Source organism: Qipengyuania sphaerica, from assembly GCF_019711595.1.
Lineage (GTDB): Bacteria > Pseudomonadota > Alphaproteobacteria > Sphingomonadales > Sphingomonadaceae > Qipengyuania > Qipengyuania sphaerica.
Genome location: NZ_JAIGNR010000001.1, coordinates 1007377 through 1118407, shown reverse-complemented (window position 1 = coordinate 1118407; position 111031 = coordinate 1007377). Strand labels below are relative to the sequence as shown.

At 62.4% G+C, this 111031-nt stretch carries 116 protein-coding genes and 3 tRNA genes (2 of these 119 running past the window's edge); 56 read left to right on the top strand and 63 right to left on the bottom strand.

The genetic code is table 11. From position 1 onward, the window contains the following. A protein-coding gene (fabD, locus tag K3178_RS05575; RefSeq protein ID WP_221570354.1) for an ACP S-malonyltransferase crosses the window boundary here: on the bottom strand, nucleotides 1-309 show its 5' portion. 630 nt of this gene lie to the left of the window's left edge; 309 of the gene's 939 nt are visible here — the first part of the coding sequence; it begins with the start codon at nucleotides 307-309; the stop codon falls past the left edge of the window. 40 nt (nucleotides 310-349) lie between these two features. Continuing rightward, on the bottom strand, nucleotides 350-1186 hold the full coding sequence (locus tag K3178_RS05570; protein WP_247713521.1) for an LD-carboxypeptidase: 837 nt from the start codon (nucleotides 1184-1186) through the stop codon (nucleotides 350-352). A 42-nt stretch (nucleotides 1187-1228) separates the two neighbouring features. Between K3178_RS05570 and K3178_RS05565 the strand changes: the two genes are divergently transcribed. Further along, on the top strand, nucleotides 1229-2656 hold the full coding sequence (locus K3178_RS05565) for a glutamate ligase domain-containing protein (protein ID WP_221570353.1): 1428 nt from the start codon (nucleotides 1229-1231) through the stop codon (nucleotides 2654-2656). Here the strand turns inward: K3178_RS05565 and K3178_RS05560 are convergent. Both K3178_RS05560 and K3178_RS05555 read right to left on the bottom strand, forming a co-directional pair. Continuing rightward, entirely contained in the window at nucleotides 2653-4362 is a 1710-nt protein-coding gene (locus K3178_RS05560) for a GGDEF domain-containing protein (RefSeq protein WP_221570352.1), read from the bottom strand. The genes K3178_RS05565 and K3178_RS05560 overlap by 4 nt on opposite strands. 117 nt (nucleotides 4363-4479) lie before the next feature. Then, nucleotides 4480-5436, bottom strand: a complete 957-nt coding sequence (locus K3178_RS05555; RefSeq protein WP_221570351.1) for a DUF808 domain-containing protein — start codon at nucleotides 5434-5436, stop codon at nucleotides 4480-4482. Nucleotides 5437-5638: 202 nt separating this feature from the next. On the opposite strand from K3178_RS05555, the gene rpsF reads away from it, so the two are divergent. From rpsF to K3178_RS05530, 5 genes are all read left to right on the top strand, one after another. Then, on the top strand, nucleotides 5639-6004 hold the full coding sequence (gene rpsF, locus K3178_RS05550) for a 30S ribosomal protein S6 (protein ID WP_221570350.1): 366 nt from the start codon (nucleotides 5639-5641) through the stop codon (nucleotides 6002-6004). Further along, nucleotides 6004-6228, top strand: coding sequence for a 30S ribosomal protein S18 (gene rpsR / locus K3178_RS05545; protein WP_006832330.1), 225 nt, complete (start codon nucleotides 6004-6006; stop codon nucleotides 6226-6228). The genes rpsF and rpsR overlap by 1 nt, the downstream gene beginning before the upstream one ends. 12 nt (nucleotides 6229-6240) lie before the next feature. After that, nucleotides 6241-6879 (top strand): 50S ribosomal protein L9, encoded by a 639-nt coding sequence (rplI, locus tag K3178_RS05540; protein ID WP_221570349.1) that lies wholly within the window; start codon nucleotides 6241-6243, stop codon nucleotides 6877-6879. 72 nt (nucleotides 6880-6951) lie between these two features. Next, complete coding sequence (locus K3178_RS05535) at nucleotides 6952-8442, top strand: AMP nucleosidase (RefSeq protein ID WP_282098843.1); 1491 nt, start codon at nucleotides 6952-6954, stop codon at nucleotides 8440-8442. 215 nt (nucleotides 8443-8657) lie between these two features. Then, nucleotides 8658-9323, top strand: coding sequence for an outer membrane protein (locus tag K3178_RS05530; RefSeq protein ID WP_221570347.1), 666 nt, complete (start codon nucleotides 8658-8660; stop codon nucleotides 9321-9323). Between the two features lie 76 nt (nucleotides 9324-9399). Here the strand turns inward: K3178_RS05530 and rimK are convergent, their stop codons facing one another. The 13 genes from rimK to K3178_RS05465 form a co-directional block, all read right to left on the bottom strand. After that, nucleotides 9400-10305 (bottom strand): 30S ribosomal protein S6--L-glutamate ligase, encoded by a 906-nt coding sequence (gene rimK / locus K3178_RS05525; RefSeq protein WP_221570346.1) that lies wholly within the window; start codon nucleotides 10303-10305, stop codon nucleotides 9400-9402. After that, nucleotides 10302-10766, bottom strand: a complete 465-nt coding sequence (locus tag K3178_RS05520) for an ATP-dependent zinc protease family protein (protein WP_221570345.1) — start codon at nucleotides 10764-10766, stop codon at nucleotides 10302-10304. The genes rimK and K3178_RS05520 overlap by 4 nt, the downstream gene beginning before the upstream one ends. Beyond that, complete coding sequence (locus K3178_RS05515; RefSeq protein ID WP_247713520.1) at nucleotides 10763-11737, bottom strand: YncE family protein; 975 nt, start codon at nucleotides 11735-11737, stop codon at nucleotides 10763-10765. The genes K3178_RS05520 and K3178_RS05515 overlap by 4 nt, the downstream gene beginning before the upstream one ends. Nucleotides 11738-11766: 29 nt before the next feature. Continuing rightward, entirely contained in the window at nucleotides 11767-13620 is a 1854-nt protein-coding gene (locus K3178_RS05510; protein WP_221570344.1) for a M2 family metallopeptidase, read from the bottom strand. 67 nt (nucleotides 13621-13687) lie between these two features. After that, a complete protein-coding gene (locus K3178_RS05505; RefSeq protein ID WP_221570343.1) occupies nucleotides 13688-14443 on the bottom strand; it encodes an alpha/beta fold hydrolase in 756 nt (251 codons plus the stop codon). Continuing rightward, nucleotides 14440-14889: a GFA family protein gene (locus K3178_RS05500; protein ID WP_221570342.1), complete on the bottom strand. Its 450-nt coding sequence runs from the start codon at nucleotides 14887-14889 to the stop codon at nucleotides 14440-14442. The genes K3178_RS05505 and K3178_RS05500 overlap by 4 nt, the downstream gene beginning before the upstream one ends. Continuing rightward, nucleotides 14886-15533, bottom strand: a complete 648-nt coding sequence (locus K3178_RS05495) for a 2-hydroxychromene-2-carboxylate isomerase (RefSeq protein WP_221570341.1) — start codon at nucleotides 15531-15533, stop codon at nucleotides 14886-14888. Before K3178_RS05495 ends, K3178_RS05500 begins: the two co-directional genes overlap by 4 nt. Nucleotides 15534-15558: 25 nt before the next feature. Beyond that, entirely contained in the window at nucleotides 15559-16143 is a 585-nt protein-coding gene (locus tag K3178_RS05490) for a hypothetical protein (protein WP_221570340.1), read from the bottom strand. Then, a complete protein-coding gene (locus tag K3178_RS05485; protein WP_221570339.1) occupies nucleotides 16140-17165 on the bottom strand; it encodes an aspartate-semialdehyde dehydrogenase in 1026 nt (341 codons plus the stop codon). The genes K3178_RS05490 and K3178_RS05485 overlap by 4 nt, the downstream gene beginning before the upstream one ends. A 393-nt stretch (nucleotides 17166-17558) precedes the next feature. Next, nucleotides 17559-17927, bottom strand: coding sequence for a 50S ribosomal protein L19 (gene rplS / locus K3178_RS05480; RefSeq protein WP_247713519.1), 369 nt, complete (start codon nucleotides 17925-17927; stop codon nucleotides 17559-17561). Between the two features lie 12 nt (nucleotides 17928-17939). Continuing rightward, entirely contained in the window at nucleotides 17940-18761 is an 822-nt protein-coding gene (gene trmD / locus K3178_RS05475; protein ID WP_221570338.1) for a tRNA (guanosine(37)-N1)-methyltransferase TrmD, read from the bottom strand. A gap of 13 nt (nucleotides 18762-18774) precedes the next feature. Further along, nucleotides 18775-18966 (bottom strand): hypothetical protein, encoded by a 192-nt coding sequence (locus tag K3178_RS05470; RefSeq protein WP_221570337.1) that lies wholly within the window; start codon nucleotides 18964-18966, stop codon nucleotides 18775-18777. 140 nt (nucleotides 18967-19106) lie between these two features. After that, the gene (locus tag K3178_RS05465; protein ID WP_221570336.1) at nucleotides 19107-20060 is read right to left on the bottom strand and encodes a carbon-nitrogen hydrolase family protein; all 954 of its coding nucleotides are present in this window, start codon (nucleotides 20058-20060) and stop codon (nucleotides 19107-19109) included. A 57-nt stretch (nucleotides 20061-20117) separates the two neighbouring features. Here K3178_RS05465 and K3178_RS05460 point away from each other — a divergent pair, with 57 nt between their 5' ends. Continuing rightward, nucleotides 20118-21038: an NAD(P)/FAD-dependent oxidoreductase gene (locus K3178_RS05460; RefSeq protein ID WP_221570335.1), complete on the top strand. Its 921-nt coding sequence runs from the start codon at nucleotides 20118-20120 to the stop codon at nucleotides 21036-21038. Here the strand turns inward: K3178_RS05460 and rimM are convergent. The 5 genes from rimM to K3178_RS05435 all read right to left on the bottom strand — a co-directional run bounded on the left by rimM (nucleotide 21035) and on the right by K3178_RS05435 (nucleotide 24229). Further along, a complete protein-coding gene (gene rimM / locus K3178_RS05455) occupies nucleotides 21035-21520 on the bottom strand; it encodes a ribosome maturation factor RimM (RefSeq protein ID WP_221570334.1) in 486 nt (161 codons plus the stop codon). The genes K3178_RS05460 and rimM overlap by 4 nt on opposite strands. A gap of 9 nt (nucleotides 21521-21529) precedes the next feature. After that, on the bottom strand, nucleotides 21530-22003 hold the full coding sequence (gene rpsP, locus K3178_RS05450) for a 30S ribosomal protein S16 (protein WP_221570333.1): 474 nt from the start codon (nucleotides 22001-22003) through the stop codon (nucleotides 21530-21532). Between the two features lie 39 nt (nucleotides 22004-22042). Then, a complete protein-coding gene (gene ffh / locus K3178_RS05445) occupies nucleotides 22043-23539 on the bottom strand; it encodes a signal recognition particle protein (RefSeq protein ID WP_221570332.1) in 1497 nt (498 codons plus the stop codon). Between the two features lie 177 nt (nucleotides 23540-23716). Further along, a tRNA-Ala gene (locus tag K3178_RS05440) sits at nucleotides 23717-23792 on the bottom strand. A 92-nt stretch (nucleotides 23793-23884) separates the two neighbouring features. Further along, nucleotides 23885-24229: an FYDLN acid domain-containing protein gene (locus K3178_RS05435; RefSeq protein ID WP_221570331.1), complete on the bottom strand. Its 345-nt coding sequence runs from the start codon at nucleotides 24227-24229 to the stop codon at nucleotides 23885-23887. Between the two features lie 116 nt (nucleotides 24230-24345). On the opposite strand from K3178_RS05435, the gene aroA reads away from it, so the two are divergent. The 6 genes from aroA to K3178_RS05405 all read left to right on the top strand — a co-directional run bounded on the left by aroA (nucleotide 24346) and on the right by K3178_RS05405 (nucleotide 30377). Continuing rightward, nucleotides 24346-25698: a 3-phosphoshikimate 1-carboxyvinyltransferase gene (gene aroA, locus K3178_RS05430; protein WP_221570330.1), complete on the top strand. Its 1353-nt coding sequence runs from the start codon at nucleotides 24346-24348 to the stop codon at nucleotides 25696-25698. Beyond that, nucleotides 25699-25974: a CBU_0592 family membrane protein gene (locus K3178_RS05425; RefSeq protein WP_221570329.1), complete on the top strand. Its 276-nt coding sequence runs from the start codon at nucleotides 25699-25701 to the stop codon at nucleotides 25972-25974. It begins immediately after the preceding gene. Then, the gene (locus tag K3178_RS05420) at nucleotides 25971-26594 is read left to right on the top strand and encodes a (d)CMP kinase (RefSeq protein ID WP_221570328.1); all 624 of its coding nucleotides are present in this window, start codon (nucleotides 25971-25973) and stop codon (nucleotides 26592-26594) included. Before K3178_RS05425 ends, K3178_RS05420 begins: the two co-directional genes overlap by 4 nt. A 211-nt stretch (nucleotides 26595-26805) precedes the next feature. Then, nucleotides 26806-28509 carry a 30S ribosomal protein S1 gene (gene rpsA / locus K3178_RS05415; protein ID WP_221570327.1) on the top strand — a complete coding sequence of 568 codons (1704 nt, stop codon included), beginning with the start codon at nucleotides 26806-26808 and terminating at the stop codon, nucleotides 28507-28509. A gap of 133 nt (nucleotides 28510-28642) precedes the next feature. Then, on the top strand, nucleotides 28643-29398 hold the full coding sequence (gene gloB / locus K3178_RS05410; protein WP_221570326.1) for a hydroxyacylglutathione hydrolase: 756 nt from the start codon (nucleotides 28643-28645) through the stop codon (nucleotides 29396-29398). Between the two features lie 4 nt (nucleotides 29399-29402). Further along, on the top strand, nucleotides 29403-30377 hold the full coding sequence (locus K3178_RS05405) for an NADPH:quinone oxidoreductase family protein (RefSeq protein WP_221570325.1): 975 nt from the start codon (nucleotides 29403-29405) through the stop codon (nucleotides 30375-30377). Nucleotides 30378-30430: 53 nt separating this feature from the next. Here K3178_RS05405 and K3178_RS05400 read toward each other — a convergent pair whose 3' ends face one another. The 8 genes from K3178_RS05400 to K3178_RS05365 form a co-directional block, all read right to left on the bottom strand. Then, nucleotides 30431-31012 carry a F0F1 ATP synthase subunit B family protein gene (locus K3178_RS05400; RefSeq protein WP_221570324.1) on the bottom strand — a complete coding sequence of 194 codons (582 nt, stop codon included), beginning with the start codon at nucleotides 31010-31012 and terminating at the stop codon, nucleotides 30431-30433. Continuing rightward, on the bottom strand, nucleotides 31005-31499 hold the full coding sequence (locus tag K3178_RS05395; protein WP_221570323.1) for a F0F1 ATP synthase subunit B family protein: 495 nt from the start codon (nucleotides 31497-31499) through the stop codon (nucleotides 31005-31007). Before K3178_RS05395 ends, K3178_RS05400 begins: the two co-directional genes overlap by 8 nt. 86 nt (nucleotides 31500-31585) lie before the next feature. Beyond that, entirely contained in the window at nucleotides 31586-31813 is a 228-nt protein-coding gene (locus tag K3178_RS05390; protein ID WP_006832363.1) for a F0F1 ATP synthase subunit C, read from the bottom strand. 37 nt (nucleotides 31814-31850) lie between these two features. Beyond that, entirely contained in the window at nucleotides 31851-32639 is a 789-nt protein-coding gene (locus K3178_RS05385) for a F0F1 ATP synthase subunit A (RefSeq protein WP_345719846.1), read from the bottom strand. A 53-nt stretch (nucleotides 32640-32692) separates the two neighbouring features. Next, nucleotides 32693-33013: an AtpZ/AtpI family protein gene (locus tag K3178_RS05380; protein ID WP_221570322.1), complete on the bottom strand. Its 321-nt coding sequence runs from the start codon at nucleotides 33011-33013 to the stop codon at nucleotides 32693-32695. Nucleotides 33014-33201: 188 nt separating this feature from the next. Further along, a complete protein-coding gene (locus K3178_RS05375) occupies nucleotides 33202-33594 on the bottom strand; it encodes a YdbL family probable chaperone protein (RefSeq protein WP_221570321.1) in 393 nt (130 codons plus the stop codon). Between the two features lie 10 nt (nucleotides 33595-33604). Continuing rightward, nucleotides 33605-33811 carry a YnbE family lipoprotein gene (locus K3178_RS05370; protein ID WP_247713518.1) on the bottom strand — a complete coding sequence of 69 codons (207 nt, stop codon included), beginning with the start codon at nucleotides 33809-33811 and terminating at the stop codon, nucleotides 33605-33607. A 53-nt stretch (nucleotides 33812-33864) separates the two neighbouring features. After that, complete coding sequence (locus K3178_RS05365) at nucleotides 33865-37080, bottom strand: intermembrane phospholipid transport protein YdbH family protein (protein WP_221570320.1); 3216 nt, start codon at nucleotides 37078-37080, stop codon at nucleotides 33865-33867. Nucleotides 37081-37152: 72 nt separating this feature from the next. Here K3178_RS05365 and radC point away from each other — a divergent pair, with 72 nt between their 5' ends. Beyond that, on the top strand, nucleotides 37153-37851 hold the full coding sequence (gene radC, locus K3178_RS05360; protein WP_221570319.1) for a RadC family protein: 699 nt from the start codon (nucleotides 37153-37155) through the stop codon (nucleotides 37849-37851). A gap of 6 nt (nucleotides 37852-37857) precedes the next feature. Here radC and K3178_RS05355 read toward each other — a convergent pair whose 3' ends face one another. Beyond that, a complete protein-coding gene (locus K3178_RS05355) occupies nucleotides 37858-40524 on the bottom strand; it encodes a DUF3857 domain-containing protein (RefSeq protein ID WP_221570318.1) in 2667 nt (888 codons plus the stop codon). 320 nt (nucleotides 40525-40844) lie between these two features. Here K3178_RS05355 and purB point away from each other — a divergent pair, with 320 nt between their 5' ends. The 6 genes from purB (at nucleotide 40845) to K3178_RS05325 (ending at nucleotide 44977) form a co-directional block, all read left to right on the top strand. Next, nucleotides 40845-42155, top strand: a complete 1311-nt coding sequence (gene purB / locus K3178_RS05350; protein WP_221570317.1) for an adenylosuccinate lyase — start codon at nucleotides 40845-40847, stop codon at nucleotides 42153-42155. 74 nt (nucleotides 42156-42229) lie between these two features. After that, a complete protein-coding gene (locus tag K3178_RS05345; RefSeq protein ID WP_221570316.1) occupies nucleotides 42230-42595 on the top strand; it encodes a hypothetical protein in 366 nt (121 codons plus the stop codon). After that, nucleotides 42592-43266, top strand: coding sequence for an orotidine-5'-phosphate decarboxylase (gene pyrF, locus K3178_RS05340; RefSeq protein WP_221570315.1), 675 nt, complete (start codon nucleotides 42592-42594; stop codon nucleotides 43264-43266). Before K3178_RS05345 ends, pyrF begins: the two co-directional genes overlap by 4 nt. 9 nt (nucleotides 43267-43275) lie before the next feature. Further along, nucleotides 43276-43917: a phosphoribosylanthranilate isomerase gene (locus tag K3178_RS05335; protein ID WP_221570314.1), complete on the top strand. Its 642-nt coding sequence runs from the start codon at nucleotides 43276-43278 to the stop codon at nucleotides 43915-43917. A gap of 154 nt (nucleotides 43918-44071) precedes the next feature. Beyond that, a complete protein-coding gene (gene rpsD / locus K3178_RS05330; protein WP_221570313.1) occupies nucleotides 44072-44686 on the top strand; it encodes a 30S ribosomal protein S4 in 615 nt (204 codons plus the stop codon). A gap of 120 nt (nucleotides 44687-44806) precedes the next feature. Continuing rightward, entirely contained in the window at nucleotides 44807-44977 is a 171-nt protein-coding gene (locus K3178_RS05325) for a hypothetical protein (protein ID WP_221570312.1), read from the top strand. Here K3178_RS05325 and K3178_RS05320 read toward each other — a convergent pair. The 12 genes from K3178_RS05320 to K3178_RS05265 all read right to left on the bottom strand — a co-directional run bounded on the left by K3178_RS05320 (nucleotide 44974) and on the right by K3178_RS05265 (nucleotide 54486). Further along, a complete protein-coding gene (locus K3178_RS05320) occupies nucleotides 44974-45651 on the bottom strand; it encodes a M50 family metallopeptidase (protein WP_345719845.1) in 678 nt (225 codons plus the stop codon). The two genes, K3178_RS05325 and K3178_RS05320, sit on opposite strands and share 4 nt — an antisense overlap. A 47-nt stretch (nucleotides 45652-45698) precedes the next feature. Next, nucleotides 45699-46394 (bottom strand): SDR family NAD(P)-dependent oxidoreductase, encoded by a 696-nt coding sequence (locus K3178_RS05315; protein ID WP_221570310.1) that lies wholly within the window; start codon nucleotides 46392-46394, stop codon nucleotides 45699-45701. Next, on the bottom strand, nucleotides 46391-47527 hold the full coding sequence (gene tgt, locus K3178_RS05310; protein ID WP_221570309.1) for a tRNA guanosine(34) transglycosylase Tgt: 1137 nt from the start codon (nucleotides 47525-47527) through the stop codon (nucleotides 46391-46393). The genes K3178_RS05315 and tgt overlap by 4 nt, the downstream gene beginning before the upstream one ends. 4 nt (nucleotides 47528-47531) lie before the next feature. Next, nucleotides 47532-48482 (bottom strand): DUF481 domain-containing protein, encoded by a 951-nt coding sequence (locus tag K3178_RS05305; RefSeq protein WP_221570308.1) that lies wholly within the window; start codon nucleotides 48480-48482, stop codon nucleotides 47532-47534. A gap of 98 nt (nucleotides 48483-48580) precedes the next feature. Continuing rightward, nucleotides 48581-49141 (bottom strand): outer membrane protein, encoded by a 561-nt coding sequence (locus tag K3178_RS05300; RefSeq protein WP_221570307.1) that lies wholly within the window; start codon nucleotides 49139-49141, stop codon nucleotides 48581-48583. 116 nt (nucleotides 49142-49257) lie between these two features. Continuing rightward, a complete protein-coding gene (locus K3178_RS05295; protein WP_221570306.1) occupies nucleotides 49258-50022 on the bottom strand; it encodes an ABC transporter permease in 765 nt (254 codons plus the stop codon). Further along, nucleotides 50019-50960, bottom strand: a complete 942-nt coding sequence (locus tag K3178_RS05290) for an ABC transporter ATP-binding protein (protein WP_221570305.1) — start codon at nucleotides 50958-50960, stop codon at nucleotides 50019-50021. Before K3178_RS05290 ends, K3178_RS05295 begins: the two co-directional genes overlap by 4 nt. A gap of 9 nt (nucleotides 50961-50969) precedes the next feature. Further along, on the bottom strand, nucleotides 50970-51998 hold the full coding sequence (gene queA / locus K3178_RS05285) for a tRNA preQ1(34) S-adenosylmethionine ribosyltransferase-isomerase QueA (protein ID WP_221570304.1): 1029 nt from the start codon (nucleotides 51996-51998) through the stop codon (nucleotides 50970-50972). Between the two features lie 48 nt (nucleotides 51999-52046). Further along, nucleotides 52047-52724 (bottom strand): peptidylprolyl isomerase, encoded by a 678-nt coding sequence (locus K3178_RS05280; protein WP_221570303.1) that lies wholly within the window; start codon nucleotides 52722-52724, stop codon nucleotides 52047-52049. A gap of 83 nt (nucleotides 52725-52807) precedes the next feature. After that, on the bottom strand, nucleotides 52808-53320 hold the full coding sequence (gene coaD / locus K3178_RS05275; RefSeq protein ID WP_221570302.1) for a pantetheine-phosphate adenylyltransferase: 513 nt from the start codon (nucleotides 53318-53320) through the stop codon (nucleotides 52808-52810). Then, nucleotides 53320-54210, bottom strand: a complete 891-nt coding sequence (locus K3178_RS05270; RefSeq protein ID WP_221570795.1) for a polyprenyl synthetase family protein — start codon at nucleotides 54208-54210, stop codon at nucleotides 53320-53322. The genes coaD and K3178_RS05270 overlap by 1 nt, the downstream gene beginning before the upstream one ends. Nucleotides 54211-54231: 21 nt before the next feature. Continuing rightward, nucleotides 54232-54486, bottom strand: coding sequence for an exodeoxyribonuclease VII small subunit (locus K3178_RS05265; RefSeq protein WP_221570301.1), 255 nt, complete (start codon nucleotides 54484-54486; stop codon nucleotides 54232-54234). A 64-nt stretch (nucleotides 54487-54550) separates the two neighbouring features. Here K3178_RS05265 and K3178_RS05260 point away from each other — a divergent pair, with 64 nt between their 5' ends. The 7 genes from K3178_RS05260 to K3178_RS05230 are packed head-to-tail and all read left to right on the top strand — an operon-like array spanning nucleotide 54551 to nucleotide 59945. Then, a complete protein-coding gene (locus K3178_RS05260) occupies nucleotides 54551-54946 on the top strand; it encodes a DUF2177 family protein (RefSeq protein ID WP_221570300.1) in 396 nt (131 codons plus the stop codon). A gap of 15 nt (nucleotides 54947-54961) precedes the next feature. Beyond that, on the top strand, nucleotides 54962-55642 hold the full coding sequence (locus tag K3178_RS05255; protein WP_221570299.1) for a hypothetical protein: 681 nt from the start codon (nucleotides 54962-54964) through the stop codon (nucleotides 55640-55642). 49 nt (nucleotides 55643-55691) lie between these two features. Beyond that, nucleotides 55692-57926 carry a phosphoribosylformylglycinamidine synthase subunit PurL gene (gene purL, locus K3178_RS05250; protein ID WP_221570298.1) on the top strand — a complete coding sequence of 745 codons (2235 nt, stop codon included), beginning with the start codon at nucleotides 55692-55694 and terminating at the stop codon, nucleotides 57924-57926. Between the two features lie 11 nt (nucleotides 57927-57937). Further along, nucleotides 57938-58264, top strand: a complete 327-nt coding sequence (locus K3178_RS05245) for a DUF6122 family protein (protein WP_221570297.1) — start codon at nucleotides 57938-57940, stop codon at nucleotides 58262-58264. A 1-nt stretch (nucleotide 58265) separates the two neighbouring features. Continuing rightward, the gene (locus tag K3178_RS05240) at nucleotides 58266-58676 is read left to right on the top strand and encodes a DUF3052 family protein (protein ID WP_221570296.1); all 411 of its coding nucleotides are present in this window, start codon (nucleotides 58266-58268) and stop codon (nucleotides 58674-58676) included. Continuing rightward, nucleotides 58673-59344 carry a nitroreductase family protein gene (locus K3178_RS05235; protein ID WP_345719844.1) on the top strand — a complete coding sequence of 224 codons (672 nt, stop codon included), beginning with the start codon at nucleotides 58673-58675 and terminating at the stop codon, nucleotides 59342-59344. The genes K3178_RS05240 and K3178_RS05235 overlap by 4 nt, the downstream gene beginning before the upstream one ends. A gap of 22 nt (nucleotides 59345-59366) precedes the next feature. Next, on the top strand, nucleotides 59367-59945 hold the full coding sequence (locus K3178_RS05230) for a hypothetical protein (RefSeq protein ID WP_221570294.1): 579 nt from the start codon (nucleotides 59367-59369) through the stop codon (nucleotides 59943-59945). On the opposite strand, the gene K3178_RS05225 is transcribed toward K3178_RS05230, so the two are convergent. Beyond that, entirely contained in the window at nucleotides 59942-60775 is an 834-nt protein-coding gene (locus tag K3178_RS05225) for a Coq4 family protein (protein WP_221570293.1), read from the bottom strand. The two genes, K3178_RS05230 and K3178_RS05225, sit on opposite strands and share 4 nt — an antisense overlap. 61 nt (nucleotides 60776-60836) lie before the next feature. Next, nucleotides 60837-61721 carry a phosphoserine phosphatase SerB gene (gene serB, locus K3178_RS05220; protein WP_221570292.1) on the bottom strand — a complete coding sequence of 295 codons (885 nt, stop codon included), beginning with the start codon at nucleotides 61719-61721 and terminating at the stop codon, nucleotides 60837-60839. Here serB and miaA point away from each other — a divergent pair. The 8 genes from miaA to leuA all read left to right on the top strand — a co-directional run bounded on the left by miaA (nucleotide 61714) and on the right by leuA (nucleotide 70028). Next, complete coding sequence (miaA, locus tag K3178_RS05215) at nucleotides 61714-62667, top strand: tRNA (adenosine(37)-N6)-dimethylallyltransferase MiaA (protein WP_221570291.1); 954 nt, start codon at nucleotides 61714-61716, stop codon at nucleotides 62665-62667. The genes serB and miaA overlap by 8 nt on opposite strands. 93 nt (nucleotides 62668-62760) lie before the next feature. Continuing rightward, the gene (gene ilvB, locus K3178_RS05210) at nucleotides 62761-64509 is read left to right on the top strand and encodes a biosynthetic-type acetolactate synthase large subunit (protein WP_221570290.1); all 1749 of its coding nucleotides are present in this window, start codon (nucleotides 62761-62763) and stop codon (nucleotides 64507-64509) included. Further along, complete coding sequence (locus K3178_RS05205) at nucleotides 64509-64808, top strand: hypothetical protein (RefSeq protein WP_221570289.1); 300 nt, start codon at nucleotides 64509-64511, stop codon at nucleotides 64806-64808. Before ilvB ends, K3178_RS05205 begins: the two co-directional genes overlap by 1 nt. Beyond that, nucleotides 64805-65320: an acetolactate synthase small subunit gene (ilvN, locus tag K3178_RS05200; protein WP_221570288.1), complete on the top strand. Its 516-nt coding sequence runs from the start codon at nucleotides 64805-64807 to the stop codon at nucleotides 65318-65320. The genes K3178_RS05205 and ilvN overlap by 4 nt, the downstream gene beginning before the upstream one ends. Nucleotides 65321-65348: 28 nt before the next feature. Then, complete coding sequence (gene ilvC, locus K3178_RS05195; protein ID WP_221570287.1) at nucleotides 65349-66383, top strand: ketol-acid reductoisomerase; 1035 nt, start codon at nucleotides 65349-65351, stop codon at nucleotides 66381-66383. A gap of 29 nt (nucleotides 66384-66412) precedes the next feature. Beyond that, complete coding sequence (locus K3178_RS05190) at nucleotides 66413-67018, top strand: DUF6151 family protein (RefSeq protein WP_221570286.1); 606 nt, start codon at nucleotides 66413-66415, stop codon at nucleotides 67016-67018. Continuing rightward, complete coding sequence (locus K3178_RS05185; protein ID WP_221570285.1) at nucleotides 67015-68163, top strand: alpha-hydroxy acid oxidase; 1149 nt, start codon at nucleotides 67015-67017, stop codon at nucleotides 68161-68163. Before K3178_RS05190 ends, K3178_RS05185 begins: the two co-directional genes overlap by 4 nt. Before the next feature lie 179 nt (nucleotides 68164-68342). Continuing rightward, entirely contained in the window at nucleotides 68343-70028 is a 1686-nt protein-coding gene (gene leuA / locus K3178_RS05180) for a 2-isopropylmalate synthase (protein WP_221570284.1), read from the top strand. Here leuA and K3178_RS05175 read toward each other — a convergent pair. Then, nucleotides 70025-70864, bottom strand: coding sequence for a hypothetical protein (locus K3178_RS05175; RefSeq protein ID WP_221570283.1), 840 nt, complete (start codon nucleotides 70862-70864; stop codon nucleotides 70025-70027). The two genes, leuA and K3178_RS05175, sit on opposite strands and share 4 nt — an antisense overlap. Nucleotides 70865-71080: 216 nt before the next feature. On the opposite strand from K3178_RS05175, the gene K3178_RS05170 reads away from it, so the two are divergent. Both K3178_RS05170 and K3178_RS05165 read left to right on the top strand, forming a co-directional pair. Beyond that, a complete protein-coding gene (locus K3178_RS05170) occupies nucleotides 71081-71896 on the top strand; it encodes a hypothetical protein (RefSeq protein WP_221570282.1) in 816 nt (271 codons plus the stop codon). 85 nt (nucleotides 71897-71981) lie between these two features. Continuing rightward, the gene (locus tag K3178_RS05165) at nucleotides 71982-73157 is read left to right on the top strand and encodes a GGDEF domain-containing protein (protein ID WP_221570281.1); all 1176 of its coding nucleotides are present in this window, start codon (nucleotides 71982-71984) and stop codon (nucleotides 73155-73157) included. Nucleotides 73158-73190: 33 nt separating this feature from the next. Here K3178_RS05165 and K3178_RS05160 read toward each other — a convergent pair whose 3' ends face one another. After that, entirely contained in the window at nucleotides 73191-73730 is a 540-nt protein-coding gene (locus tag K3178_RS05160; protein ID WP_221570280.1) for a hypothetical protein, read from the bottom strand. Nucleotides 73731-73734: 4 nt separating this feature from the next. Continuing rightward, a complete protein-coding gene (locus K3178_RS05155) occupies nucleotides 73735-75147 on the bottom strand; it encodes a hypothetical protein (protein ID WP_221570279.1) in 1413 nt (470 codons plus the stop codon). 321 nt (nucleotides 75148-75468) lie between these two features. Here K3178_RS05155 and K3178_RS05150 point away from each other — a divergent pair, with 321 nt between their 5' ends. Both K3178_RS05150 and K3178_RS05145 read left to right on the top strand, forming a co-directional pair. Beyond that, the gene (locus K3178_RS05150) at nucleotides 75469-76530 is read left to right on the top strand and encodes an amidohydrolase family protein (RefSeq protein WP_221570278.1); all 1062 of its coding nucleotides are present in this window, start codon (nucleotides 75469-75471) and stop codon (nucleotides 76528-76530) included. A gap of 80 nt (nucleotides 76531-76610) precedes the next feature. Continuing rightward, nucleotides 76611-77579: an NAD(P)H-dependent flavin oxidoreductase gene (locus tag K3178_RS05145; protein ID WP_221570277.1), complete on the top strand. Its 969-nt coding sequence runs from the start codon at nucleotides 76611-76613 to the stop codon at nucleotides 77577-77579. On the opposite strand, the gene K3178_RS05140 is transcribed toward K3178_RS05145, so the two are convergent. The 3 genes from K3178_RS05140 to K3178_RS05130 all read right to left on the bottom strand — a co-directional run bounded on the left by K3178_RS05140 (nucleotide 77576) and on the right by K3178_RS05130 (nucleotide 79504). Further along, a complete protein-coding gene (locus tag K3178_RS05140) occupies nucleotides 77576-78097 on the bottom strand; it encodes an AHH domain-containing protein (protein ID WP_221570276.1) in 522 nt (173 codons plus the stop codon). The two genes, K3178_RS05145 and K3178_RS05140, sit on opposite strands and share 4 nt — an antisense overlap. 11 nt (nucleotides 78098-78108) lie before the next feature. Further along, on the bottom strand, nucleotides 78109-78924 hold the full coding sequence (locus K3178_RS05135) for a hypothetical protein (protein WP_221570275.1): 816 nt from the start codon (nucleotides 78922-78924) through the stop codon (nucleotides 78109-78111). A 94-nt stretch (nucleotides 78925-79018) separates the two neighbouring features. Further along, nucleotides 79019-79504, bottom strand: coding sequence for a flavodoxin family protein (locus K3178_RS05130; RefSeq protein ID WP_221570274.1), 486 nt, complete (start codon nucleotides 79502-79504; stop codon nucleotides 79019-79021). An 83-nt stretch (nucleotides 79505-79587) separates the two neighbouring features. Here K3178_RS05130 and recJ point away from each other — a divergent pair, with 83 nt between their 5' ends. The 11 genes from recJ to phoB all read left to right on the top strand — a co-directional run bounded on the left by recJ (nucleotide 79588) and on the right by phoB (nucleotide 90435). Continuing rightward, complete coding sequence (recJ, locus tag K3178_RS05125; RefSeq protein WP_221570273.1) at nucleotides 79588-81372, top strand: single-stranded-DNA-specific exonuclease RecJ; 1785 nt, start codon at nucleotides 79588-79590, stop codon at nucleotides 81370-81372. An 85-nt stretch (nucleotides 81373-81457) separates the two neighbouring features. After that, nucleotides 81458-81532 (top strand) — tRNA-Glu (locus K3178_RS05120). A 48-nt stretch (nucleotides 81533-81580) separates the two neighbouring features. After that, nucleotides 81581-81655 (top strand) — tRNA-Glu (locus K3178_RS05115). A 71-nt stretch (nucleotides 81656-81726) separates the two neighbouring features. Then, complete coding sequence (locus K3178_RS05110) at nucleotides 81727-82905, top strand: sensor histidine kinase (protein WP_221570272.1); 1179 nt, start codon at nucleotides 81727-81729, stop codon at nucleotides 82903-82905. 130 nt (nucleotides 82906-83035) lie between these two features. Next, nucleotides 83036-84391 carry an OprO/OprP family phosphate-selective porin gene (locus K3178_RS05105; RefSeq protein ID WP_221570271.1) on the top strand — a complete coding sequence of 452 codons (1356 nt, stop codon included), beginning with the start codon at nucleotides 83036-83038 and terminating at the stop codon, nucleotides 84389-84391. 127 nt (nucleotides 84392-84518) lie between these two features. Then, nucleotides 84519-85568 carry a substrate-binding domain-containing protein gene (locus K3178_RS05100; protein WP_221570270.1) on the top strand — a complete coding sequence of 350 codons (1050 nt, stop codon included), beginning with the start codon at nucleotides 84519-84521 and terminating at the stop codon, nucleotides 85566-85568. A gap of 18 nt (nucleotides 85569-85586) precedes the next feature. After that, nucleotides 85587-86972, top strand: coding sequence for a phosphate ABC transporter permease subunit PstC (gene pstC / locus K3178_RS05095; RefSeq protein WP_221570269.1), 1386 nt, complete (start codon nucleotides 85587-85589; stop codon nucleotides 86970-86972). Then, nucleotides 86965-88215, top strand: a complete 1251-nt coding sequence (pstA, locus tag K3178_RS05090) for a phosphate ABC transporter permease PstA (protein ID WP_221570268.1) — start codon at nucleotides 86965-86967, stop codon at nucleotides 88213-88215. The genes pstC and pstA overlap by 8 nt, the downstream gene beginning before the upstream one ends. A 38-nt stretch (nucleotides 88216-88253) precedes the next feature. Beyond that, a complete protein-coding gene (pstB, locus tag K3178_RS05085; RefSeq protein WP_221570794.1) occupies nucleotides 88254-89000 on the top strand; it encodes a phosphate ABC transporter ATP-binding protein PstB in 747 nt (248 codons plus the stop codon). Between the two features lie 12 nt (nucleotides 89001-89012). After that, nucleotides 89013-89684: a phosphate signaling complex protein PhoU gene (gene phoU, locus K3178_RS05080; RefSeq protein WP_221425329.1), complete on the top strand. Its 672-nt coding sequence runs from the start codon at nucleotides 89013-89015 to the stop codon at nucleotides 89682-89684. A gap of 61 nt (nucleotides 89685-89745) precedes the next feature. Beyond that, nucleotides 89746-90435: a phosphate regulon transcriptional regulator PhoB gene (gene phoB, locus K3178_RS05075; RefSeq protein WP_221570793.1), complete on the top strand. Its 690-nt coding sequence runs from the start codon at nucleotides 89746-89748 to the stop codon at nucleotides 90433-90435. On the opposite strand, the gene K3178_RS05070 is transcribed toward phoB, so the two are convergent. From K3178_RS05070 to K3178_RS05050, 5 genes are read right to left on the bottom strand one after another with little or no spacing between them, the layout of a single operon-like run. Beyond that, nucleotides 90436-91161, bottom strand: coding sequence for an extensin-like domain-containing protein (locus tag K3178_RS05070; protein WP_221570267.1), 726 nt, complete (start codon nucleotides 91159-91161; stop codon nucleotides 90436-90438). Then, on the bottom strand, nucleotides 91158-91796 hold the full coding sequence (locus K3178_RS05065) for a LysE family translocator (protein ID WP_221570266.1): 639 nt from the start codon (nucleotides 91794-91796) through the stop codon (nucleotides 91158-91160). The genes K3178_RS05070 and K3178_RS05065 overlap by 4 nt, the downstream gene beginning before the upstream one ends. Nucleotides 91797-91819: 23 nt before the next feature. Then, a complete protein-coding gene (locus K3178_RS05060; RefSeq protein WP_221570265.1) occupies nucleotides 91820-95377 on the bottom strand; it encodes an error-prone DNA polymerase in 3558 nt (1185 codons plus the stop codon). A 1-nt stretch (nucleotide 95378) separates the two neighbouring features. Further along, nucleotides 95379-96815, bottom strand: coding sequence for a UdgX family uracil-DNA binding protein (locus K3178_RS05055; RefSeq protein WP_221570264.1), 1437 nt, complete (start codon nucleotides 96813-96815; stop codon nucleotides 95379-95381). Next, nucleotides 96812-98056: a putative DNA modification/repair radical SAM protein gene (locus K3178_RS05050; RefSeq protein ID WP_221570263.1), complete on the bottom strand. Its 1245-nt coding sequence runs from the start codon at nucleotides 98054-98056 to the stop codon at nucleotides 96812-96814. Before K3178_RS05050 ends, K3178_RS05055 begins: the two co-directional genes overlap by 4 nt. Before the next feature lie 258 nt (nucleotides 98057-98314). Here K3178_RS05050 and K3178_RS05045 point away from each other — a divergent pair, with 258 nt between their 5' ends. The 3 genes from K3178_RS05045 (at nucleotide 98315) to K3178_RS05035 (ending at nucleotide 100009) form a co-directional block, all read left to right on the top strand. Continuing rightward, nucleotides 98315-99046: a carbonic anhydrase gene (locus tag K3178_RS05045; RefSeq protein ID WP_221570262.1), complete on the top strand. Its 732-nt coding sequence runs from the start codon at nucleotides 98315-98317 to the stop codon at nucleotides 99044-99046. 160 nt (nucleotides 99047-99206) lie between these two features. Continuing rightward, complete coding sequence (locus K3178_RS05040; protein ID WP_221570261.1) at nucleotides 99207-99578, top strand: PilZ domain-containing protein; 372 nt, start codon at nucleotides 99207-99209, stop codon at nucleotides 99576-99578. A 56-nt stretch (nucleotides 99579-99634) separates the two neighbouring features. Then, the gene (locus K3178_RS05035) at nucleotides 99635-100009 is read left to right on the top strand and encodes a hypothetical protein (RefSeq protein ID WP_221570260.1); all 375 of its coding nucleotides are present in this window, start codon (nucleotides 99635-99637) and stop codon (nucleotides 100007-100009) included. Here K3178_RS05035 and K3178_RS05030 read toward each other — a convergent pair. Both K3178_RS05030 and K3178_RS05025 read right to left on the bottom strand, forming a co-directional pair. Beyond that, nucleotides 99998-101575, bottom strand: coding sequence for a DUF6504 family protein (locus K3178_RS05030; protein WP_221570259.1), 1578 nt, complete (start codon nucleotides 101573-101575; stop codon nucleotides 99998-100000). The genes K3178_RS05035 and K3178_RS05030 overlap by 12 nt on opposite strands. After that, a complete protein-coding gene (locus tag K3178_RS05025) occupies nucleotides 101572-102354 on the bottom strand; it encodes a hypothetical protein (RefSeq protein ID WP_221570258.1) in 783 nt (260 codons plus the stop codon). The genes K3178_RS05030 and K3178_RS05025 overlap by 4 nt, the downstream gene beginning before the upstream one ends. 149 nt (nucleotides 102355-102503) lie before the next feature. Between K3178_RS05025 and K3178_RS05020 the strand changes: the two genes are divergently transcribed. Next, nucleotides 102504-102989, top strand: coding sequence for a pyridoxamine 5'-phosphate oxidase family protein (locus tag K3178_RS05020; RefSeq protein ID WP_221570257.1), 486 nt, complete (start codon nucleotides 102504-102506; stop codon nucleotides 102987-102989). A gap of 66 nt (nucleotides 102990-103055) precedes the next feature. On the opposite strand, the gene K3178_RS05015 is transcribed toward K3178_RS05020, so the two are convergent. Together K3178_RS05015 and K3178_RS05010 are read right to left on the bottom strand one after the other, a co-directional pair. Beyond that, nucleotides 103056-104633 carry an amino acid permease gene (locus K3178_RS05015; protein ID WP_221570256.1) on the bottom strand — a complete coding sequence of 526 codons (1578 nt, stop codon included), beginning with the start codon at nucleotides 104631-104633 and terminating at the stop codon, nucleotides 103056-103058. A 102-nt stretch (nucleotides 104634-104735) separates the two neighbouring features. Beyond that, nucleotides 104736-106166, bottom strand: a complete 1431-nt coding sequence (locus K3178_RS05010) for a sodium-dependent transporter (RefSeq protein ID WP_221570255.1) — start codon at nucleotides 106164-106166, stop codon at nucleotides 104736-104738. A gap of 123 nt (nucleotides 106167-106289) precedes the next feature. Here K3178_RS05010 and panB point away from each other — a divergent pair, with 123 nt between their 5' ends. Together panB and K3178_RS05000 are read left to right on the top strand one after the other, a co-directional pair. Next, nucleotides 106290-107165, top strand: a complete 876-nt coding sequence (panB, locus tag K3178_RS05005; RefSeq protein ID WP_221570254.1) for a 3-methyl-2-oxobutanoate hydroxymethyltransferase — start codon at nucleotides 106290-106292, stop codon at nucleotides 107163-107165. Between the two features lie 15 nt (nucleotides 107166-107180). Continuing rightward, complete coding sequence (locus K3178_RS05000; protein WP_221570253.1) at nucleotides 107181-108248, top strand: DUF475 domain-containing protein; 1068 nt, start codon at nucleotides 107181-107183, stop codon at nucleotides 108246-108248. On the opposite strand, the gene K3178_RS04995 is transcribed toward K3178_RS05000, so the two are convergent. The 3 genes in view from K3178_RS04995 to prsK are tightly spaced (at most 21 nt apart) and all read right to left on the bottom strand, a layout consistent with a single transcriptional unit that may run on beyond the window. Further along, complete coding sequence (locus K3178_RS04995) at nucleotides 108181-109182, bottom strand: bile acid:sodium symporter family protein (protein WP_221570252.1); 1002 nt, start codon at nucleotides 109180-109182, stop codon at nucleotides 108181-108183. The genes K3178_RS05000 and K3178_RS04995 overlap by 68 nt on opposite strands. 21 nt (nucleotides 109183-109203) lie before the next feature. Continuing rightward, complete coding sequence (prsR, locus tag K3178_RS04990) at nucleotides 109204-110571, bottom strand: PEP-CTERM-box response regulator transcription factor (protein WP_221570251.1); 1368 nt, start codon at nucleotides 110569-110571, stop codon at nucleotides 109204-109206. After that, a protein-coding gene (gene prsK / locus K3178_RS04985) for an XrtA/PEP-CTERM system histidine kinase PrsK (RefSeq protein WP_221570250.1) crosses the window boundary here: on the bottom strand, nucleotides 110571-111031 show its 3' portion. 1648 nt of this gene lie beyond the right edge of the window; only the last 461 of its 2109 coding nucleotides appear in the window; its start codon lies beyond the right edge, outside the window — the gene reads right to left on this strand; the stop codon is at nucleotides 110571-110573. Before prsK ends, prsR begins: the two co-directional genes overlap by 1 nt.

Here is a 111031-nt window from a genome sequence, read left to right as displayed (position 1 = left end):
GGCACACAAAGCGCTATATTCGCCCAGCGAGTGGCCCGCGACACAATCAGCCTTGTCGGCCAGCGATACGCCAAATTCCTTCTCCAAGACGCGCAGTGTGGCGATGGAATTCGCCATGATTGCGGGTTGGGCATTGGAGGTGAGCGTCAGTTCGCTCTCGGGACCGTCCTTCATCACACCGGAAAGGTTCTGCTTCAGCGCCTCGTCGACTTCCTCGAAAACTTCGCGGGCATGCTGGCTGGCCTCGGCGAGCTCTACGCCCATGCCGACCTTCTGGCTCCCCTGTCCGGGGAAGATGAATGCAGTCATGAATCTCTCCTTCTTGCCGGCGCGCTTAGGCGCGCATCGCTCAAGCCTCAAGGCCGAAGGGGACGATCCTGTTGGCAGAGGTGTGCCCGATGGCCGCTCGCCCGAGGTAGGCGATGCCGTAGCGTTGGCACCAATAGCGCACGATTTCTTCAGCATCGGAGCCGAAGGGGCGGTCGTTTTCGGGTATTGCCGTCACTTCCCCGAGACGGATACCAGCGATGCCGCGCAAATGCTCGATCAGGTGGAACATCAACCGGTCGATCGCATACTCGTATTCGCCCACCTCCTCGATGATCACTTCGTGGCCTTCGAGCGCAGGCATGAATTGCGTGCCGACAAGCATGGCCAGCGTGTAGAGGTTGAAGGCAACCCTGGGCCGCCCGGACAGGGCAGGCTCGAGGCCGCCGTCATCGCCCGACATCCATACAAGCACGCGGCGCACGGCATCATCCCCGCCATCGCGCTTGATATCGACCGGCATCGGGGCATGAACGGGGTGGCCTATGCGCGCCCGGTACAGTGCGCCCAGCAGCGTCCCGCAGTCGGAATAGCCGATGAAAGCCTTGTCCTTTGCCTCTTGGCCAGCCTGCCCGATGAACTTCGCCGCGATGCGGTTCGAGCCGTAGCCACCCTTGGCGAACCAGACCGCATCGACCTCGGGATCGTCCGCGCATTCGAGTAGCGCTGCGAGGCGGACCTCGTCGCTTCCGGCAAAATGCCCCTCCTGCTCGAAACACTGTTCGTGAAAGGCGAGCTCAAGGTCCGGGAATTCGGAAGCAGCCAGTTCGGCAACGGCATCGGCATACTTCCGACGCAGCGGGGTGGCAGGCGCGCAGATCGCCACTTTTCGGATCGGTCGGTGCACGTGTGCGACCATGCCCGCTTGTCTTTGCGCTTACAACTGCATAGCGCGTGCAAAATGAGCGACTTCCCCAGCCCCGACGAATTGTTTGCCCGCCCGTTCTTCTTCGTCGGCATTGGCGGGTCGGGAATGCTGCCTCTGGCGCAGATCCTGAAAGGACGCGGAGCGAAGGTTGGAGGCTCGGACCGCAGTTTCGACCAGGGCCGCACGCCGGAGAAATTCGCCGCGCTGGAGCAACAAGGCTTCGAGCTCCATCCGCAGGACGGCAGCGGTGTCGTTTCGGGTAACCAGATCGTGGTTGCCTCTGCTGCGATCGAGGACAGCGTCCCCGAAATCGGGCGGGCAAATGAACTCGATTGCTTGCGCCTGACACGTGCCGAGCTCAATTCCATCCTGTTCAATACTTCGGGTGCAGGCCTCGCCGTTGCGGGGACGAGCGGCAAGTCCACCGTTACCGGCATGCTCGGCTGGATCCTGGAGGCGACGGGCCGCGAACCCACGATCATGAACGGTGCGGTGATGAAGAACTTCGTCTCGCCCGAGCGCCCCTTCGCCAGCGCCGTCGTGGGCGGGAACAGCCTTTATGTCAGCGAGGTGGATGAAAGCGACGGTTCGATCGCGCTTTATCGGCCAGCTGTGGGCGTGCTGCTGAATGTCAGCCTCGATCACAAGAGCATGGACGAATTGCGCCAACTCTTCGGAGATTACCTCTCGCGCAGCCGCATCTCGGTCATCAATGCCGATGACGAGGAAGCGCTCGCTCTGCTGCCACACGCGAAAGAGGCGATCACTTTCGGGATCGAGCAGGAAAAGGCGCAGATAGGCATAATCCCGGGCAGCATTGCCGAAGGTCCGGTCCGGCAGGCGGCAATGGTGATCGATCGCCACGATGGCAGCGAGCATCCCCTGCGCCTCAATATGCCCGGTCGGCATAATCTTTCCAACGCACTCGCGGCAATCGCAGGTGCTGCTGCGGCAGGAATACCCGTAAGCGCTGCGGTCGAGGCTCTTGAAGGTTTCGAAGGCCTGGCCCGCCGGTTCGATATTGTCGGCACAAACCACGCAGCCATCACGGTGATCGACGACTTTGGCCACAACCCGGAGAAATGCGCCGCCACCTTACGCACCCTTCGTGCGCACCCCGGCCGTGTGGTCGCATTCTTTCAGCCTCATGGGTATGGTCCCCTTCGGCAGATGGGCGCAGAACTCGCACAAACTTTCGCGACCGAACTCATCGAAGAAGATCGCCTCATCCTTTGCGACCCGGTCTATTTCGGCGGCACGGTCGACCGCAGCGAGGGCAGCGAGCGGATCGTGCGCCTGGTCGAGGATGCGGGTGGCCATGCCGAGTACATCCCTTCGCGCAAGGCAGTGGAGGATCGGCTGGTCAATGTCGCCCGTCCGGGTGATCGCATCGTCGTGATGGGAGCACGCGACGATACTCTTTCAGAGTTCGCCCGGCGGCTTTTCGAACGCCTTTCCTAGGCTTTCGCTACATTTGCCAGCACGTCCGGACCATCTTCGCCGCTGACAGCGCTGCGGTTTCTGCCGGCCTGCTTGGCCGCATAAAGGGCCTGATCGGCTTCCGAAAATACCTGCTTGAGGTCCCGACCTCGGCCCATCGCACCGCCGACACTGACCGTTGCGTGTGGCAGCCCTATGCTATCGCCGGGCATGTCTCGATCGACGGCCTTTCTCAGACGTTCGGCTGCATGGCACATGGCCGTCTCGTCATCGCAAGCGAAGAGCACCGCGAACTCTTCCCCGCCAAGGCGATAGATGGTGGCTCCCGAAACGGTCTCGAAACTGTCCCGCATCACGCTGGCCATGTGTCGCAACACTGCATCGCCCACCGCATGGCCCTTGCTGTCGTTGATCGCCTTGAAATGATCGATGTCGGCGACCAGCAAGGCCTGCCCCCGCTCTACGCGCTCGATCGATTCAAAAGCGCGGCGATTGCCCAGACCGGTCAGCGGATCGGTCATCGCAAGCCGCCCCAACTTAATCGCGCTCACGCGCGCTCGGTCGCGTTCAACCCGCAGTACTACGAAACGGTCTCCCACTGCCGCCGACGTACCGAGCACCAGGATCGCCATTGCCAGATACAGGAAATTGTCGATGTGGAACGCGGGATCATAGAGACCCAGTCCCATGAGGAGGCGGATGATCCCGCCGAGAATCATGCCCGAAAAGGCGAACAGGAGATACATCGCCACCCTGCTGTTATTGAGCAAGGCGGTAGTTATCAGTGCAAGCAAGGCCAGCGAGAGAGGGAGCATCGAGAACAGGAAGGCGCTTTGCGAAATCATCCGCAGCGATTCGAGGTCGATTACCGTTACGGTTTTCATGACCAGCATGAACAGGGCTAGGCCGATCGTCGTGCGGACAAGCCAGCGCGGGACCTTCCCCTCCTCGATCAGTTCCTTGACGAACAGGACTGCCGACGCAGTGGCGATGGCCAGTGAGATCGTATTCAGTTGGAAGCGCAATCCAAGCGGCGCATCCGGCAGAAGACGGAAAAGCAGGCCGCTGTTCGAAACCACGAACATCAGAGCTCCGGCAGTCATCACGACGTGCCAGATAATGAACCGGAATCTCAGCCAGTGGTATGAAAGGACCCCGAAAATTATCGGCACGAGGAGCAAACCGCATAACAGGGAATAGAGAAGCGACTTGGAATAATGTTCTTCGCGGGCCTCCTGGCGTCCAACAAGGCGGGCCTCCTGGAACGTCTGCGCGGTTCGCGCGCGCTCGACCACCATATCCACCCCCACCAACCTTGCTGATAGTTTGGGGACAGGTACACTGAAGCGCGTCTGCACGAACCAGTTGCGCGCTGCCATCTGGGGGTCAACGTCGAACAGCTTTTCGGTGCCATCTTCGTATACGAAACGCACGAGCATCGTCTCGAAGTGCGAGGGGTCGGTCTGCCAGTAGAGTAGCTCTTCGGTCGGGTAGAACCCCTCGGCGATATCGGCGTGTGTCCTGACGAAGCGATCGCGCTTGGCGAAGCGGACGGCGCTGCAATCAAGTTCCTGGGGTTCCAGTTCGAGCGCGGCACGCGCACTGTCCGCGCCGCCGACACACAAGATTTCCCCAAGCTGGAGATCGCGCGCACTGGCTGGAGCGGCGCAAACGGCCACCGCCGCAGACACGGCAAGCGCAAGGCATTGCAGCCAACTAAGTCTCAAACTGCCCCCGTTTGATCTCTAACCTTCCGGCTCAACTCCCCGACCTATCGCTCGCCCCACGCCAATTGCATAGGAAAATCCCTCGGACGTCCCTTGATGGTGCGGACCCGAATAGGGTCAGTGCGCTGCCTTGCCCCGGAATATGACCTTGTGGATGAGCAAAGCAATCACCACCCCGAGCGCCAAGCCGATAAGTGCCGAGATGGCGGCATAGGTCGCCCATCCCAAAATTCCGGAAAGCGCGCCGGTAGCCGATTGAACGGCATATTCGGCACTGTGTGCCAGATCGTAGAAAAGGTCGAAGCCGATCTCGTGCGTGCCGTGGACGATGATCCCGCCACCGACCCATAGCATGGCGATGGTGCCAATAAACGAAAGCGCCCTGAGTAGCCATGGCATCGCCTTGAGCAGGAACCGCCCAACACCTTGTGCGAATTCCGTAGGCTTCCTCGTCAGGTGCAAGCCGAGATCGTCCATCTTAACGATCAGCGCAACCGATCCATAGACGACTATGGTAACCGCGATAGCTACCAGTGCGAGCGCCAAGCCGCGGGTCACGAAATTCTCCGCGATCGGATCGTTGGAAAGTTCATTGAGTACAATCGCCATGATTTCTGCCGAAAGGATCAGATCGGTCCGTATTGCCCCATTGATTCGCTCCTTTTCGAATTTGGCGGGATCCTCGATCACATCGTCGAGTGTCTTGCCGTGCTTTTCGCCGCCAAGCTTCTCCATCACTTTCTCGGCGCCTTCGTAGGAGAGGAATGCCCCGCCCAGCATCAGGATGAAGATGATCGCCCCTGGCAGAAACTCGCTGAGCAGCAGTGCGCCCGGCAGCAGGATCAACAGCTTGTTCTTGAAGCTGCCCTTTGTGATCGCCCAGATAATTGGCAACTCGCGCGCCGGGGAAAGGCCAGTAACATAGCTCGGCGTCACGGCGGCGTCGTCGATGACGACACCCGCGGTCTTGGAACCCGCTCTACCCGCAGCGGCAGCCACATCGTCGATCGATGCAGCAGCTGTACGGGCAATGATCGAAACGTCGTCGAGTAGGGCTACAAGTCCGCCGGGCACGCATGATCTCCTGTTTCGAATGCCAACGACCCCCTGCCCCGCCCGTTCCGGCGCTGCAAGCCTAACTCGCACTTGCACAATCGGGGAAAACCGCTATGTGCGCGCATCCCTCGCTTCCGGGCAGGGAATCGAAGAAAGCCGGAGGGGCCCCGCAATCCCGCGGACAAGCCAGCGATCGGCCAGCAGTTGAAAGGACAAGGGCATGGCTCTCTATGAGCATGTTTTCTTGGCGCGACAGGACCTGAGCCAGGCTCAGGTTGACCAGCTCGCAGCCACGGCGACCGAAATCGTCGAAGCCAACGAAGGCAAGGTCACCAAGACCGAGACCTGGGGTCTCAAGAACCTCGCCTACAAGATCGACCGTAACCGCAAGGCGCATTTCGTCATGCTCAACATCGAAGGCCCCGGTACCGTCGTTGCCGAGCTCGAGCGCCAGACGCGGATCAACGAAGACGTCATCCGTTACATGACCATCAAGGTCGACGAGCATGAAGAAGGCCCGTCCGTGATGATGCGCAAGAACGAGCGCGATTCCAAGAAGCGCAAAGACCGTGAGGAGCGTGACTGATGGCCCGCCCGTTTTTCCGTCGCCGCAAGACCTGCCCGTTCTCCGCGAAGAACGCGCCGGCAATCGATTACAAGGACGTTCGTCTGCTCCAGGGCTTCATGTCCGAGCGTGGCAAGATCGTCCCCAGCCGCATCACCGCCGTCAGCGCGAAGAAGCAGCGTGAACTGGCCAAGGCCATCAAGCGCGCTCGCCACATCGGCCTGCTGCCCTACATCGTGAAGTAAGGAGAAGACCTCATGGATATCATTCTCCTCCAGCGTATCGAGAAGCTCGGCACGATCGGTGACGTCGTCACCGTGAAGGACGGCTACGCACGCAACTTCCTGCTCCCGCAGAAGAAGGCCCTGCGCGCCAACGAAGCCAACAAGAAGGTCTTCGAAGCCAACCGCGAGCGTCTCGAGAAGGAAAACGCAGAGCGTCGTACCGAGGCCGAAAAGGCCGGCACCAAGGTCGACGGCGTCGAGATCGTCCTGATCCGTGCCGCTTCGAACACCGGCCAGCTTTACGGCTCGGTCAACGTGCGCGACATCGTCAACGGTCTCGCCGACAAGGGCCACGAGATCGACAAGAAGCAGGTCATCATGGGGAACCCGATCAAGACGATCGGCATGCATGACGTGCGCGTCGACCTCCACCCGGAAGTCTCGGTCACGATCAAGGCCAACGTAGCCCGTTCGGACGACGAAGCCGAACTGCAGAGCCAGGGCGTCGACGTCCTTGCCCAGATGTTTGAAGAAGAGCAGGCCGAGATCGAGGAAATGGCCAAGGCCAATGCCGTCGATCCGACGCTCGAGCCGGGTGAAATCCCCGCCGACATGCTCGAAGACACCGCCGATGCGGACGCTTCGGACAGCGAAGAGACCACCGAAGGCTGATCTCTCGCCAAACGCGAATAGAATGGGCGCGGCGGCTTCGGCTTCCGCGCCCTTTTTGTAACAAGCGGATTCCTGTGGCAGAGGGGTCATGAAAACGAAAAGAGCCAGGAGAAAAAGGCCCATATGGATTCGATCGAACAGATCCTCGACAAATTGCAGGGCGTCTATGACGCTGCCGTTACCCGTCTTCGCGACGATGTAATCGCCTTCGGGCGCAACCGCGAACTGCCCCCTGCAGAGCGGCGTAAGGATGGCAGCTATGCCTATCCCGAACTGCGCGTGCTGTTCCGCGGCGGCGAACTGCCCGAAGGCGCCAGCCGGGCATTCGGGCGACTCAACACGCCGGGCCTCTATGCCACCACGGTGACCCGCCCCAACCTGTTCCGTGATTACCTGCGCGAGCAGATCGAGCTGATCGAAAGCAATTACGAGGTTGAAGTCGAAGTCGGCTCCTCGCGCCAGGAAATCCCCTTCCCCTACGTCCTTGACGGTTCGGTTGGCGCCGAACTGGCCGGCATCGATCCCAACGAGATCGCGCGCCATTTTCCCTCGACCGACCTCGCCGATATCGGCGACGAACTGGCAGACGGCATCGAACTCGACAATCCGGACGATCCGATACCGCTGTCGCTGTTCGACGGGCTCCGCACCGATTTCAGCCTTGCGCGCCTCGCCCACTATACCGGGACCGATCCCAAGGACTTCCAGCGCTTCATCCTGTTCACCAACTATCACCGCTATGTCGATGAATTCGTTGACTGGGCCGGATCGCAGTTAGGCGACAACGGCTATTCCGCGCTGGCTGGTGCGGGCGGAATGATGCTGACCGAAAAGACCGAGAATGCGCGCGGGCAATTGTCCGACACGGCATGGCGCCGCCACCAGATGCCCGCCTACCACCTCGTCGGCGAAGGCCGCGCGGGGATTACGCTGGTCAATATCGGCGTCGGCCCCTCGAACGCGAAGACGATTTGCGATCACCTTGCGGTGCTACGCCCCGAAGCATGGCTAATGATCGGCCACTGCGGCGGCCTGCGCCCGAGCCAGAAGATCGGCGATTACGTCCTCGCCCACGCATATTTGCGCGACGACCACGTCCTCGACCCGGTCCTTCCGCCCGAAATCCCCCTCCCCGCCATCGCCGAGGTCCAGCAGGCTCTCGCGGGCGCAGCCGAGCATGTCTCGGGCGAACACGGAAGCGATCTGAAAAAGCGCATGCGGACTGGCACTGTCGTCACCACCGACGACCGCAATTGGGAGCTGCGCTATACCCAGTCCGCCCGCCGCCTCTCGCTAAGCCGCGCGGTCGGCATCGACATGGAAAGCGCCACCATCGCCGCGCAAGGCTATCGTTTTCGCGTCCCCTACGGCACGCTGCTATGCGTGTCGGACAAGCCGCTCCACGGCGAAATCAAACTGCCCGGACAGGCGAACAAGTTCTACGAGGAAGCCATCGCAGCTCACCTGCAGATCGGCGTGACGGCGTGTGACCTGCTGAGGCAGGAAGGCCCGAAGCTCCACAGCCGCAAGCTGCGCGCATTTAATGAGCCGCCGTTCAGGTGATTTCGATCTGTTAATAGCTCGCGAAAACTAAACGATTTTCGACCTCGAACGTCTAGAAAATTGCTGCGGGTCATTGCTACACATCAATATACCGATAAATCACTCTAATGTGCATAACCTTGTCGGGTACGCAGGAATAGGCTAAGTTTACAGGCGAAATAGTAGAACAGTTCGGGTTCGCGCGACTTAGACGTGAAACTTCGGAGGGGATCCCCATGAGGAAAACTGTTCTTTTTTCTATACTTGCCGCTTGCGCGGTCCCGACGGCAGCAGAGGCACGGGACGGAGCCGCGTATGTCGAACTTGGAGCAGGGCTTACACTCGCCGACGACTCCGAATTCGATAGTGCAGCCGACCCTGACTTTGATGACATTACCGTTGAGTGGGGCAACGGGTTCGATATCGCAGGTGCCGCAGGTTACGATTTCGGTGCCTTTCGAGCAGAAGCGGAAGTAGCCTTCAAGTCTCACGGTTATGACCGCGTTCTTGATGGAGCGACGGTTGTTCTCGATGGCGATGACGACGTAGATTTCGACTTCAACACGTGGAGCGTCATGCTTAACGCCTTGGTGGATATCGGACCTGACGAATCAGTAAATGGTTTCGTTGGTGGCGGGCTCGGCTTCTCTGGCACAGAGCTCGACGTCCGAGAACGAACAGACGGCATCGAAGAGACGACAAATGACAGCGACTCAGCATTTGCGTGGCAGTTATTGGCCGGCGTACGGGTTCCAGTGTCTGATCGAATTGATGCGGGCCTCAAGTACCGCTATTTCAATCAAAGTGGATTGGGGTTTGTCATAAGCGACGATGACGATTTCAACACGGATTTTTCGTCGCATTCCTTGCTGCTTACGCTGAACTACAATTTCGGAGGTTAAACCTACCGATCGAAAGCCGAGGTGGCAGAAATCTATTTATAGTTCGGTCCGTGGGGCTCGGGCTCACGGACCGCACTCACCCCTTCCCCTTCGTCTTCGTTTTCCCGGTCTTCGCATTGGCAGCCATGAAGTCGATGATCATCCCGGCAATGTCCTTGCCGGTGGCAGTCTCGATACCTTCGAGCCCGGGCGAGGAGTTTACCTCCATGATCACCGGCCCGTGGTTGCTTCGCAGCATGTCCACGCCGCAAACGTTCAGGCCCATGCGCTTGGCTGCGCCCACGGCGGTGGCGCGTTCGGCGGGGGTGATCTTGATGAGCTCGGCGCTGCCTCCGCGGTGGAGGTTGCTGCGGAAATCGTCCGGAGCGCCCGTGCGCTTCATCGTCGCGACGACCTTGCCGCCGACCACGAAGGCGCGGATGTCGGTGCCGCCGGCTTCCTTGATGAATTCCTGCACCAGGATGTTGACGTTGGCCCCGCGGAAGGCCTCGATCACCGACTTGGCCGATGACATGGTCTCGGCTAGCACCACGCCGATGCCCTGAGTGCCTTCGAGCAGCTTGATCACCACCGGCGGCCCCTTGACCGCCTTGATGATCTCCTCTGCCTGCTTGGGATCGTTGGCATAGGCCGTCAGCGGCAGGCCCAGCCCGTGTTTGGCGAGGATCTGCATGCTGCGCAGCTTGTCGCGGCTGCGCCCGATGGCGACGCTTTCATTGAGCGGCCAGCAGCCACGCATTTCGAACTGGCGCAGGATCGAAAGACCGTAATTGGTAATGCTCGCCCCGATACGCGGGATGACCGCATCGTAGCCGATGCAGGGCTTGCCTTCGTAATAGACCTCGGGCCGGTGGCTGGCGATATGGACCGTGCACCGCGTGGTATTGAGAATGTCCAGCTCGTGTCCGCGTTCTTCCGCTGCCTCCTTCAGACGCTTGTGCGAATAGAGGTTCGGATTGCGTGCAAGCATCGCAATTTTCATGGTTTATGGCCTTTCTGGACCTTCATTTCCGGCGTCTGCAACCAGCTGTATCCGGAGTCCACTACAAATCGGCGGCGCAGCGACGAACGGCCGATCAGCATGGGAAATTTCATGTCCGCGCGGTTGGCGAGGCTGATCTCGGCGCGAAACTCGATGTCGCCGATCTTCAGCGGCGTCTTGATGACATAGCGATACTGGGTTTCGCCGTTAGAGCTCGTGATACCGCGCACATCGACATGCACCGCCTCGCAGACCTGCCGTACGTGCTGGCGATCGAAATCGACCGCGAAACGGACGTAGCGTTCTCCGTCGCGTTCGAATTCCTCAATTACTTCACCGTGGAGGGAGGAGGTACGCGCCCCGGTATCGATCTTGGCCGGGACAGCATGCAATCCGAGATCGGGCAGGTGCACAAGTTCGCGCCAACCTACCACAGGCAGGATTTTCGGTTCCTTGCTCATTCGATGATCGCGATGCCGTCACCGCCTCCATGACCTGGAAGCCGTCGCAGCACCTCGCCACTGGCGAAATCGACTTCCGCGATCGTGCTGGCGGCCGTCTCTGCGACATAAATACGCTTTCCATCCGGAGAGAAGAGGATGGTCACCTGTATCTTCGCTTCGGCCTCCTCGCGGCTCGAAACGGGAATTGTGCGGACCCTTGCGCCTGTCGCGGTGTCGATCACAGAAAGCGCGCCATCGGCAAGATCGGAAGTGACAGCATAGTCACCTTGGGGCCGGACCACTATCCGCAGCGGGAAATCGCCGACCGGCACATCCTTTATCTTCTCGAGGCTCTGCGGGTCGAGCGCATAGGCCATGTCGGACCCGCGCGCAGAAACCCACAAGGTTTCGCCGTCGGGAGACAATGCGATACCTTCGGGCTCCTCGCCTATCGCCTGCGAAATCGGAGTGCGTCCAAGCACCAGGTCGACCCTGGTAACCGTCCCAGACCCAAGATCCATGGTCCATGCATTGGTCGCGTCGGGAGACACGGCGAGCATGTGACTTCCTTGCCTGCGAGTGGGATATTCGAGTGCCTTGCCCTCGCCCAGCGGGTCACGGATCCAGAACATCGACTGCCGCCCTTCGGCTGTCGAATAGAGATGGCCGTTGCGATGCCAAACGATTCCGTGCGGGCGGGCGTTCTCGCCAAGCTCGATGCTCTTCACTTTCGACAGGTCGTCGGTGCGGAAAATATCGACAGTGGTACCGCCATAGCAGGCAAGCGCCACGTGTCTGTTATCGGGCGATGGCGCGAGCTCGTGCGGATTGGCGCAGCTGTCCACCAGCGCAACCTGCTTGCCAGTCGCGAGATTGACCTTCGACAGCGTGTTGCCGAACTTGCCTGCCACGAACAACGCCCCCTTGATACCTTCGTCGCTAGCCGCCACCGGCGCCTGTTCCGAAACAGGCGCACAAGCGGCGGCCATCAGGGTCGCAACGAGGGCGAAGCGAGCGCTTACCACCCCTGCGGCTTGCCCTCGTTCTGCTCGTCCAGCCATGCCTTGAGCGGGGCGAAATATTCGACCATTGCCTTGCCGCTCATCTGGCGCTCGCCGGTGAAGGCTTCCAGTGCATCGGGCCAGGGCTTGCTGGCACCCATTTCGAGCATGGCATTGAGGTTCTGGCCCACCTCTTCGTTGCCATAGAAGGAGCAGCGATGCAGCGGGCCTTCCCAGCCTGCAGTGTCGCAAGCGGCCTTGTAGAACTGGAACTGAAGGATCCGGGCGAGGAAGTAGCGCGTGTAGGGAACATTGCCCGGGATGTGATACTTCGCGCCCGCGTCGAACTGGCTTTCGTCGCGCGATACCGGCGGGGTGATACCCTGGTATTCGAGCCGCAAATCGTTCCAGCCGGCATTGAGGCTGTCGGCCGGGATCGAGCCGTCGAAGAGGCCCCAGCGATAACGGTCCACCATCAGCCCGAAAGGCAGGAAGGCGATCTTGTCCATCGCCTCACGCAGGAGCAGGCCGATGTCCTTGTCGGCACTGGGCACGTCGGCACGGTCGAGCATGTCGATCTGTACGAGGTACTCCGGCGTGATCGAAAGAGCGATCATGTCGCCGATTGCCTCGTGGAAGCCATCGTTAGCTCCGTTGAGATGCAGATAGTCCTGCTGATTGTAGGCGCGCTGGTAGTAATTATGGCCGAGCTCGTGATGGATCACCTTGAAGTCGTCGGCGTTGCGCTTGATGCACATCTTGATGCGCAGGTCGTCGACATTGTCCACGTCCCAGGCGCTGGCGTGGCACACCACCTCGCGGTCCCGCGGCTTGGTGAACTGGCTGCGCTCCCAGAAAGTGTCGGGCAGCGGCGCGAAGCCGAGGGAAGAGAAGAATTGCTCGCCGACCTTGACCATCTCGCGCTCGTCATAGCCCTTGTCTTCGATCAGCGCGGTCAGGTCATAACCGATGTCGCCAGCCCCTTCGGGTGCCACTAGCGGATAGATATTGCCCCATTCCTGGGCCCACATATTGCCGAGAAGGTCGGCGCGGATCGGGCCGGTGGCAGGCTGGATGGCATCGCCATATTTCTCGTTCAGCTTGCTGCGGACGTAGGTGTGCAGCGCCATGTAGAGCGGCTTCACCTCCTGCCACATCCGCTCGGTCTCGGCGGCGAACTGGTCGGGGTCCATGTCGTAGTTCGAGCGCCACATTGCGCCCAAATCATCGAAGCCGAGTTCCTGCGCGCCGTCATTGGCGATCGAGATCATCTGCTGGTAATCGCCGCGCATCGGGGCGCCGACGTTATTGTGCCAACTCTCCCACATTTCGGCCTTCTGCGCCGGGGTCAGGTCGAGATCGCCCATCGCCGCTTCGATGTCGGAGCCATTGATCTCTTTGCCGTCAAGCGTGCCGCGGCCCTTGCCGTACATCGAGCCGAGCTGGGTCGAAAGCCGGGCCAGCTCCGCAGCCGCGCCGTCGCGCACAGGCGCTGGCATCACGATGCCGTTCCGCAGCATGTCGAGCTTGCGCGCGACTTCGGGATCGAGGCCGGCAACGCGCGCGTATTCTGCGGCCTTGTTCGCATAAGTGACCGATTTTTCGGTGGATTCGGCACCATAACGAGCTGCCAGCATATCGCTGTCATGGACGATATAGGTCGAATTCAGCCACAACACCCGGCCATATTCGACCGAGAAGTCGAACAAGTCCTTCTCGACCATCGCGACCCAGTCGGCGGCACCTTGCGGCGTCATCGGATAGGGATCGGCTGCAGCGGCCATCGGAGCCGGTGCAGGCTCGGCATTGGCCGTAGTGCAGGCTGCGAGCGAAATGGCGAGCGCGGACAGTGCAACGGGGGCAAGTTTCATTCTAATTCTCTCCCTAAGGGAATGATTTTTCTGGCTGGCGCCCGATTGCACCCGCGCGCGCTCGGAATCAAGCGGGATCGCCAAGCCAATCGGCCATTGCCTGACCAAGATCGGGCTTGGTGACGCTTCCCATATGCGTGCCGGGAACTTCGGCGAATGTGGCGTCCGGCAAGAGCGCTGCCAGTTCCTCTGCCGAGCCATTGTCGCGGTCTTCATCGCCGCAAACGACCAGCGTGGGCATGGTTACATTGGGCAGCATCGCAAGGTCGACGTCGGGCATGGTGTCGAGCAGCAGCCGTGCTGCCACGCGGTTCACGCCCTGTGACTTGAGGAACTGCATCGAGAAGTAGGCCGGGTCGCCGCGCGGGATGTTCTCGAATTCATCGATCACTCGCTTGAAAAACGCGCTGCGCTTGCCCCATTCCCCAAGGCCAGCGGTACCCATGCCGCCGACTATCAGCCGGGCCGGCTCGAGCACACCATGCGCGGCTGCAAGCAGCGAAGTGCGCGCTCCCAGCGAAAACCCGCCGAGGTCGTAATCTTCCAGCGCCAGATGTTCGACAAGCGCCGCTACATCACGGACTAGGACGTTTTGAGGATAGGACCCGGCGTCCTCGGGCGCATCGCTTTCGCCGTGGACGCGGAAGTCCAGCATCAGGACCTCATAGCCCAGCTCTGCGATCCGCTTGTCATGCCCCCATTTGATCCAGTTCATTTCGGCACTGGAGAAAAGGCCGTGAAGCAGGACCAACGGACGACCGGAGCCGGTGCGGTGCAGCGCAAGGCGCGTGCCGTCGAAGGATTCAAAAAATTCGGTGGTCATTCGGGTATCGATCCGGTCGCCTGCTCCCACTTTTCGACGAGCGGCGCGTAGTCGGTCAGCTTTTTGCGCGGCAATGCCGAGGTATCGATCCAGCTCTCGTGGATCTTCTCCGCTCCGAAATGCCAGTGTGGTTCGATCCCATACGGCTCGTCGAGACTGCCTACGGTTATGTCCATGTTCTCGCCCTCATTGAAGGCAAAACCGAGCGGAGTACCGCAATGGCTGCAAAAGGGCCGCCGCGCGATGGGAGAACTCTCGAACCAGTCGGGACCGCTTTCCCATTCGATATCCGTCTTGGGCAGTCCGATGAAGGCGGCTGCCACTCCCCCCGTAGCGCGCTGGCACATACGGCAATGGCAAAGATAGGCCTGCGAGGGATCGATCTGCGCGGTGTAGCGGACCTTGCCGCACTGGCAGCCCCTGGTTTTGGTGACTTTCGCGCTCATCGCTTCACCAACCCATTCTGCTCCATACGCCATTTCACCATGTCGATCCTGTCCTGCCCGAAGAAGGGCTCGCCGTCGAAGACAAGGGTCGGCACGCCCCAATGGCCCGCCTTCTCGAGCGCTTCCTGGTTGGCGGCGATTTCCGCGTCGAGTTCCTCGCCCTCGGACTGCACTTCGGCGATGATTTCCTCGACGCCCAGGCCCGCTGCCTCGATGGCGCGTTCCAGATGGCCGTTCTCGTGCCAGCCTTCCTGCCCGCCCCAGATCATGCGGCCCGCCTCTGCGGCGAAAACCAGTCCCGCCCCGCGCCTTGCCGCTGACTGCCCCATGCGCGTCACGCGGCGGATATAGGGCTGGTCCGCGGCTATCTCGCGCGTCATCATGTCCTGGATGATCGGATCGGGACGCGGCACGCCGAAGGGTATCCCGTGGAACTGCGCCACGCGGATCATGTCGCGCATGGTGTAGCCGATCCAGTTGGGATGGTTGCGCTCGAAGAAATCGGGCTGCCGGATGGCGAGCGGATAGACCGGGCGAAGCGCGATATTGAGGTCGTATTCCTCCGCCATCGCACGGTAGCGGCCTACCGACAGATAGCTGTAGGGCGAGCGGAAGCTGAAATAGAGCTCTGCGGTCAGGGTCATGCCCGCGTTATACAGCCCATCGGGCCTAACGGAAGAAGCAGGTCATTCCGGCAAAGAGCGAGGTGACTTCTCCGTCCTCGGTAAAGCCGCCGATCGTCCCGTAATCCGCGCTCGTATACTGGAATTCGCCCGGCAGGCTGGAGTCGATCTCGCGCACCTGCCGTTCGCCCTTGAGCAAGGCGAAGGGCGTGGTCCCCGGCTGCACGCCGTCACTGGTCGCGACCTCGGCGCCAGCACGGAGGAACCAGCCTGCCAGTTTGCCGTCCTGGTATGCCACCTTGAGCGGGCCGTAAGTGCTGAACTGCATCGGCCCCGCTCCGCATTCGGAGTTTTCGCCCTGCTCGCCTTCGTTGCCGAAAGCCTTTGCCAGACCCGCATCGACCTCTGCGCGGGCAGTACCGAAACGGAAGACGGGCGAACCCATCGCGCCGACGCCATTGGCATCGACGACGAGGAGCGTATCGGCGATTTCCTGCACCTTGGAATCGCGGTCGACCATTGCGGCCGGATCGATCGTCTCGGTCGCTTCGGATGGCGGCGCGTCTTCGCTCGCACCTCCGCATGCAGCAAGGGCAAACGGGAGAGCGAACAGGAATGTCTTTTTGATCATCCCTTCTTAAGGCACTCGCGCCCGAGGAGTTCCGCGATCTGCACGGCATTCAGTGCTGCGCCCTTGCGAAGGTTATCCGACACGCACCAGAGGGTAATGCCGTTGTCCACCGTGGGGTCGTCGCGCACGCGGCTGATATAGGTGGCGCTGTCGCCCGCGCTTTCGACAGGCGTGATGTAGCCCTCGTCCTCGCGCTTATCGATCAGCATGATGCCCGGCGCCTCGCGCAGGATCTCCTGTGCCTGTTCTGCACTGAGTTCGTTCTCGAACTCGATGTTCACCGCTTCGGAATGGCCGACGAAGACCGGCACGCGCACGCAGGTGGCGTTCAATTTGATTTTGGGATCGAGGATCTTCTTGGTCTCGACCACCATCTTCCACTCTTCCTTGGTCGAGCCGTCGTCCATGAAGACATCGATGTGCGGGATGACGTTGAAGGCGATCTGCTTGGTGAACTTCACCGGCTCGATCGGATCGCCGACGAAAATCGCGCGGCTCTGCTGGAACAGCTCGTCCATGCCCGCCTTGCCCGCGCCGGAAACCGACTGGTAGGTGGAGACGACCACGCGCTTGATCTTGGCAGCATCGTGGAGCGGCTTCAGCGCCACCACCAATTGCGCAGTCGAACAATTGGGGTTCGCGATGATGTTACGCTTCTTGTAGTCGTGAATCGCATCCGGGTTCACTTCGGGCACGATCAGCGGCACGTCCGGGTCCATCCGGTAGAGCGAGCTGTTGTCGATCACGACGCAGCCTGCTGCCGCGGCCTTGGGCGCATATTCCTTTGCCGGTCCGCTACCCGCCGCGAACAGGGCGATATCCCAGCCCGACCAGTCGAAATGCTCGATGTTCTTGCACTTGAGCATCTTGCCCGTGTCGCCGAATTCGACCTCGGTACCATGCGAACGCGAACTCGCGACAGCAGCCACCTCGTCGCAGGGAAACTCGCGCTCGGCGAGGACCTGCATCATTTCGCGCCCGACATTCCCGGTCGCACCGACTACGGCAACACGATAACCCAATTCAACGTCTCCAATAAACTTGCGCGCCCCATCTAGCGACGATGCGCCAAAGCGCAATGCGAGCCCTTCGTGATACGCATGAAGGCCGGCTTTAGGCCCCACATGCCGATCACCCTCCGCAAGTTTTTATGCCTAATTTCGGGTTAAGCGCGTCTCCTTAAATTCCCTTAAGGAGCTGCTGTCAGAAACTGGTCTTGTCACCGGGCGGCCACTCCGGCTCACAGGCCTCCCCGTGACATCAAGACCGGGCCAATTTCGGCTCATCATGATCCCCACGTGACAAGGGCGGTGCTTTCAGGAGCATCGCCCTTACTTTTGCCCGGAATGTAGAGCCCCGAATCGAAAAGGGCGGCCCGATCGGACCGCCCTTCCTTGTTCGCTGTTGCGAGAGCCTTACGCCTTGGGCGCGTTGTCGCGGCGTTCCGCGATACGCGCGCGCTTGCCGGTGCGGCCGCGCAGGTAGTAAAGCTTCGCACGACGCACAACGCCGCGGCGGACCACGGTGATGCTGTCGACGATCGGCGAATACAGCGGGAACACGCGTTCCACGCCTTCACCGAACGAAAGCTTGCGGACGGTGAAGTTGCTGCCCATGCCGCGGTTCGAGCGGGCAATGACAACGCCTTCGAAATTCTGGACACGCTCGCGGGTGCCTTCGACCACCTTTACGCCGACGCGGACGGTATCGCCTGCGCGGAATTCGGGAATGTCCTTGCCGAGGTTTTCGATAGCTTCGGCTTCGAGCTGCTGGATCAGGTTCATGGCCTGGTCTTCCTACTTTTCATGCCGCGCGCCAGAGGCAGACTGGTCCCGATCGCCACTATAGCGATCCCAAAGGTCCGGCCTGCGTAACCGTGTGTCTTCCTCGCTCCTTGCCTTGCGCCAAGCAGCGATTTTCGCATGATCCCCCGATCGCAGCACTTCAGGAATCGTGCGCCCTTCCCATTCCTGAGGTCGGGTGTATTGCGGATATTCGATGAGGCCGTTCTCGTAGGACTCTTCGACTCCGCTATCGGGCGCGCCCATTACTCCGGGAAGCAGCCGAATGCAAGCGTCGAGTATGGCGATTGCAGCGGTCTCTCCGCCCGACAGGACGATGTCGGCAAGGCTGACCTCTTCGATCTGCGGGAAAGCCTCGAAAATACGCTCGTCGAAGCCTTCGAAACGCCCGCACAGTATGGCAACACCGGGGCCAGCCGCGATCTCGCGAATACGCGCCTGCGTTATGGGCTTCCCTCGCGGCGTCATGGCAAGGATGGGAACAGGAAAAGCCCCCTCTCCTTCAGGGGAGGGGGTTTGGGGGAGGGGCTGGCCTGGCGCATGCCCCCCTCCCAACCCTCCCACCTGAAGGGGAGAGGGCTTTTGAACCACATGCTCCAGCGCCCGCCCCAGCACATCGGCCTTGAGCACCATTCCGGCCCCGCCACCAGCCGGCGTATCATCGACAGTACGATGCTTGTCCGTAGCAAAATCGCGGATCTGGACGGTTTCGCACGACCAGTCCCCCCGCTCGAGCGCCTTGCCCGCAAGCGACAAGCCCAGCGGCCCGGGAAACATCTCGGGGAAGAGGGTGAGGATGGTGGCAGCGAAGGTCATCGGAGCAAAGCGATCAACATCGGGCCATGACTCGGTGTGCCACGAAATAGCTAAGCGGCCAGCCAACGATTACCGAAAACGTGGCTAGGATACCCACGATGGCGATGCCGAGGACCTCGGGACCGCGAAAATCGGGTTCCAGCGCAGTCGAGAAGGCCGCGATGAACAGGATCACGCTGAGGACGGGCAGAAGTGATGAGCCCAACAGGGAGACCCATCGGGCACTGGACTGGGGCCGGATGCTTCTGAGCCCGGCCGACACCAGCAAGGCAACACCGCAGTACACGCCCAGCACGACTGTCAGTCCCGCAAGGGCCAGGCCAGCCAGAATGACAATTCCCCAACTCAATTCGCCCACGTGACCCCTCCTTTGGGTTTCCGGTCGACAGTTAACTCGAACACATCGGGCCGCGAATAATGCCCATCAGTATCGAGGCTCGCCAGCCCCTGACCGATCTCGCTTAGATCAAGCTCGGCATGCAAAATCTCTTCGCCCTCGCCCGCCAGCGCCACGATCCGCGCATCGGGCGCGATTATGATCGAACCTCCACGATTAAGCGCGTCGCCTTCGATCGCCTCGATCAACTCCCTCGCAGGAGCATCGCCGCCCGCACGCTCCAACCCGTCGAACAGGTCTTCCTTCGCCTGCACCAGTCCTGCCGCCAGCACGAAGCAGCGGCCCTCCATCGCATAATGCCGCGATGCGAGCGCGTATTCCTCGCGCACGGTCGGCCAGCATGCGACATGGACGCTCTCGCCGAGGTTGTGCATCGCCGCGCGGGCCAAGGGCATCCAGTGCTCCCAGCAGATCAGGCTGCCGACCTTGCCCCACTCCGCCTGGTGCACGCCGAGCGTTGAGCCGTCGCCGCGCATCCAGACGAGCCGCTCGCCATGCGTCGGCACCAGCTTGCGATGGTCGAGCACCGGCAGGCCGGGCCGGAAGGTCATCTGGTTGTTGTAGAGGCTCTGCCGCACCCGCTCATGCGCGCCGATACTGATGACCGCGCCGCTTTCGTCGCACAGCTCCTGCAAGGGCAGCAGCCGCTCGTCATTCGCCACCACCGCCTGTTCGAGCAGGATACGGTGCAGCGCCTTCGTGCCGGGATGGTCCCACAGCGCCGCGCCGGGCGCCTCGTCGAGCCACAGCGGATAGCCGCCGAGAAATGTCTCGCCGAAAGCGACCAGCTGCGCCCCGTCCTCCACCGCCTCGCGCGCCAGGCGCACGGCCTTCTCGATCCCGTCGCCGATGGCGAGCGGGATGGGTGCGGCCTGGACTATCGCAACGTTGAGCTTGCTCATGGGGCCAAGCGGTTAGCGCGGGCGGCACCGAATGGCCATCCCGCGCGTTCATCCGCAATGAGCGAAGAATTGGACGACTGCATCATCGTCGGGGCGGGTCCGGCAGGGCTGACCGCTGCGATCTACCTCGCGCGTTATTACCTGAAGATCCGCATGTTCGACTGCGGGACGAGCCGGGCGAGCTGGATTCCGACCAGCCACAACCACGCTGGCTTCCCTCATGGCATAAGCGGCAACGAACTGCTCGACCGCATGCGGGAACAGGCCGCCGAATACGGGGCGCAGCGAGAACCCAAACGCGTGACCGATCTCACCAAGCCCGACGAGTGCTTCACCGTGACCTGCGGCGACGAGACCTATCGCGCGCGCACGATCCTTCTGGCGACAGGCGTGGTGAACAACCGGCCCGAAGGAATCGAGGACCAGCTGCACGACGAGGCCCTGTCACGCGGACTCATCCGCTATTGCCCGGTGTGCGATGGCTACGAGGTGACCGACAAGAAGGTTGCTGTCATCGGGACGAGCGACCACGGGACGGCGGAGGCGCAGTTCGTCCGCACCTATACGAAGGACCTTACGCTCGTCTCCCCGCAAGGCGACCACGATTTGAGCGAGGCCTGCAGCAAGGCGCTCGATGCGGCCGGAATCAAGCGTGTGGCAGGGCCGTGCGGCGATTTCGCGATCGAGGGCGATACGATTGCCTTCGACACGGCCGAAGGGCGGATGGCATTCGATTCGATGTATCCGGCGCTCGGCTCGGTAATCCGTTCGGGACTGGCGAAATCTTGCGGCGCCAAGGTAAGCGAGGACGGATGCGTCGAGGTGGACGACCATCTCGAGACCAGCGTGCCGGGGCTTTTCGCGGCAGGCGATGTCGTGGTGGGGCTGGATCAGATCAGCCACGCGATGGGCCAGGCCGGGGTTGCCGCAACGACGATCCGCAACCATCTCGCCGAGAAGACGCCGTTGAGGCGTTAGTCGACGTAATCGGCGCTGACGGTCAGCTTCTCGCTGTCCCAACCAGGGACGGCCTTCTCGGTCAGGGGAACCATGAATTTCTTCCCGTCGGGCTTTTCGATCTCGACGATGTCGGTCGCGCCGAAATTCTCGACCGCACAGACACTCCCGACCTCGTCCCCGGCTTCGGTGACGACGGGCAGGCCCAAAAGATCGGAATGGTAGAATTCGCCCTCTTCCAGCGCGGGTAGAGCGCTGCGGGGTACGGTCAGCACAGTGCCGCGCAGGGCTTCGGCTGCATTGCGGTCGGCGATCTCAGCAAAACGCACGATGGCGCCGCCCTTGTTGTCGCTGCGAACCTTGGTGAGGGTCAATGCACCCTCGTTGAACCTTTTGTGCGGCTTGAGAGCTTCGAATCCCTCGCCGAAAAGCTTCAGGCGGACTTCGCCCGCCACGCCATGCGCACCGGTGACGGCGGCAAGGGTGACGGGCTTGTCCTGCATCGGAAAGGCTTACTCGGCCTTTTCTTCGGCGTCTTCAGCCGGAGCTTCTTCAGCAGCGGCTTCTTCGGCCGGAGCTTCTTCAGCGGCAGCTTCTTCAGCCGGAGCTTCTGCTTCGGCAGCTGCTTCCTTGGCAGCTTCTTCAGCTTCAGCGGCCTTGGCGGCCTTTTCTTCAGCGCGTTCCTTTGCGGCTTCGCCCGGTTCGCCCTTCTTGGGGTTGTTCTTCGGCGCACGCTCAAGGATGCCGGCGGCATCGAGGAAGCGGTGGACGCGGTCCGACGGGGTCGCGCCGACCGAGAGCCAGTGACGTGCACGGTCTTCGTCGAGCTTCACGCGCTCGCCCGAGTCCTTCGGGAGCATCGGGTTGTAGGTGCCGATCTGCTCCAGGTACTTGCCGTCACGCGGGCTGCGCGAGTCCGACACGACAATGCGGTAGTAGGGACGCTTCTTTGCGCCACCGCGCGACAGACGAATTGCAACTGCCATTTTACTTCACCTTTCGAATGTAAATTTCTGTAAGTTCGATTATTTCTTGTTCAACATGTCACGCAGGTCGGCGGGCAGTGTGTCCGGGTCCACCGAGGGTCCCTTGCCGCCGCCACCGAGGCCGGGCAGTCCGCCCATGCCCCCGCCCGGTCCGCCAAGTCCGGGCATCGCGGCACCCATGCCACCCTTGCCGAACAGCGCGCCGAGACCCTTGAGGCCGCCCATCTTCTTGATCTGCTTCATGGCCTTGGCCATTTCCTGGTGCATCTTGAGCACCTTGTTCACGTCCTGCACCTGCGTGCCGGAGCCTGCCGCAACGCGCTTCTTGCGCTTAGCGTTGAGCAGTTTGGGCAGCTTGCGCTCCTTCGGCGTCATCGAGCCGATGATCGCATCCATGTGGACGAGGACCTTGTCGTCCATGCCCGACTGAGCCATCGCCGCCTTGGCCTTCTTCATGCCCGGCATCATGCCCGCGAGCGCGCCGAGACCACCCATGTTCTGCATCTGGCGCAGCTGCATGCGCAGGTCGTCGAGGTCGAATTCGCCCTTCGCCATCTTCTTGGCGAGAGCTTCGGCCTCTTCTTCCTTGATCGCAGTCGCGGCCTTTTCGACGAGGCTGACCACGTCGCCCATGCCTAGGATGCGGCCGGCAACACGCTTAGGATCGAACGCCTCGATCGCGTCGAGCTTTTCGCCCGTACCTGCGAACTTGACCGGCTTGCCCGTGACATAGCGCATCGAAAGCGCCGCACCGCCGCGTGCATCGCCGTCCATGCGGGTTAGGACCACACCGGTCAGCGGCACTTCGCCGGTAAAGCTCTGCGCCACGTTGACCGCATCCTGGCCGGTCAGGCTGTCGACCACCAGCAGCACTTCGGTGGGCGAGGCGACCGAATTGATCGCCTTCATTTCCGCCATCAGCGCTTCGTCGACATGGAGGCGGCCCGCGGTATCGAGCAGCAGCACATCGGCAGCGGCCAGCTTGGCGGCTTCCATTGCGCGGCGGGCGATGTCGACCGGCTGCTGGCCGGGGACGATCGGCAGGGTCGCGACATCGACCTGCTCGCCGAGCACCTTGAGCTGTTCCTGCGCCGCCGGACGGTTGACGTCTAGCGAGGCCATCATCGACTTCTTGCCGTGCTTTTCGCGCAGCAGTTTGCCGAGCTTCGCGGTCGTGGTTGTCTTACCCGAGCCCTGCAGGCCGACCATCATTATGACAACCGGCGGCTTGGCGCTGAGGTTGAGTTCGCGCGGTTCGGCATCCTCGCCATCGCCGCCAAGCATTTCGACCAGCTCGTCATTGACGATCTTGACGACCTGCTGGCCGGGCGTCACCGACTTCAGGACTTCGGAGCCGATCGCCTTTTCGGTAACCGCATCGATGAAGCGGCGCACGACGGGCAGCGCGACATCGGCCTCGAGCAGCGCGATACGCACCTCGCGCATGGCTTCGCGCACATCGCCTTCGGACAGCGAACCGCGGCCCTTGAGCTTGTCGAAGACATTGCCGAGCCGGTCGGACAGATTGTCGAACATGCCTGTTCTACTCCTTCCGAACCCGATCAGGTCCGAATAAACGCGAAAAACGCCGGCGGACGAGCACTCGTCGGCCAGCGTGGGGTCAGACCCCTGTGAAACCCAAACGTGTGCCCGGGTGTGGTGGAAGCAAGCCGCAGCCGTCGCCACGGCCTGCTACCATCAGATCCGGGAAAATGGTGGAGCCTAGCGGGATCGAACCGCTGACCTCTACAATGCCATTGTAGCGCTCTCCCAGCTGAGCTAAGGCCCCGAACCATTTTCAAACCGACGCATCCTGGGAGGTGCGTCGCCCTTGCGGGAGGCGCCCAATATAAGGGGCCTCACCGCAATGCAACAGGAAAATCAGCTTTCGTCGGCGTCGTCGTCGTCGCCCTTGGACTTGGTTTCGACGCCGAGGTCGTCGTCACCGCCCAGATCGACTTCATTGTCCGGCGAATCATCGTCTTCGTCGATGTCGATATCCAGATCGTCATCGTCATCGCCGCCCAGATCGCTGTCCGCTTCGGCGTCCTTCTTCTTCTTGGCTTCTTCCTCGGCGAGGATCGGCTGCTTCGACTTGAGCACCGGTTCGGGCGTCCACTCTTCACCACATTCGATGCAGGTGACGGGATCGTCCTTGTTCAGATCGTAAAAGCGGGTGCCGCAGTTCGGGCAGGTCCGCTTGGTGCCCCATTCAGGTTTGACCATGTGTAATCCTTGGATTTGCCGCCCCGCACATATCGCGACGGAGCCGTGAATTCGTAATTGTATTGATGGGTACCTGCAGGGCAGGAATCAACAGCGCGCGCGCCTTGCCAGAGTGGATGGGCGCTGTCAAAGCGCCGCTTCAATATGGATACGCATTCGTGAGCACACACCGTTTTTCGCCAAAAGGCCCGCTGACCGGACGCATCCGCGTGCCCGGAGACAAGTCGATAAGCCACCGCGCGCTGATGTTCGGCGCTCTGGCCGTTGGCCGCAGCCGGATTTCGGGCCTGCTCGAGGGCGAGGACGTGCTGGCGACCGCCGCCGCGCTGCGCGAGATGGGCGCAGTGATCGGGAAAGACGGCGATGACTGGGTGGTCGACGGCGTTGGGGTCGGCACGCTGCTCCAGCCCGAACGAGCGCTCGACATGGGCAATTCGGGGACCTCGACACGGCTCCTCATGGGCCTCGTCGCTAGCCATGGCATCACTGCCACTTTCATGGGCGATGCGAGCCTGTCCAAACGCCCGATGGGTCGCGTTATCGAGCCACTTTCGACCATGGGCGCAAGCTTCACCCCATCCCCCGGCGGGACTTTGCCGCTGATGATGGAGGGAATGCAGCCTGCCGTGCCGATCAGCTACCGGCTCCCGGTCGCGAGCGCGCAGGTCAAGAGCGCGGTGCTGCTGGCGGGCCTGAACACGCCAGGCATCACCACCGTAGTCGAACCCGTCCCGACGCGCGACCATACGGAGCGGATGTTGCGAGGCTTCGGCGTGACCGTCGATGTCGAGGAGCAGGATGGCGAGCGGATCATCAAGGTCCATGGCCCCTGCGACCTCACACCCTGTGACATCACCGTGCCCGGCGACCCGTCCTCGGCCGCTTTCTTCGCGGTCGCCGCGAGCATCGTTCCAGGAAGCGACCTGACGATCGAGAACGTCGGCCTCAACCCGACGCGCAACGGCATCTACCGCGTGCTCGAACAGATGGGTGCGAACATCGAATATCTCGACGAGCGCGAAGTCGGCGGCGAACCGGTGGCGGATTTGAGGGTGCGCCACGCCGGGTTGAAAGGCATCGAAGTCGATCCCGAAGTCGCGCCCAGCATGATCGATGAGTTTCCGGTCCTCTTCGTCGCCGCCGCTCTGGCCGAGGGCACAACCGTTACATCCGGCCTCGACGAGCTGCGCGTCAAGGAAAGCGACCGGCTCTCCGCCATGGCGGCCGCGCTCAGCTTGGCCGGGGCCGATATCGAGGAACGTGAAGATGGCCTTGTCATCCACGGCAGTGGCGGCAAAGCTCTATCAGGAGGCGGTCCAGTCACCACCCATTTGGACCACCGCATCGCCATGAGCATGGCAGTCGCGGGCCTCGCCAGCAAGGGCGGCGTCACTATCGATAGCGCCGAACCCATCGCCACCAGCTTCCCCAATTTCATCGCCTTGCTACACAAGGCCGGAGCCGACTGAATGCCCGGAATTTCCTCCTTCGTTGCAGACCTGATCGGGTTTGCCGGCAGCTTCTGCATCGTTGCCGCCTTCGCCTATTCGAACATGGCAAAGAACATGAACCTGTTGTTGTTCAACGTGGTCAATTTCATCGGCGCGGCGCTCCTCGCAATCTCGCTGACGGTGAACTACAACTTGCCGACCATGGTGCTGGAGATCGTCTGGATGGTGATCGCCCTGTTCGGCATAGTGAAGGCGCTGCGCACACCGAAACCGGCCGAGGTCGAAACCGCATGATCATTGCCGTCGACGGACCGACCGCTTCGGGCAAGGGCACGATCGCCAAGGCATTGGGCGAGCATTTCGGACTGCCGCATCTCGACACCGGGCTCCTCTATCGCGCAGTGGGGCGGCAGGTGTTCCTCGACGGCGGGGATCCCGACGATGGCGGCGATGCTCTTGCTGCGACGAGTTTTCCCGACAGCATGCTCGCCGACCCGCATCTAAGAAACGAGGAAACCGGCGGGCTCGCCAGCCGGGTCTCGGTCCACCCCGCAGTCCGCCAGGCGCTTCACGAGCGCCAACGCAGCTTCGCCACGCAGGAAGGCGGCGCGGTGCTCGACGGGCGCGATATCGGCACCGTGATCGCGCCTGAAGCCGAGGCCAAGCTCTTCATCACCGCCAGCGTCGAGGCGCGCGCGCAACGCCGTTTCCTCGAAATGCGCGATCGGGGTGTGCAGGTGACCCTGCTCGAAATCGAGGACGACCTCCGCCGCCGCGACGAACGTGACCGCAACCGCGCGGTCGCCCCGCTTATCCCCGCGCCGGACGCCATGGTCATTGATACCAGCTCGCTCGGTAAAGACGAGGCGATTGTCACCGCCATCAAGGCCGTCGAAGAGGCGCTTTCCGCCTAGTATTTTTCTTGATTTCGGCCACGTTTCCGCCTAGGCGCGCGCCCGTTCACCAAATCTTTCGGATTCGATGGACCTTCGTGACAGCATCCGGCTTCACGGAGATCACGGCCCTCTTGCCCCGTACGGCCCGTGCAATGGTGCGCAGGCAGACGGAGAAAGACCCCGGTAAAACCGGTGGCCGGTAGCAAAACGAACTTAGGACTACTCACATATGGCAACCTCAGCCAATCCCACCCGCGACGATTTCGCGGCAATGCTCGACGAGCAGCTCGGTGGCGCCGATGAAGGCGGCTTCGAAGGCCGCGTCGTCAAGGGCACCGTCACCTCCATCGAAAACGGCATGGCCCACATCGATGTCGGCCTGAAGAGCGAAGGCCGCGTCGACCTCAAGGAATTCATGCGCGGCGAAGACGAGCACGGCCTCGAAGTCGGCTCGGAAGTCGAAGTCTTCGTCGACCGCATCGAGAACGCCGACGGCGAAGCCATGCTGTCGCGCGACCGCGCACGCCGCGAAGCCGCATGGGACAAGCTTGAAAGCGAATTCGGCGAAGGCAAGCGCGTCGAAGGCCGCATCTTCGGCCGCGTCAAGGGCGGCTTCACCGTCGACCTCGACGGCGCAGTGGCCTTCCTGCCCGGTTCGCAGGTCGACATCCGCCCCGTGCGCGACGTCACCCCGCTCATGGACATGGCCCAGCCTTTCCAGATCCTCAAGATGGACCGTCGCCGCGGTAACATCGTCGTCTCGCGCCGCGCGGTCCTCGAAGAGACCCGTGCAGAACAGCGTAGCGAGCTCATCAACGACCTGACCGAAAACCAGGTCATTGACGGCGTGGTCAAGAACATCACCGATTACGGCGCATTCGTCGACCTCGGCGGTATCGACGGCCTGCTTCATGTCACCGACATGAGCTACAAGCGCGTCAACCACCCCAGCGAAATGATCGAAATCGGCCAGACCGTGACCGTCCAGATCATCCGCATCAACGAAGACACCCAGCGCATCAGCCTTGGCATGAAGCAGCTGGAGTCGGATCCGTGGGATGGTGTTTCGGCCAAGTACCCGGTCGGCATGAAGCTGACGGGCACCGTTACCAACATCACCGAATACGGCGCATTCGTCGAAATCGAGCCGGGCATCGAAGGCCTGGTCCACGTTTCGGAAATGAGCTGGACCAAGAAGAACGTCCACCCGGGCAAGATCGTCTCGACCTCGCAGGAAGTCGAAGTCATGGTCCTCGAAGTGGATAGCGAGAAGCGCCGCATTTCGCTCGGCCTCAAGCAGGCTCAGCGCAATCCGTGGGAAGAATTCGCCGAAGCGCATCCGGTTGGCGCCAAGGTCGAAGGCGAAGTCAAGAACGCCACCGAATTCGGTCTCTTCATCGGCCTTCCGGGCGACGTCGACGGCATGGTCCACATGTCGGACATCGCATGGGGCATCTCGGGTGAAGACGCCCTCGCCCTGCACCGCAAGGGCGAGCAGGTCGAAGCCGTCGTTCTCGATGTCGACATCGAGAAGGAACGCATCAGCCTCGGCATGAAGCAGCTCGAAAAGGGTGCTCCGACCGAAGCCGGCGCACAGAGCGACCTGCGCAAGAACCAGGTTGTCACCGTCACCGTCCTCGAAGTCCGCGATGGCGGCCTCGAAGTCCAGGTCGGCGAAGACGGCGCAACCGGCTTCATCAAGCGTTCGGACCTCGGCCGTGATCGTGACGAGCAGCGCTCGGATCGCTTCCAGCCCGGCGCCAAGGTCGATGCCATGGTCACCGGTTTCGACCGCTCGAAGAAGCCCACCTTCTCGATCAAGGCACGTCAGATCGCCGAAGAGAAGGAAGCGGTTGCACAGTTCGGTTCGTCGGATTCGGGTGCGTCGCTCGGCGACATCCTCGGCGAAGCGCTGAAGAAGAAGGAAGACTAAGCTCTTCCCACCCGCTTCAGGGTAATCAGGAAGGCCCGCCTGCTCACAGGAGCAGGCGGGCCTTTCCTATTTTCGCGACCGGGCCTAGCTTCGGTGTCCTGAAGTAGCGAAGCGGTAGGACAGAAAAGAACCCATGCTTGAGATTCACCAGTTCCCCTGCCTGTCCGACAATTACGGATATCTCCTCCACGATCCCGATAGCGGCGAGACCGCGGCAATCGATACACCCGATGGCGCGGAGTATCTGAAACAGGCCGCCAACAAGGGCTGGAGCATCACTCAGATCTGGAACACCCACTGGCATCCTGACCATGCGGGCGGAAACAAGGCCATCGTCGAAGCGACTGGCGCTACGGTAATCGCCCCTCAGGAAGTGGAGAAGCTCTCACCGATCGACCGGATTGTGGGGAATGGCGACAGCGTCGCACTTGGTGATTGGCACGCGCGCGTTATCGATGTGTCGGGCCACACCAACGGACACATCGCCTATCATATCGCCGAAGCCGATACCGCTTTCGTCGGCGACAGCGTATTTGCCTTGGGCTGCGGACGCATGTTCGAGGGCGAACCCGAACAGTTCTGGAACAGCCTCGACCGTATTCGCCAGTTGCCCGACAACACCCTGCTATATTGCGCGCACGAATATACTGCGGCGAATGCCAGGTTCGCCCTCCATGCCGATCCCGACAATGCAGAGCTGAGACTGTATGCGGCCCGTGTCGAGGAGAAACGAGCCAAGGGCGAGCCAACTGTGCCCACCCTCCTGTCGCGAGAGCTTGAAACCAATCCGTTTCTGCGCGCCGATAGCAACGATCTTCGCAATCGCTGGGGCGGAGCGAACCCGGCCGAGACGTTTGCCGCCCTGCGTGCCGCCAAAGACAAGTTCTGAAGGCATGAAAGCGCTCGTCGTCGAGAGTTTATCGCGCGACCTGTCAGGAGTATCGCTGGTCGACACGTCTGCACCGCAGCGCCGGCTTGGCGAGGTGCTCGTGCGCGTGCGGGCTGCCTCGCTCAATTATCCCGACCTGCTGATGACGCGCGGGGAATACCAGTTCAAACCCGACCTCCCCTTCATCTCGGGGCTGGAGATGGCAGGCGAGGTGATCGAGGCCGATGCCGGCGGGGTATTCAAGCCCGGCGATCCGGTCATGGGCGGCGCGAAAACGGGTGCCTTTGCCGAGCAAATCGTCCTTTCCGCAAATGCGCTCCGCAAAATCCCCGATGGGCTCGATTTCGCGCAGGCGGCAGCGATGGGGGCTGCCTATCACACGGCCTATGTGGCACTTGTCGAACAGGGCAGTCTGGAAAAGGGTCAGACCGTCCTGGTTCATGGCGCGAGCGGAGGCGTGGGACTAGCAGCCTGCGACCTCGCGAAGGCGCTCGGGGCACGAGTCATTGCAGCTACGCACCGCGAGGACAAACTCGAAGCCTTGCGCCGAGCCGCCCGACCTTACGCCGTGATCCTCAACCAGGGGCGTTTCCGCGACGAAGTGGCGGAGCTCACCGATGGCAGGCTGTGCGATCTCGTATTCGATCCCGTCGGCGGCGATGTGTTCGATGAGAGTACGCGCTGCGTCACCTTCGGCGGCAAGCTGCTCGTTGTTGGCTTTGTTGCCGGACGCATTCCCGAGATCGCGGTCAATATCCCCCTCATCAAGGGCTTTTCGGTAGTTGGCGTTCGTGCCGGGGAATACGCGCGCCAATTCCCCGCACGTGCGCGCCGGGTGGCCGAAGCTATCGATACGCTAGCCAGCAAGAAGCGCATCACACCTCATATCGACCGCATCCTGCCTCTCGAAAATTGGCGCGACGCATTCGAAGCGATGGAGCGCGGCGAGATCGTGGGCAAGATCGTACTCACCCCGTAACAAAAAGGGCGACCCTAAGGGCCGCCCTTCTCGTTCCCGTCCAATCGGGAAAATCAGATGCCGGCGATCAGCTTGTCGGCGAGCTTCTTGTCGGCTTCGGCATCATGCTTTTCAGCGATGAGCTTGCGGCTTGCGCCCGTGGCTGCGGTGACGGCGCGGTTGCGCACGTCCTCGACTGCTTCGCGCTCTGCAGCCGATATCTTGTCTTCAGCCATGCGCTTGCGACGCTCGACCATGGCCTTGCTGTCGGCCTCCGCCTTTTCGAGGATTGCGTCTGCTTCATGCTGCGCATTCACGAGCATGGCTTCGGCATCCTTCTCGGCACCGGCGATCTTGTCGGCATATTCCTTGCGGAGAGCTTCGGCTTCGGCACGAAGCTGCTTTGCCTCTTCGAGCTGTTCCTTGATTGCTGCGATCTTGCTGTCGAGACCGCCGGCGATGGTCTTATGGACCTTGGCGCCGAAGAAGGCGAACATCAGCAGGACGAGCATCGAGATCGAGACGACCTGGAAGGGAGCGAGGCCCCACAGTTCGGGCTCGACATGCTTGCCGGCACCAGTATCGATTTCGACATTGGCCTGAGCAGCGTCGGTCGCGATGACTTCGGGCAGGTCGGAGGTGTTCGGATTAGCCATGGGCCATCTGCTCCTTCACTGCCTTGGCAGCGACAGGCTTGGTCACCGAGACGCCAGCAAGCGTCTTGACGATGTCCTGCGCAGCCTCGGTGGCAACGCTTTCGACTTCGGCGAGCGCGGCGGTGCGCGCTTCGTCGATGCGGACTTCCGCTTCGGCCAGCTTCTTGTCGAGACGCTTCTGCGCGGCGGCGAGCTTCTTCTCGCTCTTCTTGGCAGCTTCGTCCTTGGCCTTGGCAACGATCGCCTGCGCCGCGGCGCGGTTCTCGTTTTCCTTGACCCGCCAGGCTTCTTCCTGCTCGTCGGCAGCGTCGCGCGCGGCCTTGGCAGCGGCGAGGTCCGCGGCGATCTGGCCGTCACGCTGGGCGACGGTGTCCATCACCTTGGGAACCATTCCCTTGCCGATGACGAAGAAGGTGATGCCGAAGAAGACCAGCAACCAGAAGACCTGGCTGGACCATGTATCGGCAAGCTGTGCTATCTGGGGCATTGCAGCTCTCGAAAAGCGTGAAGCAGGAAAATTGCGGGGCCGGTCAGGCTGTTCCCAACCGGCACCCGGAACATGATTTCGCGCTGTTAGGCGACGAAGATCAGGATCATGGCAACGACGAACGCCAGCAGGCCGAGAAGCTCGGCAGCGGCGAAGCCGATGAACAGGCGGCCCTGCTGGCCGTCGGCTGCACCCGGGTTGCGCAGAGCGCTTTCGAGGAACGAACCGAAGACGTTACCCACGCCGATTGCAGCCATACCAGCGCCGATTGCAGCGAGGCCAGCACCGATGAGCTTTGCAGCTTCCATTTCCATGACAAACTCCTTTGGAAAAACTTTTTGAATTGAAGACTTAGTGAAGGTTCTCGGCGTCGTTGATGTACAGCGACGTCAAAAGTGCGAAAACATAGGCCTGGATACCGGCAACGAGCAGCTCGAGAGCGCAGATACCGATCATCAGGATGAAGCTGGGCAGGCCGACCAGCAGACCGAAGCCCGCGCCGGCATTCGTGCCGTCGATCACGAAGCTCGAGAGAACTTCGAGCAGGACGTGACCAGCCATCATGGCCACGAAAAGACGCAGGCCGAGGCTGAACGGGCGCACCATGAAGGAGATGAACTCGATCGGCGCGATCACCGGGATCATCGGCAGCGGCGTGCCGTGCGGCACAAACAGGCTGAAGAAGTGCAAGCCATGCTTCCAGAAGCCGACCAGGAGCACGATCGAGAAGCTGATGATCGCCAGCACGCCGGTCACGGTGAAGTGACTGGTAAAGGTGAACGGATGCAGCCCGATCACGCCCAGCGGCAGCAGGCCGAGGAGGTTCGCGAACAGGATGAACATGAACAGGCTGAAGACATAGGGTACATATTTGCGCCCGGCCTTGCCGATGTTCGCTTCCAGCATGTTATCGATGAAGCCGGTGAAGGTTTCCACCATCATCTGCCAGCGTCCGGGAACCAGCTGGCGACGCATCCCGCCCAGCACGAAAATGAAGAGCACCACGGTGGTGATCAGCATCCACATAGCGGAGTTGGTGAAGGCGATGTTGTAACCGGCCAGTTCCCAAGCCTCCGAACCGCCGAGCGGCTCGATGGTGAACTGGTACATCGGATCGACTTTGGCCTGTTCGGCTGCCACGTCTGAAATTCCCTAAATCCTGTAACGAAAGCCCCGCAAAGCCCCTTTCGGGGTCACTCGCCGGGCTTCTGATTTGCCGCGCGGATAATATTCCTGAAGGCGACGACTATTCCGAGGAACAGGCCAACCAACAGACCCCAAGGATTGGTATCGGTAAAGTAGCCGATGGCCCACCCGATAACCGAACCTCCGAGAAGCCCGCCGAGTAAGTCAGCCAGTACACGGTTGCCGCTGCGATAGTTCGCATCGGCCCCGGAACCGGTCTTGCGGTTGCGCTCATCTTCGCGCTGCTGGGCGGCACTGAGCCGCTTTTCCAGCGCGTCGATCCGCGCATCCTCCTCGATGGGTTTCCGTGCGGGTTCGTCGTCGCTCATGCCATGCTCCTTTATGGGGGTTGCGCGGCACGCGCAGGGACTTGCCCGCCAAGGGCGCGGCCCCCTTAGATGGGGGTCATAAACGAGTCAACATGGCAGGGGTGCAAAAGGCGGTATCGCAGTTGCAAAAAAGCCTCCCCTCGGCAGGTCGCCGAGGAAAGGCTTCGAATCGAATGCCGAGAAAGCGCTCAGGGACAGCGCGAATCGCGCATCGGCGGGGCGCTCGTGCGCGTCTGCCAGCTGCCGTCCGGCGCCTGGTATTTTTCACCTGGCGAAGTCGCCAGGATCGCCTGGCAACCGGCGGTCAGAGCATATTCCTCGAGCGTCGCATTGGTTGCCTGCGCACGCTGCGAATAGACCGCGCGGCGCTTGATATTGATGTCGTTGACGATGCGCTGGAGCTCGGGCGTCGAGGCTCCGACGATGCCCAGATAGCCGTCCATCTTTTCGCCCACCTCGCCGGCGGCACGCGCAGCAGCATAGGCCGGATCGCGCTGGGCGAAGGCCGGTGCGGCAATTCCGCCCAGGGCTACCGCGATCGCGGCGCCGGACAATGCAGCCTTGGTAAGTCGCTTGGTCATAAAGTCACCCTCAGAAAATATCCGCATTCTCTTCGATCGTGTTGCCCGCATCTTCTGCAAGGCGATAGATCACTTCCTGGCGGATGTTGACGTTGAGCTCGATCACGATGGGTTCCGTGGGTGCTTCCACCGTCACGCAACCTGCCAGCGCGAGCGAGGCCATGCCGACCGCCGCCGAAATCTTCGGACCTTTCAGTGCCGCTTGACCCTGCATCATGCAGGTTCTCGCACGGCCATCATGGTCGGTCAATTCAAGGGGATTCATAAGCTTCACTCGCTTTCCTGGTCCTGAATGGTGGGTTCATCCGGAATCACGTCCTCCGGATCGATATCGGGTTCGACTTCTTCGCCGGTGATAGAACGGCGCAGCAGGCGCTTGCCGTCGTCGCTGAGCAGCCCGAGCTCGCGCGGATCGCGCACGGAGGCCGGGTCGTACATGGCCTTTACCGAGGTGATCAGCTGGTAGAACTGAGCCTTGATGTTAATGCGGAACTGCAGTGGCAGTTTCGCTAGCTGCTTGGTGATGAAATTGCTCTTGGCATCTTCGCCCTGCCGTACCCCGTCGAAGCGCACCTGCGTAACGATTTCGCCGGTTAGCGGTCCGTTCATGATCACGCGCATCTGCGAATAGTCGAGGCTGCGCAGCGCATCGAAGGCAAAATTGGCAATGGCCGAGAGGTCTTCATAGGTCAGCTCGCCGACATAGGATATATTGCCGCCGGGCGGACGCGAAAGGAGAATGCCCTCTTCGATCCGTCCGTTACCGTTTGCATCGAAGATAATCGGCACGGTCCCGTCGAAAATTCCGGTCGCCGAAATATTCTCCAGCTCCATTTGCGCCACGAATTGCGCCGCATCGAGACCGACGATCTCGAACACGTAAGCGCGCTCTTCGCTGATACCGAGATTGAGATCGACCTCTCGCAGGATGAGGCGACCGCCCATGAAGGGCCAGCTTCCGCCGCTCACCGCCAGCAGTTCGCCGTTTTGCAGGCTGAACTCGATTTCCCCGTCCAGCACTTCGATGCCCGGATTGACTGAGGCAATGCGTATTTTCTGATTGGGCGCGGTGGTGAGGTTGAGCAAGTCGGTAAACTCGACCGTCCCGCTGGCCCCCTTTACCGGGCCGAACGCGGCAGCGAAGTCGATATTTTCCGAGGAGAAGGATCCGGTGCTGGTGACTTCCCCGCTGGGAGACCAGTCGATACGGCCCGTCCCCGTGATCGTCCCGTCCGCATTCGCGATCACGCCGAGCGCGAGAGGGCTGAGATCTTCCGGCTGCAATGCCTCGTCGAACGTCAGCCCCTCGACATCGAGATTGGCATGGCCGCCACCGGTGGAGAGGTCGTGGCGGATATCGACCAGAGTAACCACGCGGTCCGTCCCTGGATTGCGCAGCGCCGCCTCGGCATTGATGATGTTGTCGACGAGGGTCAGCCCCGCACCGCGCGCGACGAGCGGTTCGAAGCGGTCGGGCTCCTCGCGGTCGATAAGGCGGAAACTGGCATCGCCGATTGTCAGCCTGCCATTTGTGTAATCCCAGTTGCCCGCGGTGTTCATCAGCGTCATCGGCACGGCAGCAAGGGCGATTTCGGCATCGTCGAAGGTGCCGGCGATGTTGTCACCGATCTGCGCGTCGAGGTCGGAGATGACAAAGCGGCTCGCTGTATCTGCCGGACCGAGCGAGATATCCAAATTGCGGGCGGTCAGCGTACCCGGATAGCCGAAGCCGACAGGCCCGCTTGCTATCCTGACAGGTGTATCGCCGAGCGCCCCGGTCAGGTTCAGCGAGGGCGCACCGGCCGCGAAACGCGATCCGCCCGAGCCAAATTGCAGCATCGGCTTTCCTGGTGGAGGGCACAGGGTAAGGCCCGGTCCGGCGAGGTTGAGCTCGGCAAAAGCAAGCCGGCGGAAGCCGATCCGCGTACATTCGCGCCACATGGAAAGCTGGCCGCCCGGTTCCCAGCGTCCGGTGACGGGCATCGACAACTGGTCGACCGCGCCGCCGGGGAGCGGGCCGGTTGCCTCCACCTCCCCGCTAAAACCCAGCGCGCCAGTGCTGCCTTGGGCGATCATGATGCGCGGAATGGCGATCTGCGAACCGCCCGCTTCATAAGGTGCCATGCTGAGGCGGAACAGCGCATCGCCCTCCCCCGAGCGCTCCATCCGCCCACTGATGCGCGGTATTCCCGGCCCGCCGGTGGCGATGTTACCGGCAATACGCGGGGGTTCGTCGCCGCGTTCGGTCAGTTCCAGCCGCGACAGCGAGAGTAAACGCGCCCCGCTACCGCCGGTCAGCTCGCCCTGCGGTAAGAGGAGCGAATACCCTTTTTCGTCCGAACGATAGCGCAGGTCGGCAGCAAGCGAGCTGCCGCGCGTTTCCGACTGGAGCGCACTGCCGATCCGCCGGGCGATTGGTTCGAGCAGCGTCCCGTCGCCCGATGTCGCCATTCCTTCGATAGCTGCAATCAGCGACCGGCCGAGCCGGAGTCCGTTGCCCTCGATATCACTTTCTACTTCCAGTGCAGCGAAATTGCGCTGCGAGCGGATCATACCCTCTGCAGTAAGGACTGCCGCCAGTGCCTGCGGCGTCTCCACTCCGCGGGCGGCCAGCGAGTAGCGCGAGGTCATCGCGTCACCCTTCAGTTGCGCACGAACGGTGCCAGCGAGCGATTGGGCGGAGTTGCTTCCATAGCGCGCTTCGTTGCTGGCGATACGCGCCTCAAGTTGCGGATCGGCGAGCAGGGCATTGGTGGTCGCATCGATTTCGGCCACGAGGTCGTTGACGGACAGTTGCTGCGCGTCACATTCCATTGCGGCGACCCGCAGCGGACCGCTGAAGCTCGGCTCTGCGCTGCTCGTGGTGATCTTGCCATAAAGCGTCGTGCCGTTGCTCTTGCAGCCATTGAAAGCCAGATCCGGCGCGGATGCGGCAAGAATACCTTCGAACCCGCTGACCAGGTTGCCCTCGCCCGATATCTTCAGACCCACAGGGCCATAATCGGTTTCGACCAGCCCGCGTCCGTCGCGAATAACGAGGTCGATATCAGGCAGACCCGAAGGTTCGTCGCTACTGTCGTCGAACAGCAGGCTGTCGAGCGAACCCAAGCTTAGTTCTCCGTCCACGTAGCGACCGTAAATCCGCGGATTGACCAGCGTCAGTCCCGCCACTTCCGGCAAGCCGAAGCGGTGTCGCAGGCGCACGATGACCCGCTCGGCGGTCAGGTCGGGCGCTTGCGGATCACCGATAACGAGGTCTGAAATGATCTGCGTGCGACCGCCGATCCGCTCGACCGTATAGGTCCCCGGAAGGCCGTTGGCTTCCAACTGGTCGGCGATGAAGTCGTTGGCTATATCGATGCGGTTGAACCACGCGACCAGGCCAGCCACGAACAGAACCGACAGAACCAGCGCCGGGATGTTGTAGCGCTTCTTGCGCCAACGCGGTCTTCTTGCCGCTTCGATGTGGTCGCTGGACCCGTACATTCATCCCCGCACTTGCGCGCATTGCGACATAAAGGCAATGCAAGGCATTGAAACGCCTTGGGGAGGGAAAAGGTGCCGGGGGTCGCAAAAATTCAGGAAAGCCACGCGGGAACGGGCCACCGCGAACGCCTGCGCCAGCGGCTGCTGAGGGGCGGAGCAGAGGCGCTGGCGGACTATGAATTGCTCGAATACCTGCTGTTCGCAGCGTTCCGACAGGGTGACACGAAGGGTATCGCGAAGCGCCTGATCGCGCATTTCGGATCCTTCGGCGATGTCCTCAACGCCGAGCCCGGCGCTTTGGCGCAAGTCAAAGGCATGGGCGAAGCGAGCGCGGCCGCCCTTCACGCGGTTTCGCTTTCAGCCCGGCGCATGGCGCGCGGTTCGGTAGAGCAGAAGCCCGTCCTCGGCAGCTGGCAGGCGCTACTGGATTACCTTGCGATCGACATGGCCAGCCTCAAGCACGAGCGGGTTCGCGTGCTTTACCTAGACACGAAAAACCGCCTGATCGACGACCACCTTGCCGCCGAGGGATCGATCGATGAGGCCGCAATCCATCCGCGCGAAGTCATTCGCCGGGCCTTCGATGTCGGGGCGAGCGCGCTGATCCTTGTCCACAATCACCCCAGCGGCGATCCCGAACCGAGCCGCGCCGACATCCAGATCACCAACCGCATCGCCGAGGCTGGCAGGCTGCTCAACATCACCGTCCATGATCACGTGATCGTGGGGCGCGGGAGCCACGTGTCTCTCCGCGCCAAGGGCCTGATCTGAGCGTTTCTACTTTTTCGGGACGACACCGTGCTGGGCGTAGCGTCCGGCAAGGTCGGGCGTGATGCGCAGCGCACGCGAAATATCTTCGCGCCCGCCCGTATCGCCCGTTTCGAGCCGGATAATCCCGCGAAGATAGAGCGAAGCTGAAAGTCCGGGCACAAGTTCCAGAGCGCTGTCGAGATCCTTCAGCGCGGCGTCGAAATTGCCCATGCGGTAGCTGACCATGGCCCGGCTATCGAGCATCGGCGCGCTATTGGTGGCGCGCTCGATCGCCTTGGTGCAGGTGGGCATGGCGGTATCGATGCCGACGTTGAACAGGCCGCGGAACCAGCAATCGGCATTGAGGACGGAGGCATTGAGCGGCTTCGATGCCACTTCGTCACCAAGAAGCTCGAGCGCCACATCGGTCTTTCCGTCGAGTCCGGCCACCGTTGCATAGGTGCTGGCATAGCTGCCCGCATCCTCGTCGGTCACCGGGAAGTTTTCGAGCAAGTCGAGGGCTTCCTGCCGCTCGCCGGCATAAGCCAGCAGTTCCGCGAGGTAGAACGCATTGCCGCTGTTCGGATCGATATCATAGGCCCTCCTTGCATCGGCAATCGCATCGTCAGGACGACCGAGCGCATTGAGCACTGCCGCGCGCCAGCCCAGCACCTCGGCGGAAGTATCCTCCTCCACCAGCACGTCGAGATCCTTCAATGCCGCTTCCCAGCTGTAAATCTGGGTCAGGAAATTGGCGCGCTGGGCAAGTGCGGAAAAGTCGTCATCGGCGGCGAAGGCGACGGCGCGGTCATAGGATTCGAGGATAGACTTGGTGTCGCGTGCCATCCGGGCGGGATCGCGCTCCCAGCGCCAGGTCACGTTTTCAGGCGCGACAAGCTCGGCGTCGACAGAGTTGAGCCTCAGCACAGCGCGCTTGTGGCGGCCGATGTCGGCAGCCGCAATTTCGCCAAGCCCCTCGATCACATCGACCGACGACGTGATCGTTTTGCCCGATGTCTTCGTATTGCCCACGACCCGCGTGTTGGCGAAGCTCATGTCGACATTCTCGAGCCCCGTGGAGATGAAGTCGTGCCCGCCATCGGGCAGGATGACGGTTCCGATAATACGGTTGCGCCGCGGTCCGAGGGTCTGGACCGGAATATCGCGCCATTCGCTGCGTGCGCGATCCGGATTGAAGACGAATTCCTGTTCGTTGCCCGATTCCAGCCGCAGCCGTCCGTCGCGCCAGGTAAAGGCGCTAGGCATCACGCCGCTGAAACTCAGGACGCCCTTGGCCTCTTCATCGTCATAGGTGACTTCGACCTTGTTGACGGCTGCTCCGCTCCCGACCGAACCTGCGAAGGACCTCGCCATTTGCTTGAGCTGGTCCTCGTCCCTCTTGTCGGCCATGGCCCGGATGCCGGCGCCTTGCGCACCATAGAAGGTCATCGTCATTTCGAACGGCGCGGGAAGGTCGATACCGGCCGAATAATCGGTGGTGATGTCCATCACCATATCGGGCCAGGGCTGCTCGCGCTGCGTCATCGGGACCAGTTCGGCACCCTCGACGGTCAGCGGCAGCGCATAGAAGAAAGCCGGCACTTCGGAGATATTGTTGAGGCGTGTCGCGCTGCTTGTGCCATCCAGCCAGTAATCGGTGCCGTCGATCGTCGCGCGTACGATCATGTGATCGAAATTACCGGGGATGGGGAGCAATTCGGGAATGGCATCGCCGCCCTGGGTCGCGACCAGGACTGGTACCGCTTCGATACCCATGCGGGTGAGCAACGAATAGAGGAGTACCGACTTGGCCTTGCAGTCGCCATATCGCTTGTCCCAGGTATCGCTCGCATTCTGCGGCATGTAATTGCCACCATCGAGGCCATCGAGCAGGTATGCGACATCATCCTGCACTACCCGCGTCGCCATTGCGGCCCGCGCCAGCGGATCCTTGGTTGCGCGCATGATCCGCTTTGCTTCTGCAGCGACGTCGCCACCGTCCGGTACTTTCGACGCCTGGATGTAATGCGGCGCGAAAACGCGGGAAAGCTCCTGCCAGTCTGCGAAGGTGCCCACGCGCAGCACGGGCGCACGGGTGAAGCGCGACGGCGCGTCCGAAGGCATTTCCGGCAATTTTCCTATCGGCAGGGTCACATCGATAATGCGATACCCGTCCTCTAGGACCGGAGCTTCCACACCTGCGTTTTCCTCTGCGCGCCAATGGACGTCCGACGCCTCCGGCCAGCTGACCCGGGCTCGCGAAAAGCCGACCTTCCACGGATCGGTCCAGAGATATTGCGAGACCTGCATCTCCTCGCCCAGCGCCTGGTCGTCGAGCGTGATCGAATGGGTGACGCGCAGGATGTCACCAACCTTGAGGCCGGGAACCGCAAGCGTTGCGGTCAGCTCGCCGTCGAGCAGGCGCTGTTCGAGCCCCTGCTCGCGGCGGATCACATCGAATTCGGAACCAGAGGCAATAAGGTCGATCGATTCCTTGCCGCGCAGGATTTCAACACGGTGGATGGTCAGATCGCCCTTGTCGGGAAGCCAGGAAAGCGTGACCGTACCCTGCTGCATCAGCATATCGGGATTGTCGATCCGGATCGCGGCGTCCTGGTAACTGGTAACCAGACCGTTCTCCAGACGGTGCTGCCAGTCGTAGATGAGCGTTGACGGCCCTCTCTTCGTGTCCACTTCGGACAACTGGGCTGGAACTACCCACTCCGGTGCCTCGCCGTATACCAACTCTTCGCCTGCTATAGCGGGGGCTGAGAGAAAGAGACCGAAGCTTGCACCGGAAAGGAGCAGAAGCCTAACGGGCGGAAATTGCGACTGGTCGTTCATGGCGCACATCCTATCGCAACCCCCGGAAAGCGCAATGGAACTGCGGTGAATGGGTAAAGGCGCAATCAACCATCAATTGCTGCACAAACGGGCGCACGGCCTTGCCAGCAGGAGCCCGCCTCTCTAGCGGGTCGCGGCAAGCCCTACCCCACCCTAATCGGAGTCGACCCATGGTCCCCCGCTACGCCCGCCCCGAGATGACCACCATCTGGGAGCCGGAATCGAAATATCGCATCTGGTTCGAGATCGAGGCACACGCGACCGAGAAGCTGGGCGAGCTGGGCGTAGTCCCGAAAAGCGCGGCCAAGGCGCTGTGGGACTGGTGGGCGACAAATCCGAAGATCGATGTCGACGCGATCGATGCTATCGAGGCGGTGACCAAGCACGACGTGATCGCCTTCCTCACCTGGGTGGCCGAAAACGTCGGCGACGAGGCGCGCTTCATGCACCAAGGCATGACCAGCAGCGATGTCCTCGACACCACGCTCGCCGTCCAGCTTGCGCGCTCGACCGACCTGCTTCTGGCGGACCTCGACGACCTGCTCGGTGCCATCAAACGCCGCGCGGAAGAGCATAAATACACGCCGACGATCGGCCGCAGCCACGGCATTCATGCAGAACCGGTGACCTTCGGTCTCAAATTGGCGCAGGCCTATGCCGAGTTCGATCGCTGCAAGACGCGCCTCATCGCCGCGCGCGAGGAAATCGCCACCTGCGCTATCTCGGGCGCTGTCGGGACCTTCGCCAATATCGACCCGTCGGTCGAGGAGTATGTCGCCGAGAAGCTGGGCCTGAAGCCCGAGCCCGTCTCGACGCAGGTCATCCCGCGCGACCGTCACGCGATGTATTTCGCCACGCTAGCGGTTATCGCGGGCAGCATCGAGCGCCTTGCCGTTGAGGTTCGCCACCTCCAGCGCACCGAAGTCCTCGAAGCCGAGGAGTTCTTCTCCAAGGGCCAGAAGGGCTCGAGCGCAATGCCGCACAAGCGCAACCCGATCCTAACCGAAAACCTCACAGGACAGGCGCGCATGATCCGCGCCTACGCCCTCCCCGCGCTGGAAAACGTGGCGCTATGGCATGAGCGCGATATCTCGCATTCCTCGGTCGAGCGTTTCATCGGGCCGGATGCCACGATCACGCTCGACTTTGCCCTCGCCCGTCTCACCGGGGTGGTCGACAAGCTGCTCGTCTACCCCGAGCGCATGCAGGCGAACATGGACCGAATGGGCGGCCTCATTCATTCGCAGCGCGTGCTGCTCGCGCTCACCCAGAACGGCGTGAGCCGCGAGGATGCTTATCGCCTCGTCCAGCGCAATGCGATGAAGGTATGGGAATCGGACGGCAAGCTGATGCTGCTCGATCTGCTGAAGCAGGACGAAGAAGTGACTGCCGCACTCACCCACGAACAGCTCGAGGAGCGGTTCGACCTCGACTACCACTTCAAGCAGGTCGACACGATTTTCGACCGCGTGTTCGGCTAGACCTGTCCCGCTAGACTCTGGGGTAATCCAGCCCTAGCGTGCATCAAAAGATGCAAAGGGGAGCTGCTGGTAACATGCAAATCGTACGAACGATCCTCTGGGTCCTGCTGCTTGTGGGCATCCTTGCCTTCTCCTTCGGCAACTGGGACCGCCAGATCGATGTCCGCATCTGGCCGGGCATCGTCTGGGATACGCGTGTTCCTGCGCTGGTCATCGTCTCCTTCCTGATCGGCCTCGTACCCATGTGGCTTTACCATCGCGGCGTGCGCTGGCGGCAGGGGCGTCGGATTGCCGCACTTGAAACCGCCACCACCAAGATGGCCGCGCCGAGGGCGGACACTCCCACCCCCACACCGCCCGTACGTCCCGAGCCGGCAACGCAAGACCTGCCGCCCGAGCCTTCCAACCCCGTCGATCCGGAGCCGACAATAAAGTCATGAGCAATCCCGTCTATCTTGCTGTCGATGTCCCGCGTTTGAAGGACGCGGTCGAGCTTGCCGGCAAGGTCAAGAACCACGTCGGCGGCGTCAAGCTGGGGCTGGAATTCTTCAACGCCCATGGCGCACATGGCGTGCATATGTTCGCGCAGCTCGGCCTGCCGATCTTCCTCGACCTGAAGCTGCACGACATCCCGAACACCGTCGCAGCCGCGATGCAGGCGATCCACGTCCTCGAACCGGCGATCGTGACCATCCACGCCTGCGGTGGCCGCGCGATGATGGAAGATGCCAAGGCCGCTGCGGGCGAGCACACCAAGGTCGTCGGGGTCACCATGCTGACCAGCCTCGATGCCCGGGATCTGGAAATCATGGGCGTAAAGGATTCGCCTCAGGACCACGTCCTGCGCCTCGCGGAATTGGCGCATAGAGCGGGCCTGGATGGGGTGGTCTGCTCCGGACACGAAATCAAGGCGGTGCACGACCAATGGAAGGACGGCTTCTTCGTCGTTCCCGGGCTGCGCCTCGATACCAACAATGCGGGCGACCAGAAACGCGTTGTCACTCCTCGACAGGCGCGTGACGACGGGGCCAGCGTACTCGTGATCGGCCGTCCGATCAGCCGGGCAGAAGATCCGGAAGCGGCCGCGCGCCAAATCGAGGCGACGCTTTAAGGCCTAGCCATGCCCACCGCGATCAAGATCTGCGGCATTTCGACCGTCGAGGCGCTTGATGCAGCCATCGAGGCGCGCGCCGATTATTTCGGCCTGGTTTTCTTCCCGCCCTCCCCGCGCCATGTCGACGAGCACGCCGCAAGCGCGCTCGCAATGCGCGCTGGCGAGCGCATTGGACGGGTTGGCCTGTTCGTAGATGCAGATGACGGGACGATTGCCGAGGCCGTGAAGGCAGGGAGGCTCGATGCGCTCCAGCTGCATGGCGAGGAAACACCCGAACGCATTGCCCAGGTGAAGCAGCGCTTCGGCCTGCCGGTTTGGAAAGCGATATCCGTCGCCGCCGCTAAGGATGTCGATCGGGCGCAGGCATATTCCCGCATCGCCGACCTGCTGTTGTTCGATGCCAAGACACCGAAAGATGCGGCACTTCCCGGTGGCATGGGATTGCGGTTCGACTGGTCGCTGCTGAACGGATGGAAAGGGCGGCCCGGCTGGGGGCTGGCAGGAGGACTGGATGCGCGGAACGTGGCACAGGCAATCGGTGCACTCCACCCACCCCTGGTCGATACGTCGAGCGGGGTAGAAACCGCGCCCGGACAGAAGGACCCTGCCCTAGTCCGCGCCTTCTGCGAGGCGGCACGCAAGGCTTGACGCGCTGCACAATTCTGCTAATCGCGCGCCTTCGCTGATTGGCTCCGCACCCCGGTGAAGCGGTAGCCGCGCAGAAATCCCTAGGATTCCTGCGGTGCGATGCCGGGTTGAATGGCTGCCACAGGGGCAGCTCAGCAAATTGAAGGAAATACCTATGTCGAAGCGCAAGAGCGCCAAGTACAAACTCGACCGCCGGATGGGCGAAAACATCTGGGGTCGTCCGAATTCCCCGGTCAACAAGCGTTCGTATGGTCCCGGCCAGCACGGCCAGCGCCGCAAGGGCAAGATGTCCGACTTCGGTCTGCAGCTGCGCGCCAAGCAGAAGCTCAAGGGCTATTACGGCGACGTGACCGAGAAGCAGTTCAAGCGCACCTACAAGGAAGCGTCGGCCATGAAGGGCGACACCGGTCAGAACCTGATCGGCCTGCTCGAACAGCGCCTCGACATGGTCGTCTACCGCGCCAAGTTCGCACCGACCATCTTCGCTGCCCGCCAGCTGGTGAGCCACGGCCACATCTACCTTAACGGCGTGAAGACCAACATCGCCTCGGCCCGTGTCCGTGTCGGCGACGTCGTCAGCCTTGGCAGCAAGGCCAAGGAAATGGCTCTCGTCATCGAAGCTCAGAGCCTGCCCGAGCGTGAAATTCCCGACTACGTCAGCCCCGACGGCAACGACAAGGTGACCTACACCCGCGTGCCGAAGCTCGACGAAGTGCCTTACCCGGTCACCATGGAACCGAACCTCGTGGTCGAGTTCTACTCGCGCTAATCCGCGGGATAATCGAACAGCAAAGGGCGGTCCTTCGGGGCCGCCCTTTTCGTTTGCACGTCACTCGGTTCGTCGTGTTTTCAGAAACCTCTTCCGATAGTTAGGCGTTTTCGAGTTATTATGACCCAATATCGTTTCGTTACCCGCGACCGCGTGGGGAAATGGTACGCCACCCTCGCCGAAGCCCAGCGACAGGCCAACCGCATCGGGGCTGGTTTCACCGATGCACTCGGCCGCTTCATTGCCTATCGCGGCACCGTCCTCGAAATGCGCGAACTGGGCCCGGCCTAGGCCCGGTGGGCGCGCTTGAGCGACCAGATCACCATTGCCCCCATCATCGCGGTGATGACCGCGCCCCAGAACCAGTAAGGCAGGAAAAGCGCATCGGCGATGTAGCCTGTATCGGAACGCTGCATGCGCCCCTCCATCACCCCGCCCTCGCTGAACAGGTAGCCGAAGTCGCGGTAAATCGAGATGCAGCCCTGCACGCCGAGGAATTGCACTGCGAAACGGCGGTATTTTTCTCTACCGTAGAATGCGAGACCAAGGCTGATCGCACCAAGCGCAGGCAGCACCAGCCAACCGGTCATGGATCGAACCCATATTAGCGTAGAACCGAGCAGGGCCACGCCAAGGAGCGCAAGCGCAATCTGCGTTGCCTTATGCGTTCGCGCAGCAAGGATCAGCATACACCCGGCAAACGTCGGCCCGAGCAGGCCCGAGGCCGCAATCATCGCTTGTGAGAACCGCGAAGGTTCTGCCTCGGAGAAGTGCATCGCGTAACCCGAGCCATCGGGGAAGATCACCAGCCGCTCGAAATCATTGCCGAAGGCCATGGCGGCAAGCCCGTGACCCATCTCGTGGAACCAGGTTGCGAGAATGCTGAAAGGATAGAGCAGATAACCGCCCCATGGCGAACCCCAAAGCAGGATCGAGATGAAGCCGAGCACGACCAGCAGGGTCACTTCCTGCTTTCCTGCGTCGCTCTGCAATGATGGCGGCCGGTATCCGTTCAAGGTGCGATTTCCTCTCCGTCCCATGCGAATATGCGGCCGCTATCGCGCGGTTCAAGGGAGGAGAGGACGGCAAGGAGCTTGCCGGCGGAAAACTCCGGCGTGAACAACTTGCCCTGTGGCACATTGCGCTGGAACGGTTCGCTGAGCGAGGTGTCGACGGTCCCCGGGTGCAGGGCAACGCAGAACGCATCAGGCTTCTTACGTTTCAGCTCGACCGATAACGTGCGGATGATCTGGTTGAGCGCCGCCTTACTCGCACGATAGGAATACCAGCCGCCGAGGCGGTTGTCAGATATGCTTCCCACCCGCGCCGAAAAGGTGGCGAAACAGGAACGCCCATCATCGGGCAGCAAGGGAAGGAAATGTTTGGCCACCAGCGCCGGCCCGGTGGCATTAATGGCGAAGTTTCTTGCCAACTCGTCGCCCGAAAGGTGGCGCCAATCCTTTTCAGGCCCCTCGCCATCGCGATGCAGATAGCCCGTCGCCACAAGCACGAGGTCGATAGGGGCATCCTCCTGAATGGCAGCGGCAGCGGAGGCAATCGACGCTTCGTCGGTCAGGTCGATATATCCGGCGCATTCGAAGCTTCGCGCCAGTCTGTGAACCTGTGTTCCTGCGGCTTCCAGCCCATCGGCAAGCGCGGCGCCGAGGCCGCCGGATGCTCCGATGACTGCGGCCCGCTTCCAGCTCACGCTTGCGCTTCGCCCAGGTAATCGCGCCGGAAATCGGCTGCGAAGGTGGCAAATCGCCCCTCTCCGATCGCGTCGCGCATCGCCTGCATCAGTTGCTGGTAGAAAGCGATATTGTGTTCGGTCATCAGCATCGCGCCGAGGATTTCCCCCGCCTTGTTGAGGTGGTGGAGGTAGGCGCGGCTATAAGTGCCGCAGGTGTCGCACGGACACCCTTCGTCGAGCGGACCTGTGTCCTCGGCATGGCGGGCGTTGCGGATGTTTACCGGGCCGTTCCATGTGAAGGCCTGCCCGTTGCGGCCCGAACGGCTGGGCAGCACGCAATCGAACATGTCGACCCCGCGCTCCACCGCACCGACGAGGTCGTCGGGCTTGCCCACTCCCATCAAATAGCGCGGGCGGTTCTCCGGCAGCTGGCCGGGCGCGAAGTCAAGCGTAGCGAACATCGCCTCCTGCCCCTCGCCCACGGCAAGGCCGCCGATGGCATAGCCGTCGAAACCGATCTCGGTCAGTTTCTCGGCGCTGATCTTGCGCAATTCCTCGTCGAGCGCACCCTGCTGGATACCGAAGAGGGCCGAGCGCTCTGCATGCTCGCCGCCTGCGTCGAACCCGTCGCGGCTGCGCTTGGCCCAGCGCATGCTCATTTCCATGCTTGCGGCAATTTCGTCGCGCGGTCGGTCGGCGCGCGGGCATTCATCGAAGGCCATCACAATATCACTTCCGAGCAGGCGCTGGATTTCCATGCTGCGTTCGGGCGTGAGCATGTGCTTCGAACCATCGATATGGCTGCGGAATTCGACGCCGTTCTCGGTGAGTTTCCGGAGGTCCGAAAGGCTCATCACCTGGTAACCGCCGCTATCGGTCAGGATCGGGCGATGCCAGTTCATGAATTTATGCAAGCCACCAAGCTTCGCGACGCGTTCCGCCCCAGGGCGCAGCATGAGGTGGTAGGTATTGCCGAGGATAATGTCCGCACCGGTCTTGCGAACGGTTTCGGGCTTCATTGCCTTGACCGTCGCCGCCGTGCCCACGGGCATGAAAGCGGGCGTGCGGATGTCGCCGCGAAGCATTCGGATCGTGCCCATACGCGCCTTGCCGTCGCGTGCGTGGATGTCGAAATCGAAGCGAGTGCTCATTATCTCAGAAGCCATAAATGACGGTGAAGCGGGTCAGCGTGTCGGTCGACACGGCGTCTGCCGGCGGATTGCTATCGTAATCGACGGCATAGGACAGCCGCGAGCGGAGCTTCTCCGAAATCTTGAAATCGAGCCCGCTGACCAGGTTGATGCTGGTGTTGCTGCCGTCGACCAGCACCTGGACCTCTCCCCCGCCTTCCGCCAGCGCGTTCGTGTCCTGCGTGAAGGTCAGACCTTTCACGATCTCCCAATCGAAGTCGGCGCCGAACAGCGCAGCGATGCGGCTATTGCTGGTTCCGTCGCGAAACTCGGTTATCCGCCATGCAGGGCCTGCCTTGACCGACAGCTTGAGCCCATCGCGGTCGAAAACCTTGTATCCGAGGCCGCCCGAGGCCGCATAACGCGCATCGAAACCCTGCAGCCTGTCACGCTCGAACTGCGCAAGGCCGTAGACGAACAGGTCCTCGCTGAACTGCCAGCGCGGCTCGTAGGCGGCGAGAAACTGTTCGCGGCTCGTTTCGCCGTTTAGGCGCTGATAATCGGCCCGCCCGGTTAGCAGATGGCTCCACTTCAGCCCCTCGCGTTTCAGTTTGAGCGAGGTCGCCAGTCCCAAGCTGTCGGTATTACCGGAAGACTGGAATGCCCCGATCTCGCCCTCGCCGCTCCAGCGATCGAAAATTCCGGCGGTGCGAATTTCCTGCTCTTTTTTGGCTTTCTGCTCCGCAATCCGGGCAGTCTGCGCAGCTATCCATTCCGCCTCGATCGCATCGATTTTTGCCAGATCCTCCGGATTCGTCGCGCGGGCCAGCTCAAGGACCGTTTCGACCTTCTTTTCATCGCCTGTAGCGATGGCGGCATCGATCATCGCCTGCACGCCTTCGGGCAGCTCGGCGGACGCCGGGGCAGCAAAACAAAGAGCAGAAGCGGTGCAAAGGAGGCAAACAGCGGTCTTCATGCGCGCCGCCTAGCCTGTGCGGCCCGCATTCGCCACCCGCAAAGAGAAAGGGCGGGCCCTTCGCAAGGCCCGCCCCATCGATTTCATGTCAGACGCGATTAGAAGCGGACGCCGACACCAGCCGTTGCGCGCATCGTGTCGAACGAGATCGTATCGATGTTTCCGCGGAGGAAGAGGCCGGCAATGGGTACCTCGACGCCGAGGCCGACGAGATAGTCGCTTTCGGTGTCGTCGAAAGCGCTGAAGTCGAGCGTGTCGTCGTTGACCAGTTCATTGTAGTCGATCTTTATCGCCTGGTATCCGCCACGCGCGTAGATCTTGGTGCCGCCCGGTACGTTGAATCCAAGACGGGCCGAGGCGCCATAGTCACCGTCGAGCGCGTCGGTGCCGAAGTTGTAGTTCACCTCACCGCCGAGGAACATGCCCGGCGCGATGGGGAAGTCGTAACCGGCGAAAACACCGAAGATCGGGCTCGAATCGTCGAAGTCGAGTCCGGGGGCGACATCCTCGAGCTCATCCTCAAGGCCAAGCGTATGAACGCCGGCCGAGGCACCGATGAAGCCTTCGCCGGGAACGATGTCCTGCGCCTGGGCTGCGGTCGGAAGTGCGAATGCTGCGCCAGCGGTTGCGGCGGCGAGCAGTAATGCTTTGGTCTTCATTATTTCCCTCATTATCCGGTCCGCTCCTGAATGCGGACGAGCACAAACTGCGCTGCAATTGCTTGCCGGACTCTGAATGGAAAATGCTTAACGCAGCAATTTTCGTTAACTTTCGTTCAGGCTCTGAGGCGCCATCCCGTCTTGAAGATGTAGGCGATCACAGCCGTGCAGGCCGCGAGGAACGCGAGCGTTATCCCGAAGCTGACCCAGATATTCACATCGCTGCTCCCGTAAAATGTCCAGCGCAGCCCGCTGACGAGATAGACAATCGGATTGGCGAGCGCGATCGTGTCCCAGGGTTTGGGGAGCATATCGATCGAGTAGAATGTTCCGCCAAGGAAAGTGAGCGGTGTCAGAAACAGCATGGGGATGATGCCGAGCTTCTCGAAATTGTCAGCCCAGATGCCCAGAATAAAACCGAACAGGCTGAAGGCGGCTGCCACCAGCATGATGTAAAGCATTGCCAGCAGCGGGTGCGCGATGGAGTAATCGACAAACAAGCGTGCAGTGACGAGGATGATGGCAGCGAGAATGAGGCTCTTAGTCATGGCCGCGCCGACGAAACCGATCAGCGTCTCGGCCACGCCCACTGGCGCACTGAGCAACTCGTAGATCGTGCCGGTGAAGCGCGGCATGTAGATGCCGAAACTCGAATTACTGGTCGTCTCGCCAAGCAGGGTGAGCATCAGCAGGCCGGGAATGATGAAGGCCCCGTAATCGACCCCGCCAAGATCGGGCATGCGACCGCCGATAGCAGCGCCGAAGACGATGAAATAGAGCGATGTGGTCAGCACCGGCGCGAGCACCGACTGGAATGCGGTGCGCAGGAAACGCATCAGCTCGCGGGTATAGATCGACCAGGTGGAACGCCAAGAAATCATGCCGGCTCCTCCTCGCCGAGAAGCGATACGAAAATGTCTTCGAGGCTGCTCTCGCGCACATCGATGCCGGTGTAGTCGATGCCCTCGGCGAGCAGCGCCTTGGTGATGTCGGCCACCTCGGCCTTGCCGCGCCCGGTCCCGTCTCCGCCGCGATAGCAGAGCGATGTCCCGCCCTCCTCGATCTCTACCGGATATTGCGAAAGCGAGGCGGGAAGCGCGGTAATCGGATTGGCGAGCGAGATATGCGCCTCGGTCCGGCCAAGCCGCGCCATCATCGCGTCCTTCTCGTCGACCATGATGAGCTTGCCTTGCCGGATGATGCCTACCCGGTCGGCCATCTCCTCGGCTTCCTCGATGTAATGCGTGGTGAGGATCACTGTGACACCGCGCTCGCGCATTTCGTCGATGATCGCCCACATGCCTTTGCGCAATTCGACGTCCACGCCGGCGGTCGGCTCATCGAGGAACAGCAGGTCGGGTTCGTGCGCCAGCGCCTTGGCGATCAGTACGCGGCGCTTCATCCCGCCAGACAGCGCCATGATCCGCTCGTCCTTCTTGTCCCACAGGCTCAGGCTGCGAAGGATTTCCTCGATGCGCTTGGGGTCGGGCGCGAGGCCGAAGAGCCCGCGCGAATAGGAAACCGCACGATGTACCGGCTCGAACATGTCGGTCGAGAGTTCCTGGGGCACCAGCCCGATCCGCGCCCTCGCCTTGCGCCAGTCGGTCGAAAGATCGTGGCCGAAAGCATGCATCGTGCCCGAAGTCGGTCGGACCAATCCGCAAACCGCGCCGATCAGAGTGGTCTTGCCCGCGCCATTGGGACCGAGCAGTGCGAAAATCTCGCCCTTGCGGATGGTGAGGTCGACAGAATCGAGGGCCTTGAGCCCGCCGGGATAGACCTTGGTCAGGCCCTCGAGCTCGAGGATCGGTTCGTTCATGCAACCGATCTAGGGAAGCAGGAGCGAGGAGTCACCATAGGAATAGAAGCGATACTCGCTTGCGATCGCACGGGCATAGGCGGCCTGCATCCGCTCACGACCCATCAATGCGCTTACGAGCATGAACAGCGTCGACTTGGGCAGGTGGAAATTGGTCATCAACCCGTCGATCGCGCGGAAGGTGTAGCCCGGAGTGATGAAGATGTCGGTGTCGCCTGCGAAGGGGCGGATAATGCGATCCTCGCCCGTCGCGCTTTCGAGGAGGCGCAGGCTGGTGGTGCCGACAGCGATGATCCGGCCACCATCGGCGCGCGCGGCGTTGAGGCGGTCGGCAGTGGCCTGCTCGATCCTGCCCCACTCCGAATGCATCTGGTGATCGTCCGTATCGTCGGCTTTCACCGGCAAGAAGGTCCCGGCTCCGACATGCAAGGTGAGCGTCTCGGAAGCGATCCCGTGGTCCTTCAGGTCGGCCATCAGCCGGTCGGTGAAATGTAGCGCTGCGGTGGGCGCGGCGACGGCTCCGTCCTCCCGTGCGAACATGGTCTGGTAATCCTCGCGGTCCTGAGCATCGGTGGCGCGCTTGCCCGCGATATAGGGAGGCAGCGGCATGGTCCCTGCCCGCTCCAGAAGCACCTCGACCGGCTCCTCGCCTTCGAAGAAAAGCACGAAACTGCCGTCATCAAGGCGATCCTCCGCAATCGCGGTCACGCCGCCGCCGAATTCCGCCGTTTCCCCCACACGCAGACGCTTGGCGTTGCGGATGAAAGCCTGCCAGCGACGCAGGTCGATCCGCTTGTGCAGCGTCGCCCCGATCTTCGCCTCGCCGCGCCGGCCTTCGAGCTGGGCGGGAATGACGCGCGTATCGTTGAATACCAGCACATCGCCCGGTTCGAGCAGGTCGGGAAGGTCGCGAACGCTCCGGTCGGCAAAGTCGCCCTCGCCAGGCACCACAAGCATGCGCGCGGCATCGCGCGGGCGCGCGGGCCGCAGCGCTATGCGTTCATTGGGAAGCTCGAAATCGAAAAGGTCGACGCGCATGCCAGCGCCCCTAGACGCTCGCAATCGCGCTGCAAACCGGCTTTTCGCTTACGAGTTCAAATCGTCCAGCGTGACTTCTTCCTCGCCCATGATGGCGGGGGCGGCGGCGGGCATCGGCGCGGGGACGGGCTTGTTGTCCGAAGCGAGCGAGGCCTGCAGGATGCGGGTCGGGTTCGCGGGCGGTTCGCCGCGGTTGATCGCATCGACGGCAGCCATGTTCGAGATGACGCGGCCGAAGTTGGTATACTTCTTGTCGAGGCTGAAGCGCGGGTAGAATACGATGAAGAACTGGCTGTTCGCACTGTCATCGCTCGCCGCGCGGGCCATCGAGAGCGTGCCGCGGATATGCGGCATCGGGTTGAATTCTTCCTCGAGGTCGGGAAGCTGGCTGCCTCCCTGCCCGGTGCCGGTCGGATCGCCGGTCTGCGCCATGAAACCCTCGATGACGCGATGGAAAATGATGCCGTCGTAGAAGCCCTGGCGGGTCAGCGTCTTGATACGCTCGACATGGTTGGGTGCCCATTCGGGCATAAGCCGGATGCCGACACGCTCGCCATTCGACAGGTCGAGGAACAAGATGTTCTCCCGGTCTTCGTTGAGGTTGTAGTCGATCGGCGCGTAGGTGAATTTCGAGGCCTTGGGAGCCTCGGCTTCCTGCGCGACTGCGGCAACCGGAGCGATCGCCGTCAGAGCGGCGGCGGCAAGGGCAAGCGAAGACTTGAGCATCATATTTCCGTCGAATTGTCCTGTGTGTGCCTCGCCCTAGCGGCGCTGCGCTGTCGGTTCAATGAATGGTTTCGAGGCTTTGCTCAGTAATCCCCGAGCTGGCCCTGCTCCTTCACGCGGGCAATCACATCCTCGCAAACGGGATCGCTAACGAAGGGCGTGATGTCGCCTCCGAACAGCGCGATTTCCTTGACCAGTTTCGAAGCGATCGGCTGGAGCGAGACATCCGCCATAAGGAACACGGTCTCGATATCGTCGTCCAGCTGCTGGTTCATGCCCGCCATCTGATACTCGTACTCGAAATCGGCGACCGCACGCAGGCCGCGGATGAGGACGCTGGCGCCCATTTTCTGCGCGAATTTCACCAGCAGCGCGTTGAACCCTTCGACCACCACATTGTCGAGGCCCATGCCGGCAATCTCGCGCTCGACCATGGCGAAGCGTTCTTCGGTCGAAAACATGGGATTCTTCGACGGATTGGTCGTGACCCCGATGATCAGCTTGTCGACCAGCTTGCTGCCGCGCCGGATGATGTCCGCATGGCCAAGCGTGATAGGGTCGAAAGTGCCCGGATAGATACCGATACGTTCTGCCATCAGTGGTCCCTCTTCACCACGAAGCGCGCCAAGTCGACCAGCACGCGGGCTTCTTCGCCATAGCCCGCCAGATGCTGTCCGGCCTGTTCGACCAGCATTTCCGCCTGCGCGCGGGCGGCGTCGCGGCCCATCAGGGTGACGAAGGTCTGCTTGCCCTGCCCCTCGTCCTTGCGCAGCGCCTTGCCGGCCTTTTCCTCGTCACCCTCAACGTCGAGCAAGTCGTCGGCGATCTGGAAGGCGAGACCGATATCGCGGGCATATGCGCGCAGGTGAGCACGGCCTTCGGGTGCCACCTTGCCGAGGATGGCGCCCATCTCGACACTGGCGGCGAGAAGGGCGCCGGTTTTCAGCTGCTGCAGCCTTGTGACCTGCCGCAGGTCGTATTCCTGCTCGTCCGAGACGATGTCCATCATCTGCCCGCCCGCCATTCCATCATGGCCGCTGGCTTTGGCGAGCGTCGCTACCAGTTCGGACCTGACAAAGGGATCGCTGCTGGTGCCGGGCATGGTGAGGATGTCGAAAGCAAGCGCATGGAGGCAGTCGCCTGCAAGCACCGCGGTCGCCTCGTCATAGACCTTGTGCAGCGTCGGCTTGCCATGGCGCAAATCGTCATCGTCCATGCAGGGCAGATCGTCGTGGATCAGCGAGTAGGCGTGGATCGCCTCGACCGCGCAGCCTGCCGAAACGGCCGCGTCGCGGTCGACACCGAACAGCCTCGCCGTCGCGCAGACAAGGAGCGGACGCACCCGTTTGCCACCGCCGATCGCTGCATAGCGCATCGCCTCGACCAGACGCGCCCGCGTGTCTTCGGGGACGGGCAGGAATGCGTCGAAAGCCGCGTCGACATCGCGCTGGACCTCTTCGAAGGCTTCGGCGAGCAGGTCGGGCATGGCGGTCACAGCGTTCACGCCTCAGCTATCCGCGTCGAAGGGAACGGTGCCGGTGAGGCGGCCTTCGCTGTCGGAAACGATCTTATCGATCTTCGCCTGCGCCGCATCGAGCCGCTTCTGGCACGCCTTGCGCAGCTCCTCGCCGCGCTCGTAAAGCGCAATGCTCTCGTCGAGCGGCACTTCGCCACTTTCGAGGCTGCGCACGGTGATTTCCAGCGCGCGCAAGGCTTCTTCGAAGCTCATGTCCGCAATCGGTTTGTCTTGACCCTCTGTCATCGCGGGCGAGCATTGACGGGACGCGGGCGTGCGGTCAAGAAGGTGCAAAAGACGGGGAGCTGATATGACGTGGATTGTCGCCTTCATCGCGGCCGCCGTGGCCTTCGGCGCACTGGATGCGTTGTGGCTCGGCTGGGCAGGTCCGAATTTCTACCGGCCTAGGCTGGGAGATATTCTTGCCGATAGCTTCCGCATGGCCCCGGCCCTCGTGTTTTACACCGCCTACATCGCCGCCATCGTGTGGTTTGCCGTGAGGCCCGGTCTTGCGGGCGGGCTCGGCGCGGCGGCACTAAACGGGGCCTTGCTGGGCGCAATCTGCTACGCGACCTATGACCTCACGAACCAGGCAACGATGCGTCAGTGGTCCACCACCGTGACCATCGCCGATATCTGTTGGGGAGCGTTTGCCACGGCTATTGCCGCGACCATCGCCACGTTTGCTGCCAGCAAATTCGCCTGAGGGAATAGTCAGCACATGTTTATTGGCCATTTCGCCCCGGCTTTTATCGCGCGCGGTTTCACCGAGGAGGCTCCCAAGCTCGGCACGCTTTTCGTCGCGGCCCAGCTCGTCGACTGGGCTTTCTTCACTTTCGCAATCTTCGGCATGGAGCATTTGCGCATCGTGCCCGGGATCACAGCCATGAACCCGATGGACCTCTATCATATGCCCTACACCCATTCCCTTGTGGGAAGCGCGGCTTGGGCTGTGGGATTCGCTGTGCTGATAGCCCTGCTGACGAAAAACATGGTCGCAGCGACCTGGGCCGCGATCGTCGTTATGAGCCACTGGCTCCTCGACCTGCTTGTGCATCGTCCCGACCTGACCATTTCCGGCGGGGAGGAGAAGCTCGGCTTCGGCCTCTGGAATTACCCTGCGATCGCGATGCCGCTCGAAATTGGCCTCGTACTTCTGGCATTTTGGTTCTACGTGTCTCGGACCAAGGGCCCGGTGGCCCCTCCGCTGGTTCTGATCGGGGTAATGCTGCTGTTCCAGGCGATCGACTGGTTCGGTCCTCCGCCGGAGGAAGCGGGGCTCGGCATGTATCTCCTCGCCCTGTTTGCCTATGCGGTCATGACCGGCCTTGCGTTCTGGGTCGGCTCGACGCGCTGGCATCGCAACGAAGTGGGTTTAGGTGTGGCCAGCAAGCCGATCTGAGGCCCTCGCATATTGCGCCCATCGCCCTGCCCCTTTAAGGGCGCGGGCCATGAGCGAAATTACCCCCGAAATCGTTGCCCAGCACGGCCTTTCCGAAGAAGAATACGAGCGCGTCCTCCACGCGCTGGGCCGCGAGCCCAACCTGGTGGAACTGGGCATCTTTTCGGTGATGTGGAGCGAGCACTGCTCGTACAAGTCCTCGCGCCTCCACCTCAAGAAGCTCCCGACCGAGGCGCCGTGGGTAATCTGCGGCCCGGGCGAGAATGCGGGCGTCATCGATATCGGCGACGGGCAGGCGGCGATCTTCAAGATGGAGAGCCACAACCACCCGAGCTACATCGAACCCTACCAGGGCGCGGCAACCGGTGTCGGCGGCATCCTACGCGATGTTTTCACCATGGGCGCGCGTCCGGTGGCGAATGCCAATGCTCTGCGTTTCGGGCGGCCCGACCATCCGAAAATGAAGCACCTCGTGCAGGGCGTCGTCGCGGGCATCGGCGGCTATGGCAATTGCGTCGGTGTGCCGACCGTCTGCGGCGAAACCAATTTCAACCCGGCCTATGACGGCAATATTCTCGTCAATGCGATGACCGTTGGCGTCGCCGATGCCGACAAGATCTTCTATTCGGCGGCGACCGGCGTCGGCAATCCGATCGTCTATGTCGGCTCGAAGACCGGGCGCGACGGGATCCACGGCGCGACCATGGCCAGCGCCGATTTCGAGGAAGATGCCGACGCCAAGCGCCCCACGGTGCAGGTGGGCGACCCCTTCACCGAAAAGCTGCTCATCGAAGCCTGCCTCGAGCTGATGGCGACCGATGCCATCGTCGCGATTCAGGACATGGGCGCGGCGGGCCTCACTTCTTCCAGCGTCGAAATGGCGACCAACGGCAAGGCGGGTATCCGCCTCGACATGGACAAGGTGCCCTGCCGCGAAGAGGGCATGACGCCCTATGAAATGATGCTGAGCGAGAGTCAGGAGCGCATGCTCATGGTGCTCAAGCCCGGCAAGGAAGCGATGGCGGCGGCCATCTTCGAGAAGTGGGAACTCGATTTCGCAGTCATCGGCGAAGTCACCGATACGCAGCACATGGTGCTCGAATTCGGCGGCGAAGTCGTATGCGACATCCCGCTCGGCCCGCTTGCTGCCGATGCGCCCGAGTATGACCGCCCTTACCTTTCGAAGGACGAATACACCGCATGGGCGGGCATCAAGCCGATGACCGAGCGACCCGATACCGACGATATCGGCGGCGATCTGATGAAGCTGCTCGCCTCGCCCAACCTTTCCTCGCGCAAGTGGATTTCGGAGCAATACGACAGCCAAGTCGGCGCTGACACGCTCCAGACCGGCGGCGATGCGGGCGTGGTCCGCGTGCACGGCACGAAGAAGGCCCTGGCGATCAGCACCGACTGCACGCCGCGCTATGTCCATGCCGATCCGTATGAAGGCGGCAAGCAGGCGATTGCGGAAGCCTATCGCAACCTCTGCGCGGTGGGCGCGCGTCCGCTGGCGGTGACCAATTGCCTCAACTTCGCCAACCCGCAGCGTCCCGAAATCATGAGCCAGTTCGTCCACGCGCTGGAAGGCATGGGCCGTGCCTGCCGCGTGCTCGACTTCCCGATCGTGAGCGGCAACGTCAGCCTCTACAACGAGAGCAAGGCGACCGGTGGCGGCTCGGCCATCCTCCCCACGCCTGCCATCGGCGGCGTCGGCCTGATCGACGATTACGAGCACATGATGACCATGCCGTTCAAGGCCGAGGGCGAGGCGATCTACCTCATCCACGCCGAGGAATGGGCGACCGTCGATCCCGAGCGTTCGCATCTCGGCAAGTCGCTGTGGCTGTCGGAAATCCACGGCCGCGACGAAGGCCGCACCCCGCCGACCGACCTAACGGTTGAGAAAAATGCGGGCAAAATCGTGCTCCAGCTCATCGCCGACGGTCTGGTGAGCGCGGTCCACGACGTATCCGACGGCGGCCTCGCCATCGCTCTTGCCGAGATGGCAATGGCGGGCGGCATCGGTGCCGAGGTCGAGTGGAACGAGGAATATTCCAAGGCCGCATGGTGGTTCGGCGAGGACCAGGGCCGCTACGTGGTCACTGTCCCTGACACCGAGGCGCTCAACCAGGCACTCGCCAAGGGCACTGAGAACGACGAAACCGCCTCGATCGGCTTCCGCCGCATCGGCAAGACCGGCGGCAGTACGCTGTTCGGCAAGTCGGTCGACGAAATGCGCGCCGCACACCGCAGCTTCTTTGACGAGTGGATGGAGAGCTGAGGTAGACGCGCTTGGCTGCGCTCCAGCTTCTTCTGCACTACGGCGGGCACTGGCTCGCGCCCTTTCTGATCTCGCGGCTGGTTGCTGGTAGGCAATGGCTTCGTTTTGCAGCGGTCATGCTGGCGGCGAACCTCATCGACCTCGACCACCTTCTGGCCGAGCCCATCTTCGACCCGGCCCGCTGCAGCATCGGGTTCCATCCCTTGCACGGCTGGATCGCGGCCGCCGCCTATCTCGCCATGCTCGCCGTCCCGCGCTGGTGGAGCCGCGCCTTCGGACTTGGCGCGCTGTGGCATCTTGCGGTCGACTATGGCGACTGCCTGATGCAAGGGTGGTGACATGACCGCAGGCTATTCCGGAACCCCGCTCGCCAAGAAACTCTCGCTGCGCGACGGGCAGCGCGTGTGGTTCGACGGCATGCCCGAAAACGTCATCGACGAGATCGACGAATATGCGCTCGAGCTGACCTTCGTCGATGGACCCGAAGATGCACCTGATGCCGCGCATATTTTCGTGACCGAACGCGCGGCGTTGACCGATAAGCTCGCGGTCCTGCGCGAAAATATCGCGCAGGACGGACATGTTTGGGTTAGCTGGCCCAAACAAGCCTCGGGCATAGACACCGAGGTGGGCGAACATGACGTGCGCGAAGCGGGGCTGGCGATCGGCTTCGTAGACACCAAGAAATGTGCGGTGGACGAGGTCTGGTCGGGCCTGAAGTTCGCGATACGCAAGGAATTGAGAGCGTGAAAGAGCATGAGAGCGTCCCCTATTCTCTCCCCCGGCTGGATGATGCGGAAGCGGTCAGCCGCGCCGAAGCCATGCGGGACCGGATGAAACAGCGCCGGACCTGCCGCTATTTCTCCGACGAACCCGTGCCGCGCGAAATCATCGAGGCCGCCATCGAGGCCGCCGGGACCGCGCCCAATGGTGCAAACCACCAGCCCTGGCATTTCGCCGTCGTCTCCTCGCCCGAAATGAAGCGCGCCATTCGCGAGGCAGCCGAAGAGGAAGAGCGCAATTTCTACACCGGCAAGGCGAGCGAGGAATGGCTCGACGCCCTCGCCCCGCTCGGCACCGACGAGGACAAGCCCTTCCTCGAAACCGCGCCCTGGCTGATCGTCGTCTTCGCCCAGCGCAAGGGCGGGATCGAGGAAGACGGCAAGACGCAGAACTATTATGTAAACGAAAGCGTTGGCATAGCCTGCGGCATGCTGATCGCCACGCTGCACGAAGCGGGGCTTGCGACCCTCACCCATACGCCCTCGCCCATGGGCTTCCCGCGTGAGATCTGCGGGCGCCCCGATGTCGAGAAGCCACTGATGGTGGTCGTGGTCGGACACCCGGCAAAGGGCGCCACAGTCCCGGCCCACGCCCTGAAGAAGAAGCCACTGGAGCAAATCTCCAGCTGGCTATAAGCCATCCCGTGGGGGGAGACCGATGGCTCAGCGCCTGCCGTACATCGTTGCAATCGTGTTTTCGTTTGCTGCGCTTTTCGCTGGGCTGGCGGAAGGCGCTGACGGCGCTTTCGAAAGCTGGAATCTCGCCTCGCGGTATACGGCGCGGGTCTCGTTCTCGATCTTCCTGTTCGCCTATCTCGCGCGCCCGCTGGTTGCGCTGAAACCTACGCACATCACCCGGACGCTCCTGCGCAACCGCCGCCATTGGGGTCTTTCCTTTGCAATGGCGCATACCGTGCACTTCTATGCCCTTCTGCGCGTGCTCCTCATCAAGGGCGATGCGACTTTCACGGGGCTGGCAGGGGGCGGTCTGATCTACCTGATTATCGCGCTCATGGCTCTCACGTCATCGACGGCGGCCTACCGGATCCTTGGGAAATGGTGGAAGCGACTACACTGGGCAGGGATGCAGGCGATCTGGTTCGGCTTCGCTGCGGCCTATCTGGCCCGACTGGGACAGCCGGGCCGCGAACATATCGGTATCGTCTTCGGGGGGCTCGCACTGATCGCGTTGGCAATCAGGATCGCAGCCTTCGTGAAATCCCGAAAGGTGCGTTAGGCCGCCACGGCCTCGGGCGCCCGCCTCGGTGCGAGCAGGTCGTAGGGATCGATCCCTTCGCTTCGCCAGATGCGGTGGCATTCCTTGTACCAGTGCGGATCGGGAATGTTGAATTTCGCCCGCGCCTCATCGAGGTCCATCGCCAGCAATTCGCGGATCGACATGCCGACGAGCGAGGGACAGGCGACACCCGTCTTGTGTGCCTGACGGCAGGCCTTGAACACGGGCGCATTGCTCTTGACCGTCTTCTTGATCTGGACCGCACCTGCATAACCGATCAGCAGGTGCCCGTGGCTCGGGCTCTGGCCGTGAGTGAAGAGCAACACGCATTGTTCGCCCAGCCCATCGCGCCCGTATCCGGTGAGGACATGCATCAAATCGTGCGTGTCGCGCTGGCGGAAGCCGAACCATTCGACAAGGTCACCGTATTTGGGATTGCCGAGCTTTTCAGCTTCGGCAACCAGACCGGCTGCCGAGAGACCCTCGGTCTCCATGAAATCGCAATAGGCTTGCGCGACGGTCCCCTTCGGCAGCCTTCGCAGCGCCTCGTGATTATCGAGGATTGGCGGGAGGTAGGGTTCCTCTGCGCGCAGCTGTTCGCCCTGCTCGCTCAGCGTCAATGCACGGACGCGCGGCATGAAAGTCTTGCTCGGCAGCGCCTCGAAAATGCGGAAGACGTGCGCGGTGTCTTCCTTGTCCTTTAGCAACTCGCGGAAGTGGTGGAAGGCCTTCGGCAGTGAGTATTTCGGTTCGGGCCGGCGCGGGTCGCGCAGCAGCGTGCCGTCGCTGGCGCATTCGATATCGGAACTGTGCCTGGCTTGCGTGTTCATCGGGCGGCTCTACTGACAGGAATGTCAATATACCGTTTCAGTTCCAGAATTGAAACCTATTTCACCCTAGCACCCACTCGCTCTCCGGAATCCCGAGCAATTTGAGCACGGCGGTCAGGTCCTCGCTGACGATCCGCCCGTTCGCCGCATCGCGCGCCTTGGGCTTGGCGCGGTAGGCGATGCCATAGTCCGCCGCCTCGATCATCGGGATGTCGTTGGCACCGTCGCCGGTGGCGAGAACGCGTGCGCCCTCGCCCAGCCTGTCACGCTCTTCTTCGAGCGTCGCCAGCTTGGTCGAGGCATCGCTTACCGGGCCGGCAAGTTTGCCCGTCAGCTTGCCCTGCGCCACCGCGAGGCGGTTGCCCACCACCCGCTCGAAACCCAGCTGTTCGGCCACGCGGTCGGCAAAGTGATGGAAGCCGCCGGTCACGAGAACCGTCCGGCAGCCCTTGCTCTTCAGCGTCTGCACCAGCGTCCGCGCACCCGGGACAGGGGCAATCCGTTCGGCGAGACAATTGTCGATCGCCCGCTCGCCCAGCCCTTCAAGCAGACCGACGCGTTCGCGCAGCGCGCTTTCGAACTCGAGTTCACCGCGCATGGCGCGCTCGGTAATGTCGGCGACCTTGTCCTTGATCCCGGCGAAGTCGGCGAGCTCGTCTATGCATTCCTGCCCGATCATGGTGGAATCCATGTCCGAGACGAAAAGGCGCGGAATTTCGATATCGTGGTCGGCGACCAGGAGATCGCTATCGCCGAAGTGATCGGTGAGGACGCTCGCCACCTGCCCCGCTTCGCCATGCGGGAGCGAGACCTGCAGCACGTCGCCGCAGAAATCGAGCATACCCGCCATCGCGACCGGCATCCCCGCCGCTTCCAGCTCCTTGCTTGCCGCATCGAGGCGGGTTTCCAGACCTGACGCCTCTGCTATCAGCCGGGCGATGAGCATCGATAATTCCCCTGATTTGCCACCGCTTGCGCTCATCGCAGGGCCGACCGCCAGCGGCAAGAGCGATTTGGCGGTGAAGCTGGGACAACGGCTAGAAGTGCAGGGCAAGCGCGCGGTAGTGCTCAATGCCGACAGCGCGCAGGTCTATGCCGATTTGCGCGTCCTCTCCGCCCGGCCGAGCGAAGAGGAGATGGGCGGGATAGAACACCGCCTCTTCGGTGCGTGGGATGGCGCGACGGCGTGTTCCGCCGCCGATTGGGCGAGTGCCGCCAAGCGCGAGATCGCAGCCCTGCATCGGGAAGGTGCCGTGCCGATCCTGTGCGGCGGGACCGGGCTTTACATGCGCACGCTGCTCGAAGGCATCGCGCCTGTCCCCGAAATCGATCCGGTGGTGCGTGAAACTGTCCGCGCGCTCTCGCAGGCAGAGGCGCGCGCCGCACTGGAAGCGGAAGATCCGGAAGCCGCCAGCCGCCTAGCCCCCGCCGATGCCTCGCGTACTACCCGCGCACTCGAAGTGGTCCGGTCGACCGGGCGCACGCTCAGGGAATGGCAGGCGGACAAGAGCGGCGGGATAGGCGACGAGGTTTCGCTCTACCCGCTACTCCTCCTACCCGAACGCGAATGGCTCTACGAACGCTGTGACCGGCGCTTCACGATGATGCTCGAGGGCGGCGCAATCGACGAGGTCGAGGCGCTCCTTGCGCGCAATCTCGATCCCGCCCTGCCCGTGATGCGCGCGATCGGTGTGCCCGAGATCGCCGGCCTCCTCCAAGGCGAGCTATCGCGCGATGAATGTATCGTCGCTGGCCAGCGCGCCACACGCCAGTACGCCAAGCGGCAATACACGTGGTTCAGGCACCAGCCGCCGGAATCGTGGCCGCGCGATGATAACAAAACTATCGATGAATACGATATTTTTGTATCATTGTTGCGCAAGTCAGGTTGACAGAACACCTTTCGTTTCCCATACGGAGGCTCTGTCGGCCCGGCGCTACGACCCCAGCGCCGGGCCGATATGTGTCTAAATACGGAGGAAAAAGTGTCCGAAGAGCGCAGCGGAGCTGCCATATTGATCGAATGCCTCAAGCGGCAGGGAGTCGAATTCGTCTTCGGCTACCCCGGCGGCGCGGTGTTGCCGATCTATGACGAACTCTTTGCAGACAGCGATATCCGCCACATCCTCGTGCGCCATGAAGCAGGCGCGGCGCACGCGGCGGAAGGCTATGCGCGCTCCACCGGAAAGCCCGGTGTGGTGCTGGTTACCAGCGGCCCGGGTGCGACCAATGCGGTGACCGGCATTGCCGATGCCTACATGGATTCGATCCCGATGGTGGTGATCACCGGCCAGGTGCCGACCGCGCTGATCGGGACCGATGCCTTCCAGGAAGCAGACACGGTCGGCCTCACGCGCCATTGCACCAAGCACAATTACCTCGTGAAGGACCCCGAGCGGCTGCGCGCCACGATCGAGGAAGCCTTTCGCATCGCGACCACGGGTCGGCCGGGTCCGGTGGTGGTCGACATCCCCAAGGACGTGCAGATCGCGCTCGCCTCGTGGGACGAGCAGGACGAAGCCCCGCTTCCCTCGCATCGCTACCAGCCGCGCATGGTCGGCGCGGCGGACGAGATTGCCGAGGCGGTGGAGATGCTCGCCAATGCGGAGCGTCCGGTTCTCTACACCGGGGGGGGCGTCATCAATGCCGGACCGCGCGCGTCCGAGCTGTTGCGCAAGCTCCAACACACCACCGGCGCGCCGCTCACCAGCACACTGATGGGTCTGGGCGCATTTCCCGCCGACCATCCCGACTGGCTCGGCATGCTCGGCATGCATGGCACTTACGAAGCCAACATGGCGATGAACCGCGCGGACCTGATCGTCGCGATCGGCGCGCGTTTCGACGACCGCGTGACCGGCCGCCTCGATGCCTTCGCGCCCGAAGCCAAGAAGATCCATATCGATATCGACCGCGCGCAGATCAACAAGATCGTGCCCGTCGATCTCGGCATCGTGGGCGATTGCGGACATGTCCTCGAACAGCTGATCGAGGGCCTCGGCAATCGCAAGCCGCGCGACCTTTCCGAATGGAAGGCCCGCATCCTCGGCTGGAAGGCACGCGACTGCCTCGCCTATCCGGAGCGCAAGGATGCAATCATGCCGCAGAAGAGCATCGAACGTCTCTTCGCGCTGACCAAGGACCGCGACCCGATCATCACCACCGAAGTCGGCCAGCACCAGATGTGGGCGGCGCAGTATTTCGGCTTCATGGGCCCGAACAAGTGGCTCACCAGCGGCGGTCTCGGCACGATGGGTTACGGCCTGCCCGCAGCCATCGGCGCGCAACTGGGCAATCCGGATAGCCTGGTGATCGACATTGCGGGCGAGGCGAGCATCCAGATGAACATCCAGGAGCTGGGCACCGCCAGTCAGTTCCGCCTGCCGGTGAAGATCTTCATTCTCAACAACGAGTACATGGGTATGGTCCGCCAGTGGCAGGAACTGACCTATGAAAGCCGCTATTCGAACAGCTATTCCGACAGCCTGCCAGATTTCGTGAAGCTGGCCGAAGCCTATGGCTGGAAAGGCATCCGCATCGAGGACGAAAGCCAGCTCGACGCCGGTATCGAAGCGATGCTCGCGCATGATGGCCCGGTGATCGTCGATTGCCAGGTGGCGAAGGAAGCCAATTGCTTTCCGATGATCCCCAGCGGCGCGGCGCATACCGACATGCTGCTCTACGGCGACCAGGTCGGCGGCACGATGGACGACGAAGCAAAGGCACTGGTGTGATGGTTATCTCCAAGGAACTCCCAGCGGCGCTCGCCGCCAAGGCCCAGCGCCGCAACTGGTACACCCGCGAGAACGCCGAACAGTTGCTCGACTGGATCGAGGAGACCGGACAGCGCTTCCTCGGCGTGGATGTGGCGCAGGCGCAGGAAGACGGCAGCTGGCTCCTCATCGACGAAGGACTCGACCTCAGCCGCCAGACCGAGAATTTCGAAGCAGTGCGCCGTGGCCGCCAATTCATTGGCGAATATGACGGCGCGGGCCGCATGTTCGCGCCGGTATGGCAGGACCGTGGCGAATGAAAATCGCCGAGCAATCCTCCGAGCGGCACGTGCTCAACGTAATCGTCGACAACGAGGCGGGTATCCTTGCGAAGATATCCGGCCTCTTCACTGCGCGCGGCTACAATATCGACAGCCTTACCGTGGCCGACATTTCCGAAGACCACGCGATCAGCCGCATCACCATCGTGACCAAGGGGCCGGAACCGGTCATCGACCAAATTCGCGCCCAGCTCGAACGGCTGGTGCCGGTTCACCGCGTGATCGACCTCACCGAAAGCGGCGCGCATGTCGAGCGCGAGCTGGCGCTGGTGAAAGTGGCGGGCAAGGGAGACGCACGCGTCGAGGCGCTGCGCATCGCCGAGCTGTTCCGCGCCAATGTCGTCGACACCACCACCCAGAGCTTCGTGTTCGAGCTGACCGGCTCGCCCGACAAAGTGGACAGTTTCATCGCCCTGATGCGCGAACTCGGCCTCGTCGAGGTCGGCCGCTCTGGGATCGTGGGAATGATGCGCGGACCGACTGCCGAGTAGTGGCCGCAGAGTAAAAACGAGGAATCCAATGCAAGTCTATTACGATGCCGATTGCGACCAGCAGCTGATTAAGGACAAGAAGGTCGCCATCGTCGGCTATGGCAGCCAGGGCCACGCCCACGCCCAGAACCTGCGCGACAGCGGGGTTGGCGAGGTCGTCATCGCGCTGCGCGATGGCTCGGCCACGGCGAAAAAGGCGGAAGGCGCAGGCTTTACCGTGAAGACAGTGTCGGAGGCCGCCGAATGGGCGGACGTCCTCATGATCCTCGCACCTGACGAGCATCAGGCTTCGATCTATGCGAACGAAGTCGCGGGCAAGATGCGCCCGGGCACTGCTCTCGCCTTCGCGCACGGCCTCAACATCCACTTCGGCCTGATCGACCCGCCTGCCGATGTCGACGTTATCATGATTGCACCCAAGGGGCCCGGCCACACGGTGCGCGGCGAATACATCAAGGGCGGCGGCGTGCCCTGCCTCATCGCGGTCCACCAGGAGAGCAACCAGTCGGGCGGCAACGGCTTCGCCAAGCAGCTCGCCCTTTCTTACGCCAGCGCGGTCGGCGGGGGCCGTTCGGGCATCATCGAGACCGATTTCAAGGAAGAGTGCGAAACCGACCTCTTCGGCGAGCAGGCGGTGCTCTGCGGCGGGATCACCCACCTCATCCAGGCCGGTTTCGAAACGCTGGTCGAAGCCGGATACGCGCCCGAAATGGCCTATTTCGAGTGCCTTCACGAGACCAAGCTCATCGTCGACCTGCTCTATGAAGGCGGTATCGCCAACATGCGCTACTCGATCTCGAACACCGCCGAATACGGCGACATCAAGACCGGCCCGCGCATCATCACCGAAGAGACCAAGGCCGAAATGGGCCGTGTTCTCAAGGACATCCAGTCGGGCCGCTTCGTGAAGGACTTCGTGCTCGACAACCAGGCCGGCCAGCCCGAACTGAAAGCCAGCCGCAAGGCTGCTGCCGCGCACCCGATCGAGAAAACCGGCGCGCAGCTTCGCGCAATGATGCCGTGGATCGGCGCCAACAAGCTGGTCGACAAGGACAAGAACTAGGCTAGGGTCGCGCCCATGGAGGAGAGACCATGGGCGCACCCAACACGCTAAAATTCCAGTGCAAATGCGGCACGGTGACCGGCACCATCGAACAGGCTACGCCTGCCGAGGGTGATTACGTCGTCTGCCATTGCAGCGACTGCCAGGCAGTGCCCCGCCACCTTGGCGCAGCCGAACGCATTCTCGACGAACATGGCGGGACCGCGCTTTACCAATCGCGATGCGCGCGGCTGAAAATTGCCAGCGGAAAGGACCGGCTCGCCGGGCTGCACATGACCGACAAGCCTACACTGCGCTGGTATGCGACATGCTGCGACACGCCGATGTTCAACACCTACGCCACGGGCAAGCTTCCTTATGTGACGACCCTGCTCGCCAATTGCGATGCGGAAGGGCGCGCGGCTTTGGGCGAGCCGGTCGGACACCTGTTTCTCGATGATGCGCCCGGCGATACCAGCGGGCTCAAACCACTCTCGATGAATGCGCTCCTGCGCCGCTTCTTCAAGCGGTTGATAAAGGACCTCTTCTCCGGCGATCGCCGCCGCAATCCTCTATTCGATTCGAAAACTCTCGAACCGATCGCCGTACCGCGCAGGCTCACCCCTGCCGAACGTCAAGCAGCAGGGGGCACGTGAAGCTATCCGACTGCCATAATATCGATGACTTCCGAAAACTGGCGAAGGCGCGCCTGCCCTGGCCGGTGTTCGACTATATCGACGGAGCGGCAGACGACGAGATCACCAAGACGCGCAATACCGCCGCGTTCGACGAGGTGGATCTCGTGCCCGATGTGCTGGCAGGTGTGGGCACGATCGACACCAGTTGCACCATCATGGGTTGCCGCAGCGAATTGCCTTTGATGCTCAGCCCCACCGCCCTCCAGCGCGCCTTCCACCGCGATGGCGAGCGGGCGGTTGCGAAAGCGGCGGAAAAGTTTGGCGTATGGTTCGGCATCTCCAGCCTCGCCACGCACTCTATCGAGGAAATCGCCGCGCTGACGAGCGCGCCCAAGCTGTTCCAGCTTTACGTCCACAAGGACAAGGGTTTGAACGCCAGTATGATCGAGCGCTGCAAGGCCGCCGATTTCGACGCGCTGGCGCTGACCGTGGATACGATCGTCTCGGGCAAGCGCGAACGCTGCCTGCGATCGGGCTTCACCACGCCGCCCCGCTTCTCCACTTCCTCGGTGTGGAGCTATGCCACCCGGCCGCGATGGACGCTGGACTATGTGTTCGGCCCGAAATTCCGCCTGCCCAATCTCGATGGCTACGTCAGCGAAGGCACCGGCAAGGCTGTGAGCATCCAGGAATATTTCAACACCATGCTCGACACCGGCATGGACTGGGATACCGCCGCACGAATCCGGCAGGACTGGAGCGGCACTTTTGCATTGAAGGGTGTGATGAGCGCCAGGGATGCGCGCCGCGCGGTGGAGATCGGCGCCGACGCTATCTGGATTTCCAATCACGGAGGCAGGCAGCTCGACGGCAGCCGCGCCCCGTTTGACCAGCTCTCGGAAATCGTTGACGAAGTAGGCGGCGAGATCGAGATCATCCTCGATGGCGGAGTGCGGCGCGGGACGCATGTTCTGAAGAGCCTCGCCATGGGCGCGACAGCGGCATCGGGCGGTCGGCTTTATCTCTATGCCCTGGCTGCAGCAGGCCAGGACGGTGTCGAGCGAGCTCTCCAGATCCTCAAGGAAGAGATCGAGCGCGCCATGCGATTGACGGGCGTCACATCGGTGCAACAATTGAACCGGGAGCGGCTGAGAATGCGATAATTGCGCAAACTGGTCCTTGATATCGCGGCAATATTGCGCAATGCAGCATGGCATGACCCGTCTCGGACACATCCTGCGACTTACCAGCCCTTGGGGCTAACACTGGCGTGCCATCAGGGTGCGCCGCGCACCCAAGGGACGACCCGCCAGCCGCAGTAACCGATACGAGTATTTCCGAAATGCCCATGCTCAGCGATCCGAGCGCCAAATATTCGCCTTTCCCGCAGGTCCCCCTGCCCGACCGGCAATGGCCCACGCGCATTATCACCACCCCGCCCCGCTGGCTTTCCACCGACCTGCGCGATGGCAACCAGGCGATTGTCGACCCGATGGATGCGCACAAGAAGAACCGCTTCTTCGACCTGCTCGTCGAAGTGGGTGTGAAGGAAATAGAGGTCGGATTCCCCAGCGCGGGCGCGACCGAGTTCGATTTCATCTCGGGTCTGGTGAAATCGGGCCGCATCCCAGACGACGTGATCGTGCAGGTCCTCACCCAGAGCCGCGAGGATCTGATCCGCACCAGCTTCGCGAGCCTTTCCGGCGCGCGCGCGGCGATCGTCCATCTGTACAACGCAGTCAGCCCCGCATGGCGCGAAGTGGTCTTCGGCATGACGAAAGACCAGGTACGCGACATCGCAGTGCACGGCGCCAAGGTCATGCGCGACGAGGCAGGCAAGCAGCCTGGCACCGACTGGCATTTCCAGTATTCGCCCGAGACCTTCTCGACCGCCGAACTCGATTTCAGCCTCGAGGTTTGCGAGGCGGTAATGGAAGTGCTCGCCCCCACGCCCGAGCATCCGATCATCCTCAACCTGCCTGCCACGGTCGAGGCGGCGACGCCCAATATCTACGCCGACCAAGTCGAGTACTTCATCCGCAACCTGCCGAACCGGGAGAGCGCAGTCATCAGCCTACACACCCATAACGACCGCGGCACCGGCGTCGCTGCGGCGGAACTGGCGCTGATGGCAGGGGCGGACCGCGTCGAGGGCTGCCTGTTCGGAAATGGCGAGCGCACGGGCAATTGCTGCCTCGTTACCATGGCGCTCAATATGTACACGCAAGGGGTCGATCCGAAGCTCGACTTCTCCGACATCGACCGCGTGATCGAGACGGTCGAATATTGCAACGAATTACCCGTTCACCAGCGCCATCCCTATGGCGGGGAACTCGTCTACACGGCCTTTTCCGGCAGCCACCAGGACGCGATCAAGAAGGGCTTCGCCGCGCACGAGGTACAGAATGACCCGCACTGGCGCGTGCCCTACCTGCCCATCGACCCGGCCGATCTCGGGCGCAGTTACGAAGCGGTCATCCGCGTCAATTCGCAGTCGGGCAAAGGCGGCTTCGCATGGGTGCTCGAGCAGAGCCAGGGCCTCAAGCTGCCCAAGAAGATGCAGGCCGATTTCAGCCCGCACGTCCAGCGCATGGCCGACAAACTGGGCCGCGAGCTCAACGCGGACGATATCTGGGACGCGTTCAGACGGGCCTATCACGTCCAGACCGAGGACAAGCACTTCCAGCTGGTCGACTACGAGGAACGCCGCGCCACCGACGGCACGCGCCTGTTCAGCGGGACCATCGCCGTAAGAGGACAGGAGCAGACTGTGTCAGGCCGCGGAAACGGCCTCATCTCGTCGGTCCTGACCACGATCGAGGAGGCCTTCGGGCTGACGCTGGAAATCGTCGATTATACCGAGCACGCGCTGACGACGGGCCGCGACAGCCGGGCTGCGGCCTATCTCGAATGCCGCACTCCCGAAGGGCGCACCATCTGGGGCGTCGGGATCGACGAGGACGTCGCCACTGCCAGCGTGCGCGCAGTGCTCAGTGCCGCCAATTCGGCAGTCTCTCCGGCTGCCTAAAGCTCGACCGGCCTTCCGTTCAGCATCGCGCTCCGCTTGGAATTCGCAGGCGGAGTGGGCTGTGCTTTGCCGAACACCGGCTTGCGCCGATCCTCGCGCTTTGCAGCGCCTTCCTCGGCAGCGATCTCGCGCGCCCAATCCCCGGCAAGCCCCTCCAGTTTCCTGACCGCAGGCTGGCTCTTGATCTCGGCCACCCAATCTTCATCCATGATGTCCTCATGCACTCCGACCTCGCGCATCATTGCCTGCTGCGTGGCTTCGACAAGCGCCTCTTCGTCTGGGCCGTCCTTGGGCATGGGCAGGATTGACTTTTCGAGGATTGACCATCGCAAGCTTCTGTCGAACGGGCTCTCTTGCAGCTCTCCCCGGGCCGCCTCGCGGTCGGCTTCAAGCTGGATTTTCACGAACCGCTCGAATTGCCGGGCCGCCTTCCCCCCGCCGTGAAACAGCCGCGCGGGAAGAAAATAGGTTCCGAAGAAGCTGGTCGGAAGCAACCGGCTTTGCTGGTCGAAGAAGCCGCTCGAGCGCGTCTGGATGACGAGGTATTTTAGCGGCAAGGGCAGATAGGGTGGCAAGAAAAGGTCGAGGACCCAGACTTTCTTGACGTCCGGCCATTCAATCTGACGCCGGGAAGCAATCATCGGGTGCAGCCGGAGGCCCTCTGAATAAGCCTGGATGACCGGCACTTCGCTGTCCATCAGACGGAATGAGACAATTCCCCGGTGCAGCGAGGCGAGCAGCAACATGAAGCCGCCCAGCCTCAGCGAACCGCCATCGGCTTCGGAAATCGCCCACAAGGCAAGCATCCCGAACAGCAGCGCGAGGACGAGCGACAAGAAAATCCGTCCGCTTCCGCCAATAAGTAACATCGCCTGATCCCAAATCCTCCGGTCTTAACTGGCTATATTCTCGGGCGATTTCCAAAAAGATAACGGCAATCCGAAATTCTCACCGCCGCCTTAACTGGTCGAAAGCAAGCAGCAAGAACCAAACGGGCCGGTCATTCAACAAATGGTTTTTGCTTTTTCAGCATCTTGGGTTAACCTTGCTGCATGGGCGATACGGGGGCACCTGCACACGCATATGTCGTGAAGGCGGCAGAACTGCCTGCACTCTATTTTCTGGAGGATGCGCATCCCCGGCCGACCGCGCTCGAATGGATTAATCGCGGGACCGACCAGAAACTGCGCCGCACGACCGTGGAAATGTTGCTCCGCACGCTGTTCGCGAAGGTCCGCACTCCCAGCGTCCGAAAACTGCATAATTCGGCCGGTCTCAGGGCAAGCTTCCGCAGCGAGCGCGAGCGCGCGCGCTTCTCCACTGCATTTGCCAAGGCCGTGCAGGAAATGGCGCGTGAGAAGCAACACCTCGTCACGGCGATCTTCGACAACCCTGAAGCCGCCAACCGTGCGGTGACGATTTTGGGAATAGAGGGCGTTCCCGACGACGCAATCGCCATGGTATGGCGTGCCAGCGAATATCTTTCTGAAAGTTACAATCCTCCTAAGGGTTACAGCGCAGCGAGCGTCGCTGGCGCAATCACCGGGGCAGGTGTCGCAGGGGCCGTGTTGGGCGTGGGCATCTTGATGATACCCGGCATCGGTCCGGTAGCCGTTGCGGGCGCCATGGCGAGCGCCGCAGTCGGCCCGGTGGCCGCCGTGAGCAGCGTAATCGGTGCGACCGGCGGCGCTATCGCCAAGATGCTGACCGACCACGATGTCGACGGAGTTTCAGCAACTCTTTACGAAAGGGAGATAAAGAAGGGGAAGATATTCCTGTCGGTCAATACCGAGCATGAGGATATTGATCCGGAACAGGTCCGCCGGTTGCTGGATTCGCAGGGCGGACATCGCCCCGCAGAGGATTAGCGGTAACGCCACCGCACCATAACGGCGCACGATAAAAGAAACAGGTCGCTGGTTTTGATGTCGATTGGTTGAGGAGGCCTGTCGCATGCCAGTTTCGAATGTCGTCGACGAACAGGGCTTCCTGGTCGTGACCGATCGCCCCGACCATGGGGCACTGGTGCTGCGCGAAACTCTTTCGGGCGTGCTCCAGGTCGAACGACGGAACCTGCCCGCACAGCTCTTGCTGTGGATCGCCATGGTTTTGGCAGCAACGCACTTGCCGAACGGCGAGATTTTCGTTCTGCCCTTGGTCGCAAGACTGGCAGCAACAACACATACGGGACTAGCCGCCGAGATACTCGGCCGAAGGATACATGCCGGAACCGACTATGGCTGGACCCTGCCCTATGTCGGTTTCGCCTTGCTTTTGGGCGGTGCGAGCTGGGGCTACCTGCTCGCCACGGTCATGGCCGATCCGGTCCTCGTGCCCGCAACCATGGTGCTGGGCGGCGGCGCGCTGGTCGGTGTGAGTCTCATAACAGCCATTCTTGCCCCCACACAGCGGCTGTTCGGCCACTTCCTCGCCGGCTTCGTGGGCTGTTTCTCGCTGGTCCTCTGGCTGAATTCGGCGGAAATGCTGTCCGCCTCGATCATCGCGGTCATTTGCATGGCGGCGGTCTTCATGGCCTTTGCCTATGCGCTTTCGAGCCAGCGGTTGCAGACCTCGCGCGCGCTGGTGGAGAACCGCTTGTTATCCGAAGAGCTGGCCGAATCGCTCGCCCACGCGGAATTCCTCGCATTCCGCGACCCGTTGACGGGCCTTCTGAACCGCCGCGCCTTCTTCGAATTCACTCGCAAGGCAGAAGGCCAGCGGGACCGCCACCTCCTCTCGCTCGACCTCGACAATTTCAAGTCGATCAACGACCGCCACGGTCATGTCGTGGGCGACAAGGTGCTCGTACACGTGAGCAAGGCGATCAACCACATCGTGGCCGGCCTGCCCGAGGGCGACCATTGCGCCGTGCGCCTCGGCGGGGAAGAGTTTGCAGTGGTCATCGACACACCGGATACGGAAACAGCCCGCAATGCCACCGAAAGCCTGCGCGAGCAGATTGCCGGTATCGCCGACAGGATCGGCATAAAGGAAACAGGTACGACCTGCTCGATCGGCCTCTCGTCATGGACGAAAGACCGCACGATCGACGACGTCATCTGCCGCGCCGACGATGCGCTCTACAAGGCGAAGGCTCGCGGTCGGAACCGGGTCGAGAACGCCGCCTGAGCGGCATGCCGACTCGGCCCCTGTTTCACGCGATCAGTTGGGGCCGCCCTGCCCGCCGTCTTCCGCACCGAATTCCTGCGGCGCGGGATTGACGACCTGCTCTGCCTGCGAATAACCGCCATTGCCGCCGTTCTCGACTGCAAAGCTGCTGGTCGTGGCGTCCATGGTCTTCAGATAGACCTGGAGCGCCTCGTCCTTCGACAGCTGGTAGTTGCGGCTGAATTCGCAGGCGCGGAAGAACATCTCGCGCGCCAGCAGGAGAGCGGGAGAACGGCCGGTAAGGCCTGTCTCTTCCGAATCCTCGCCCAGGTTCGCCTGGTCGTTGCTGCCCGTGATGATGGCCGAGACCGAGGCCTGCTCCCCTTGCGAGAAGCTGGCATCGGGCGGCGGCGCCGTGCAGGTGACGAACTGCGTCTGCCGGTCGAGCACGAGCGTGTTGGACAGCGACGCGGTGGTCGAAATCACATGCTCGGCTGCGATCGGGATGACATGCGGCGCAGGCTCGTCGGCCACCGAGGCGCAGGCGCCGAGGGTGACCGAGAGGGCTGCCATGCTGATGATGCGGAAAGTCATCGGCCTACTTCACGAATTTCGGGAAGGTCCACTGCGGTTTTACGCAGCGTACAAGCGTATAGTGCACAACCTGGTGGTTATTGCACTGGCTGTTCTCGGTCGAGCGGGTCAGGATCGTGTAGGTCCGCAGGCTGCCAGTTTTGTTGTCATGGTTCCCCCAGGTGCTGGACGACATGCTCTCGTACCAATTGCCGTAGGGCACGATCATGTTGTCCGCGTCCATTGCCCGCTTGGTCAACACTTCCTGATCGACACCCAGGCGGGTCGCGATCTGCAAGGCTTCGAGCGCCATGTCGCGGCCGTCGTATGCGTCGTTGTCGCTATTGCCGGGGGCGTTGGGACCGAACTTGTCCGAATAGGCGATCACGATGTCGGTCCAGCCGAGGATCACCTCTTCCAGATTGCCGAGCGTATCGGTGTTCTTGGTCAGCGTGTGGAAGTTGCGCACGATCTGCGCCCATTCCTTATTATCTTCCTGCATCAGGACGTAGGGGTTGAGATTGTCTCCGACACGCACGGCGAACTGGTATTTGTTGTTCACCGACTGATGGACGATCTTGGTGCCTTCGGTCAGCTCGCTGGGGAAAATATTGTGTGTGTAACCCCCATTGAACATCCCGTTCTCAATCCACTTGCTATCGAGCTCCGTCGAGACGAGATCGCCGTAATTGAAGATCTTACAAAAGACGACTGTGGCATCCCTGCCCTCGGTTGATTTGTTCCACATCGTCTTCCCGTCAACGATCCAGGGTGTCTCGGCATCCTTGTAGAGGCAGCCGTCCTTGGCATTGTCGAGATCTGACCAGTCGGTCGAGATGAACTGTTCCATGAACCGCAATGCGGTCAACGCTTCGAACGCGAGATTGTGAACGGCCACCGTCGGTTCGAGATAATCGGTGGATGCACGTTCATAGACGCTGGTGTCCGTCTTATCGAGGCGAGTGGCTTCGGCAAGCAACGACAGTTTGAGCGTTTCCGCGCTTACGTAGGCCGGGATGGCAACCGATGCCACGTGTTCGTTGACCCGCCCGCGCGCCGCGCCAGTGACATCGCTGGCCGCACTCAGCAGCTCGGGAATGCCGACCGATGTCGTCGCGAAGGGGTCTTGCCAGCTGTAAAGCCTGTACTTGTCGTTCAGCGAGTAGGCTGCTGTCTGGATGTCGGCCACCGCCGCGTCATCGAACCCCTTGGTAACGATGGCCTCGATCTCCTCCTTGGTAACGGCATTTGGCTGCGCGGTGTCGAAGATCGAACCGAAGATCAGGCTGACCACCTCACCGGCGATCGCACCGCCGATGCTGCTGGCGATACTGCCGGCAACCTTGAAGGGAACGTTATCCTCCTGCGCCTGGGCAGGAGAGGCAGCAGTGGTTGCGAGGAGCGAGGCGATTACCGCGCCTGAGACGAATTTTTTCATTATCATGACCCTCCGGGTGGTGGAATTCCGGCACGAAACCAGCACTTTGCCGGTCGGCTCGCGGCCTGATTACGAAGGAAAGTTAAACGCCCCCTTCCCGCGATTTGGAACAATTCGGAATTCTGCCGGAGCGGGCCGGAGGAGCATCATCACGAGCTCTTTTTCTAATTTCACAGGCCCTGATATGGTGGACAGATGCACCTCGCCCGCTCCCTCGAACCCCGCCAAAAACTGCTGCCCGGACTAACCCTTTTGCTTTTTGCCCTGGACCGTGTTCCAAGTGTTCCAGCCTGTAGGACTGGCCTTTAGAGGAGCCGCGACATGAGCGAAGCGATCATCGATCCCGACCTGCCCATCATCGATCCGCACCATCACCTGTGGGACCTGCGCCCGCTCGTCCCCGCATTCCCCGAACCGCGGCATGACTTCATCGAAGCGATTGCAGGCGCGGCCTATTACACCTTCGACGAGCTCCAGCAGGATACGCGCGGCGGATTGGAAGGCGGGCACAATGTGGTCGGCACCGTCTTCATGGAATGCGGCGCATTCTACGATGCAAGCCGCGGCGATGCGCTGAAAAGCGTGGGCGAAGTCGAGTTCGTGAACGGCGTTGCGGCACAGGGTGCGAGCGGGCTCTATGGCAATTACCGCCCCTGCGCCGCCATTGTGGGCCATGCCGACCTGACATTGGGCGACAAGGTGAAGCCGGTGATCGAAGCGCTGATCGCAGCAGGCAACGGGCGTTTCCGCGGCATCCGCCACGCAGCCGCATGGGATGCCGATCCCGACGTGCTCGGCCCTCCGTTCCACACACCGCAAGGCCTCTACGCCTCCGATGCCTTCCGCGCGGGCTTTGCCTCCTATGCCGAGCATGACCTGACCTTCGATGCCTGGCTGCTCGAACCGCAACTGGGCGACCTGCTCGACCTCGCGCGCGCCTTCCCCGACCAGACCATCGTGCTCGACCATTGCGGAACCCCGCTCAATATCGCCAGCTATCGGGGCAAGCTGCACGAGAACTTCGATCGCTGGCGGCGTTCCATCCATGCGATTGCCGAATGTCCCAATGTACAGGTGAAGCTGGGCGGGCTCGCCATGGCCTTCTGTGGCCTGCCCGAAGACGGACCGATGAAAGGGCACTCCTCCGAGCATTTGGCGGGGCTGTGGCGGCCCTATATCGAGACCTGCATCGAGGCCTTCGGGGCGGACCGGGCGATGTTCGAATCGAACTATCCGGTCGATCGCTGGGGCGCGAGCTACGATGTGTTGTGGAATGCCTTCAAGCTGCTGGCGCGCGGCCACTCCGAAGACGAGAAGCGTGCGCTCTTTGCGGGCACTGCGGCACGGGTTTACGGGATCGAGCACCTGCTGGAGGACGCTTGACGTTTACGTAACGTCACCGTGGACAAGTGCGCCGCAGCGCCATACGCCCTGCGCCAACACAAGACGAGGAGCCTGACCGCATGACCCTGCCCGCCCCCTTCGACAAGCTGCGCATCCCCGTAATCGGATCGCCGCTGTTCATCGTGTCAGGGCCCGAACTGGTCATCGCGCAGTGCAAGGCGGGCATCGTCGGCAGCTTCCCGGCTTTGAACGCCCGGCCCCAAAGCCAGCTCGACGAATGGCTCCACCAGATCACCGAGGAACTGGCCGCGCACAATCGCGACAATCCCGACCGGCCCGCTGCCCCCTTCGCAGTTAACCAGATCGTCCACCGTTCGAACGACCGGATTGAAGCGGACATGGCAACCTGCGCGAAATGGCAGGTGCCGCTGGTCATAACTTCGCTCGGCGCGCGCGAGGAGATCTTCAACGCGGTCCGCGGCTGGGGCGGCATCACCATGCACGATGTCATCAACAACCGCTTCGCCCGCAAGGCGATCGAAAAGGGTGCGGACGGCCTCATTCCGGTTGCGGCGGGCGCCGGCGGCCATGCAGGTACCTTGAGCCCCTTCGCGCTGATGCAGGAAATTCGCGAATGGTTCGACGGGCTGGTTGCGCTTTCGGGCTCGATTGCGCACGGCCGCTCGATCCTTGCGGCGCAGGCGCTGGGGGCGGACTTCGCCTATATCGGCTCGCCCTGGATCGCGACCGAGGAGGCCAATGCGGTCGATGGCTACAAGCAGGGCATCGTGGAGGGCAGCGCAGATGGGATCGTCTATTCGAACTTGTTCACCGGCGTCCACGGCAACTACCTGCGCTCGAGCATCGAGAACGCGGGGCTCGATCCCGACGATCTTCCCACGAGCGATCCGAGCAAGATGAACTTCGGCAGCGGCGGCAATACCAAGGCCAAGGCGTGGAAGGACATCTGGGGTTCGGGCCAGGGGATCGGCACGGTCAAGAGCGTCGGCCCGGTCGAAGACATGGTCGCGCGGCTGGAAAGCGAATATGTCGCCGCAAAGGAAGCGCTGGACCGGGCCACCGCCTAGGCCGCTGCACTCCACAGCGCCTCGGCCATCGCGTCGAGCAGGGTGAAGTCTGGCTTCGCAGCCACCGGATCGCGGCGGTTTAGCAACAGCGGCCGCGACTGGTCGAGCAGGCGCTTGCGCAGCGCGTTCTGCAACAGGCCGAGCCGCAGGAGGGCATCCTCTCGCGCCAGCTCCGGATTGCGCATCCGTCGCCGCGCCCATGCGCGTTCGATCCGCCCCACCCGATCGATCACCATCGAATTGTAATCGCGGTGCGGCTCACGGTGGAGCGGCAGGAGCGTCCGCCACACCGCTTCGTCGCGCGCCGGCAGGAGGATACCATTCCTGCGAAAGTCATCGAAGCCGACCGCGCTCTGTCCGACGCACTCGAACAACGAGCCAAAGCAGTGCGTCGAAAGCAATTGGCGGGGCAGGAGGTGGTGGCGCTGGAGGCCCGGATCATAACCGGCATGGCCGCGGCAGTTGACCGCGCGAAAGGATAGGCTCCCCCGCCCCTGATGTCCGATTGCGCCCCCCATCCAACCCGCAGCTACATGCGCGAGACCTCGATGGTCGTACCGTCTGCGGCAGGGGACAGCCTCAGTGTAATCCCCTCGTCGGACACGAACTCGCGCGGAGCATCGACCTTGCCAGTCCCCACGATCTCGTGGATCAGCCGCGCAGCCAGCTTGGTCGCGGACAAGCGGTCACGCGACAGATCCCGGCCGATCACGATCTCCTGTCCGACGAAGTGCGCCAGCCCCTCGCTCGTCAGACGTTCCTCGCCGTCGGTCGCAAAGCCTGCAAGTCCGAGTGCCGGGAACACGCCGCCGCCCAGCCATTGCTCGACGCTTTGACAGAACATCGGCATTGCTACCGCCGCGCGTGCGGGGCTCCAGCAGACCGTCTGAACCTCGTCCAGCCGGCGCGAGAGGCCGCAAGCAAGGTCGAGCATGGCGCGCACGATCGGCAAGCTGTCCGCACCGTCTGCAAGGTGCGGTCCGGGAAGGAGGACCAGCGCATCGCTTGCTTCCGGGTCGAAACCGGCATCACAGCCCACGCGGTGGGCAATTTCGGGCACTTCGATGGATGGTCCCGGTTCAAGGCCGAGTAGGTCGAACGTCATGCCCGAAAGCAAAAGCTCAAGCCAACGCCCCTTGCGGGCAGCCCCGCTCTCGGACCCGGTATCGATAATTGCAGGATCATGGCTGACCGAAGCGAGCGGCATGTCGGGAATAGCAGACAGGACCGCGTCCCTGTCGGGCCTCTTGCCGGGCGAGAATAGCAGGTACACGCCAGCCGCGACCTTACCCTTTTCGCTTGAATTAGCCCGAACATGCGGCATCGAACCTGCCAGTCCCCCCAAGAAAACAGTCCCTTGTCGCAAACCTTGACCGCATGGCGCGCATTCGTCGAGTCTTCAATTTGCCGTTACATCCGTTTCGGGGTTAACGGCGCTTTCAGAAAATGCCTTGCGCAATACCCGTGGCGAGCCCCTGTCCGAGTTCGCGCGCTTTCTCGAGATCGGCCCCGATCATGGTTTTTCGCTCGAGGATTTCGGATTCGGTCTGCGCACCCGTATCGACTATCCATGGTTCGGACACGCGCTTAAGACGCCAGCCGGTAGCGATCCTGTCGAGCTGTCGCTGCGCCCAGAGGCCATCGGTGCCCGCAGCGATGATCGTGGCATAGGGTCGTCCACCCAGCTTCGAGAGCACGGGATAATAACAGCGGTCGAACATCTCTTTCATCTCGCCGCTCATGCTGGCGAGATTTTCGGGGCAGACGAAGAGATATCCCGACGCATCGAGCAAATGCTTGGGCTCCACATCGCACGCGCGCGTGATCCGCGCATGATTGCCTGCTCCATGGAACGCCGCATCGGCGAGCGCTTCGCAGCTGCCTGTGCGGCTATGCCAGATGATCAGGAGATATTTGTCACCCATATGCCATGCCTCGGACTGCAACTGTCTATTGTCAACGTCCCAGCGCTTGCGGGTGAGAGGTGCTGGTTGGTAGATGCGGGTTCATGGCCTCCACTGCCCTCCCCCAGGTATTCGGCGTTTCCAACTCGCTCACTGGGCGCGCTTGGCGCTGGCGCGGCGGGAACATGGACCTTGGCCAGGGGCACTTCGGCGATGGCGAGGTGATCGTACGACAGGTGCTGCTCGCACGCGGCGTGGCGCAGGACGATCTGCAACGCCACCTTTCGCCGACCCTGCGCGATTTCCTGCCAGATCCGTCCGAATTCAACGACATGGATGCCGCCGCCGACCGTATCGCCCAAGCGATCCTCTCAAACGAACGGATCACAATCTATGGCGACTACGATGTCGACGGGGCGACCAGTTCCGCCCTTCTCATCCGCCTGCTGCGCGATCTCGGGATCGGCGCGGACTATTACATCCCTGACCGCCTGCTCGAAGGTTACGGGCCCTCCGGTGAAGCGCTGGTCAAGCTGGCTGAGGCTGGATCGAGCCTGATCGTCACGGTCGATTGCGGCGCGATGGCGCACGAGGCGCTGGCGATGGCGAGCGATGCAGGCGTCGACGTAATCGTGGTCGACCATCACAAATGCTCGCCCGAATTGCCGCGTGCTGCCGCCCTGGTGAATCCCAACCGGCTCGACGAGAACGACCTTGCCGCAGCCCATGGCCATCTGGCCGCAGTGGGTGTCGCATTCCTCCTGGCGATCGCGCTGGTACGGACGTTGCGCGCACGCGGCTTTTTCGAGGACCGGAGGGAACCGGATCTGTTCGCGCTGCTCGATGTCGTTGCGCTGGGCACGGTGGCGGATGTTGCCGCGCTGCATGGACTGAATCGCGCCTTCGTGGCGCAGGGCCTCAAGGTCATGGCGCGGCGCGACAACATCGGCATGGCTGCGCTGATCGATGCCAGCCGGTTGAAGCGCGCTCCCGCCTGTTCGGATCTTGGTTTCGCGCTGGGGCCGCGCATCAATGCCGGAGGCCGTGTGGGCGAATCCACTTTGGGTGTGCGGCTTCTGACGACCGAAAATGCCGAAGAAGCGCGCCAGATTGCAGCGCAGCTTTCCGCCCTCAATGAAGAACGCCGTGCGATCGAGGCCGAAGTGCAGCAGGCAGCGGAAGAACAGCTTGCTGCCCAGCACAATCGCGCCGTGCATGTCGTCGCCGCCAGGGGATGGCATCCGGGTGTGATCGGTATCGTTGCCGGGCGCATCAAGGAAAAGTCTGGCAAGCCCTCGCTGGTCATCGCTCTGGACGAAAATGGGGAAGGCAAGGGTTCCGGACGCTCGATTCCCGGTGTCGATCTCGGTGCAGCGATTATTCGGGCGCGCGAGGAAGGCCTGCTGGTCAAGGGCGGCGGGCATGCCATGGCTGCTGGCCTGACGGTGGAAGAAGGGAAGCTAGAGGCATTCGCCGACTGGCTCGACGCGCATCTGGAAAGCGCCGTTGCACGCGCGGGCGAGAATCGCGAGATGCTGCTCGATCTCGCCGTGGCTCCGGGCGGATTGACTCCGGACTTGGTCGAGGCGCTCGACGGTGGAGGACCTTACGGCGTCGGATGGCCGGGACCACGCGTTGCAGTGGGGCCGGTGCGGCTCGTCAAATGCGATATAGTCGGGACCGATCACGTCCGCCTCATCGCCAGCGGTGAAGACGGCAAGAGCTTGAAGGGCATCGCCTTCCGCGCTGCCGATAGCGAGATGGGACAAGCGCTGCTCTACGGATCGCGCGGGCGAAAACTTTGGCTCGCGGGCCGGGTGAAGATCGACGATTGGGGCAGCCGTCCGCAGGCAGAATTGCACCTGGAAGACGCCGCTTTCGCAGATTGAGCGAAATTTGGCCAAATGCGGGGTTGACGGTTTTGGCACCCGCGCCTAATTGCGCCGCCACGCCACCGACCCCGCTGGGGACCGTGGCCCGTTCGTCTAGCGGTTAGGACGCGGCCCTTTCACGGCTGAAACACGGGTTCGATTCCCGTACGGGTCACCATCGGTGGCGTTATTGCATCTGCAATCCGCGCAAAAGTGCCACCCATGTGGCCCGTTCGTCTAGCGGTTAGGACGCGGCCCTTTCACGGCTGAAACACGGGTTCGATTCCCGTACGGGTCACCACCACCATCATCATGACAAAAGCATGACCGCACTAGCGCGGCCCGGCGAGGCTCGCTAAGCGCGCCGCTGGTATGAGCACCCGCCCCTTCCCCATGTCCGGTTTCGCGCTGGCGCTCGCAACGGCAATCGGGCTGATGATTCTGGGCCTGCCGACACTGCCGATCCTTCTGATGCTGCTCGTCTGGGCCGGATCGCTATGGATGGTCGGCGCAACCCCGCCTCCTCCTGCGCAAAACAACGGCAACGGCGGTATCTCCCGCGATACGATGGGCGATTTGCTCGAGCATTCGGAGACCCCGGTCATCGTTACCGAAGCGGGCCGGGTCGTGATCGCCAATGTCGCAGCGCGACGCTTGCTCGGCGCGCATATCCTCGGGCAGGACGTGCGCATGGCGCTGCGCCAGCCCGAAGCAGTCAGTCTGCTCGAAAGCGGCGAGGACGGAATGGCGATCGTCCGCGGCCTCGCCCGGCGACGCGATATCTGGCGGATCAACCGTAAGGGGCTGGAAGGCGGCCTCGCCATCATCGAGTTCGTCAATAAGACTGCCGAAGCGGATATCAGCCGCGCACACACCGATTTCGTCGCCAATGCGAGCCACGAATTGCGCACGCCCCTCGCGTCGATACTCGGCTATGTCGAGACGCTGCGCGAGGACGTTCACGATTTCGATCCCAAGATGGGCGACAAGTTCTTGGCCACAATCCAGCGCGAGGGTCAGCGGCTGCAGCAGTTGATCAGCGACCTGATGTCGCTTTCCCGCATCGAAGCAGAAAAGCACGATCTGCCAAACAACACGATCGATCTCGGCAGGCTGGCCGATCGGGCTGCGCGCGACGCAGCCGGCGATCGAGCGGAACGGCTTGACTTCAAGGCGCATGGCCAATTCACCGTTTGCGGCGACGAGCAGCAGCTGGAACAGCTGGTCCGGAACCTGGTCGACAACGGACTGAAATACGGCGCGGAAGATCAGCCCGTGACCATCCGGCTCCACCCGCAGGGCGACAAACGTGTGTTGCTTTCGGTGCAGGACCGCGGCGAGGGTATTTCGCCCGAACACCTGCCACATCTTACCCGGCGATTCTATCGGACCGATCCCGGCCGTAGCCGTGCCTCGGGCGGTACCGGCCTTGGCCTCGCGATCGTCAAGCACATCGTCGAGCGGCATCGCGGCAAGCTGTCGATCGACAGTGCGCTCGGTGAGGGCACGCGGGTGAAGGTAACTCTCCCGATTGCCGAAGCGGGCGAGTAATTTTCTTTTAAAAGTGTGAAATCAACCCGTTGTCAGCGGGAAACACATCTGCGTCGCAATGCGTCACATATGTGTAACAGAGCCGTCATAGATGCGAATCCAGATCGTAAACTCGTAAGGGATTCGTAACATGAAGACCGCCTTCCGGCTTTCCGTCCTTGCGGCGGCCATGAGCTGCACCATCGCAACGCCGGTTCTCGCACAGGATGCACCGAGCGCCGAAGACGAACTAGCCGCAATGCGCGCGCAGCTTCAGGTACTTGCCAGCCGCATCGACCAGCTCGAAACCGAACTGGAGCAGACCCAGGCGGCCAATGCCGATCAGGACGCGGTGATCGCAGCCAATGCCGAAGCCGTCGCCACGCCCGCACCGGCTCCCGAAGCCAAGCCCGCCGCCGAACTCGAAAAGAGCGGCTGGAGCTTCAAGCCCCGCGGGCGCCTGATGTTCGACGCCGGCACGCTTTCGGCCCCCGAATCGACCGGCGCAGACGACGGTTTCGGCAATGAAGTCCGCCGCGCGCGCCTTGGTGCTTCGGGCGACCTGCCGGGCGGTTTCGGATATAAATTCGAGCTCGACTTCGCAGGTAACGAGGTCGAAGCGGCAGACGCGTACCTGACCTATGGCGACGGCCCGCTCGAAATCATTGTCGGTCATCACAACAACTTCCAGTCGCTCGAAGAGCTGACCAGCTCGCTGCACACCAGTTTCATCGAGCGCGCAGCCTTCACCGACGCTTTCGGTTTCGAACGCCGCATCGGCGCCTCGGCAACCTACGAGGCCGGAATCGTGCTCGCACAGGCTGGGGTCTTTACCGACAACTTCGATGACACCGGCACCGACAATCGCGGCATCGACGGTCGTCTCGTCGTCATGCCGAAGATGGGTAATACCCAGCTGCATCTTGGCGGCTCGATCCACTACAACGAGCTCGGCGAGGAGGATGCGAGCGTCCGCTATCGCCAGCGCCCCCTGGTGCACTTCACCTCCACCCGTTTCGTCAACACCGGCAATCTCGGCGCCGACAGCGAATTCGGCGCAGGCCTTGAAGCCGCAATGATCTCCGGCCCGTTCCACGCGGTTGCCGAGGGTTTCTGGCAGAATGTCGACATGCCGCTGGCAACCGACAATCCCACTTTCTTCGGCGGATATGCCGAAGTCGGCTATTTCCTCACCGGCGGCGATACGCGCGGCTACAAGGGCGGCAAGTTCGACCGTACCAAGCCGGTCAATCCGGTCGGTAAGGGCGGCATGGGCTCGCTCCAGGTGAACCTGCGCTATGATCATCTCGATCTCAACGATGCCGGTATCCTCGGCGGCATACAGAACGGCTACCAGGCGTCGCTCGTCTGGAAGCCTGCCAGCAACACGCTCTTCAGCGTCAACTATGGCCGCATGGAATACACCGACGCGGTCCTTCCGACTGCCGATGGCGAGACCGATTACGGCGTCGATGCCTTCGGTGTTCGCGCACAGGTCGATTTCTGAGCTCAATGCCGTTATGGGGCCGCGGAGAGATTCGTCGGCCCCGTAGCGAAAGTCACACTCTTGTCGTCAACACGTAACATTTTCGCGCTTTTGCGCGGCTAGTGGACACCAAAGGGGTATTCTACCAATGACCAAGACTTTCAAATTCGCTCTCGCGGCCGCTTCGGCCCTTACCCTCGCCGCATGTGGTGGCGGCGACGCTGGCAGCGCCGACGCTCGCGACCAGATCAAGGCCGTCGGCTCCTCGACCGTCTATCCGTTCGCCAAGGCTGTTGCCGAAACCTTCGCCCGTTCGAACCCCGACCTCAAGTCGCCGATCATCGAATCGACCGGAACGGGCGGCGGCATGAAGCTGTTCTGCGCCGGCGTCGGCCCCGAAACGCCCGACATCGCAGGTGCCTCGCGCCGCATGAAGGCAAGCGAGTTCGCAACCTGCCAGCAGAACAACGTCACCGAAATCATCGAAATTCAGGTTGGCCTCGACGGTATCGCACTTGCTTCTGCAAAGGGCGGCATCACCATGAATTTGACGCCGAAGATGGTTTACGAAGCACTGGCCGCTTCGCCCTATGGCGGCGAGCAGACCAACCAGAAATGGTCGGACGTCGATCCTTCGCTCCCGAACCAGGACATCCTCGTCTACGGTCCGCCCAGCACTTCGGGCACGCGTGACGCGCTCAAGGAACTCATCCTCGAAGCCGGCTGCAAAAGCGACGAAGCGACCAAGGCGCTGAAGGAGACCGACGAAGACCGTTACGACCAGGTTTGCACGGAAGTCCGTAGCGACGGCAGGTATGTCGATCAGGGCGAGCAGGACAATCTCATCGTCCAGAAGATCGAAGGCAATCCGAACGCTGTGGGTATCTTCGGATATTCCTATCTTGAGGAAAATGCCGACAAGGTGCAGGGCCTCAACATGAACGGCGTTGCTCCGACCTATGACAACATCGCGAGCTTCGAGTATCCGGGTGCCCGCCCGCTCTACATCTACGTCAAGAAGGCGCACCTCGATGCCATCCCCGGCCTGAAAGAATTCCTCGGCCAGTGGACGCAGATGTGGGATCGCGGCGGAGAACTCGCCAAGATCGGTCTTGTCGCAAATCCGGAAGACGTTAAGGCGCGTGCGATGTCGGCCGCGACCAATTACGACGTCCTCGACGGCGCCGAACTCAAGTAAGGATTGCATGCACCCACGATGTCGCTGACCATCTTGCTCCTCCTGGCCCTCGGGCTCGGGCTCGCCGGATGGTTGGCGGCTCGTGCGCGTGCATGGACATTCCGGCGCGCGAGCCCCGACGGGCGGCTCGCGAGCCTTCCCAGCTACCACGCATGGTACGTGGCGCTGTGGATCGTGCTGCCCGTCCTGATTTTCGTGGCGGTATGGAGCGCGATCGCGCCGGGTCTCGTTACCCAGGCGGTGCTGGCAAGCCCGGCCGCCGACCAGTTGCCCGCGTTCGGTTTCCAGCGCCAGACGATCCTCAACGAAGCGCGCGCAGTCGCGACCGGTGCGGCACAGGGCGTATTCAATCCGCTCGCCGCCGAGTTTGTCGAGCCCTACCGGCAGGCGCTGAGCCGTTACAACTGGATCGGCATTATCGTCACGCTGCTGATCGCTTTCCTTGGCGGCATCTACGCGTTCCTCCGCCTCAAACCCGATTTCGCCGCTCGCAACCGGGTGGAAAAGATCGTCATGGCAATCTTGCTGGCGGCTTCGCTGGTGGCCATCCTGACGACGCTCGGCATCTTCGTGAGCCTTGTCTTCGAAACGGTGCGATTCTTTGGCATGGTCTCGCCGATCGACTTCCTCTTCGGCACCCATTGGGGACCGGATCCTATGGCCAATCCGGAGAATCCGGATGCGAGCCGTTATGGCGCGATACCGCTGTTCTGGGGCACGCTGTTTATCGGAGCGATCATCGCCATGATCGTCGCCATCCCGCTCGGTCTGATGAGCGCGATCTACCTCACGCAGTACGCCAATCCGCGTCTGCGAGCATGGGTGAAGCCCGCTCTCGAGATCCTCGCTGGCGTTCCGACGGTGGTCTACGGATATTTCGCAGCGCTCACCATCGCGCCTGCCATCCGGGATTTCGCTATCTCGCTCGGCTTTTCCTCCGCTTCAAGCGAAAGCGCGCTCGCGGCGGGCCTGATCATGGGCGTGATGATCATTCCGTTCGTTTCCTCCATGGCAGACGACTCGATCGCAGCCGTGCCGCAGGCCATGCGCGACGGCAGCCTTGCGATGGGCGCGACCACTAACGAGACGATCCGCCGCGTTCTGATCCCGGCCGCGCTTCCAGGTATCGTCGCTGGGATCATGCTGGCCATCAGCCGAGCAATCGGCGAAACTATGATCGTGGTGATGGCCGCTTCGACTGCCGCCAATCTAAGCGCAAACCCGCTCGAATCCATGACCACGGTCACCGTGCAAATCGTCGCCATGCTGACCGGCGAAGGCAGCTTCGACCATCCGGCCACGCTAAGCGCATTTGCGCTCGGCTTCGTGCTGTTCATGGTCACTCTGGCACTCAATTTCATCGCCCTGCGCGTCGTGAAGAGGTTCCGCGAAGCTTATGAATGAGCAAATCGCCCCCACGCGCACGCCCGCTTTCGAAGCGCGGCTGAAGAAGCGTTATGCCGCCGAAAGGCGCTTCAGGGCATTGGGCCTTGGCGCGATCGTTTTTTCGATCGCAGTGCTGATCTACCTGCTCGGATCGATGACGCTTAATGGCATTGCCGGTTTCCAGCGTGTCGAAGCGGAGATTCCGATCGACTTCACGCAGGCCGGTATTTCCGCCGATCCAGCGGTCATGGGCACTTCGGAGGCGGTTCGCTCGCTTGAATCGCAAGGCCTGCCTGAGGTCGTGGATTTCTTTGCCCAGCAAGCGCTCGGTGAAGCGGCTGCCGACGAAATCGGATCGCAGGCTTGGCGCGATGTAGCCGCTGCGATTTCCGCCGATCCGGGCCTTGTCGATCGCCAGGCGACTTTCTGGCTCCCGGTCAGCGCCGACCTTGCCCAAGGGTATAATGGTGAGGGCTCGCAAGACATCCAGGCGCTCGCTGCGCAGATGGCTGAGGCAGGTCAACTCGACAAGAATTTCGACAGCGGTTTCTTCACCCGCGCCGATGCGACCAATCCGCAGCAGGTCGGGATCTGGGGCGCGCTCAAGGGATCGATCCTAACGATGATCGTGACGTTGGTGCTGGCGTTCCCGATCGGTGTCCTCGCGGCGCTTTACCTCGAGGAATATGCGCCCAAGAACAAATGGACCGACCTGATCGAGCTCTCGATCAACAACCTTGCGGCGGTTCCTTCCATCATTTTCGGCCTGCTAGGCCTCGCCGTCTTCCTGACGATTTTCCCCAGCTATCGCTCTGCCCCGCTCATCGGCGGTATGACCTTGGCGCTGATGACCATGCCCGTGATCGTCATAGCCGGTCGCAACGCGATAAAAGCCGTTCCGCCGAGCATTCGCGACGGGGCGCTGGCGATCGGAGCGAGCCCAGTCCAGGTGGTCTTCCACCACGTCCTGCCGCTCGCCCTGCCCGGCATCCTTACGGGCACGATCATCGGCATGGCCCGCGCGCTGGGCGAAACCGCTCCGCTGCTGATGATCGGCATGCGCGCGTTCGTCGCTTCGCCGCCCGACAGCTTCACGGCACCGGCCACGGTGCTGCCGATGCAAATCTTTCTCTGGTCTGACGAGATCGACCGCGGTTTCGTGGAGCGCACCAGCGCTGCTATCATTGTCCTATTGCTGTTCCTCCTCGTGATGAACGGCCTCGCCATCTACCTGCGCAACAAGTTCGAGAAAAAGTGGTGACCGTAGTCCATCCCAACCTCAGCGACACCGACGCCAAGATGAGCGCGCGCGATGTCAGCGTGTTCTACGGCGACAAGAAGGCGATCGACGATGTGTCGATCGACATCCCGACGAAATACGTCACTGCCTTCATCGGCCCGTCGGGCTGCGGCAAGTCGACCTTCCTGCGTTCCCTGAACCGCATGAACGACACTATCCCCTCAGCCCGCGTCGAGGGCGAGATCACGCTCGACGGCGAGAACATCTATTCGCCCAAGCTCGATGTGGTGCAGCTGCGCGCCCGCGTCGGCATGGTGTTCCAGAAACCCAACCCGTTTCCGAAATCGATCTACGAGAATATCGCCTACGGGCCCAAGATCCACGGCCTCGCCGAAGGCAAGGACGAGCTTGACGCGGTTGTCGAAAAGTCGCTCCGCCGCGCCGGCCTGTGGGAAGAGGTGAAGGACCGTCTGCAGGACAGCGGTACCGCACTTTCAGGTGGCCAGCAGCAGCGCCTGTGCATCGCACGCGCCATTGCTGTCGACCCCGAAGTCATCCTCATGGATGAACCCTGCTCGGCGCTCGACCCGATCGCGACCGCGAAGATCGAGGAACTGATCGACGAATTGAACGGCCGCTATGCGATCGTCATCGTCACCCACTCGATGCAGCAGGCTGCCCGCGTAAGCCAGCGCACGGCTTTCTTCCACCTCGGAAAGATGGTGGAATATGGTCGTACTTCTGACATATTCACCAATCCGATCGAACAGCGGACGCAGGATTACATCACCGGCCGGTACGGATAAGGCTTTGAGAACATGAACGAACATACCGTAAAAGCCTTCGACGAAGACATCACCCGCCTCCGCGGCCTGATCGCGGAGATGGGCGGCCTTGCCGAAGTCGCGATCCAGGAAGCGCTCGACGCACTGGTCAAGGGCGACGACGATCTGGCCAAGAAAGTCGTCAAGGGCGACAAGAAGATCGACGCGCTCGAGAGCGAAATCGACAAGCTTGCCGTGCGCATCATCGCACTGCGCGCCCCGATGGCGGACGATCTTCGCGAAGTGATTGCCGCACTGAAGATTGCTGGCGTGGTCGAACGCATCGGCGACTATTCGAAGAACATCGCCAAGGCGAGCCGCGAAATCGGCGACAACCGCAAGCAGTTCGAGCCGCTTACCCTGCTTCCTGCCATGGCTGAAGTCGCCAGCGAAATGGTCCATGACGTGCTGACGGCCTATGCCGCGCGTGATCCCGAACTGGCCCGCGAAGTCATTGCGGCCGACGAAAAGGTCGATGCCTTCTACAATTCAATCTTCCGCAACCTTGTCAGCCACATGGTCGAAAACCCTTCGACCATTTCGAGTGCCGCTCAGTTGCTGTTCGTAGCCCGTAATTTGGAGCGCATCGGCGACCATGCGACCAATGTGGCCGAAATGGTCCATTTCGCCGCAACCGGCACTTATCCTCCCGATGAGGACGGTTGACACAATTCTGTAGCTTGGGGGTCATACTGCTGTGCCGAAGAAACTGCAGGAAGGGGCCAAGGTGCAGGCTGGCAAGTTGCTACTCGTTGAGGACGATCCCGCCCTCTCCGAACTCCTCGAATACCGTTTTTCGAACGAAGGCTACGACGTCCGCACCACGCCGGACGGCGACGATGCGCTGCTGCTTGCGTCGGAAGATACGCCCGATCTCGTCATCCTCGACTGGATGATCGAAGGCACGAGCGGCATCGAGGTCTGCCGCCGCCTGCGCCGCGACAAGTCGACTGCGCATGTGCCGATCATCATGCTCACCGCGCGTGAAGCCGAGGATGACCGCATCCGCGGCCTCGAGACCGGCGCCGACGATTACCTGACCAAACCATTTTCCCCGCGCGAGCTTCTGGCCCGCGTCGCTGCCGTCATGCGCCGCATCCGGCCCGTCCTCGCCGGTGAATCGATCGAGGTCGGCGACCTCACCCTCGATCCGGTGGCACATAAGGTCACCCGCCGTGGCCGGACCTTGAAGCTCGGCCCGACCGAATACCGCCTGCTGAAGTTCTTCATGGAGAGCCCGGGCCGCGTATTCAGCCGCAACCAGCTCCTCGACGGTGTCTGGGGCACCGAGAGCGATATCGAATTGCGAACGGTCGACGTCCACATCCGGCGCCTCCGCAAGGCGCTGGAAATCGAAGGCGCGAAAGATCCCGTGCGTACGGTCCGCAGCGCAGGCTATTCGCTCGAAGCGGCCTGATCAGCGGCAGACGCTGATCCAGCGGCCATCCATGTCGAAATGCAAATGGTCCGCATGGGCTGCGTTGTAATCCGGTGAGAGCACGGTCGAGAAAGCCCCACAGGCGCCATCACGCGCCTGGTGGAGGAAGCGGGCTCTTGGTCCCTCGCCTTTCCAGTCATTCAGCACGCTGATGCGCGTACCATCGGCCATCATGAAACCCGTGATATCGAGCGCATTGGCAGTCGCATGTTCGCTCCACGGGCCGTCTTCGCTGCCGTACATGCGCCGGCACGAATAGGCGCCGAGATGCTCGATGCGGGTGATCTTGCTGCCGAATATCTCCTGCGCGAGCGGATTGAGCGTATCGCGCTTCCACAGCTCCATCGCTATCGCAACCGGACAGGTGGTCGCAGGCGTATCGGGGCTTAGCGGATAGGCACCCAGCTGCGTCCTGTCATCGCGCCTGCACTCGCCCTCGCCTACCGGATCGAGCACGGCGAAAGCTACGTTGCTGCGGGTCAGAACGGCGCGACATGCCGGGACATCGTCTCGCAGCGCAAGGAGCTTTCTTTGCGTCGCCCAGCCCTTGGGATCGTTCAGGTCCAGCGCAGCCCAAGGGTCATGCTGAGGGTGCTCGGCCAGCCAGCTGCGCCCGCCCACCAGCAATCCCGCTATGATGAGCAGGATCACAATTCGCCGGTCGAAGATGAACTTCCCGATGTGGCGCGACAGGGTGAGTTTCAAAGCTGCGTCCCGTAGAGGTCGACCGCGATGAGGAGGGCGATCAGGATGAAAACGATCCCGATGCCCCGATCGATCCAGCGCCGCGTGGCCGCGCGTTCCATGGCCTTGGCGAGGCGCTTGCCGGTGGCGATATAGAGCCACCCAATCAGCAGGTCCGCGACGAGTGCAATGACGGCCAGAACCACAATCTGCCATCCGACTGGTCTGCCGGGATCTACGAAGGGCGGGATGATCGCGACCATGTAGACCAGCGACTTGGGATTGCCGATGGCGACCGCGATTCCGTCGCGGAAGGCATTGCTCGACGGCTTCCGTGCGGGGGCGGCATTCTCATCCTCTCCGGCATGGAAGGAGTGACGGATCGCCTTCACGCCCAGCCAGGCGAGGTAGAGCACCCCCGCTATCGCCAGCAGCCGGAACGCCAGTGGATAGGCTTTGGCGAGCGTCCCTAGCCCCAGCGCTGCGGCAACCCACCAGACGATGTAGCCGATCTGCATGCCCAGCAGCGCCGCCCAGCCCGAGCGAGCCCCGCGCCAGATCGCCTGCCCCATCACGAACATCATCGATGGCCCCGGCACGATGCTGGTGGTGGCGGTCACGAGCGCGAAGGCCAGCAGTCTTTCGGGGTCGAACATGCTCGCGGCCTCTAACGCCTGTGTCAGTGGAAGTCGCGCGATTTCGGGATGATACGCACGTCGCGCGGATGCCCCTGGTGCCATCCGCATTCGCGATTGTTCGGCGGCGGTTCCTGCCATGGCTCGACGGGCTGGTAGGGATCGTCCTTGCCCTCGCGCAGATTGTCGCGCGGATTGAACTTGTCAGGCAGGGGGCTGCTGACATGATCCGCGCGCGCGAGCGGGGCGTTGAGCATTTCGTCGGAGAGCTTGTGCAACTGCGCCGTCGCATCGGTCATGTGCTGCGCGATCACATGGATCACCTCGTCGTCATATTCGACACGCCCACGCACCTCCATCAGCCGCGAACCCATGACGACGCGGCGCTGCTTTTCCTTGAGGTCGGGCCAGACGACGAGGTTTATGACGCCGGTCTCGTCCTCCAGCGTGATGAAGCACACGCCTTTGGCGCTGCCGGGGCGCTGGCGGATCAGCACCACGCCCGCGACATGGACCATGCTGCGAAACTTCCGCTCGCGCAGGTCGCAGGCGCGCACGAAACCGCGCTCGGCAAGGCTGGCGCGCAGGAAGGCCATGGGATGTGCCTTCAGGCTGAGGCGTGTGGTCTGGTAATCGGCGACAACTTCCTCCGAGAGCGGCATCTGCGGCAGGTGTGTAACGTGCTTTTCCGCCCCCTCGTCGCGCGCGGCAGCGGCGGCGAACAGCGGCAGGTCGGGGCCGCCGACAAGGCTGCGCGCATCCCACAAGGCCTGCCTTCGTGTGAGACCCATCGACCCGAAAGCATCGGCGCTGGCGAGCCGTTCGGCATGCGCCGGCCCGATCCGCGCCCGGTCCCGCAGCGCGCGCACGTCCTCATAGGGTCCGTTTGCCTCGCGCTCGGCCAGCAATTGCGCGGCGACTGCCTCGGGCAGCCCATCGATCTGGCGCAGGCCGAGGCGCAGGGCGATGTGCTTGTCGAGACGGCCGCTGTCGCCTTCGATTGCCCCACCCTCGCCCGTTTCCTCCAGCGTGCAGTCCCACCCTGACAGGTTCACATCGGCGGGCAGCACGCGCACCCCGTGCTCGGCCGCATCGCGCACGATCTGGGCGGGCGCGTAAAAGCCCATCGGCTGCGAATTGAGCAGCGCGCAGCCGAAGGCGGCGGGAAAATGGCATTTGAGCCAGCTCGACACATAGACGAGGTGGGCGAAGCTGGCCGCGTGGCTCTCGGGAAAGCCGTATTCGCCGAAGCCGCGGATCTGGTTGAAGCAGCGCTGGCTGAAATCGCGGTCGTAGCCGCGGTGAACCATGCGCTCGACCATCATGTCCTGCAGTTCATCGACCATGCCGCGGCTGCGGAAGGTGGCCATCGCCTTGCGCAGCCGGTTCGCCTCCTTGGAACTGAACTTGGCCGCATCGAGCGCGATCTTCATCGCCTGCTCCTGGAAGATCGGCACGCCCAGCGTGCGCTCGAGAATGCTGGAAAGTTCATCAGGCGGGCCATGCTGCGGGCTTGGTGCGGGGATGACCACCGGTTCCGCCCCGCGGCGGCGCTTGAGATAGGGATGCACCATGTCGCCCTGGATCGGGCCGGGGCGCACGATGGCGACCTGGATGACGAGGTCGTAGAACTGGCGCGGGCGCAGGCGGGGTAGCATGTTCATCTGCGCGCGGCTTTCGACCTGGAACACGCCCAGCGAATCCCCGCTGCGCAGCATGGCATAGGTTTCCGGATCCTCGCGCGGGACGCTGGCGAGCGTGAGCGTGCGACCGTGATGCTCGTCCAGCAGGTCGAGACATTTGCGGATGCAGGTCAACATGCCAAGCGCCAGCACATCGACCTTGAGGATGCCCAATGCCTCGATATCGTCCTTGTCCCACTCGATGAAACTGCGATCGGGCATGGCGCCATTGCCCACCGGCACCGTCTCGGTGAGCGCGCCTTCGGTGAGGATGAAGCCACCCACATGCTGCGACAAATGGCGCGGCATACCAATCATTTGCTCGGTCAGCTTGAGAATACGCCTCAGGTGCGGATCGGTGACGTCCATACCCGTTTCGGCGGCGTGGCGCTCGCTGATCTCGCGGCCCCACCCGCCCCACACTGTTTTCGCAAGCGCTGCCGTGACGTCCTCGGTCAGCCCCATCGCCTTGCCCACCTCGCGGATCGCCATACGGGGGCGGTAGTGGATCACCGTGGCGCATAGCCCCGCGCGGTGGCGGCCGTATTTGCGGTAGAGATACTGGATCACCTCCTCGCGCCGCTCGTGCTCGAAATCGACGTCGATATCGGGCGGCTCCTTGCGGTCTTCGGAGATGAAACGGTCGAACAGCAGCTGGTGCTGCGCCGGGTCGACATTGGTGATGCCGAGGCAATAGCAGACGGCTGAATTGGCCGCGCTGCCGCGCCCCTGGCACAGGATCGGCGGATCGACCTTGTTGCGCGCGAAATCGACGATGTCCTTGATAGTCAGGAAATAGCGCGCAAGGTCCATCTTGCCGATCAGCGCCAGTTCCTTGTGTAGGGTTTCGGCGACACTGTCTGGAGTACCTGCGGGGTAGCGCCAGTCCGCCCCCTTCCAGGTCTCGCTTTCGAGATACTCCTGCGGTTCGGCGCCGCCGGGATAGAGTTCTTCCGGGTATTCGTATTTCAGCTCGTCGAGGCTGAACTTGCAGGCATCGGCCACCTCGCGCGCAGCGGAAATGGCATGCGGCCAACGCTCGAACAGGCGGCACATGGTTTCGGGCGGCTTGAGATAACGTTCGGCATTGCCGTGGAGCAGGTGGCCAGCACGCGCCACGGAGGTCTTGTGACGGATCGCGGTCATCACGTCCTGCAGCGGGCGTTTGTCGGGAGTGGCGTAATGCACGTCGTTGGTGGCGAGGATGGAGAGGCCGTTCGCCTTTGCCAGCGTGTCGAGCCGCTCGATCCGCGCGACATCGCTGTCGGTGTAGAGGAAGGCGGCGGCGATATGGCGGAGCGTGGGGAGTTGCGCCGCGAGGTGCGGAAGGATTTCGGCAAAGGCCCCGGTGAACTGCACGCGCCCGGCTTGCTCCACACCTTCGCCATCCGTGCCGCGAAACGGGACGACATTGCTCTCGACCTCGATGGTAAAGCGCTCGTCCAGGTCGCGCGGCGGGACCAGGATCAGCTGCACGCCCGCGCTATGCGCCGCCAGCATGGCGAGGCTGATGTCGCACTCGCCCTTCTCCTGCCACTCACCCGAAAGTGTGCGCATCCGGCCTGCCGAAATCAGGCGGCACAACCGCCCATAGGCCTTGCGGTTTTTGGGATAGGCGAGGAAGGCCAGCCCTTCGACCGTCTCGATCCGGCAGCCGATGCAGGGCTTCAGCTTGAGCGTCGTCGCCTCGGTATGCACGCGCACCACGCCGGCCATGGTGTTGGCATCGGCGATACCGATCGCATCGTAGCCGAGTGCGCGGGCCTGCAGCACGAGGTCCACCGCGTCGCTCGCCCCGCGCAGGAAGCTGAAGCAGGAGGCGAGGCCGAGTTCGACAAAAGGGGCGCGGGGTGGCGCGTCTATACCATCGGGATCGAGCTCGATGGTGCGCTTGGGTATCTGGAGGTCGTTCTCGGGCATGTCACGAGAGTTCCTCCAGCCGTTCCCTCACCGCAGCCAAATCGGCATCGAACAGCCGCGCCTGTTCTTCGCGCGCGGGGCCATCGAGGCGCAGGAGGTAGGAGGGGTGCGCCGTGACCCAGAGTTCGCTGCCGTCTTCCAGCGGAATGGGCGCACCGCGAACATTCGAAATGCTCACCGTCTTGCCGAGCATGCCGCGCGCCGCGCTCGCGCCCATGGCTAGCACCAGCTTGGGCTTCACGATGGCGCGTTCGCTCTCGATCCACCAGCGGCAGGTGTCGATTTCCTTCGCGCCCGGGTTCTGGTGCAGGCGGCGTTTCCCGCGCTGGACATATTTGAAATGCTTCACCGCATTGGTGACATAGGCCGCGCGCCGATCGATGCCGACCTTCTCCAGATGCGCGTCGAGCAACTGCCCGGCAGGCCCCACGAAGGGGCGACCGACCTGATCCTCCTGGTCGCCGGGCTGTTCGCCGACGATCATCAGCGCGGCATCCTGCGGCCCCTCGCCCATCACAGCATGGTTATCGAGCTGGCCGATGGGGCATTTGCGGCAGGCGTGGATCGCCTTGTCGATCGCGCTGAGCGTATCGGGCCGCTCTTCGAATTCCAGCGCGCCTTTTTCGACCATCTTCGCCTCGCGCCCCTGCGCGCCTGCGATCAAATCGGGAATGAGCGCGGCCTCGGGCATATTCTTCCAGTATTTCTTCGGCATCTCCTTCAGCATCGCGCCGATCTTCAATCGCGCGGGATTGAAGATCGAGGCGTAATACTTGCGCCAGAGGTCCTCCATCGGATCGCCGCCGGGCGCATCGCTGCGCTGCGCGGGCGGGCCTTCGGACATGGTCTTCGTGTCCCAGTGCAGGCTCCCGCGCGGGGTCAGGATCGACCAGCGCATGTTCGCAAAGCGCCGCATGAAGAACCCGGCATTGGCGCGCAGGATGTGATGCTCGGGCTCAAACCAGGCGACATAGTGCTCGCCCACCTCCTCATCCTCGCTTTCCACCAGCCGGAAGCGGACGAAAGCGTGCATCTTGTGGCTGTCGCGCCGGACGTTCTTGTCCAGTTCCTCCACCCGGCGAACATCGAGGTCGGCCTTGTCTTCCATCATCCGCGGATTGGACTGGAGCCGCCAGAGAAGGCGGTAGAGCAGCGCAAAGCGCTCGGGATCGGAATGGAGGATGGCGTTCTTCGCCAGACTCACGAAGCGCCGGTTGGCGCGCACTGGCTTCGCATCCATCGGCGGAACCGGCATGCGCCGCTCGCCATGCGCAAAGAGGTCCCCGCTCCCGCCAGGTTCGACCCAGGCAATCCGGTCGGGAGGGACATCGCACTGGGCGAGCGCGCGCGCCCGCTCGCGCCAGAAGTCGAAGTCGTCGGCTTCCGGCAAGTGCACCACGTAATAGGTGCCGAGCTTGACGTGCTGGAGCGCAGTCATGCCGCAAACAGCTCCAACTGCTCGGACTTCGGCGCGAGCAGGCTGCGCAAATCGGCGCGGTCGGTCAGCGTAATGGGTCGCCAGTCGACAGTGCAGATGAAGGGCCGCACCTTGGTAATCGACTGGGTGAGCAGCGCCACATCGTCGAGCCGCAGATTGCGGTGGCGACGGCTCGCCAGGATCTTGCCTACCGCCTTTACGCCCAGCCCCGGCACACGCAACAATTGCTCCTTGCTCGCGCGGTTCACATCGACGGGGAAAGCTTCGCGAAACTTCAATGCCCAGGCCAGCTTCGGGTCGATATCGAGCGGCAAATTCCCGTCCGCCTCGGTCGCCTGCATCACGTCTGCAGGCTTGTAACCATAGAAACGCATCAGCCAGTCCGACTGGTAGAGCCGGTGTTCGCGGATCAAGGGCGGGCGCTTCAATGGCAGCACGGCGCTGGCATCCGGGATGGGAGAAAAGGCGCTGTAGTAGACGCGGCGGAGGCGGAAATTGTCGTAGAGCCGGCTCGCCTTGCCCACGATATCGGCATCGGTGGCAGCATCGGCACCGACGATCATTTGGGTCGACTGGCCGGCAGGAGCGAAACGCGGGGCATGCTTGAACCGCTTCCTCGCATCCTTCGCCTCTACAAGGTCGGACTTCACCTTGCCCATCGCGCCTTCGATTTGCCGCGCATCCTTGTCGGGCGCGAGGCGGGTGAGGCCGCTATCGGTCGGCAGTTCGACATTGATCGAGACACGGTCGGCGTAGAGCCCCGCCTGGTGGACGATTTCCGGATCGGCCTCGGGGATGGTCTTCAGGTGGATATAGCCGCGAAAATCATGCTCCTCGCGCAGGATGCGCGCGACCTCGACGATCTGCTCCATCGTGTGGTTCGAGTTCTTCACGATGCCAGAGGAGAGGAACAGCCCCTCGATATAATTGCGCCGGTAGAAGGCGAGCGTGAGGTCGACCACCTCTTGCGGGGTAAACCGCGCGCGGGCCACGTTCGAACTCTTGCGGTTGACGCAGTAATGGCAGTCGAACACGCAGTGGTTGGTCAGCAGGATTTTCAGCAGCGAGATGCAGCGGCCATCGGGCGCATAGGCGTGGCAGATGCCCATCCCCTCGGTCGAGCCGATACCCTTGCCCCCAAGGCTGTTCTTCTTCGCCGTTCCGGACGACGCGCAGGAAGCATCGTATTTCGCCGCATCGGCGAGAATCTCGAGCTTCTGGAGGATAGTCTGCTGCGCCATTTGTTCTCTATACGTTCCCACGCAGGATTCGCCAATATCAAAAGGTAAAGGCGCGTAGGGAACCCTCGTTCTCCTGCAGCGTAATTAGGCCACGGACCGGGCCCCTCTGGCGGATGCTCAAGCGCATTCGTGATGTCGGACGTATCGTCGTCCGCGGCCCGTCATTTCCAAACGACACCGCGGGCAAGGATCACGCAGCATGCGTGGGTCGTGCCGATTGTTGGTGCACAGCCGCCATGCTGACGGTTGGAGTTGAACATGAAGTCTTTCGCTTACCTCGCCCCTCTCGCACTGCTCGCAGCACCTGCCGCAGCAGACCATCACGAGAAGGACTGGAATTTCGGTGACGGCACCTCGCCTGAACGCTGGTCGACCGTGAATGCGGCCTATGCACTGTGCGATGCGGGCCTGAACCAGTCGCCCATCGACCTCGGCACCCCCAATGCGCGCGGCGATGTCGAACTGACCACCAATTTCGGCGTCAACAGCGGCACGATCGCGCTCGGCACCGAGAAAGTTCAGGTCGATTTCGCCGAGGGCTTCGGAATGAATTCCGGCGGCAAGGAATTCAACCTGATCCAGGTCCATTTCCATACGCCATCCGAGCATGCCATCTCGGGCAAGCGCTATCCGCTCGTTGCCCACTTCGTCCATGCGACCGATGCCGGTGAACTCGGCGTTCTCGGCGTGATGTTCGAGGAAGGCACTGCCAACCCCGCCCTGACCGAAATCGCGCGTGGTGTGACTGCCGGCAAGGGTACTGCCGTCCAGTTCGATATCGACGACATGGTCCCCGAAGATCTCGACGTGTTCCGTTACATGGGATCGCTCACCACCCCGCCTTGCAGCGAGGGCGTGAACTGGCACGTCGCCGATACACCGATGACAGCCAGTGCCGAGCAGATCGCGCTGATGACCGAGAAACTCGGCCCCTCGGCCCGTTCGCTCCAGCCCCTCGGGTCGCGCCTGCTCGTGGCTCCGGGCAACTGAATAAACTGACAAATGGCTTCGGGTCGGTGACCGGCCGTCCCGGAGTCCTTTCCTAATGCACCGTAAACCCTGAGTTGCAGCGGCAGGTTAACCACCTGATGGCACAGCAGGCAGACAGACAGAGGATGCTTGCGTGGCGCTATTCCAGAAATTGCCGACTATGAATCAGGACGAGCGCCGAACCGTCCAGCGCTATACTGTGGATTGCCCTGCCAAACTGAAAATGCTGGGCGGCGATCGCGAAGGGCGTTTGTCCGACCTTTCGGAAGCTGGCGCGCGGTTCGAAACCGGCAATCCGCCACAAGAGGGCGTTTCCGGCCTTCTCGCCTGGGGGGATTACGAATTCTTCGGCAAGATCGTTTGGGTAAACGAGAACAGTTGCGGCATCGTGTTCGAACGTCCCATCCCTTTCGCAGTCGTCGAGCAGACCTGCGAGATCGTGCAAACCCAGGCCGGCCCGGTGGCCAATTTCGGCAATATCCCGGTCGCTTCACGCGGTCGCCGCGCCTCGCTCGTCTCGCGCGACAGCTGAGCGTTCAGCTTTGTGACACCTGCCGCGCGCCAAGGGCGATAGCGGAGGTCCATCTCATGAAGACTGCAGCTGCTGCCGGACTGGCGCTTGTTACCCTGCCTGCTGCCGTACTGGCGCAGGATCACGCCGAATATAAAGAGGCCGTCCAGGCAGAGATGATCAATGCACGTGAGCGTTGTGTTTCGCCGGTCGTGCTGGTTCCCCCGTTCAACAACTCGCCCGGCGCGCTCGAGCAGTCGCGCGTTGCAGCGACGACGGTCGAAAGCGTGCGCGAGCGGCGCGGCGAGGCCTATTACAAGGTCTGCAAGTCCAGCGCGCTTACCCCGCAGATTTCCGAGATTGAAGGCGTGGACGAAAAGCCGCTGACCGAGGAAGAAATGCGCGAGATCGATCCCGAGGCGAACGCGCCGGCCGCCGATTCAGGCGCATAATCCCTGCAGATACCAGTCGGGCGCCCCGCCGCGTCCGTCTCCCACGATGCCGAGCCGGTAGACCCAGTAGCGCCGCCCGCGCTGGTCCTCGATCCGGTAATAGTCGCGTAGACGCGTCGCCCCGCGCTCGCGCCACCATTCGGGCGCGATGCGTTCGGGGCCCTCGACGCGCGCCACCTCGTGCACCTCGCCGCGCCAGCGGAACCGCTGCGGATAGCCGTCGGGCGTGGCATAGAGCACGGCGATTCTCTCCGCGCGATCGAGCAGCTTCAGCGGCCGCTTGTGGAAGGCGAGCTGGCCCTGGCTCGCTGGTTCGGGCTCGAGCGGCTTGTGCCAGCGCTGGGCGCGTTCGGGGATGTGGCTGGCGAAAGGGACCGGGCGGCTGACCGCCTCTGGACCAAGGCGCACGGTCAGCCGATCGACCAGCGCGGACAGCGCGATGCCGTGGTTCTCTGCCGCCGCCTCGATATCGGCCTGGTCGAGCGCGAGCGGTTCGGCCCAGCTGGCGCGCAGGCGGAGCATCTCGATCCCGAACCCTGCATCGATATCGTCGAGCTTGGCCGCGAACAGCCGCACGATATGGGCCGCCTCGCGGGTGGCAGCGGCGAGTTCGAGGCGGCGCACCGTCACCTCGCCATCGACGCGCCACAGGCCAAGCTCGAGCCTGCGCGCGCCCTCGCCCCTGCCTTCCAGCTCGCGCGCCATGTCCTCTGCAAGGTCGGCGACCACCTGATCGAGCAACTGGCGGTGGCGGATGGGCTCCATCAGGCGGCGCTGGACGAGCGGCATCTGCTGCGGGGCCACCGGCAGCAGCGGCTCGGGCACGCGGCCGAGTATCTGGTCCAATCGGATGAGCGGGTTGGCGGCAGGCGACTTGCGGTTGCGGAAGCGCCGCTGGATCGCATCGCGGCCAATGGTGGTGAGTTCGCCCAGCTTCTTGAGGCCGAGGCGGCGCAGCACGGTGATCACGTCCTGGTCGAGCCGGAGTGCCGCCACGGGAAGTTCCCCGAGCCGCGTCTCGGCATCCTCCTCGCCGCGCAGGATCGTGCCCGGCGCCGCGTAATGCGACAATGCCCAGGCCGCGCCCGCCGTCGGCGCAATGGCGCAGCGCATGGCAAGTTCGCGCCTGGCGAAGGCCGAGGCGACATCGGCCAGCAGCCCCTCCTCGCCGCCGAAGAGATGCGGGACGGCGGTCACGTCCACCAGCAGTCCGTCGGGCGCGTCCATCGCCGACCATGGCCCCCAGCGCATCGCCCAGACGGCGAGCTTTTCAAGGAAGGCGAGGTCGCCTGCCGGGTCCGAGGGGGCGGTGATGATTTCCGGACACAGCGTCCGCGCATCGGCGAGCATCATCCCCGCCCTCGCCCCGGCGGCGGCACCGGCGCGATTGGCCGCCTCGATGCGCGGGCCGTGCGCGGTATCGGCGATCAGGACGAGCGGCTTGTCGTCGAGTTCGCGCCGCTCGGATGCGCCCTGCCGCCAGCGGTCCATCGCCATGGCTGGTAGCCAGATGGAAAGGATACGGCGGGTCCGGGGAGATGGCAGGCCCGCCGCAGGAGCATTCATGCGCGGCGGGGCGTGCGGCGATGCTGCAGCCCCGCTGTCCAGTTCACCACCGCGCGATCGGTATCCTCGCGCGTCTTGTTTGCGACCAGTCCTTGCGCGGTTTCGCCGAGTATCCACTCCCCCGGTGCATGGCTGCGGGCGCGGAAGAGTTCCGCCTTCCATGCCGGATCGCCGGGAGCCTGCGCGTTCCATTCGGGCGCGTTGGACGGGGCCGAGGTGATTTCCCATCGCATCCGGGCCGAGGACAGGTCGCGGCCCGCATCCACGCGCAGAAGGAACAGCGGCACGCCGTGCTTCTGCGCGGTCAGCGTCAGCCTTCGCGAGGCGGTGAAATCGAGCGCCTTGGGATTGCCCGCGACCTCTCCGATAACGAAGGCAAGGTCGCGGCAGCGCAAGCCTTCTTCCATCGCGAAGAGCGCATCCTCCGCCTTTTGAGCCAGCACATGTATGACCCGCGCCTGCAGATCTTTCGGCAGGCCAGCGCGATAGGGCCGCCCGCCCAGCCTTGCCGCATCGCGCGTCTGCACCCACAAAACGGCGCGGCGGTCATCCGCTTCCTCCCCCTCGCCCCGGGGCACGTTGCGCCAGTCGTCGAGCGCCAGGGCGAGCGTGGCGCCTGCCCCTGCCGCTTCGCGCGAGGAGGCGAAGATTTCGCTGTGCAGCGCCTTGCCCTGTTGGGACGCGAGACCGGGACGCCAACGCGCACTGCGCCGCGCCGCCAGCGTGGCAACGTCTTCGAAGGCCGTGGTCGGCAGGGAGGCAAGGTCAGGCTGGGACATAGGAGAACGACTCGTGTGTTCCTATTATGTTCCATTCTGGCGGGATTCGCAATTCATCCTTTCACAGCCCCGCTCCGACGCGTGAGACGGAACACAAGCGGTGCACAATTGGTTCAATAGACAAACCAAATCACGAAAAGGGCCCCACCATGAAATACTCAGACGGCAATCCCGACGCGCTCAAGAAGAAATTCTGGCTCGCGCTCGACGACTCGCCCTTTCTCTTTCTCGAACTCGACGGTCAGTCGGACACTTCGGTCCCGATGACCGCCCAGCTCGACAAGGACGCCAACAGCTCGATCTGGTTCTTTACCCAGAAGAACTCGACCTTCGCCCAGCTCGGCAAGGTAAAGGCAAGCTTTGCCGGCAAGGACCATGACATGTTCGCGCGATTCGACGGCACGCTCTCGGTCGAGACCAGCCAGGAGCGCTTCGACCAGTTCTGGAACAACTTCGTCGAGGCTTGGTACGATGGGGGCAAGGACGATCCCGACATCCTCTTCCTGCGCATGGACCTCGGCGAAGCCGAGATCTGGAGCGGCGACCTTGGCCTCCTCAATACGGCCAAGATGGCACTCGGCATGAATGTTCACGACGAGGCGGAAGAACGCCACGTGGAATCGGTCGACATCTAAGTCCGACCCAAGAACAATAACAAAGTCGCAAAGGGCCGCCCTTCACCGGGCGGCCCTTTTTACTGTCTATTGGCGAGGCGGGTGGATCGGCACCATCGTTTCCTCGCCTGCGACATCGTCGACCACTTCGACGATCCCGCGACCGAGGCGGCTGTTGCGCCGGCTGTAAGCAAAATAAATCACCAACCCGATTACCGACCAGACCGGCAGGACCAGCATCGCCTCGCTCGGCAGGTTGAGAAACAGGAAAGCGCAGCCGACAACGGTCGCGGGCCCCACCAGCCAGAGCATCGGCGTGCGGAAATCGCGCTGACGATCGGGCGACGTCCGCCGCAGGACCATTACCGCCACCGCGACCATCAGGAAGGCATAGAGCGTGCCCGCATTCGCGATGTCGGCCAGCTGCCCCACGGGGAAGAATGCCGCACCGATGGCAACGATCAGGCCGGTGATGGCGGTAACGACATGCGGCGTCTTCCAGCGAGGATGCACCTTCGACAGGCCTTCGGGAAGCAGTCCGTCTCGGCTCATCACGAAAAAGATACGCGTCTGGGCAAAAAGCAGGACGAGGATTACCGAAGGCAAGGCGAGGAAGGCCGCAATGCCCAGCATGTTGCCAATCCCCGAAAAGCCGATCTGGCGCAGTACATGCGCCAGTGCTTCGTTCGAACAGACAAGCGCATCGGCATGCTGGGGAAGCGCACATTGCAGCGCGAGTTCTTCCGACCCCGCCGGGAAGGGAATGCCGCCCGGACCCATGATCGGCTGTCCACCGATGGTCCCGATGGCTCCTGCCGCGACGAGGATGTAAAACACCGTGCAGAACACCAGCGATCCCACGAGGCCGATCGGCACGTTACGCTGCGGGTTCTTGGTCTCCTCCGCCGCCGTGGAGACCGCATCGAACCCGACATAGGCGAAGAAGATCGTCGCCGCCGCTCCAACCGCACCCACACCCGTTCCGAAACCACCGAACACACCGGCCGGCAGGAAGGGATTGAACTTGTCCGGATCGAAATAGGCGCTGGTCAGAGTAAGGCCGAGGAAGGCCGTCAAGGCGGTGACCTTGATCGCGACGAGGACGGCATTGACCTTGGCGCTTTCACTGGTGCCGATCATCAGCAGCCAGGTCACGAGCAGGGCAATGAGCAGCGCAGCCAGATTGATTAGGCCGCCCGCCTCTCCGCCCAGTGCAAGGGGTCCGGCGGAAAGCCATTGCGGCAACTGGATGGCTAGAAACTCGTTGAGGATCGTACCGCTGAAATAGCCCGACCATCCGACCGAAACCGCCGAGGCAGCGATGGCATATTCGAGAATCAGCGCCCAGCCGACGGTCCAGGCAAGCAATTCGCCAACGGTCGCATAGCTGTAGGTATATGCCGAACCCGCCACGGGTATCATCGAAGCGATCTCCGCATAGCACAGCGCCGCGACGATACAGACCGCCCCGGCAATGACGAAGGCCAGCATCAGGCCGGGCCCTGCCTTCTGTGCACCTGCGGCGGTCAGCACGAAAATACCCGTGCCGATGATGCAGCCGATGCCGAACAACATGAGCTGCAGCGCGCCGAGCGAACGGTGCAGCGACTTCCTTTGCGCCGCCGCCAGGATGGCGTCGAGCGGCTTCACTCTGTCGAGAATCATATAAGGCGGATTGCCTCCCCAGGCCCGCCGCGGGAAAGGCCCGCTCCGCCAGCCGGAAAGCGCTATTTAGTCGCGATTTTCCGACCGGGAAAGCGGGATTCGTCAGGCCCCGAGAATGCTCGGAAACAGGCCGGTCACGAGGATGATGGTAACCGCAATCGGGCACAGCCAGGCAATCAGGAAGCGCCACACTCCGAAAGCCAACGGCGAGATGCCAGTAACTGTCCGCAGCAAGGTCTTGTCTGCTTTCCAGCCGATGAAGAGCGAGGTCATCAGCGCGCCCAGCGGCAACATCACCTTGCCGGTGAAGCCATCTATCGTGTCGAGGATATCGGTGTTTTCGAACAGCGACCAGAAGCCTAGCGGGCGCACGTCCGACAACACGTTGTATCCAAGCAGGCAAAGGATACCGATAAGGAAGGCGCCGATGCCGAAGACGAGCGCCGATTTCGGACGGCTCCAACCGCGTTCGCCGATGCCCCACGCGGTCGGCACTTCGAGCAGCGAAATCGAGCTGGTGATTGCCGCCACCAGGATCAGCAGGAAGAACAGGAATCCGAACAGCGCGCCGCCCGGCATGGTCTGGAATGCGAAAGGCAGCGTCTGGAATACCAGCGTCGGGCCCGCTGCCGGGTCGAGGCCGACTGCGAAGACAATAGGGAAGATCATCAGGCCGGCGAGCAAGGCAACGCTGGTATCGGCCACGGCAATCATCGCCGCCGTCCCGCCGAGATTGGATTTCTCCTTGATGTAAGATCCGTAGGTGATCAGGCCGGCCACACCCAGCGAGAGCGAGAACAGCGCCTGTCCAAGTGCCGAGTTCATCACTTGCGGCGTCAGCTTCGACCAGTCGGGCGTGAACAGGAATGCGACTGCATCGCCGATCTCACCTTCGATCGCGCCAAAGATTACGAGGCCGAGCAACAGCACAAAGAAAGCGGGCATGAGATAGGTCGCGGCCTTCTCGATACCCGAGCTCACACCACGCGCGACGATGTAAAGCGTGCCGCCCATGAAGGCGAAATGCATCGCGAGAAGCAGACCGGGAGATGCAAACATGTCGCCGAGCCGCTGCTGGATCTGCGTCTGGTCCTCGCCCGCCAGAGCACCGCGGAACGGGTCGCCAGCAAGGATGGCCTGCAGCAAGTCCCAGCCCATTACACCGGCGTAGTAAAGCACCCAGCCCGCAACGACCGAGTAGAAGGAAACGATCAGGAATGCCGCAATTGCGCCGATGCCTCCGAAAATCGACCAGCTGGGCGAGGCGTTCGAATCCTGCGCCACCTTGCGGATCGAGCCGACCGCGTCAGTCTGGCCCACGCGGCCGATGAAGATTTCGGAGAGAACCAGCGGCAGGCCAAGCAGGAAAACGCATGCAATGTAGAAGATAACGAAGGCCCCGCCTCCGCTTTCGCCCGCAAGCGTCGGAAAACGCCAGATATTTCCGAGACCGACCGCTGCGCCCACCGCAGCAAGGATAAATGCTGAGCGCGAGGACCAGCCCTCGCCCGTTGTTTTTCCGGCAGCGACCATTGTCGTGTATTCCCTCTCCGTCCGTGCGATGTTCCACCGCGATTGCGCGCGCTTAAAGCATGGAAACCTGCGGCTGTCCAAGCGTTGCTTTGCCTTCTTCACCGCAGTTGCTAGGGCAGCGCAATGTCAACGACCTTCCAGCTCGATACGAGCACCAGCAGAGCCAATCCGACTCCCCAGCCGATGAAGCGGCTGACTGTGCCCAAAATCCGCGCTCACAAAGCCGACGGCGAGACCAAGGAACCGCTGGTGATGCTGACGGCCTATACCGCGCGGCAGGCGCAGTTGCTCGACGCGCATTGCGATATCCTGCTGGTCGGGGATTCGCTGGGGCAGGTGATTTATGGCCTTCCCTCCACTATCCCAGTCACGCTCGACATGATGGCAAACCATGCTGCTGCGGTGGTGCGCGGGAGCTATCACTCGGTGGTCGTGGTCGATATGCCCTTCGGTTCCTACGAGGGGTCGAAGGAACAGGCCTTCGAAAGCGCCTCGCGCCTGCTCAAGGAAAGCGGCGCAGCGGCAGTGAAGCTGGAAGGCGGCGAGCAAATGGCCGAGACGGTCGCTTTCCTCAACCAGCGAGGCATTCCGGTAATGGGACATGTCGGGCTGACCCCGCAGGCGGTCAATGTGCTCGGGGGCTACATGGCGCGGGGTCGTGATGATGCAGAGGCCGAAAAAATCGTCGGCGACGCCAAGGCATTGGACGAAGCAGGCGCATTCGCCATCGTGCTCGAAGGGGTGCTCGAACCCATTGCAATCGAGGCAACGAAGGCGGTTTCCTGCCCCACCATCGGTATCGGCGCTTCGGCACAATGCGACGGGCAGGTGCTGGTTACCGAGGACATGCTCGGCATGTTCGAACGCGTGCCGCGCTTCGTGAAGAAATACGAAAATATCGCCGAGGTCATCGAAAAGACCGTGGCGCAATACGCCGAGGAAGTGCGCGCGCGCAGCTTCCCCACAGCAGACCAGACCTACCAGCCCAAGAAGGGCTGAGCGAAAGCCGCATAGATGGAAACGCTCCGTAAATATTACACCTTTTCGCTCGTCTTCACCGCAGTCTGCTTCGGCCTTGCCGCCTGGTATGGCTGGGCCAGCACCGGCTCGATAACCGCCACGCTCGGCATCTTGTGGATCGTGATCGTCCTGTCGATCCTCGAAGTCTCGCTCAGTTTCGACAATGCCGTGGTCAATGCCACCGTACTGCGCGACATGGACCCGGTCTGGCAGCAGCGTTTCCTGACCATCGGGATCCTGATCGCTGTCTTCGGCATGCGGATCCTGTTTCCCATAGCCATCGTGTCGATCGCTGCGCAGGTAGGGCCGTTCGAGGCGGTATCGCTGTCGCTCAACAATCCCGAGGAATACGAACGCATCGTGTCGGGCGCGCATATCGGTATTGCCGGTTTCGGCGGCGCCTTCCTCGCCATGGTGGGCCTCACCTTCTTCTTCGAGGAAGATAAGGAAGTGCACTGGATCGCGGTGCTCGAACGCACGATCAACAAGTTTTCGAACGTCCCTGCCGTCGAGATCGGGCTGGTGCTCGGCCTCGTCTATTTCGTGTCGACCCTGCTTTCGCCCGAAGATGCGATTACCTTCCTCACAGCTGCGATCCTCGGCTTGGTGACTTTCATCGCAGTCCACGCGATCGCGGCCATCATCGAAGCGCGAGAGGCGCGCAAGAAGGCGGCCGGAGAGATCGTGAAATCCGGCCTCGGCGGGTTTCTCTACCTCGAAGTGCTCGACGCCAGCTTCAGTTTCGACGGCGTGATCGGTGCCTTTGCCCTGTCGAACAACATGGTGATCATCGCAATCGGCCTTTCGGTCGGGGCGATGTTCGTACGTTCGATGACCATCCACCTCGTACGGACCGGAACGCTGGCGCAGTATCGCTATCTAGAACACGGTGCATTCTGGGCCATTATCGTGCTGGGCATCATCATGCTGCTTTCGGCACGCTGGCACATTCCCGAAACGATCACCGGCCTGATTGGTGCAGTACTGATCGGCCTCAGTTTCTGGTGGTCGGTGCGGCACAACCGTCGTCATCCCGAAGATGCGGTGACGACAGCCGGCTAGCCAATGGCGCGGCCAGCACCAGCTGAAAGAAGTGGTAGAGCAGCAGCGGCAGGACGATGAAACCTGCTTGCTCGGGCGGAAAGAGGATGGTGGCGAGCGGGACGCCGACGGCCGCACTCTTTTGTGATCCGGCGAAGAGGAAGGCGATGCGGTCGCGGTCCGGCAAGCGAAGCGCCTTGCCGGTGACCCAGGCCCCGGCGTTGGAAATGAGCAGGAAAAGCATGACCCCGACAACCAGCATAGCCCATCCGATCAGATCGAGCTTGCCGCCAAGCCGCTGCTCGACCGCACCGGAAAAGGCGACATAGACAGCAAGAGCGATCACCAGCCGGTCGACCCACATGACGCGCGATTTGTGCCGCTCGACCCAACCTCCGGTCCAGCCCTGCACCAACTGCCCGAGGACGAAGGGAAGCAGCAGGATGAGCGCAATCCGCTCGATGGTTTCCATGCCCACCGTGCCTTCGCCCGTCCCGCCGAGGAGGAGGAAAATCGGTACCGAAACGAAGACGCCGAGTATGTTGAGAAGCGCTGCCGAAATGACCGACAGCCCAACATTGCCGTTGGCGAGCGTGGTGTAGGACGTTGCCGACTGGACGGTGGATGGGAGCACGCCGAGGTACAGAAAGCCCGTGGCGACGAGCGCCGGGAGGCCGAACGCCACCAGCCTGCACAGCCCCAGCCCCGCTAGCGCCATCGCGCCGAACACCCACAGCGTCAGCGGCAGGATAAAGCGCCAGTTTAGCAGCCCTCGCCCGATTTCGCCGCGTGATACACGCATCCCGTTGAGCAGGAAGAGGATGAAGATACCGACATTGGCGACACTTTGCGCGTCGCCCGCTCTGGAAGACGGAACGGGCAGGAAATTGGCGACCACCACAGCCGCCACCAGCAGGCGCAGCATCGGGTCGGCGAGGATCGTGCGGAGCGCCATTCCCTGCACCCCTAGCGTGGCTTAGCCGGGCTGCAAATCGTATTGCTTGAGCAGGTCGTAAAGCGTCGGCCTGCTGATGCCGAGCAGCTTGGCGGTCATCGAGATATTGCCCTGGCTGCGCGCCATAGCCTGCCGGATCATGCGCCGGTCGGCTGCCTCGCGCGCCTGTTTCAAGTTCAGCGCCATCTCCTCTTCCTCGACCCCTTCGCCAAGGTCGAGATCGTCTGCCCCCACCAGCTTGCCATCGGCCATGATGACCGCGCGCTTTACCCGGTTTTCGAGCTCGCGGACATTTCCCGGCCAGCTCCACGCGTCGATCGCCGCCAGCGCATCGGGCGCGAAGCCCTTGACCCGCGGGTTCATCTCGCGCGCGAACTGGGCGAGGAAATGCTTGGCCAGCAACACGCTGTCGCCAGGACGTTCGGAAAGCGTGGGGATCTTCACCACCACTTCGGCGAGACGATAGAAGAGGTCTTCGCGGAAGGTCCCCTCGCCGATCATGGCCTCGAGGTCCTGGTGGGTGGCGCACACGATGCGCGTGTCGACCGAAATCGGCTTGCGGCCGCCGATGCGCTCGATCACCCGCTCCTGCAGGAAGCGCAGCAGCTTGACCTGCAAGGGCAGCGGGATGTCGCCCACCTCGTCGAGGAACAGCGTACCCCCGTCGGCCAGTTCGATCTTGCCCTCGGTGGTCTTCACCGCGCCGGTGAATGCGCCCTTTTCGTGTCCGAACAGCTCGCTTTCGAGCAGGTTTTCGGGGATCGCGGCGCAGTTGATCGCGATGAAGGCGCCGTGGGCGCGATCGCTCGCCTCGTGCAGGCCCTTGGCGAGGAGTTCCTTGCCCGTCCCGCTTGCCCCCAGCAGCATGACCGAGACATTGGTCGGCGCGACACGCTCGATGGTGCGGGCGACCTTGGCCATTTCGGGCGCGGCAGTGATCATCGTGCCGAGCACCGTCTGGTCCTCGCCGACCTTGTCCGCGAGACGGCGGTTCTCGCCCTCGATCGCGCTGAGCTGGAATGCGCGTTCGACGATCAGTCCCAGTTGCTCGATATCGACCGGCTTCTGGTAGAAGTCGTAAGCCCCGCGCTCGATAGCCTTCAAGGCACTCTCGCGCGCGCCGTGGCCCGATGCAACGATCACCTTGGTGTCGGGCTTCATCTGCATGATCGCATCGAGCACGGCAAAGCCCTCGCTCGTCCCGTCGGGATCGGGCGGCAGGCCGAGATCGAGCGTCACCACGGCAGGCTCGTCCGCGCGCATGGCGGCAAGCGCCTGGTCGCGATTGCCCGCAATCACGATGTCGTAATCCTCATAGGCCCATTTGAGCTGCGCCTGCAGGCCCTCGTCGTCCTCGATGATCAGCAGCTTGGGTTTGCTCGAAGCCATCAGGCATGCTCCTTGTGTGCCGCACGGCGGGCTGATTTGAGGATATCGTCGGCCGACTTGAGCGGCAGGGTAATGGTGAAGCGCGTGCCGAGGCCTTCGCGCGATTCCACGTCGAGCCGGCCGCCCATGCCGCGGATCATTTCGCGCGCTTCGTAAGCGCCGATGCCGAAGCCGCCCTGCTTGGACGAAACGAAAGGTTTGAACAGGCCTGTGCGCAGGAAATTCGCGCTCATGCCGGTGCCGCTGTCGACCACCTGCACCACGCCCGAAAGTCCGTCGCTATAGGTCTCGAGCATCACCGCGCTGTCCTTGTCGCCCGCATCGACCGCATTCTGGATGATGTGCGAAAGCGCCTGCTCGAAAGCATCGCCCTGTCCCTGCACCTGCATCGGTTCGCTGCTGATCAGCACGACCTTGCTGGTGCGCGCAAAGCGTTCGACCGTGGCGCGGACGCGGGCCG

Excerpts from the sequence above, each read along its gene's own strand:
- rplI (WP_221570349.1), top strand. The coding sequence starts at position 6,241 with ATGGATATCATTCTCCTCCAGCGTATCGAGAAGCTCGGCACGATCGGT.
- K3178_RS05050 (WP_221570263.1), bottom strand. The coding sequence starts at position 98,056 with ATGGCGCAGCAGACTATCCTCCAGAAGCTCGAGATTCTCGCCGATGCG.
- K3178_RS05130 (WP_221570274.1), bottom strand. The coding sequence starts at position 79,504 with ATGGGTGACAAATATCTCCTGATCATCTGGCATAGCCGCACAGGCAGC.
- K3178_RS05400 (WP_221570324.1), bottom strand. The coding sequence starts at position 31,012 with ATGGCTAATCCGAACACCTCCGACCTGCCCGAAGTCATCGCGACCGAC.
- K3178_RS05325 (WP_221570312.1), top strand. The coding sequence starts at position 44,807 with ATGACCCAATATCGTTTCGTTACCCGCGACCGCGTGGGGAAATGGTAC.
- leuA (WP_221570284.1), top strand. The coding sequence starts at position 68,343 with ATGCCCATGCTCAGCGATCCGAGCGCCAAATATTCGCCTTTCCCGCAG.
- K3178_RS05065 (WP_221570266.1), bottom strand. The coding sequence starts at position 91,796 with ATGTTCGACCCCGAAAGACTGCTGGCCTTCGCGCTCGTGACCGCCACC.
- rpsF (WP_221570350.1), top strand. The coding sequence starts at position 5,639 with ATGGCTCTCTATGAGCATGTTTTCTTGGCGCGACAGGACCTGAGCCAG.
- pstC (WP_221570269.1), top strand. The coding sequence starts at position 85,587 with ATGTCGCTGACCATCTTGCTCCTCCTGGCCCTCGGGCTCGGGCTCGCC.
- prsR (WP_221570251.1), bottom strand. The coding sequence starts at position 110,571 with ATGGCTTCGAGCAAACCCAAGCTGCTGATCATCGAGGACGACGAGGGC.
- K3178_RS05055 (WP_221570264.1), bottom strand. The coding sequence starts at position 96,815 with ATGACTGCGCTCCAGCACGTCAAGCTCGGCACCTATTACGTGGTGCAC.
- K3178_RS05515 (WP_247713520.1), bottom strand. The coding sequence starts at position 11,737 with ATGGCCGCCGCTTGTGCGCCTGTTTCGGAACAGGCGCCGGTGGCGGCT.
- rpsD (WP_221570313.1), top strand. The coding sequence starts at position 44,072 with ATGTCGAAGCGCAAGAGCGCCAAGTACAAACTCGACCGCCGGATGGGC.
- K3178_RS05015 (WP_221570256.1), bottom strand. The coding sequence starts at position 104,633 with ATGATTCTCGACAGAGTGAAGCCGCTCGACGCCATCCTGGCGGCGGCG.
- K3178_RS05040 (WP_221570261.1), top strand. The coding sequence starts at position 99,207 with ATGAATCAGGACGAGCGCCGAACCGTCCAGCGCTATACTGTGGATTGC.
- K3178_RS05380 (WP_221570322.1), bottom strand. The coding sequence starts at position 33,013 with ATGAGCGACGACGAACCCGCACGGAAACCCATCGAGGAGGATGCGCGG.
- K3178_RS05390 (WP_006832363.1), bottom strand. The coding sequence starts at position 31,813 with ATGGAAATGGAAGCTGCAAAGCTCATCGGTGCTGGCCTCGCTGCAATC.
- K3178_RS05425 (WP_221570329.1), top strand. The coding sequence starts at position 25,699 with ATGCCCGGAATTTCCTCCTTCGTTGCAGACCTGATCGGGTTTGCCGGC.
- K3178_RS05145 (WP_221570277.1), top strand. The coding sequence starts at position 76,611 with ATGACCCTGCCCGCCCCCTTCGACAAGCTGCGCATCCCCGTAATCGGA.
- K3178_RS05105 (WP_221570271.1), top strand. The coding sequence starts at position 83,036 with ATGAAGACCGCCTTCCGGCTTTCCGTCCTTGCGGCGGCCATGAGCTGC.
- K3178_RS05265 (WP_221570301.1), bottom strand. The coding sequence starts at position 54,486 with ATGACAGAGGGTCAAGACAAACCGATTGCGGACATGAGCTTCGAAGAA.
- purL (WP_221570298.1), top strand. The coding sequence starts at position 55,692 with ATGAGCGAAATTACCCCCGAAATCGTTGCCCAGCACGGCCTTTCCGAA.
- K3178_RS05230 (WP_221570294.1), top strand. The coding sequence starts at position 59,367 with ATGGCTCAGCGCCTGCCGTACATCGTTGCAATCGTGTTTTCGTTTGCT.
- K3178_RS05420 (WP_221570328.1), top strand. The coding sequence starts at position 25,971 with ATGATCATTGCCGTCGACGGACCGACCGCTTCGGGCAAGGGCACGATC.
- K3178_RS05100 (WP_221570270.1), top strand. The coding sequence starts at position 84,519 with ATGACCAAGACTTTCAAATTCGCTCTCGCGGCCGCTTCGGCCCTTACC.
- pyrF (WP_221570315.1), top strand. The coding sequence starts at position 42,592 with ATGAGCAATCCCGTCTATCTTGCTGTCGATGTCCCGCGTTTGAAGGAC.
- K3178_RS05255 (WP_221570299.1), top strand. The coding sequence starts at position 54,962 with ATGTTTATTGGCCATTTCGCCCCGGCTTTTATCGCGCGCGGTTTCACC.
- coaD (WP_221570302.1), bottom strand. The coding sequence starts at position 53,320 with ATGGCAGAACGTATCGGTATCTATCCGGGCACTTTCGACCCTATCACG.
- K3178_RS05110 (WP_221570272.1), top strand. The coding sequence starts at position 81,727 with ATGAGCACCCGCCCCTTCCCCATGTCCGGTTTCGCGCTGGCGCTCGCA.
- rimK (WP_221570346.1), bottom strand. The coding sequence starts at position 10,305 with ATGAAAATTGCGATGCTTGCACGCAATCCGAACCTCTATTCGCACAAG.
- K3178_RS05270 (WP_221570795.1), bottom strand. The coding sequence starts at position 54,210 with ATGCCCGACCTGCTCGCCGAAGCCTTCGAAGAGGTCCAGCGCGATGTC.
- K3178_RS05495 (WP_221570341.1), bottom strand. The coding sequence starts at position 15,533 with ATGACCCTGACCGCAGAGCTCTATTTCAGCTTCCGCTCGCCCTACAGC.
- tgt (WP_221570309.1), bottom strand. The coding sequence starts at position 47,527 with ATGAGCACTCGCTTCGATTTCGACATCCACGCACGCGACGGCAAGGCG.
- K3178_RS05030 (WP_221570259.1), bottom strand. The coding sequence starts at position 101,575 with ATGAATGCTCCTGCGGCGGGCCTGCCATCTCCCCGGACCCGCCGTATC.
- K3178_RS05565 (WP_221570353.1), top strand. The coding sequence starts at position 1,229 with ATGAGCGACTTCCCCAGCCCCGACGAATTGTTTGCCCGCCCGTTCTTC.
- K3178_RS05395 (WP_221570323.1), bottom strand. The coding sequence starts at position 31,499 with ATGCCCCAGATAGCACAGCTTGCCGATACATGGTCCAGCCAGGTCTTC.
- K3178_RS05520 (WP_221570345.1), bottom strand. The coding sequence starts at position 10,766 with ATGAGCAAGGAACCGAAAATCCTGCCTGTGGTAGGTTGGCGCGAACTT.
- ilvC (WP_221570287.1), top strand. The coding sequence starts at position 65,349 with ATGCAAGTCTATTACGATGCCGATTGCGACCAGCAGCTGATTAAGGAC.
- ilvN (WP_221570288.1), top strand. The coding sequence starts at position 64,805 with ATGAAAATCGCCGAGCAATCCTCCGAGCGGCACGTGCTCAACGTAATC.
- K3178_RS05150 (WP_221570278.1), top strand. The coding sequence starts at position 75,469 with ATGAGCGAAGCGATCATCGATCCCGACCTGCCCATCATCGATCCGCAC.
- K3178_RS05305 (WP_221570308.1), bottom strand. The coding sequence starts at position 48,482 with ATGAAGACCGCTGTTTGCCTCCTTTGCACCGCTTCTGCTCTTTGTTTT.
- gloB (WP_221570326.1), top strand. The coding sequence starts at position 28,643 with ATGCTTGAGATTCACCAGTTCCCCTGCCTGTCCGACAATTACGGATAT.
- K3178_RS05375 (WP_221570321.1), bottom strand. The coding sequence starts at position 33,594 with ATGACCAAGCGACTTACCAAGGCTGCATTGTCCGGCGCCGCGATCGCG.
- K3178_RS05140 (WP_221570276.1), bottom strand. The coding sequence starts at position 78,097 with ATGGGGGGCGCAATCGGACATCAGGGGCGGGGGAGCCTATCCTTTCGC.
- K3178_RS05165 (WP_221570281.1), top strand. The coding sequence starts at position 71,982 with ATGCCAGTTTCGAATGTCGTCGACGAACAGGGCTTCCTGGTCGTGACC.
- K3178_RS05405 (WP_221570325.1), top strand. The coding sequence starts at position 29,403 with ATGAAAGCGCTCGTCGTCGAGAGTTTATCGCGCGACCTGTCAGGAGTA.
- K3178_RS05435 (WP_221570331.1), bottom strand. The coding sequence starts at position 24,229 with ATGGTCAAACCTGAATGGGGCACCAAGCGGACCTGCCCGAACTGCGGC.
- rpsA (WP_221570327.1), top strand. The coding sequence starts at position 26,806 with ATGGCAACCTCAGCCAATCCCACCCGCGACGATTTCGCGGCAATGCTC.
- K3178_RS05020 (WP_221570257.1), top strand. The coding sequence starts at position 102,504 with ATGAAATACTCAGACGGCAATCCCGACGCGCTCAAGAAGAAATTCTGG.
- trmD (WP_221570338.1), bottom strand. The coding sequence starts at position 18,761 with ATGACCTTCGCTGCCACCATCCTCACCCTCTTCCCCGAGATGTTTCCC.
- K3178_RS05280 (WP_221570303.1), bottom strand. The coding sequence starts at position 52,724 with ATGCTCAAGTCTTCGCTTGCCCTTGCCGCCGCCGCTCTGACGGCGATC.
- panB (WP_221570254.1), top strand. The coding sequence starts at position 106,290 with ATGTCAACGACCTTCCAGCTCGATACGAGCACCAGCAGAGCCAATCCG.
- K3178_RS05530 (WP_221570347.1), top strand. The coding sequence starts at position 8,658 with ATGAGGAAAACTGTTCTTTTTTCTATACTTGCCGCTTGCGCGGTCCCG.
- K3178_RS05045 (WP_221570262.1), top strand. The coding sequence starts at position 98,315 with ATGAAGTCTTTCGCTTACCTCGCCCCTCTCGCACTGCTCGCAGCACCT.
- K3178_RS05260 (WP_221570300.1), top strand. The coding sequence starts at position 54,551 with ATGACGTGGATTGTCGCCTTCATCGCGGCCGCCGTGGCCTTCGGCGCA.
- K3178_RS05500 (WP_221570342.1), bottom strand. The coding sequence starts at position 14,889 with ATGAGCGCGAAAGTCACCAAAACCAGGGGCTGCCAGTGCGGCAAGGTC.
- recJ (WP_221570273.1), top strand. The coding sequence starts at position 79,588 with ATGGCCTCCACTGCCCTCCCCCAGGTATTCGGCGTTTCCAACTCGCTC.
- K3178_RS05240 (WP_221570296.1), top strand. The coding sequence starts at position 58,266 with ATGACCGCAGGCTATTCCGGAACCCCGCTCGCCAAGAAACTCTCGCTG.
- K3178_RS05465 (WP_221570336.1), bottom strand. The coding sequence starts at position 20,060 with ATGAGCAAGCTCAACGTTGCGATAGTCCAGGCCGCACCCATCCCGCTC.
- rpsP (WP_221570333.1), bottom strand. The coding sequence starts at position 22,003 with ATGGCAGTTGCAATTCGTCTGTCGCGCGGTGGCGCAAAGAAGCGTCCC.
- phoU (WP_221425329.1), top strand. The coding sequence starts at position 89,013 with ATGAACGAACATACCGTAAAAGCCTTCGACGAAGACATCACCCGCCTC.
- K3178_RS05035 (WP_221570260.1), top strand. The coding sequence starts at position 99,635 with ATGAAGACTGCAGCTGCTGCCGGACTGGCGCTTGTTACCCTGCCTGCT.
- K3178_RS05490 (WP_221570340.1), bottom strand. The coding sequence starts at position 16,143 with ATGATCAAAAAGACATTCCTGTTCGCTCTCCCGTTTGCCCTTGCTGCA.
- rpsR (WP_006832330.1), top strand. The coding sequence starts at position 6,004 with ATGGCCCGCCCGTTTTTCCGTCGCCGCAAGACCTGCCCGTTCTCCGCG.
- K3178_RS05365 (WP_221570320.1), bottom strand. The coding sequence starts at position 37,080 with ATGTACGGGTCCAGCGACCACATCGAAGCGGCAAGAAGACCGCGTTGG.
- K3178_RS05025 (WP_221570258.1), bottom strand. The coding sequence starts at position 102,354 with ATGTCCCAGCCTGACCTTGCCTCCCTGCCGACCACGGCCTTCGAAGAC.
- K3178_RS05190 (WP_221570286.1), top strand. The coding sequence starts at position 66,413 with ATGGGCGCACCCAACACGCTAAAATTCCAGTGCAAATGCGGCACGGTG.
- queA (WP_221570304.1), bottom strand. The coding sequence starts at position 51,998 with ATGCGCGTCGACCTTTTCGATTTCGAGCTTCCCAATGAACGCATAGCG.
- miaA (WP_221570291.1), top strand. The coding sequence starts at position 61,714 with ATGAGCATCGATAATTCCCCTGATTTGCCACCGCTTGCGCTCATCGCA.
- purB (WP_221570317.1), top strand. The coding sequence starts at position 40,845 with ATGGTCCCCCGCTACGCCCGCCCCGAGATGACCACCATCTGGGAGCCG.
- aroA (WP_221570330.1), top strand. The coding sequence starts at position 24,346 with ATGGGCGCTGTCAAAGCGCCGCTTCAATATGGATACGCATTCGTGAGC.
- K3178_RS05160 (WP_221570280.1), bottom strand. The coding sequence starts at position 73,730 with ATGACTTTCCGCATCATCAGCATGGCAGCCCTCTCGGTCACCCTCGGC.
- K3178_RS05505 (WP_221570343.1), bottom strand. The coding sequence starts at position 14,443 with ATGACCACCGAATTTTTTGAATCCTTCGACGGCACGCGCCTTGCGCTG.
- rplS (WP_247713519.1), bottom strand. The coding sequence starts at position 17,927 with ATGAACCTGATCCAGCAGCTCGAAGCCGAAGCTATCGAAAACCTCGGC.
- serB (WP_221570292.1), bottom strand. The coding sequence starts at position 61,721 with ATGCTCATCGCCCGGCTGATAGCAGAGGCGTCAGGTCTGGAAACCCGC.
- ffh (WP_221570332.1), bottom strand. The coding sequence starts at position 23,539 with ATGTTCGACAATCTGTCCGACCGGCTCGGCAATGTCTTCGACAAGCTC.
- K3178_RS05460 (WP_221570335.1), top strand. The coding sequence starts at position 20,118 with ATGAGCGAAGAATTGGACGACTGCATCATCGTCGGGGCGGGTCCGGCA.
- K3178_RS04995 (WP_221570252.1), bottom strand. The coding sequence starts at position 109,182 with ATGGCGCTCCGCACGATCCTCGCCGACCCGATGCTGCGCCTGCTGGTG.
- K3178_RS05155 (WP_221570279.1), bottom strand. The coding sequence starts at position 75,147 with ATGAAAAAATTCGTCTCAGGCGCGGTAATCGCCTCGCTCCTCGCAACC.
- K3178_RS05225 (WP_221570293.1), bottom strand. The coding sequence starts at position 60,775 with ATGAACACGCAAGCCAGGCACAGTTCCGATATCGAATGCGCCAGCGAC.
- K3178_RS05170 (WP_221570282.1), top strand. The coding sequence starts at position 71,081 with ATGGGCGATACGGGGGCACCTGCACACGCATATGTCGTGAAGGCGGCA.
- K3178_RS05295 (WP_221570306.1), bottom strand. The coding sequence starts at position 50,022 with ATGATTTCTTGGCGTTCCACCTGGTCGATCTATACCCGCGAGCTGATG.
- K3178_RS05370 (WP_247713518.1), bottom strand. The coding sequence starts at position 33,811 with ATGATGCAGGGTCAAGCGGCACTGAAAGGTCCGAAGATTTCGGCGGCG.
- pstB (WP_221570794.1), top strand. The coding sequence starts at position 88,254 with ATGAGCGCGCGCGATGTCAGCGTGTTCTACGGCGACAAGAAGGCGATC.
- K3178_RS05570 (WP_247713521.1), bottom strand. The coding sequence starts at position 1,186 with ATGGTCGCACACGTGCACCGACCGATCCGAAAAGTGGCGATCTGCGCG.
- pstA (WP_221570268.1), top strand. The coding sequence starts at position 86,965 with ATGAATGAGCAAATCGCCCCCACGCGCACGCCCGCTTTCGAAGCGCGG.
- K3178_RS05000 (WP_221570253.1), top strand. The coding sequence starts at position 107,181 with ATGGAAACGCTCCGTAAATATTACACCTTTTCGCTCGTCTTCACCGCA.
- K3178_RS05510 (WP_221570344.1), bottom strand. The coding sequence starts at position 13,620 with ATGAAACTTGCCCCCGTTGCACTGTCCGCGCTCGCCATTTCGCTCGCA.
- K3178_RS05290 (WP_221570305.1), bottom strand. The coding sequence starts at position 50,960 with ATGAACGAACCGATCCTCGAGCTCGAGGGCCTGACCAAGGTCTATCCC.
- K3178_RS05010 (WP_221570255.1), bottom strand. The coding sequence starts at position 106,166 with ATGGTCGCTGCCGGAAAAACAACGGGCGAGGGCTGGTCCTCGCGCTCA.
- K3178_RS05335 (WP_221570314.1), top strand. The coding sequence starts at position 43,276 with ATGCCCACCGCGATCAAGATCTGCGGCATTTCGACCGTCGAGGCGCTT.
- K3178_RS05300 (WP_221570307.1), bottom strand. The coding sequence starts at position 49,141 with ATGAAGACCAAAGCATTACTGCTCGCCGCCGCAACCGCTGGCGCAGCA.
- rimM (WP_221570334.1), bottom strand. The coding sequence starts at position 21,520 with ATGCAGGACAAGCCCGTCACCCTTGCCGCCGTCACCGGTGCGCATGGC.
- K3178_RS05205 (WP_221570289.1), top strand. The coding sequence starts at position 64,509 with ATGGTTATCTCCAAGGAACTCCCAGCGGCGCTCGCCGCCAAGGCCCAG.
- K3178_RS05060 (WP_221570265.1), bottom strand. The coding sequence starts at position 95,377 with ATGCCCGAGAACGACCTCCAGATACCCAAGCGCACCATCGAGCTCGAT.
- K3178_RS05345 (WP_221570316.1), top strand. The coding sequence starts at position 42,230 with ATGCAAATCGTACGAACGATCCTCTGGGTCCTGCTGCTTGTGGGCATC.